Source organism: Bradyrhizobium sp. CW1, assembly GCF_023100665.1.
In the GTDB taxonomy this organism is placed as follows: domain Bacteria; phylum Pseudomonadota; class Alphaproteobacteria; order Rhizobiales; family Xanthobacteraceae; genus Bradyrhizobium; species Bradyrhizobium canariense_D.
Map to the genome: position 1 here is coordinate 7,398,524 of NZ_CP064684.1, position 114,479 is coordinate 7,513,002.

A 114,479-nucleotide genomic window follows, 5' to 3' on the forward strand; every position below is an offset into this window, starting at 1 on the left:
ATAGTGGTCATTCGCCGCGAGCCCAGGAACGGCCAGGCGGTGAACAGCTCGTCGATCCGCTGCATCAGGGCAAGGCCGTTGTCGTTGGCCGGCCGTGGCGGCCGGTAGACCCCAGAGCGCGCGATGCCAAGCAACATGCATTGCCGGCGGATCGACAGCGCCTGGGTCGGCGCGATCGAGCATTCCTCGACGGTCCGGCGTGCTCATCTTCCGGACCTCCGTGCTAAAAAATCGCGCTCGACTGTCAGTTGTCCGATCTTGGCGTGCAGCTTCTCGATCTCCGACCAGGGCAGTCAGTTCACCAGTGCGCTTTCACCCGGCGCGTTGGCGGGCGCAGGGATCAAGATCTCCATGGATGGCCGCGGTCGTTGGATGGACAACGTCTTCATCGAGCGGCTGTGGCGGTCGCTCAAGCAATGAGGACATCGTGTGCTGTGGAAGTCAGGCTTCGGCATGAAGCCTGACGAAGCTTTGTCAGAGATGGAGGAGGGCCCTCCGAGGTCGGCCTGCAGGGGAAGACTTCAAACCAGTCCGAGCTGCGAGGGTAAAGAGCCCTGGTGGTGAGCGTTGGAAGAAAAGGCGGAGGAAACTCCGTCAGGTGAGGTCCGAGGAGACGAACGTAAGTAAACCGCTGATGACGTGTCGTAACATGTTCTATCGACGTCGAAACCGGGATCAGGATGTCTATCCCGCGAGCAAGGGTTGGGGGGAGCCTGCTGACTGCCCAACCGGCGTCCGGCATGAAGGCGGCGTGACCTCGGATCAGGCTTTGACAAGGAACACAGGAACCTGTCGCTCCGATGTGAAGGGAGGACTCCAAGCGGCCCGTCGCCGCAAGGAGCAGAGTACCGATGCGGAGCACAGGGGCGGCATCGAACCCTCGCCTATCCAGCTGAAACTACATCAATTTTTGATCGAAGGCGTTCCAGTGTACCTGCCAGTGGACCCAGCGCTCTTGGCGTCGCTGCCGCGGTGCGACACTGTGCCGCCGTACCCAAGTCGCGTGCGTATCACGCTCTGCGAAAGAGATCATCAGCACCGTGCTGTGCGCTATCCCACGCGAAGAGGGTCGCCCGCTTCTGGCCTTCGCCGGCCTCTGGACAAATTGGACGGGCGTCCGAAAGGCAAGGGCAGGCAAAGTTACCATCGATGTGTTCGGCTTCTTCACGTGCGATCCGAACGCCGAGGTCAAGCGCGTTCATCCCGAGGCAATGCCCGTCATTCTGATGACGGAAGAGGAACGCGACATCTGGATGCGGGAACCGTGGGACGAGGCGTAGCGTCCCATAAGATCGTCGCGACCGGCAAGAAGGAAGATCCCGGTCCGGAGACTTGAAGCGGAACGATCTACGACGTCGCTTCCTGGATCTGGACCGACGGCTGGCGAGAAGCGGAGTTTCCAAAGATTAGCCGCAAATAGGACACGGCATAGATCAAAGCTCCAATGCCGAAAAGCAACCACAATATGGGCTGCCAAACCGGCACGTAGGTGAGATTTCCGTCGTAACGATAGGCCGTCTTGGAAACGTCGGGGAGGCCATTCGCCGGCCAGAAATGTGCCAATACACCGACCTCCTCCTTGCAGTTTTGAGGACAGCTAAAGTTGCCGTCGATCGCAAAGTACAAACTTCTGCGCAAAAATGTTCCCTCGAGGATAGCCAAACCGAGAAGGGGCAGCGCGACGAACAGGATCAACGACCAGATCGCGACAGTGCGGGCCTTATCCGATATCAGTCGAAGATCGGATTTGGTGGCCACCTATCGAACCAGGCCCCGTCCGTATGTCGCCTCGCAAAAGCCTTCGCCCACCACAGCGACCAGACACAAAGCGTGGCGACAACGGGAACACCGAGAAGGGCAACAGCATGAGCGTTGAGCGAAGACCAGTCTAGTCCGAGGATTTCGAGAATCTTGCCCGCTCCGGACTTCGCGCCGCGCGTCAGAAGAAATAGCGCAACGGTGCCTGAAAGCGTAAGCCGCGACGCCTTGCCCCACTGTTCGCGGAGCATGTCGTCTGGGCTTTTTATCGGCCATGTATTCGCGCCCTTCTTGCTACAAACCCAGACGTCTGCCGAGCTTCCTTATTTCATTGTTCGGGCCTGGCCCGTGCTCAAGATCGTGTTTTGCGTTATCAAGGTTTCTTACAATGTCATTGTTCGGCCCGAGCCCATGCTCGAGATCGTGGAGCGCATTCGTAAAGGCCTTCACGATCTCGTTGTTCTTCCCGAACTCCGCGCCTCCGAACAGAACTTTCAATATCCGAGTCGACCGATGGGCACGCCGCAGCGGCGCGTGATGCCGCCTTGACGCTGTCGGTCAGCGCGTGACGCTGAGCGATGATTTCTGGCGGCAGCTCTGCGGCGTCGGCTGAATTCATCTCGAGCTTGGCACTCACGATGTAACCGTTTTGCGTCGCCTTTAGGAGCGCGCCTTCGACAATCGTTGTCGTCTGACGGTGAAAACAACGTGTTCGCGACCTATTTCAAGAAGTACAGGCCCAGCCTCGGAGATCATCTGTCGGCGTTGCTGCTGCAGGTCTATCTTCACTACGACCCCGCCATCGTCAAATTGCTACGCCACCGCCTACCTCTACCACGACAACGCATGGACTTTCTGTTGCTGCTCCCGGACCGCCAGCGGATCGTCATCGAGGTCGACAGCAAGCATCATTTCTCAGAGGACGGCAAACCCTCGCTGAAGGTCTACGCCGACATGGTGTCGGCCGACCGGGAATTGCGGCTTGCCGGATATGAGGTATACCGCCTCGGTGCGAACGAAGTTGTCGGCGACGGCTCCGAGGCGAGAATTGCGGATTTCTTCGACAAGCTCTTCCGACTCCATCGAGTCGGCAGTGAGAACTGATAGTGCGAGGTTGAATTGAAGCGCCACACGCTCGCACGGGCGCTTCGTTCGTAATTCTGCGGGATCTGCGATCATGAGCGAAGGGCGGGAATTTCAGGAGATCGCTCATTGCGGTGGGCAGGTGATCTTCACCGTCGACAGAGGCGACGAGGCGGCGCGTCAGTGACGAGAAACCCCTCCCTTAGATGCACCAGAAACGCATCCTGGCAGGTCTCATCATCCGGGCCCGCTGCGTTGCAGTTAATGATGCTCAGCGAGCTCGCCTACCTGGCCCAGCAATCAAACCGCACAATGCATGCGACAGCCACGCAGCCAACCCGATCAGCGTCCAAGAGCCCCAACCCTGCACTCGTTCTATAGCGACATGCCAAGCTTTGCGCGCCGGTCAACTACCAACGCTGGTGATTGATCGAGATGAACGATACATGGCAATTCTTGGTTAATGAACGTTAGGCTGGTTAATGAACGTTAGGCTGAGCGTCGCGTGCCAAAAGTTGGCGCTAACGGACCTGATCGATTCCACTCGCTCATCGCCGGTAGGAATTCTGCGCACTAAGGCCGCTCCAGCCATGATGACTGTGCAAGGGATTAGGCCACTCGCGGCGGGAAAGAAATATGGCAGCAAACGGGGCAGGCTCCGAGAGATCGGTGATCCTAATCGACAACTTCGACTCATTTACATTCAACATTGCCCAGATGATCGGTGAGGTGAATGGTAGAGACCCCATCGTCCTCGATAACACCGTGCCATGGAGAGAAATCCGCAAGATCCCCCATGATCGCATTATCCTCTCGCCGGGGCCGGGAAATCCTCATACTCCAAAAGATGTCGGCGCTACGATGGATGTTTTGGCCGGCAGCGCCGTTCCGGTCTTGGGAGTATGCCTGGGGCATCAATCCATCGCCCATTTTCATGGCGCATCCGTCTCCCGCGCGCCGGAGCCCCTCCACGGCCGGATCCGCACCATCACAACCTCCGGGACGGACCTGTTCCTGGGGCTGCCCCGCTCCTTCGATGTGACAAGATACCATTCGCTGGCAGTGACCGGTGAGCTTCCGGAATGTCTTAAATGCACTGCCATGAGCGAGGATGGCGTCATTATGGGACTCCGGCATCGGCACCTGCCGCACTACGGCATACAGTTTCACCCGGAATCCATCTGCTCACAATACGGACGAGAGATGTTTGCTAACTTCCTCTCCGATGTATGCGCCCCATCGGTAGCGCGGTCCCCACTTGTGCGCCTGGAGGTGGCCTGATCATGCTGGGCATGCCCCGCCTTAGCGACTTTCCCTTCGAAACGACCAAGTATGACGCGAGAAGTTCGACGATCTCATGCAGAGCCAGCGCTGAGGATGTATTCGTGCACCTCTTCCGGGGTACACAGCCTGCTTTCTGGCTGGACAGCAGTATGCTGGTGCCCGGGCTGTCGCGTTGGTCGTTCATAGGAGGGCTTGGCGGACCGGGCAGCTATCTTGCATCCTACGATGCGTCTCGACAGGAAATCGAGATTACTCGCGACGGCCAGGCGCCCCAACTGACCATCTCCGGATCGATTTTCAAGTTCCTCGCCGATAACCATGCCACCTGCAAGCTGCAGGATGAGGGCGACGTGCCAGATATTCCCTTTAAAGGGGGCCACGTGGGCTATTTCGGTTACGAACTGAAATCTCTCACCTGCGGCGTCAGCTCCCCACCCTCTAAATGTCCAGATGCAACCTTCATCTTCTGCACAAGATTCCTCGCCTTCGATCATGAGAATGGCAGCATCCATATCGTCGCACTCTACCCCAAAGCCGAGGCCGCATTGGCTTACGAGGTCGCCCTTTGGATCAGCAAGAACGAACGTGACATTCGGCGCATCGAAGCAGCCCCCAGCACTACCCCATCGTCACCAAACGCAAAAAGCGCTCCGCTTCAGTTCAAGCTTCGTCAGGGGCGAGCCCGGTACCTAGAACAAATCGAAAGATGCCTTTCCGAGATCCGCGCCGGCGAGACTTACGAGGTCTGCCTGACAAACGAGATTACTGTTGCGGCAGAGATCGACCCGCTTGATCTGTATCGGGTCCTAAGGCGGAGAAACCCGGCCCCTTACTCGGCTTTCCTCAGACTTGGAGATCTCTGTGTTGCCTGCTCGTCCCCGGAGCGATTCCTCAAGATCGATCGCAACCTCATTGTCGAGACCAAGCCCATTAAGGGCACTGCGGCTCGACATGAGGTCCCAGCCGAAGATGAGCGGATCGCAGAAGAATTGCGTCTGGACGAAAAGAGCCGGGCCGAGAATCTCATGATCGTGGACCTGATGCGGAATGATCTCGGCCGCATCTGCCGCACCGGAAGCGTTCATGTGCCAAGCCTCATGCACATCGAAAGCTACAAGACCGTACACCAGCTGGTCAGCACCATTCGTGGCGAACTGGTGTCGCCTGACGATATCATCCCCTGCATTTCTGCGTGTTTTCCAGGCGGGTCGATGACGGGCGCACCTAAGATTCGAACCCTAAAACTCCTCGATGAACTGGAACAAGCGCCGAGAGGTATCTATTCGGGGGCGATCGGTTATCTGTCTCTGTGCGGCCAGCTTGATCTGAATATCGTCATCCGAACGATCGTCTGCCGGGGACGCCAACTGAGTATCGGTTGCGGCGGGGCCATCGTCGCGTTGTCTGACCCCAAGGCGGAGTTCGAAGAGATTCTCCTCAAGGCGCGCCAGCCGATCCGTGCGATTGCCGAGGCCATGACAGGCAACCCAGATCATGACGTGGCGATCGATGGCGCAGACGATGATGCAGGCGCGGAAACAGTACCCGATTCTGCACATCGTGTCCGTCTGGCGACATTCCAGGACAGGGACACGATTGCACAATGCGTGGGAAGGCTTCTCACGGAGCTCGGAGGACCGGGGCCGCAATTCGACCGGCAGACGGCGGTCAGCGCTGCTGGGCAAATCGCGATGGATTCGCGGCTCGGCTTCGCCCTGATAATGGAGGATGTGCCGGCAGCCGAAGTGATCGGCATTGCTGTCGTCTCCCAGGTCACCGCAGTAAGGGCTTCAGGCCACTATGGCATCCTGCAGGAGCTCTGGGTCGATCCCCGCTATCGCTCGGCTCAAAATGGGAGACGGCTTCTGGCCGCCCTGGATGGCGAGGCGCGGGTGCGGGGCTGGCCCATGGTCGAAGTGTCTCTTCCCTCGACCGACCGTTCCGGCGCCGAGAGGCTCGTCGCATTCTATGAAAGCATGGGCTTCGTATCGGCGGGAGAACGGCGACGAAGGAGGCTTCTGTGAACTGGCTAACCGTACACACGACGCCGGTCTCACCTAGCCCTGGGGGCCTTATCGCCGATGCGACGGGGACGAGTAAGCCTTCAAGGGAAGTGGGGGATCGAATCAACGAGATCCGAAGCGGATTGGAAAGCTCGCCTGGTGTCCAATTTATCTCGACCCCTGAGACCGTCACGGACGAGGTCGTATCGATCCTGGGCAGCCTTCATGATCCGGGCTACCTTGAGGCACTCCGCTTCGGGCCACATCCACAAGAGCCAGAGATCACCGAGCTTGCTAGAAGATATACCGCGCCCGGTGTGCCGCAAAACACATCCGTCGACGCGGGGATATATCAGCGCGCCCTTTTGTCCGCCGCTACCGGCTTCGCAGCCGCGACCACAATCGCCTCGAAGCGAAGTCTAGTAAGTTACGCACTATGTCGGCCGCCAGGGCACCATGCTGGGCGCAGCTTCATGGGTGGGTATTGTTTGCTGAACAACGTCGGAGTCGCGGCGCTGAGCCTGCGCGCATCGGGCTTCCGCAAGCTGGCGATCCTCGACCTCGATTTCCACCCTGGCAATGGAACAAGCGATGTGCTGAGCACACACCCCGATATCGGTTTCGCCAGCCTGCACGCCCGGACTGACGTCAATTTCCCCTGGATCCCGCAACTTCAACCAGCACTCGGCAGCCACAGGTATCTTGAATTTCCGACCGATCCGAGCCCGGCAGCATACACATCGGCGCTTCGCGGGCTCTTGGAATCCGACTGGGCCGCCACGCTGGACGTTCTGGTTGTCAGCTTGGGTTTCGATATCGTCGTCGGAGATCCGCATGGTGGTTGGACACTTCCGCCAGAAATCTACCGAGAGATCGGCCTGGCATTGGCCTCGATCGGCAAGCCGATCTGCTTCGTACAGGAGGGCGGCTACCGGCTGGACACGTTGTCGGCCTGCGCCAAGCATCTAGCCGCCGGCCTGCGACTTGGAATGCAGGAAATGGGCAGGAGCCATGCATGACTGATACCTTCACCCCCGACGCGGGCCTTCTTCCATTTCGGGAGATCATCAACAAGCTGGACAAACAACTGGTGGACATCCTCAGCCGGAGGCTTTCCGTCTGCGCTGAGGTTGCACGCTACAAGAAGGAACGCGGGATCGCGATGATGCAACCCGATCGCGTTACAGAGGTAAAGGCGCGTTGCGCCGAGACTGGGGCGGAACGCGGCCTGCGCAGGGAATTCACTGAAGATCTTTATTCGCTGATCATAGGAGAAGCCTGCGAGCTCGAAGCCATGATCATAGACGAGCAGATGGACGTCTCCTGATGGTCCGCATCTACACGCTCGGCCCAGCGAGAAGCTGTCACCATCATGCGACCTTGAAATATCTCGAGTTCCAAGGGATCGAGCCGCAAGACATCATACTCGTCGACGATCTCGTGGCTGCCGCGGCCGAGGCCGCAGATCGCGGCGACAGCTATGTCCTCCAATGCAGCGCGCACCTGAATGTCCATCTCGTGACCGAGAAATTCCGCGACCGTCTGCAGGTCGTCGACACCTTCATATTGCCCACCCAGAGCATCGCGGTCGTCAAACGCAAGGACGTAAAGGAGCCTCGGTCGCTGGGTCTCCCCGAGCCAACGATGGGGTATATCGACAAGAATGCTTGGAATGAGCTGATTTTCGAAACGACAAAGCCGGTTGTAGAGAAAAAACTCCTCGAAGGCGTGTATGATGCGGGCGTTGCTTACAGCAGATCGGCGCTCGAACATCCCGAAAAGCTCGAGATCATGCAGGAGATTGGCGAGGTGGTGACGACCTGGCTATTGTACGGTCCCCGCCCTCGCTACTCCGACACGATCATCGCCAGCCCCTATCCTGAGTTGCATGACGTGCTGCCTTGAACACACGAACCTGAACGAGCACCGTCATGACCTCCTCCCCTCCTGACGCGCGAACGAAACTCGTCATTGCCGCTCTGACCATCGCCGCCTTCGCTATCGGCCTGGACACATTTGTCATCATTGGGGCGCTCGATGTGATCTCTCGTGACCTCGGGATTTCAACCGGCGCGGCGGGCTGGATCATTTCGATCTACGCACTCTGCTACGCTGTCTTCGCGCCGCTGAATGCCTGGATGTTCAAGGCCATGAGCCGTCGCAATGTCCAAATCCTGTCCGTTTCGATCTTCGTCATCGGTAACCTGATCTGCGCGGTCGCGCCGAACTTCCTAATTCTTGCTGCTGGTCGCGTCATTTCGGCCTACGGCGCGGCGATGTTCACCCCGGCGGCTACCGCACTAACCGCCGAGCTCCTGCCGCCTACCCGCAAAGGTTTCGCGTTGTCCCTCATCTTCGGCGGCATGACCGTTTCACAGGTTGCTGGCGTCCCGGCCACCAGCTGGATCGCAGGTGCTATCGGCTGGCGCTTCGCATTCGGTTTCGTCGTCATTGCCGGGCTTCTCGCATTGATGATCTTCGCCCCGATGATGTCTGGAATCCCTGCCAAGATGCCGGAGCGCGGAAAACCGACCTCCAAAGAATTCTCCAAAATCATCTACGGTATCCTTTCCGTGACACTATTCGTCGTTGTTTCCGAGTTCATCGTTTATTCCTATGTGAGCGTCTTCATCACCGGTTTTCTGCTTGCCGGGGTTCCGCTGCTCTCGGCCGCGCTCTTTGCCTACGGTTTCGGAGCCGTGACGGGAAACGCAGCGTGTGGCGTTCTGACTGACCGTTTCGGCCCCTATAAAGTCCTCATCGCAGCCATAGGCGCACAGCTAATCCTGCTCGTAGGTTTGGTTGCATTTGGACACCATGGTGCCCTCACCGTGCTCATCGCCTTCCTTTGGGGCAACGTCAGCTACATGTATCTGGTGCCGATCCAGCACCGGCTCCTCGGCCTAGCCGGGGATAGGTCGAAGCTGGTCCTGGCAATGAACAGCTCGACTACCTTCGCAGGGATCGCCATCGGCGCTTTTCTCGGCGGCATCCTCGTCGAGATCAGCGGAGTCACATCGCTGGCCGTGGCGTCCATCCTGATTGGTCTCATCGGCGTCGGGCTGGCTGTTGCCTTCATGCGTGATGAAGCGCCTGCGGAAGCTGCGAATGCGGCATGAACGGGATGAAATCGAGCACGATCGACCACCAGGATGCTTGTCGGGTCTGCTTGGTCAAGCGCGGAGCAAGCCGCATACGCCCTTCGTCAGTCTAGACTATGGACATCACCATGCAGCACGTGGTCGATAGCGCTTGTCAGCCATCCATCTGGCTCCTGCCAGATGACTCTCGTGCGCCCGCTTCGCTCGCCATGATTCGCTCTTGCTCACGCGGCATTGCGCTCAGCTTTACCTCACCTGCTAAGTGCAGTTGACCTGCTCCCGCCAAATGAGGCCAGTCTGAACTGGAATTTCCAATTATGATCCCGTGTCGGGACGAGGAGAGCTCCATGAAGCATCGAAGTTCAGCGAGGCCCAAATCGCATTTGTTTTGAAGCAGGCGGAAGACGGTGCGCCGGTGGCCGAAGTCTGCCGCAAGGCCGGGATCAGCGACGCCACCTTCTATGATTGGCGCAAGAAATATGCGGGACTCATGCCGTCCGAGATGAGGCGGCTGCGTCAGCTCGAGGAAGAGAACGCCAAGCTGAAGCGGATCGTCGCCGACCTGTCTTTGGACAAGGCCATGCTGCAGGACGTGCTCTCAAAAAAGCTCTGAGGCCTGGCCGCAAGCGCGAACTTGTCGACAAGTTGCGCAGCGACTGGAAGGTATCGATCGTGCACTGTACGTCTACAAGTCGAAACGCGGCGACCAGGCCGACCTCAAGCATAGGATCAAAAAGCATCTGCGAGATCCGCGTGCGCTACGGATATCGTCGCATCCATATCCTGTTGCGCCGGCGGCGGGGCGAGATCACGGTCGCGATGATAAGCGGCCTCGCCTCGAATCTCGTTCCCAGCAACGTGAAGGAGTTTGGCGCCGCCAATCCTAGGGTCAAGCTCAACCTGGCGCTGTTCAATACCGGAGCGGAGATCTAGCTCGCCGTTGCCAGTGGCGAAGCCGATCTGGGTATCGGCTTCGATTTCGAAGGACAGCAACCTCAAAGTTCTGGCGCGCGGCGTCGGCCGGCTCGGCGCGGTTATGGTGCACAACCACCCCACTATCTCTTATTCGATCATGCTGGATCACGCTCGATCCCTCTGAAACACCTATAAAAATAGTGCATTCCCGACATTGCGCACTGGGGGCCGCTATGGCAAATTGGGAGCGTTAGAGGGATAGCGAACGGCCTTCCGCTCCCAGCAAACGATCCCCGTTTCTCCCCGACCGATCCCAGTTGCGGAACAGAAGAAACGCCATGCCAAGCCTGACTGATACCGCCATCCGACACGCGCTGAAGCGCGTCGAACTCAGCCGGAAACAAGAAAACCTCGCAGATGGTGAAGGCCGCGGCACCGGCCGACTTCTCCTCGTCCTCAAGCCGATGCCGAAGCGCGTGACCGCAGACTGGATGGCGCAGCAATGGCGCGATGGCAAACGCGCTAAAAAGAAGCTTGGCGCTTATCCGTCGACGTCCTTGGCTCAGGCGCGCGATATCTTCAAGCGCGACTACGCCGATGTGATCCAGAAAGGCCGCAGCATCAAGATTGCAACGGATACTCGTCCCGGTACCATCGCTGATCTGTTTGAGGGCTATGTTGCGTCGCTCAAGGGCGCCGGCAAACCATCCTGGAAGGAGACAGAGAAGGGCCTCAACAAAATCGCTGGCACGCTCGGGCGCAACCGACTGGCTCGTGAGATCGAGTCTGAAGAGATCGTCGAACTTATCCGGCCGATCTACGAGCGTGGCGCCCGCTCGATGGCCGATCACGTGCGATGTAACATCCACGCGGCCTATAGTTGGGGGATGAAATCCGACAACGATTATCGGAACACATCCCCGCGCCGGTTCCGTATCCCATTCAATCCGGCCTCGGAAATTCCGACCGAACCCAAGGTTCAGGGCACGCGCTGGCTCGACGAGGAAGAGTTCGTGCAACTCTATCGCTGGCTGGAATGCCCCGATACGCCGGTTCATCCTTCCTATCCCCGCGCTGTGCAGCTCATCATGCTGACCGGTCAACGCGTCGAGGAAATCGCGCGCCTGCATGTCGATCAATGGGATGCGCCGGAGAAAATCATCGATTGGTCCAAGACCAAGAACCTTCAGCCGCACGCCGTTCCAGTGCCGTCGATCGCCGCCGAACTGATTGGGTCGATCAAGCCGAATAAGTACGGGTGGTTCTTTCCCTCAGCGAAGGACCCATCCAAGCCCGTGAGCCACGGTACTCTCTATAGCTTCGTTTGGCGTCAACGGGACCGCGGCGTGATCCCCTATGCAACGAATCGGGACCTCCGGCGAACCTTCAAGACGTTGGCCGGCAAGGCCGGCGTGTCCAAAGAGATTCGAGACCGCCTGCAAAATCATGCGCTCCAGGACGTCAGCTCCAAGAACTATGATCGCTGGCATTACATGCCCGAGAAGCGCGCGGGAATGGCAAAGTGGAACAAGTTCGTGCGCGCCATGCTGGCAAAGAAGCGCTTGAAGGTGGCCGCATGATCAAGCGCCCTCCCAAATCCCTTAAAGTCCGAAAAGGCGCCAAACCGACGAGTGAAATTGACACGCGAAGCTATTCGGCGTTCGTTAGTGACCTTAAAAGGAAGATCGCGGAGGCGCGGCACCGTGCCGGTCTTTCGGTGAACCGTGAGCTGATCCTGCTCTACTGGAACATTGGACGTGATATTCTCGCGCGCCAGGAAAGGGAGGGATGGGGCGCCAAGATCATCGATCGCCTTGCTGACGATCTTGGCCGCGCATTTCCTGAGATGACCGGGCTTTCGGCCCGGAACCTGAAATATATGCGCGCTTTGGCGGAGGCGTGGCCGGATGGCGGATTTGTGCAACAGGTTGTTGCACTTTTGCCTTGGGGCCATAACGTCCGCCTTCTAGATGCCGTCAAGGCGCCGAAGCAACGTGCTTGGTACGCGCGACAGGCCATCGAACACGGATGGAGCCGCAACGTCCTCATCAATCAGATCGATCGTGACCTGTTCGCCCGTCAAGGCAGCGCACTTACCAACTTCTCGCGGACTCTACCGGCGGAGCGGTCCGAGCTCGCTAAAGAGATCCTCAAGGATCCCTACAGCTTCGACTTTCTTTCACTTGGCCCCGAAATGCTGGAGCGAGACCTCGAACGCGGGCTGATAGAACACCTGCGTTCGCTGATTCTCGAACTCGGCAAGGGGTTCGCCTTTGTCGGCAGCCAGTATCATCTCGAGGTGGGCGACCAGGACTACTACCTCGACCTACTCTTCTATCATCTGCGGCTGCGCTGCTTTGTGGTGATCGAATTAAAGATCGAGGACTTCAAGCCCGAATTCGCAGGCAAGATGAATTTCTATCTCTCTGCTGTCGACGACCAATTGCGACACAAGGATGACCAGCCGACGATCGGCATCATCCTCTGTAAGGCGCGTAACAAGGTGATTGTAGAATACGCGCTGCGCGACACCAGCAAGCCGATGGGTGTAGCCCAACACAAACTCTCGCCCGCACTTCCACCGCAGCTTGCGCGGGATTTGCCGACGGTAGAGGAGTTCGCGCGCGAGTTTCCACTCATGTCAATCGTTAAGCTTCGGATCGAGATCGAGCGCATCATGCGCGAGAACGGCATTGCCGTCAGACCACCCGCTGGGCTCGGCAACATGTTGGGCGAGCTGCATCGCCGCGGCCTCGCGCCTAAAAGCACTACCCCGCTCCTTGACGCTGTACGCGTCATGAATCAAGCGGCTCATGGTCTAGATGTCGACGCGGAAAGCGCCCAGCGAGCCGTCGATATCGGCACCGTGTTTCTGACCGAACTTCGAAACCAGCGAGGACGCGACGCCGGCAAGACATCATGATTCAGACCTGTTCACTCACCGTTAACTTCAGCAAATTTAGCGGCGGCGCCTGATCAGACCGGCGGCGCAAGAACCCGATCCACGAATAAGACCACAAGGCGCTGTTTTTGTTTGGATATTTCGAGCCCGAAACCTATTTCCTGAACTCCAAAGGGCCATGGTGATCCAGTCGGCGATAACGCTCGTTGCCGGCGTGGAGTTGGATCGGCATTAGGCCGCGTGGCGTCAGCTGACACCCGGATGTAGAGGAGCGAGAATCCTGGGGTCATCCAGCGCACCAGCCGTTTTCCGGTTGCGAATAAAACAGGAAATAGGAATCGTGTTAGATCTACGGTCGGCCGATTCTAATAGCGCGCAAGCTCCACATCGACGTTTGCGTTCAAACGGCGGTAGATTGATGGATCCGGCACGCGGCAAACGACAGTTGGATACCCTCGAGCAGCGGTTCCAGCTCGATGAGAGCTTTTTGTCATCGCCTAATACGGCTGCCCTGAAATCAGGAGTGATACGTGCTGCCGATCGTCGGACTGGCGACCCGGTGGTTCTCAAATACTGGGTGAAGACAGGGACCGCCGTCGACGCGGACTTCAGAGAGCTTTGGCGTCACGAAATGCGCCAAAGCGAGCGGGTGCGCGCTTTCCCCCGCGCGGACGAGGTTGTCGTCGAGGTGACGGCTTCGGGCGAAAGCGACGACGCGTTTTATATCGCCATGCCGGGCGATGTAGCTCCGCTCGAACATGCTGCGAGGTTCGTCCGTCCTGATCATTGGCTCCGAAACCTGCAAGGGGCGCGCCAACGCGCACTGCTCTGGAAGAACGTTCGCCGATTAGGGGAAGCCCTGGGCGCGGTCCACGGCCAGGGGCTGGTCCATGGAAGGATCGATAGCCGAGCGGTCTACTCCGCCGGAGCCGCGACCAAGCCGGACTTCCGCCTCGGCGGATTTGAATTCTGTTTGCGCGTGGCCGAGATCAATAAGACGCCCTTGCGGATTATCGCAAAGAGCCGCCCAGTGGGGTCAGTCATATTCTCCTTCTTGGATGACTGGCGAGCCCTTGGCCAGGTTGTGACCGACTTGGTCGGACTTGATGCAAGTACGCTGGAGCAAGAGGAGATCCAGTTCGTCGAGGGACGGACCAGGCTCGATCTTCGGTCATCAGAAATAGATCTGATTTGATTGCTGTTCCAACCGGAACGCAATCGCATTCTTGACGCCGCAACGGTTACGAGTCGAATAGACGCCATTCTCAATGAATTGGACGTGGAAGCATTTGCCGATAACGGCCGCTACGTGCTTGCTCTTCGACTGGGACAAACAAGTCGGTTATCTGCGACGTTGAATGCTGCGTCAGGCGACGCATTCGACACAGACGACGCGGATCGCCAAATGGATTTCATTCGCGCCGATCTGGAGACAGGTGCGAGCCCTGCGCGCACCGCGCGCGGCGATCTCCTGCTGATGACCGAAAATCTGGTCTATGATCTTCAACCTCTTCGAGCCGCAGGAGTGGACGAGAGTTGGAATGTCGCATCCTGCGACAACGCTCGTCACAGGGATCGGGTAACCCTTGGTCGGCGAGAAAACATTGAATTGCCATCGCATCGCATCGAGATCATCAGATTCGGACACGATCGCTTCAGCTTCTCAGCTTCGGTTTCAGCGCTCAAAGCAAAGCGCAGCATTCTTTCCGGCGCTGGCAGGCCGAGGAGTACAGCCAACCATGCGGCGGTCCGCCTGCCGCTACTCGCCAATTTTCAAGGTCGGGATGAAGCCGCCGACGGACCGGTTTTGGTCATAAATATGCAGCGGTAGATCGGCTTTCGGCATCAGCACTCTTCCGACCTCAACTGCCGCTGACGTTGGGAGTGCCGGAAAAACGTTGATGGTGGCCTGTTCGCCGTGAACCGCCTTGATCCGATCGAACAGACGCCGAAGATGACGCTTGAACTCCACGAGATCCTCGGGCCGCCGTATAATGTCGTTATGCGGGTTTTCCGCCGTCAAGGACCAGATAGCAGTATCATCACCAAGCACGGCGCGAATTCGATCATCCGTCACTGTCGCGCTTAGCGCCAGCTTGAGCGCAACGCTTGCGGCTGCTGGCCCCGAATACTCCTCAACGCGGAAGGTTTCGCGGCTTGGTTGGGCTGCCAGCGCCAGGTCGCGGGCTCGCGATACCGCTGATGGACCGTGACCGGGACGATATCTCCCAAGAGATGCCCGAACTGGATGAGCAGCGGCTGCGGCGCTAACCCGACCGACCCCTTGGAAAATTTTGTCGACAAATGGGCAGAGCATCCGGAGCGGGCCAAGCCGTTTTTCGAGTGGCTGCAGAAGGCCAGGACGGAATTTGCTCAAGCCGCGCGTTCGAACGATAGGAAACTCATCACCGAAACCGTGGGCCGCGGCGTCGGCGGCTCGCTGGCCGACCGCGCAGCCCGCCGCCGCCAGCCACCGGCTCGCCCTGCGCTGCTGAAAACCGCATCGGTGGCGCCGGCCAGTGCAGGTCTGTCCTTTCCCGACAAGAGCCGCGTTCCAACGAAGCCGCAGGGGTTCGGCGGCGCGGGATGATCTGGTGGCTCGAAAACCCGGGACGGGCCAGATCCGAGCGCCAGAGCGTCGCCGAGCTGGCCGAGCGCGTGAGCTGGCTCAAGAATTTGCGCTGGTATTTATCGGACGGCGCCGCACTTGCCGTCGATTTCGAGATCGACCACGACGGCCGGAGCGTTCCGCTCACGATGACCTACGCGGAATTTCACCCCAACGCGCCACCCATCGTCGTCCCGCGCGATGGAAGTCGGTTGTCGAGCCATCAATATGGCGCCGGCGGAAATCTCTGCCTGGAATATCGCGCCGACAACTGGGAAGGAAGCCTGACAGCAATGTCTTCATTGCCGCCATCAAGTCGACGGGCCTCTCTTCGCGGAGCCTTTCCGCCTGTTCGACGAAGCCCGAGAGCAGGCCCTTCATTTCATCCGGCGCCTTCTCGAGCCGCCTCGCTCCTTGCATCATTGAGTTCGATGCGACGCCTAGACGGTTTTCTCCGCTAGCGGTGCTTGAGATCTTCTGCTCGGTGGTCCATTAGGCGACGTTCATGGGTTCTTCCGCACATTTGGTGCAGGTGCAGGAGTTGACGGACAGTGCGCATCAGAGCATAAGGTCGGATTCAGCGTCCCCCAAATCGCTTAGCTCCGTGTCTTCCACTCGTTGCTTTTCTCGAGCTTCCGATTGTCCAGACTTCCCCAAACCGGAGTGTGGTACTCGTTGCTCGGGCGAAGTCGCGGTCTCACTCGGTCGCGTCCCTGCGCCAGAGACCGCGGCAGCAACAGCGACGCAGGATCTGATGGCGGCCCAGCGACTTGCGCCCCTGATATTGAGCGATGATGAGCGTGCCAGACTTTAGTCGGTGGCGATGCGCCGGAAGACGGCACAGGCGCTAGCTCTGAGAGCCCGGATCGTGCTGACCTGCGCGGAAGGCGGTCAAAACAAGGAAGTGGCGGACAAGCTAGGCCAGGAGCGGGGACAGTAGGCAAATGGCGGCGGGCCTACTACCTCACCGGTTCGTCGGATCTACTCACCATCGCGGCTGAACGCGCTTTCCTCGACGGAGGCGCCACATGAGCGAACACCTCCTTCTGGCGCCGCTCGTGCGGGCGCGGCTCTACGACGATCACCTCGACGTGTTCGTCGGCGGCACGCACCTCCTTACCTTGCCGCGCGGACGACCGCATCCCAATGGCAAGTACGATCAGGTCGTCGATTATCGGCACGTGATCCATTCCCTGCGGCGCAAGCCAATGGCGCTTCTCAATCTGGTCTATCGGGACAGGTTGTTCCCGCGCGAAGGCTATCGGAGAGCCTTCGACCGATTGCGCGAGCGCTTGCCGGACAAGAAGGCCTGCCGGATCATGGTTGATCTCCTCGCGCTCGCTCATGACCGCGGCTGCGAAGCCGAACTTGCCGATCAACTCACCGCCGACCTCGACGCCGGCCGACTGCCCGACCTCAACCGGCTGCGTGCTCACTTCGCCCCAGACCCCGGCAACCTGCCCAACGTCGTGGTGCAGCTCGTACCGCTTGCGACCTACGAATGCCTCATCGGTACCGCCGAGACCGGAGGTGCCGCATGAGCGTGACGAACACCGTTGATGCCGCGCGCCTCAATCTGTTGCTCAACGAGCTCCAGCTGCCTGCCATCAAGGTGCTGTGGGCGCAATTTGCCGAACAGTCCGACAAGGAAGGCTGGCCGGCCGGCCGCTTCCTCCCGACCATCGCCGAGCACGAGATCGCCGAACGCGGTCGCCGGCGCACCGAGCGCCATCTCGTCGAGGCGAGGCTGCCAACCGGGAAGATCTTCGACAGCTTCGACTTCGAGGCCGTGCCGATGATCTCAAAGGCGCAGGTGGATGCGCCGGTGACAGCTGACTGGGCAAAGGCGCCAATTTGCTCCTGTTCGGTCCGCCCGGCGGCGGCAAGAGCCACTTGGCGGCAGCTATCGGCCTGGCCCTCATCGAGAACGGATGGCGCGTCCTCTTCACCCGCACCACCGATCTCGTGCAAAAGCTCCAGCTGGCTCGCCGCGAGCTCAATCTCGAGGCCGCCATCAACCGCCTTGATCGCTTCGATCTCCTGATCCTCGACGATCTTGCCTACGTCACCAAAGACCAGGCCGAGACTAGCGTGCTGTTCGAACTCATCAGCGCACGCTACGAGCGCCGCTCCATGCTGATTACCGCCAATCAGCCCTTCGGTGAATGGAACAAGGTCTTCCCGGACCCCGCCATGACGCTGGCCGCCATCGATCGTCTCGTTCACCACGCCACCATCGTTGAGATGAATGTCGAGAGCTATCGCAGGCGCACCGCGCTCGAGCGAAAACGCGGTCCAGGACGGCCGCCCTCGCACGCGACAATCAAAACCGTCGCTGATTGACGCTCCGCGACAATCAGACTTCAACAAAACTCTTGCGCACGACAATCTGCGCGGCGATCATCAACTCGCCGCGACACTGACTCGTCATCCAGATTGCCGCGCCTTCCGACCCAGATCGACGCGCTACACGCGTCTTCTCACGATTGTATCGTCGGCTATTCCTAGAGCGCCTTCAGGCGGCGTTCGATAGCACCAGGCTCCGGTTCTTCGGCCACCTCGCGCAAAGGCCGGGATCAGCCAGGCGACCTATTTCAACTGGAAGAAAAAGTACGACGGACTGCTGCCGACCGAGATGCGCCGGTTGAAGCAGCTCGAGGACGAGAACGCCAAGCTGAAGAAGCTGGTGGCCGATCTGTCGCTCGACAAGGAGATGCTGCAGGACGTGATCCGCCGAAAGCTATGAAGCCTGGTCGGAAGCGCAAGCTCGTCGATGAGGTTTGTGGTGATTGGCAGGTCTCGATCCGCAAGGCTTGTGAGGCCCTCGAGTTCGACCGATCAACCTACCACTACAAATCTCGCCGCTCCGGCCAGGCCGCCCTCGAAGCACGGATCAAGGAGATCTGCCATGTTCGCGTTCGCTACGGCAATCGCCGCGTCCACGTCCTGCTCCGCCGCGAGGGATGGCGTCACGGCCAGAACAAGACCCGCCGCATCTATCGCGAATTGGGCCTGCAATTGCGCAATAAATCGCCGAAGCGAAGGGTCAAGGCCAAGCTGCGCGATGACCGCAGGCCAGCGACGCGCGCCAACGAGACCTGGGCGATGGACTTCGTCCACGATCAGTTGGCGAGCGGACACAAGCTGCGCGTGCTCACGATCGTCGATATCTTCTCCCGCTTCTCACCGGTGCTGCAGCCACAGTTCAGCTTCCGCGGCAGCGACGTCGTGGCGATACTGGAAAGGGCCTGCAAGGAAGTGGGATTCCCGGCGACGATCCGGGTCGATCAAGGCAGCGAGTTCGTGTCGCGCGATCTTGACCTATGGGCCTACCAACGCGGTGTCACGCTGGACTTCTCCAGGCCCGACAAGCCAACCGACAACGCATTCATCGAAGCCTTCAACGGCCGCTTCCGCGCCGAGTGCCTCAACACGCACTGGTTCCTCAGCCTTGCGGACGCCCAAGAAAAAGTGGAGACTTGGCGCAGATACTATAACGAAGAACGGCCCCACGGCGCGATCGGCAATCGACCGCCGATTTTGCTGCACAACCACGTCGGCGCAACCAGCCCGCCAACGTGACAGAGGCGCAAAACTCTAGTTCTGGGTGGTCCAAAGTTCGGTCTCGCTACAAACCCAACAGGACTCTAAATGCTACTGGATTAAATTTCGGTGGCAGGTCACGAGGGACAGCTTGGCCGGTGCTATCTCAAAGGCCGCGCCGGCGACGCCGCCAACGTCGTCCTCTCAGCCGTCGGCCACAACTCTCGCCGCATCCTCGCCTGGTTCAGAGAACTTTTGCGCCTGTTGCTGGTCTTGCTTTGGCGCGCTCTCAACTGTCCAGCTCAGCTCAATCCGGCTTCTTAACGGTCGACTAAAAGCGACCGACTTCGGCACCGCCTCGGACCCCCGAAGTCGTTCAATTTCATGAATAACTATTTTTACTATAATTACTCTAGCGAATTATTTTTCCCGGATGATTTCGTTGAAAAAGGCGGCAGTGGTCCGATGTATTGGCGCCAGCTATGAAGCGGCCTAGCATTACAGTTGCTTTTTTGATTTGAAGTGGGCGCGTTGAGCGGCAGCCTGGTGAGCTCTGCGCCAGAAGGACCATGCGATGATGTGTGCGGGTTGAATCCGCTTCCGCGCAAGTCTGATAGCAATGCGGCGGATTTCCTGGATTGACCAACGGATCAGTGGTGGGGTGGTTATGTTTTGGCTTTTGCCGGGGGGCGCCGTTTCGTTTTTTTGGGCGGTGGCGGATTAGCGCGATGTCGGATCGCGGCCATCATGGCGAAGGCGAGCATCACCAAGGACACATGACGGTGCCAGCCATGCCAGGATCTGCTCTCGTTGTGATCGAGCCCGAACTCGTTTTTCGCCGTTTCAAAGCTGTCCTCGATCGCCCATCGATGGCCTTCGACCGCGACCAGCGTTTCAATGGCTGTTCCCGCTGGGCACCAGGTGGTGAAGAAGGCGAGGTCATCATCGGCAATGCGACGACGGATCAGTAGACCGCGTGTCCACAAACCGTCATTTGCACTGTTGGACTGCTCGGCCTCGAGATCCGCCAATTCGAGATAACACCAATCGTGCAGCCGCGGTCCTTTGGTTCCGGCTCCCGCCGACAGGCGCTTCCAGTCGGATGAGCGCCGCGTCCGGGCGAGGTCTGCAGCCGTACCGGCGACCGGCGGTCGCTTGCCCCAGGATCGAAACACATGAGCGCTGCTGACCCCAAGCACGTAGCCTTTGCCTGCCCGACGTAGTTGCTGTTCGATGTTGCCAACACCGTAGACGGTATCACCGGCAACCCACTTGAATGGTACAGACCCGGCTATCGCGCGTGCGATCATTCTCGTCGCAAGCTTTGGTTTGGTCGCAAAGCCGACATCGGCAGGCACATATGTGGCTTCCAGACGATCTGGATCGTCGGTCCATTCCTTCGGAAGATACAACGCGCGATCGATGAACGCATGGCCATGACGCGAAACGTAGGCAGCGAAGACGCCGATCTGGCAGTTCGTGATCTTTCCTGCCGAACCAGTGTATTGCCGCGCCACTCCGCATGACGCTTTGCCCTGTTTGAGAAAACCGGTCTCGTCGATCACGAGCACCGCATCGTCATCCGCCAAATGCTCGATGACATAGTCGTGCACGATATCGCGCAGGGCATCAGCGTCCCAGTCTCCACGACCCAGAATCGCCTGCTGCCGCCATGGGCCGGGATCGCCAGCCGCCTCCGCGCGCATCCAACCGGTCTTGCGCTGCTCATCTCCGAGCAGACCTTCCAGGAACAGACCTGCATTCGTCGCAACACGCTCTTGCGTGAACAACGGACGTATCCGTTGCTTGATCTCTCGAAGCGACGCCGCCCACAACGCAAGCGTCGCCTCAACCGACGCGGCCCGCGCCCACGACATTCGAATCATGGTTGCCCATGGATTCAGAAGCCCGCAACAAAAGCAACTGTAATGCTAGCGCCTGGGTTCTCCGCTATGCGGACCTGGGGATTTGCATCGGGATCAGCTTGGCCATCTTACGAAGGTTCTGAGCGGTGGCTGCGAGGGTGAACTCGTTCCGCGCGCCGTTCGGGCCCCTCAGTCGGAGGCGGTCGAGCTTGAGAATGCGCTTGAGGTGCGCGAACAGCATCTCGATCTTCTTGCGGAAGCCGACGCGAAGTGCGGCCCTCCAAAGATCTTGCGATCTGGCGCGCCATGTCGCGAGCGCCCTCATAGATCGAGCGCGGCCCCCTCCGTGAAGGCTGCTTAGGGCAACACCGGGACTTGAATGCGCAGCGATCACAATCATGCTTGCTGGCGAGGTAAAGCATGGTGGCGCCATCATTCACCAGCGTTCCGGTCGTGGTAAGAACTTTACCGCTGGGACAACGGTAGACGTCCCCGGCATGGTCATAGGTGAAGTCATCGCGCGAGAAGATACCGTCTGTGCGGGCGGACTTGTCGAAGACTGTAACGTGCGGCTCGATGCCGTGCTCATAGACCAGCCAGGCAAGCATCTCGGCCGAGCCGTAGCCGCTGTCACCGAGGAGCCGGTTCGGATAGAGATCGAACCGTTTGAGCGAGCGCTCAATCATGCGTTTGGCGGCCAACACCTCCGCCTGCCGGATTGCCGTCGTCGCCTCGACATCGACGATGATCGCGTTCTCGACGTCGATCAGGTAGTTCGTCGAGTAGGCGAAGAAGGCTTGGCCACCATGCGCCCCCGTCCAGCGTGCCGCCGGGTCGGAGGGCGACACGAACTTCGGCGTGACCTCGGTCGCAGCTCCGAAAGCGGCATCATCGAGGAGAGCCAGATACTCATCGATCGCTCGGCCGGCAGCCTCCGGGGGAAGTCCCTTGCCGCCTTCGATCCCCTTCTGCCGATTGGCATCGGCCTTGATTAGGCTCGCGTCAACGGCAAATCCTTCGCCGCCGACCAGTCGCTCCTCGATGCAGCGGCCCAACACGCTCTCGAATACGCGACGGAAAAGGTCGCTCTGCCGGAAGCGGCCATGCCTGTTCTTGGAGAATGTCGAGTGATCCGGCACCGCCCCATCCAGACCGAGCCGGCAGAACCACCGATAGGCCAAATTGAGATGAACCTCATCGCATAAGCGCCGTTCCGATCGGATGCCGAAGCAGTAACCGATCAGCAGCATCCGGATCATCAGCTCGGGATCGATCGAAGGTCGACCGATACTGCTGTAGAAAGGTGCCAGCTCCTGCCTGATCTTTTCAAGGTCGACAAATCTATCGATCGACCGGAGCAAGTGGTCGGTGGGAATATGCCTTTCGAGCGAGAACTCATAGAACAACGCAGACTGTTCGACTTGCCGATGCCCCATCATGATCTTCAGTCCTGCCAACTAGACAGACTGAATCACTGATCCCTCTGCGTCGCAACAGCCGCCTTTTTCAACAGAAACCGGATACAATCTTACTTTATCCAATTTATATTTTTTCTCTAATGCGCTAATAGCTATTTCAACATAGTCGTTTTTCAATTCTCATACCTTGTGCGTGTTTTGAGACGATCCCTGGCACAAAAACTCGCATTAAAAGCACCACGGCAATAATCAAACACAAACGATCATTTTATTAAGTGGCCTCGACTTATTTTCAAAGAGACTATTACAGAGAACCCGTCGCTATGACGGGCCGCCAAATACAGCTTTAAGACCCTAAAGGGGCAAACAAAAACATACAAAACAATACCCACAACACCACAATAAGCGCCCAGGCCAATATACGGCGACTTCGATCATTCCTTTTTCCCACGCCCCCATGCTACCACCTCGATCTCACCGGTCAGGTCCGGGGCGCTCTTGACAGCGATGAACCACTCGCGCCCCCCCTCCTCCGTAGCAAATGGGCGACCGCCTTTGACCCAAGTTCCGAAAAAACGTCGACCGGACACGGTCGTTTGAGCGTCAGCCTCATTCCCATAATAGAATTCAAGCGTAACATTGGCTTCATTCTCTAGGCCTTCATAATTTATCCTGGCGTTCTCAAGAGCGCGTCTAAGGTTGCTGGTCACATTATGGCTGGTGAACTTCCATGTGTAACGTTCCGGCATCCTGAAACGAGATATTTGATTCTGTTTGCGATGAAAGAAGTGGTTGTGGGATGGCAAGAATTATGAGGTTTTAAATAGATGACCGCTGAGGCCTTTCAAGCCTCGCAAAAAGTTGCGTGCCGTTTTGGGCAAGCGAAAGAGAGTAATGGCTTTTTTTATAAGCGAAATGCTAAAAGAAAAATAAGTTCGGCTCTCAGCGGGACCAAGAATATTTGGGATAACGACAGAAAATGGCGTGCTCGTCACCACCATCTTCAAAGGACGTCTTTTCGAGTGACCCGAATGCTTTATCCGTTGAGGGCAAATTTTGGTGAGGCCAAAGCGGCTGTTGGAAAATGACAGAAAATGAATATTCAGCCAGCCAGCCAAGTGGACCCCGGGAGCAGGACCACTGGCGCCGCCTTCTTAGTTGGAAGTCTCGCCGCTCCGATTTTCTGATATCAGGCCGCGAGGGCCTGTTTCTGCGTCTGTTGTTGAGGTTGAAGTCGGTGAACTTATAGAACGCTGCCCATCCCGCTGACGCACTTCGTGCGCAGCACCTCGATCGCATTCGTCAGTAGCTCGAGAGAGTGAAGAATATTGTACGCAATCACGGGCTCCATGACGTTCAATTGGAGCTGCCCTGCTTCGGCAGCAAGCGTGATTGTTAGGTCGTAGCCGATGATCTGGAATGCAACCTGATTGACGACTTCCGGCACCACCGGATCGACCTTGCAAGGCATGATTGATGAGCCCGGCTGAAGCGGCGGTAGATCGATTTAATTTAGTCCTCGCCGCGGTCCACTAGAAAGTATTCTTAGGTCGTTTCAGATCTTTGACAACTTAGTGGCGGTTCGCTTGAGCATCCCCGAGAGCAAAACGAAGGCTCCGGTATCTCAACATGCTTCGATCAGGTTGCCGGCGGCCACGAGCGGGAGACCCGAGATCTTGCAAAGCACCGATACCGCCAGCGCCTGATAGTCGGAGTTGGTATTGATGCCGGTACCGATCGCTGTGCCTCCAAGATTGATCTCCTGGAAGAATGCGGCGATCTCTCCGAGCCGAGCGACATCCTCGCGAAGTGTCGTCGCGAAGGCTTGGAATTCCTGTCCCAGCGTCATGGGGACAGCATCCTGCAATTGCGTTCGGCCGAGCTTTATCACTTCGCTGAAAGACGCCGCCTTTTCCTCGAAGGCAATCGCGAGGCGTTCGAGCGCCGCCTGTAGCTGCCCATGGGATAACAGGATCGAGAGCCGGATTGCCGTCGGACAGACGTCATTTGTGGGCTGAGACAGATTAACGTCGTTGTTGGGGTGCACGACGTCGTATCGCCCGCGCGGCAAGCCCATCATCTCAAGGGCACGGTTCGCAATCACCTCGTTGATGTTCATATTGGTCGACGTTCCCGCTCCTCCCTGGAAAACGTCGAGCGGAAATTCTCTCCACAGCACTCCTCGCGCTATTTCGCTGCAGACCTCGCAGATTACGTCGGCCTTATCTTGCTGGAGATCTCCAAGACGCGCATTTGCCCTTGCCGCAGCCGTCTTCACGAACGCTAGCCCTTAATAAAATGGGAAAGTGATTGATCGGAATACCTGAGATCGGGAAATTTGCGATCCCGCGTGCGGTCTGCGGTCCGTAGTAGGCGTTCGCCGGGATCGTCACCGGGCCAAGGCGCAGGCGAGCGGCAGGGCGAGCGCGTGTCCGCACCAGGCAGGAGTCCCGACCGCGGCCGCGGCAACGACCATCGCCACGGCGCGCCAGGCGTTACCGACCGAAGGTGAAGACGGGCCGGGCAAGGCCGAGAACGCCCGATGACGGGAGCGGGCCGAAGTAGCGGGAATCATAGGAGCCTGCGAAATCGGAGTGGAGATAGAGCTCGCCGGCGGGAATGACGCCCCCGGCAAAGGCTAAGAAAGGACGGCCGACGGCATCGGTATGCCGGACATTGGAATCGGGAACCGACGGCCATCGATCGAGACCTGCTCGGCCACATCGACCTGTTGGCCGCCGACGGCAGCGACGGTCTTGATGAGTGGGCTTAAGCCCCCGGCGCAAAGTCCGCGCCGAATGTAGCTGCGCGAATGCCCGTTCGAACTCGGCTGTGTCGGGCGGACAGATGAAGACGAGATCGCCGACGGCGGCTGCCCGATCCAGCCTCTCGATCCGCCACAGGCCGCGTAGATAGCTCGACGTCATGTTGATGCGCAGTCCGGCGCCCCAGCCGGCGCCAGCCACGGCGGCGACGAGCCCGGCGCCAGCCACCAGGATCGCCAAGGGGGAGCGCCGACTGCTCATTTCAGGGTCTGTCCCTGGCTCTGGATCAGGCGCTGCGCTTCGGCCTGCTTGAGGGCCTGCGCGGTGCGCTCCCCCGCTGCGAGCTGCTGTGCCGCACGCATGGCGGGCCATGCTTCTTTCAGCTGCTCGCGCCGCGCCGGATCCATGTCGGCAGCCGCCTTCTCGAAGATCTGCCCGTTGGGCTCTTTAGCGGCGTTCGGCAGGAATGTACGATCGCCAAAGCGCTCTGCGACGGCCTTGCTAAAACCGTCGATATCCGCCTCCACCATCCGGTCCTCGAGCGCGAACTCAAGCGCGCTCGGCAGGTCGTTGCGTTCGATGGCATCGCGCACGCGCTCGAGCACGCGACGCGCGTCGCGCGACAAAGCGGGGATGTCAATGGCCACACGATGCCGGATCGCGCGTTCCTCGGCTTCGTGCTTGTGCTCGGCCTCGGCGCGAAGACGTAAGTAGCGCTCGATGTCGCGCCGGAGCGCCGGCACATTGGCGTCTGCGCGCTGGCGTTCCTCCTTGTCCGCCTTGCCGGCCATCAGACCGCTTTTTCCACGCAGCGCGCCGAATAATTCCGGGGTTGCGGCGATGCACGCGAGCGTCGTGCTCGCAACGGCCGGATCCTTCAGCATGGCGTCGAAGTTCGTCGCCCTGAACGCCCGCTGGGGATCGGCAAAGACGAGGCGGAAGCGGGTGGAGACATCCTCCCACTGCTTCTTGATGGCGGGGTCCGCCAGGATTCTGTCCTCGACGGTGTCGATGAGAGATTTTGGGGAATGTCGTCACCCCAGTGACCATGGGCTTTGCCTCCTTATGTGCGGTGTTGATGATGGGTTTACGGCCATCGACGAGGCCGAGTTTTGCACCGAGCGCACGCAGCCGACGGCCGACTTCGGTGAGGCGCTGCTTCTGGCGAACCGTCCAGCGCAGGCGGTCGCTCATGAGCGTGCGCGCCACCCGAACGATGTGCAGTCCGCGGTTTGCGGCGAAGCGAAGCGCATCGCGGTAGAGGCTGCCGCGTTCGTAATCGAGGGTCGTTTCCTTCGCCCTGCGCTGAGACAGGATCGGGATCAGGCCCCCGGCCTTCTGGAACGAACGCCGGCCATAATACAGCGCCACATCCTCGCGATGGCGGGTCAGCGCGACATAGGTCAGGTGCTTATCCAGGGACAGCGTTGCCAGCACCTTGACCCGGTCGACGGTCGCCCTGCGCCTTATGCACCGTCGTCGCGTAGCCGTGGTCGACATTGCGATAGAAGCGCTGATCGACCTCGACGCGGCGGCGGCCCTCGCCCTCTCCAATCTCGGCGACCAGCGCTTAGGCTCTGCTTCCACGACCTTGCCGATCATGCCGTTCTTGACGCCGAGCGAGCCCTCGTTCTTCAGGAAGACGATCTGGTCGCCCGGCGCAAACCGGCGCTGGCCGTCCTCCGTCCGGAACGCATGTCCCTGTGCGACGAGACCGCGCTCGACGAGCTTGGCGCGCGCCATCTCGTTCAGCGCGCGGAAGTCGCGGCGCAAATGCGCGAGGATCAAAGTTGACTTCGATGGATCGTAGTCGCGGTTCCAATCAGCGATCAGATTGTCGATCGCCTGCGCCTTCAACTCCGAGCCGAACAGACGTCCATGATCGCGATAGGCGGATAGGGCCGGCGCCGTCCGGCCACGGGCAAGATCGAGTGAGGCGTCGCGCATCCATTGCTGGCCCTGGCGATAGATCGTCTCGAGCTCGGCATAGCCGATACGTTCGACGATCGCGCGAAACGCCGCCCCCGCTTCGATCGGCTGGAGCTGCTCGGGATCGCCGACCAGGACGATCTTCGCTCCCGCCTTTGATGCTGTTTCGATGAACAGCGCCATCTGCCGCGAAGCGACCATGCCGGCCTCGTCGAGGACAAAAACCGTCCTATCATTGAGGCCATTGCGGCCTCTCTTCCAGCGTAACTCCCAGGAGGCGAGCGTGCGGGATTGGATGCCCGCTTCCTTCTCCAATCCCTCGCGCTCCGCCCGGCGCTGGATGGCCTTGGCCGCGACGCCGATATGGGTGGTCGGCACGACGTCGATGCCGCGCTCGGCGTAGGAGCGGCCATCGACGCGAATCTCGTGACCATGCAGAGCTAGGTGCTGATTCTGCAGGTCGAGCGAACCGTTGCGCTGCTCGAGGAACTCCTGCTTCTCGCCGGCCCAAAGCCGGTAGGCGATCTTGCCGGATTTCATGCGCAGCGGCTGCCCGTCTTCTCCGACGACTGCGACCCGCTTCGGCCCGAATCCGTCCTCGGTGAGAGGCCGCAGCGTCGTCATCAGGTGGACATCCTCGCGCAATGCCGGTAGGCAGCGGCCAGCACGGCGCTGCGGCCATCGCCGCGTCCGATGAGCTGTGGCGTGAAATGCGTGATGGCCACGGCTGAAGCGATCCTTCGAACGAACATGCTGTTCGTCGGGATCGGCCCGCCCAGTTGGGCCGCGAAGCAGGACGTCGCGTCAGCGACGTATTACTGCGCCCTTGGAAGCCGCTCCTTCGGAACGGCGGGATGATCTTCCAAAGCGTCGGCTCCGCCGACCCCGTTAATTACCCGGGTCGCGCTTCGCGCTCACCCCGGCTTTCCTGTCGGCGCTTCGCGCAATTAATGACAGGAAAGGTCTTCCGGAATGAAAAAACCCTCGCGGCAGATCAGGGACGAAATCGCTCGGCTCCAGGACCAGCTGAAGCAGGCAGAAACACGGGAAGCCGAGCGCATCGGCCGCATCGCGCTCAAGGCCGGGATGGGAGAAATCGAGATCGAGGAAGGCGCGTTGCTGTCGGCGTTCGAGGAGATCGCCGGCCGGTTTCGCAAGGGCGGGAGCAGACCGGCCAAGGCGGCCACGACCATCCCGCCTGTCGCGCCTGCGGGCCTGGCTGAACAGGGCTGAACGCATGCGTCGGTCCGATGCAACTCACGCCCGCAAGAAGGACACGCGGGAGAAGATCGAGCTCGGTGGCCTGATCGCCAAGGCCGGGTTGCGCTACGAGAAGCGTGCGCTGCTGCTCGGCCTGTTGCTTGATGCCGCCGATCGTCTGCGCGGCAACGAGGCGGAACGCGAGCGCCTGACGGCGATCGACGCGATGGCCTTCGGCCATGAGAGCAAGTAGGATCGCGCTGGCGATCGCGCCGGCCGTGCTGATGGCGGGCTCATGCCTTGTCCTTACCGGCATCGAAGCGTGGCTTTCGAAGTTCGGAACAACCCCAAACGCGCACCTGGTGCTCGGGCGGATCGGCATCGCCTTGTCCTACGTGATGGCCGCGGCGATCGGCGTGGTCTTCCTGTTCGCGGCGGCTGGTGCGACGGCGATCCGCTGGGCCGGTTGGAGCGTCATGTTCGGCGGCCTGCTTGTGGTCGCGATCGCCGCCTCGCGCGAGATCGCCCGCCTCCATTCCTTTGCCAATGCCCTGCCCGCTGGAGACCGGCTTGTCGCTTATGCCGATCCCTCGACCATCATCGGAGCGACGATCGCATCGCTCGTGGCGGTGTTCGGACTGCGTGTAGCGATAAGGGGCAATGCCGCGTTCGCGGCCGCCGAGCCGCGCCGCATTCGTGGGCGACGCGCCATCCATGGCGAGTCGGACTGGATGACGATGATTGAGGCTGCGCGGCTGTTCCCGGAGGCGGGTGGCATCGTGGTCGGGGAGCGCTATCGTGTCGATCGGGATGCGGTCGCCGACCAGTCGTTCCGCGCCGATGACGTTGAGACATGGGGCGCCGGCGGTAAGTCTCCTTTGCTCTGTTTCGATGCGTCTTCGGCTCGTCGCACGGCATCGTGTTCGCCGGGTCCGGCGGCTTCAAGACAACATCGGTCACGGTGCCGACGGCGCTCAAATGGGGTGGAGGGTTGGTCGTCCTTGACCCGTCCAACGAGGTCGCACCGATGGTCACCGGACACCGGCACGGGGCGGGTCGTCAGGTCTTCGTGCTCGACCCGCGCGCCTCGGCGATCGGCTTCAATGTGCTCGACTGGATCGGCCAGCACGGCGCAACCAAGGAAGAGGACATTGCCGCCATCGCGTCATGGATCATGACCGACAATCCACGCCAGGGCCCGGCGCGGGACGACTTCTTTCGTGCCTGGGCCTTGCAGCTGCTGACCGCGCTGATCCGGCCCAGTCGGCTGCGCAGGATGCGCAACTGCCGCTGATGCCGCTTGAATTGCTTGGCATGGCCGTAGCGCCCCGCCATCATTGTCGCGGTTTTGGCAATGCGCAGATAGGACTGCCGCAGCTTGACCCCGTGCTTCCTCGCCAGACGGTTGGGCCCCTTGATGGCCGCGTGCAAGAGCTTGGCATCGGTCGGGAAGGTGATCGCCTTCGGCTGCACGGTGGTATCGACTGTGACCCGTTTGATGTCCTGGCTGCGTAACGCGCCGGCCTCGTGTGCCACCCGCAAGCTCTCGGCCAGCAACAGCTCCAGCTTGTCGCCGAGCCGCTTGCGCCAGTGGCTCAGGTCCGAGCGCTTGTGCGGGAATGCGTGCTGGAAGAACTCTTCGCCGGTGAAGTACTAGAAATATGGATCGTGGACCCAGCGCTCGCACACCCTCTCATCGGACAGCCCGTAAATGTGCTTGAGCAGCAACAGCCCGATCATGAAGCGGGTCGCGATCCCGGGCCGACCATTCTCGCTATAGAGCGGCGCGATCTCGCCGTCGATCCAGTCCCAATCGACCTTGCCGGCGAGCTGAACCAGCTCGTGCTTCATATTGATGATTTGGTCCAGCCTGGCCCGGAACAGATCGCCCGATCCGTCGTCCTGTGCTTCTTCGGTCGCATCGCCACCTCCGATGCGATGACGGAATCATGGTTGGCGATTCGACGGAATCCTGAAAATGAAATTGCAAGGTTCCGACGCCCGAAGCATCAAACCCCTGCAAACGCAAAACAGTCCACAACGACAAATGCGATTCTAGCTCAATCGCTTAGCCACTCTTCACGGACGACGCGATCGCCTAGGAAGCTGGCTCGACGGGCTCCAGAGTCGGATGCATCCGAACAAGGCCGTTGTCGCTCTAGCCGCCAAGATGGCCCGCATTGTCTGGGTGGTCTTGAACAAGGCTGGAGCTCTCTACGAACGCAGAGATCCTGCTTCCACCTGACGCTTTTGGCTTCGATTGCAAGGCTCGGGAACAGTGATGACGAAACAGTGGATCAACATGCCGTAAGCCTGTGCAAAAAAGCGGGCTTCGTGCCCGAACCATTTATTGGGAACGGCGTGCGCGGATCTCATCATGGCCTGGCTGCAACCGCAGTCCACTCGCGAGAGGCCGGATACATTTATACAACTGGAAGCGTCATTTTTGCTGGTTACGAACCCTTGCACGAACAGGACGGACCATACATTAATTGAAAGGAGCTCGCGAAGTGCGGCCGCATCGCCTTGACCCCTTGAACAACGCAAGTGGCGGCCAGGCGGGCTCGCCCTTTGTCACCAGCCCGGTCTGTTCACCCGAGATGGAGGCCACCCACGGGAGCAAGTTCAAGCCGTCAAATATCCGCACTGAGCCACTCTGACGCACGATGGTGAAACTGCCCTCGTTTTCACGCGAGTTTCACGGCCGTTCCTTTGGACCTTCTGTATAATCGCAGTAACAAGACATTACGAGGCCAGCTCCACAGGAAGTGGTAGTGTTTGAACATCAGAAGACTTTGACTGTCGCCCGACCTGACCGTTTCGTGAGTTCGTACAGTGTATTCAGCTGACACCACCAAAGGCGAACGGCGCCGGGCGGTGCTCGTAGGCATCAACGATTATCACGGCGCAGCGAACAACCTTCCGAGCAGTGTTAACGATGTTAATGCCTTTGAGGAGGTACTCAAGAAGCAATACGGATTCGCCAACATTGTTCGACTTGTCGATTCCGAAGCCACCGTAGGCAATGTAACAGCTGCCTTGCGAGAGCTCTTCGCAGACGTATCGCCGGACGATCGATTGGTCTTCTTTTTCTCCGGTCACGGAACGACTGCACTCCGAGGCCTCGTCATTGAAGAATGCATTGTTCTCTACGACGGCTATCTCTTCGACGTCACGTTCGCGCAGATGACGCAGAACCTGCCGCCCGGAATATTGACGCTCGTTGCCGATTGCTGCTTCTCCGGCGGCCTTGAAAAGCGGATGTTGGCGCCGGCGTTCAAGTACTCCGGGTTAGTCGGACGCGCGCGCGTCAAAACCCACATGCGTCCAACCCGCGACAAATTCCTCGAACACACCAACGGGCAGGGCAGGGCAATAGCAAAGAAGCGCTTTGGTGAGATGACTTACCTTCGGAATTCACCCGTCGCGGCGAATTCGCGGGATCCCCTGGCCGGGTTGCAGGCCTCTATGCCGGAGGCCGCGTCCGGTGAGACGGGGCAGCTACAGTTAAATGGCGTCCTTCTTTCCGCTTGCCTCGAAACCGAAACGGCAGCCGCGAGCACTGCATTAACGGAAGGGAAGTCGGCCTTTACCTTTGCCCTTCTCCATTCATTGAAGGCGCTCGGCCCCGGAGCAAGCTTGGCTGAGCTTGTGGACGCCGCGAAGTTAATGATCCAGAGGGTCGGGCTTCCCCAGACGCCTCTTTTAAAGGAACCTAAGATTCCAGGGGACACACGGCTCCGCTCCTTCATCACCTTTGCACGCCAGCGGAGAAGTGTGATCTGAGAGCCGCAACCAACCGCAAACATCAACAAGGTGATCAACAATGGACACATCTACGCTTACTCAACTGTCACTTGGCACAGCTAAAGAGAGATATCAGCTTGAGCGCGACCCTTTCGGAATAGATCATCCGAGTCTAGTTCGCGCGATCGTCTCGATGATTACGGCTGAGAACAATGACCAGCAGCCAACCCCGGAACCTAACCAAATTGCAGGTGACCTTGCCAGAGGTCAGCAGCTTACCGAGCAGAAGCTGTTCGGCATCAACCCTGCTATTCTGATCCCGGCGATCATCTCGGCGGCTAGGGCGGTGATCAAAGGTCAGCAGCCCAACGAGTTTGACGAGAGCCTACGTGGCGACGCGATCCAAATTGCAGGTGACCTTGCCAAAGGTCAGCAGCTTACCGAGCAGAAGCTGTTCGGCATCAACCCTGCTATTCTGATCCCGGCGATCATCTCGGCGGCTAGGGCGGTGATCAAAGGTCAGCAGCCCAACGAGTTTGACGAGAGCCTACGTGGCGACGCGATCCAAATTGCAGGTGACCTTGCCAGAGGTCAGCAGCTTACCGAGCAGAAGCTGTTCGGCATCAACCCTGCTATTCTGATCCCGGCGATCATCTCGGCGGCTAGGGCGGTGATCAAAGGTCAGCAGCCCAACGAGTTTGACGAGAGCCTACGTGGCGACGCGATCCAAATTGCAGGTGACCTTGCCAAAGGTCAGCAGCTTACCGAGCAGAAGCTGTTCGGCATCAACCCTGCTATTCTGATCCCGGCGATCATCTCGGCGGCTAGGGCGGTGATCAAAGGTCAGCAGCCCAACGAGTTTGACGAGAGCCTACGTGGCGACGCGATCCAAATTGCAGGTGACCTTGCCAGAGGTCAGCAGCTTACCGAGCAGAAGCTGTTCGGCATCAACCCTGCTATTCTGATCCCGGCGATCATCTCGGCGGCTAGGGCGGTGATCAAAGGTCAGCAGCCCAACGAGTTTGACGAGAGCCTACGTGGCGGTCGTGTCCCAGAGAGTGGTGTAGCTGACGCGCGCCCCTACATAGCGCCGTAGCGAGCGAGCGGCTTTGCGGGTGGTCACCGATGATTCGTCGGTAAGGTTTGGATTGCGACAGCCAACCTGATTCGAGGAACCACCGATGACCGACGACATGATGAACCTGCGCGCGCTCGTAGAGAAGACCCCCGATGCTGATCTCTTGCGCGAGATGATCGGCTTTGCCGCCCACCGGCTGATGGAGCTGGAGGTCGAGGGCCTGACCGGAGCCGCGTACGGCGAGAAGAGCCAGGAGCGCCAGGTCCAGCGCAACGGCTACCGCGACCGGAGCTGGGAGACCCGGGCCGGCACGGTCGAGCTGCGCATTCCCAAGCTGCGCAAAGGCTCCTATTTCCCAGGCTTCCTGGAGCCACGGCGGATGGCTTCACTCGTGATCCTCGCTGAGCCGCTCTGACGCACGATGGTGAAACCTGGCTCTCGTTTTTAACGTGAGTTTCATGGCATTTCCTTCGGATCTTTCTGTATAATCGAGACAACAAGACATTCTGCGTTCAGCTTCACAGAGAGTTTCAATGGTTGAACATCAGCAGACTTCTACGATCGGCCGACCTGACCGTGGGTTCCTACAGTGGGTCCAAAGCGGGCACCAGCGAAGCCGAACGCAACCAAGGCTGGGCTGTGGACGCGGAATCAACGACTATCATGTCCCTGCCATACCTTCCGAGCTGTCTTAATGCCTTTTAAAGGGCATCGAAATGGCAAACGAAGCAACAAATGAGACGACAAACACAAGAGGACACGTCAGCAAAATGCAGAGCGGTTTGGAATTGCTTGCGCAGATCAAATTGAGGCCGAACGGATCGGTTGAAGCGTTTCTAACTGACGTGCGGCCAGTACTGAGGGCTTTCACAAAGAAAGATAACCCGTTCAAATACAAGAAGCCGGTGAACAAGATTAATAATGAATGCTACAGATTTGTGATAGGAAGGCTTGGGCAGGGCGTAGTGAAATCACCATCCGAAGGTGCCGACATTCTAGACAAGCTGATTTCGGCAGCATTGAACGACAGCGACACTGAATTTCAGGCGCTCATCGCAGAGGCATACCAATTGGATGCCAAAGTGGCAGAGGAAACACCAGACGAACCACCGGGAGCGGAAGGGAAGAAGAGAAAGTTGAAGACCGAACCAACACCCACCGATGACGGACAAACGCCCAAGGACCAAATGCAGGAATAACCAAACCGCCCCCCGGGGACGCTTTAGGGCGTACCGGGCAATCCTGCTCCAGTGCGTGCGCTGGATGTTTTTCAATGTCCAGCGGTACCGCGAAGCCAAGCCTCAAGGCGCTGCCGGTGATCCGCACATCGGGCCCGGAGGCCGGGCGGGCGGCGGCCCTGAGGGCGTAGCGCCAGTTTGTCGACCTTCGCCCCCGCATTCAACGGCGTCAGAGATGAGGCGGTGACTTTTGAGATCGGTTTTGGAGGATGTCAGGCCGCTACTGCGGCTGCGTGGCCCTATGGGGCGTGGAGCCGAACGGGGGAGAGCATTCTACCGCGTGGCCGCAAAGCTCAGGCAATCTTGGCTTATCTCGCCATGTGCGGAGAGGCACCCATCCCGCGCCGCCGCCTTGCTGGATTGCTGTGGAGCACGCGCTTTGATGAACAAGCGCGTGCTAGTCTTCACGATTATCGATATCTTCTCCCGCTTCTCGCCCGCCCTGGAGCCGCGGCTCACTTTCCGCGGCACCGATGTTGTGGAGGTGCTGGAAAGGGTTTGCAACGAAGTGGGCTTCTCGGCGACGATCCGCGTCGACCAAGGCAGCGAGTTCGTGTCGCGTGGCGTCGACCTCTGGGCTTACCAGCGCGGCGTCACGCTGGACTTCTCACGCCCGGGCAAAACGACCGACAATGCTTATATTGAGGCGTTCAATGGCCGCTTCCGGGCCGAATGCTTCAATGCCCATTGGTTCCTGTCGCTTGCGGACGCCCAAGAAAAAGTGGAGACTTGCCGCAGATACTATAACGAAGAACGGCCCCACGGCGCGATCGGCAATCGACGGCCGATTTTGCTGCACAACCACGTCGGCGCCACCAGCCCGCCAACGTGACAGAGGCGCAAAACTCTAGTTCTGGGTGGTCCAAAGTTCGGTCTCGCTACACAAAAGCCCGAGACTGTAACTGCCGCTGGATGAAAACTCGGTGGCAATGATATACCTCAATCATCTTAGTAGAGGGGCACGGTGAAATTCGATACCGACCCAGAGAACGTCAGACCGCTACTCCGGCTGCGCGTCTTTGGCGCAATGGAGGCTTGGCGCTGGACAGGTGAGAGCGTGCTGCCGCGCGGCCGCAAAGCGCAGGCAATCCTAGCCTATCTCGCCATGTGCGGAGACTCCACAGTCCCGCGGCGCCGGCTTGCCAGGTTGCTCTGGAGCACGCGCTGGTACGAACAGGCACGAGCCAGTCTCCGGCAAAGCCTAATGGAGCTGAAGCGAGGCATCGCGATCGACCCAGAGTTGCTTTGCATCGAAAAAGACCGCGTATCCTTGCAGACCAACAGGGTCTGGATCGATGGGATCGGCAGACCCGTCCAAGCTCACCGGTCAACATTCCCGCCTCAGCAGGAGCCCGACACATTTCTGGAGTCGCTGCGTGGCGTCGACACGGCATTCGACCGGTGGATCGACAGACAGCTGGCGATTTTCGCACAATCGGATGACATAATCATTGTATCAGCGAATTATGGAGAATTCCGCAACGTTCAACTTAGCTTGAGACCGGTGTCTGTCAACGACCGAGCAATCCGACCACCCGAGAAGAAACGGCTGGAGCGCTCCCGTTAATATCGTTCATTGCTGCCGACGTCGATGATCATTCTGGAAGCGTTCTACGTTTTGCAGACTTAAGTGACCTGCTACATTCGAAGCCCCCCAGTGGGCTCGTCCCCTGAATGGTCGCGATGCTGAGGACCATTGGGTCCGTTCTTAAGTGGTGCTGCTGCTGTTCTGGCCGCGGATGTCAACTTGCGGCGTTGTCCGAGCCTCTGGTTTGCCAGACGCTATCGCGCGCAGTTTTCCAGCGCGCTTGATGAGGGCGCTGTAAACCTTAGTTCGAGGGCCCAATGCTGGCGTGGAGCTTCTGGACTCCGGTTCGTGGGCCGCTTTGCCGTCCGACTGGCAAGCCCTCGTGTAGGTCGTGCGCTAGTGCACTGGCTTGGCCCGCAAGGTCCCCCAATGCCAGAACGGAGTGTTTACCGCCAATGTCTCGCGATACGCGCCACGCCGTCATCGTATATGACATGGCGAGTCCACACCTTGCTGCGCGAGGCTGGAAGAATGTTCAGGGGTCTTGCTCCAATCACGCGTTTCACCCGCGGGGCAGGTAGCAGTGCATCGCTGGCACCGCCGCCGCGATCCCGGCCCACATCGCAGCCGGTCTGAACAAACCGGTAGACACCTTGACGGGGTCATGGCCGGCGGATCGCCGCTCGAGCTTCAGGAGCGCAACGATCCGGCGGTACCCATAGCCCGGGCGGCTATCCACCAGGCACCGGATATCGGAAGTGAACTCCGCAACCCCGGCGCGCGGCCTAGGAACCACGGTTTCTACGCTTGCCGCCGGTTCGCTCAACCAGGTTGGAACGGGCGAGCCCGAAGGTCGCTGCGAACCCCTTTCACGAGCATCCTCCGGTGCTTGCATCGGGGCAGCAAGATCTTTTTTACTTGTGTTAGTACACTGTTGAAGAACTCAGCCGCGTTCGCAAACGAAGCCCGAATTGTGGCCATTGTGTGTATAGACATGGCCGGCGAGCCTGCCCGCAGTGCCGATCATAAACACATTCGCGTCCTCAGGCGGGGTCATTCTCGTCTCGGCCTTCGCATGAGAACTCCGTCAGGCCGAACCGTTTCGCGCGCCGGAGAGGACATCGGGAAAGCCCTCCAGCGCACCGAAGCCAATTTCACCGTCGGACTTGCCGCCGAAGCTGAGATGCGCCTCTTCAGGTAAGATCGAGGAAGTCGCCCCCCACTTGTTCACTTCGACGATGCGCCAGCAGCCGGAAAAAAGCCTTGGCGAAGCCGGGCACCTTGGTCGTCAGCCGCCCTCCGTGATCAACCATTGTAGGCGGCAGCAGCGAAGGTAAAAGCGATCCGCCCCGATCACGGCCACGGAAGCGGGTCTTCTCGTGCCCGGGGACCGTCTGGATCCAGCCGAATGCCTCCGCGATGCGCTTGCGGATGCTTTGGCTGACGGCATAGCTGCCGCGCCCGTCGTTCGCCGTCGATAGCAGAGCGGCCGCCGCTGGTGTTCTGCGCCACATGTGGCGTCACGTTCATCGAGCGCAGCTCGTTGACGAAGTCTTCTGCATCTTAGGCTTTGTCGGCGGCAGGCGGATCGCTGTCGGCCGGTCGGCACGCGGCTCGATCATGTGCAGCGCGGCGACCATTCGGCATGCCCGTTCACCAGCGTCAGGCGGGCGTCGACCAGGCCGCGATGAAGCAAGGCTTCGTTTCCCTGCCTTACCCTGCGGTACAGCTCGGCATCCGGATCGGTGGTCGAAGCATGGGTGTCGTTGGAGCGTTTCTGGCCGTGGAAGTCCGCTTCGGCATTGCGCCCGCCACCTGGCGCCGGCAACTCGCTGGAGCCGTCCTGCGGTTTGACGCTCTTCATCGAGGCCCAGGCCTCGATCAGGTTCTGTCGACCGAGAAGTATTCGCTCGACGGAAGCCTCGTCATCTTGGCTGCGCCAGCACCGCCGCGAGGAACTTGGCCGCGATGTCAACTAGCAGCCGGTCGCGGTTCTTCGAGAAACCCGAATGGTCCCAGGCTGCGTCGTCGGCGCCGGATTCCGATGAACCAGCGGAACAGCGGGTCGTAGTCTGGCCGCTCCATCAGAAGCCGCTCCGAGCCGATCGAATAAAACGCCTGCGACAGCATCGCCCGCAGCAGCTTCTCCGGGGGGATCGACGGCCGCCCAATCGGCGAAATAGAGCGCGGCAAGCTCGCGCTCCAGCAGGTCTCGAACCCGTTCCTCCAGCCGCGGGGCGTCCGATGCGGCGACCACATCCTCAGCCGCACTCGCCGCTGCCTTGCCCCTTCGATTATCAATCATCTCCACGGAGACCAGCGTCGGGAGGAGGGCCCATGGCGACGGACAACATAGCTGATCTACATGCCCGGTTGCAACGTCTCGTTGACAGCCAAGAGCTTCTGCTCCCTCATAAACCGCCGCTCGCGGGCAAGGCCGGTGATGACTCCACCTTCGAAAACGTCTCTGACCAGGCGTCGCTCCTCCGGCTAACGCCGGTGTCCGCTCAAAATTCTGAAGGCTGTTGCGCAGCAAGCCGGCATGTCGCCTCTTGATCAAAATGCCAGGGCCGACCCGCCCTAAATGAAACGCGCACTCATATACGCCGTCAATTTGGTAAGGCGGCACTTTCGACCATGCCGCTCAAGACCCATCGAAACGACACCGTAAGATCGCCCGGCTGGTGAGAACGTGGCTGAGGTTCTTGCACCGGCGTCAGCTCGATTGATTTCTCACGATGACCGCACGTGCCTCGTCAGTGTGTCGGGACGGAGCACCTTTTAGCGCGCTATTCACGCCTGCCGCGTTCTTTTGAATGCTATTGTCGCTGTGTATCGCTAGCTTCATCGCGAACTCGGAGAAGGCACATGGACCTAGCATTCTGCAGCCAGAAATGAAGTCCGCATGATCGCGTCGCGCTACGGGTGGACGGCAAGCCAGTCTCGGCCCCGCTCCCGAGGGAGGTGTTGCGAGTTGCCTGCGACTGGATCTCGCCTGTTCGAGCCGAGGAGTACACATCATGACCAGCCCCAACGCGCCCCATGGGACGAGGTATCGGTAGTTACCGAACACGAGCGTGCCCAAGGATCGTCTCCAAAATCACCGATGGCACGTCAGGTCGTCGTGGACACCGCGGCGCCTTTTTCGGGGCTCACGATTCCTGGACCGACGCGCGAACGAGCGGCAATTCATATAAGACATATCCTGGCCACGCAAAGTGTCACTGTGATTGGGGCAAACGTTTGGTCGTGCGGGAGACGAAACCTAGACAGGTATGCTCTGGGCACGCTCGGTTTGGGTGAGGTCCGATGGCGCGGACGGGTCCAGCCACTGTGCCTTACGAGCAACCCGACCGCGCGGCGACGGTACCTCTAGGAGAGCGTCGTGAGACGTTCCGAATGCTGATCGGCAGTGACTTGGGCAGTGACCAAGTCGCACGGTCCGTAGTTGCTCGTGAATCGGTTCGAAGCGGGCGGTCGGATGAGAAAGCCGTCCTGCGCGAGAAGCAACAACCATTCGATATTAAGCACACCTGAAACTTAACAATGAGACGGTGTGATGAGAGTATGCCGGTCTGGGCGCTAAGAGTCTCCACGACGAAATTTCAGCTGGGAAAACTGCTATGGCAATCGGAGGTCTACCATCGTGTCTGGCCGTAACTCTCAAATATGAAGGTGGATACTCGAACGATCCAAACGATCGGGGGAATTGGACTGGCAAGAAGCGCGGCGTCGGAGTTTTGAAAGGAACGAAATACGGGATCGCTGCTCATGCATATCCGAATCTCGACATCAAAAACCTGACGCTTGATGATGCAGAGTCAATCTATGAAAGAGACTATTGGAACCCAGTGCGCGGTGAGAGCCTCCCTTACGGCGTCGATCTTGCGACGTTTGACGCTGGCGTAATGTCCGGACCTCGGCGAGGCGTTCGCTGGTTGCAAGCGGCAGTCGGCGCGAAACAGGACGGCCTTGCCGGAAGCGAGACGATTGCGAAGACGATCGCCGCGAACGGCAAAGCGACCATCCTGAGGATTTGCGCCAAACGGCGAGGTTTTGTGCAATCCCTTTCGTCGAGCAACTTTTTCGGGAGAGGCTGGTCGCGGCGCATTGCTGAGGTTGAAGCGAAAGCCGTTGCCCTGTGGCTGACGCGCGGGGCCGGCAAGCTAACGGAAGAAGACCGTGCGGAGATCTATAACGATAGCATCGCTGCACGAAACAAGGCTGTTGCCCACACGAAGAGCGCGAAGTGGACTTGGACCGTCGGTGTGGCGCTTGGCGGCGGCGATACAATCCTAAGCCGCGGCCCCAACTTGGTCGTTATTGGGATCGTCGCTGTTCTCATGATCAGCGGGGTCGTGCTCTGGAACAAGGCCCGCCACAATAAGGAGCGAGCCTTGGCCTACAAGGCCGTGGGTGCTTGATGAGCAGTTCATTTTTCGAGCTGCAGAGCCCCTTTTTATCGCGATAGTTTCTGAGCCGAGACAAAAATACTCCATTGCCGGCTCAGTGCTTCCTTCGTATCCAGTCGTCGCAGGTCCGGTAGTCAGCGCCTGAGCAGGGTAGGATTTCTTTGTACACCTCAGCCGCCGGCTTGAGCCGCCGAATAGGACGCCGTGCGCTCGTTGCAGCCCTCGGCACGAAGCCGATCGCGCTGCTCGGTAGTCTCCACGCCTTTCGCGATCGTGGTGATGTTGAGGTGACCTGCCGCTGCTCCAGTAGGAGTTAGAGTCCGGGCCGAAGAAGGACGGACAGATGAAGCGAGCACGGTTCACGGAAGAGATGGGGTATTCGGTCCCGATCGCCTGACCGATTGCCGCGCGGCACGTTTTGGCTGACGATCATGGACCAACTCCATCCGGAAAGGAGGAAAGCCATAATCTACGTCGGCCTCGATGTTTCGCTGAATTCCGTTGCGGTATGTGCAGTGGACGAGACCGGAAAGCTTATCCGGGAGGGAACCACGTTGGCAGACGCGCCATCGATTGTTCAGTACCTCGAACCATGGGCTGGTCAAGTTGAGCGGGTTGGCCTTGAGGCAGGACCGATGTCAGAATGGCCCGCGCCGCGGCCGAACAAAAGAATGGACGCGATGCCCGCAATCGTCATCGGGGCGATCATTAAAAATCGCTTGTCTATCTCATCCGTCGAGTGCAGCTTGGCGCGATGTGCGGCGGGAACGTCATGTAGGCCAGCACATCGGTCTCGGCCTCGTCGAGGAAGCCGGCGAGCTTGGGTAGCTTGGGGCGGAGCTGATCGGCGACCTTCCGCCATTGCGCTCGTGCGGTCTCGGCATCGCCCTGGGCAAACGCAGTGGCGATGAAGGCGGAAACGACACGCCGTCCGCTTTTCTCGGCATGGGCCAGCGCATTGCGCATGAAGTGGACGCGGGGGTCGTTGAAGAAGGTGCCAATAGATCTCGCGCGATGCAGAGATCGGCCCTATCATGGCCCTCGCGTCAAAGCTCGCTCTACAGCGCGATCTGAAGCCGCAAACGCACTATGAGGGACAATCCAACGCAGAATAAGCGCAAGGAGAGCAGTTGCCAGCCGCTTGAGGTTGATGCCGGCGGCCGTGAGGTAGGCCTGGATCTTCATATTCGGTAGACCGCGCCGTATGGCGCGCGCCAGTCCATGCCAAGTTTTGGCTTCGCCGTGGAAGCCCTCTGAGCGCCAGCGATGCCGTTGATAGAGATGTCGATCCTGCTTACTCCATCGCTCGTGACGGCGGCGGGCACGCAGCAGTGCCGGATAATGGTCACCGACAACGACCGCTTTGTTAACTCGCCCTTTGGATAGGCAATCGCCCTTGAGCGGACACCGGGCGCAATCCTTCGCCTTCGAGTAAAAGAAACGGCCGTGCTTGATGAGCCGCGCGGGGCGCAAGATACGCCCTCGCGGGCACTTCAAGATGTCGTTTTTGGCATCGTACCGGAAGCGTCTGAGCGGTACGCGACTCTTGATGTCAATCGGCATTGGACTGGGACCCCCGTATTGCCGCATCAGCAAATGTTACCCTGATGGCACGGATACGAGGTCGACTGATCGGCCGCGCCAGGTAGCTTTCCCGGCTTGCTCGACGAAAGGGGCTGTGGGCGGGTCGGGCCCTACATAGCCCGAGCCGTCCACAACCCCGGGCGATGGAGCGGCGGTCGAGGCATCCGCAAGCGGCCGCTCCGCGACCAACTGCTCGGCCGTCTTTTGTCTAAGCGCCCTTAGCAGGCGCTGCACGATCGAATGCTGTCTCGCCCCGAACTCCTCGGGGTGAGTCTCGCTCAGCCGACCGACGATTGTGAGCGCCGTCAGTTGCGGCTGCTCCGCGAGCCAGCCCTCGATAGCAGCAATATGCGGGTCGAGCTTGGACGGCATGCGAACCCTGGTTTTATAGGGCCGACGAGTCCGCCGGTGCGTGGCACGCGGCTCGCCGGCGGTCACCCTCTTGCCGAGCGTCTTCGCGAACGTCGCCGCGGTCACCGGCGCGTTGCTCGCGTGAGCGGATTGCAGGCCACGCGCCTGTCCGGCACGACGATCGACGCGATTGCCGAGTTCGTTCTGGGTTGCGCGAATCTCGGCCAACAGCGCGACCGGATCGAGCGAGCGATACTGATCGCGCAGCCGTTTCTTCACGGCGGCGGTCACCTTGGGATGCGCTAATGCACGCTCGTAGGGCGTCGATGGGGGATGATAGCGCTTGATCACTTTAGCCCCTTCGCGGCGCTTCTCCTTCAGCTTGAACGAGGGCTGGAAGAAGTTGACGTAGAGCCGCGCCGCCGCATAGAGGCGGCCCATCACGCGCGCCGTCTCGACGCCATCGAAGCGGCCATAGCCCATGAGGCGGCGGACGACGGCACCATTCTTCTGCTCGACGAATGCTTGATCGTTCTTCTTGTACGCGCGCGAGCGCGTCACTTCGAGCTTCTGTTCGCGATACCATGGCACGACGACATCGTTCATGAAGGCGCTGTCGTTGTCGAAGTCAACGCCGCGCAACAACCAGGGGAACAGGCTCTGTGCGCGGTTGATCGCTTCGACGACCAGCGAACCCTCCCGCGTCAGCAACGGCAGGCACTCCGTCCAGCCAGTGGCGATATCGACCATCGTCAGGGTCTGGATGAACGAGCCGGCCACCGACGTGCCGCCATGCGCGACCATGTCGACCTCGCAGAAGCCAGGCACCGGGCTGTTCCAGTCATTGAACGTGCGGATCGGGACCTCGCGCCGGATTGCCGAATAGAATCCGGCACGGCGCCGCCTGCCGCCGCTCGCCGCAATCTTCACATCGACGAGCAGGCGATCAATGGTGGCGGCGCTGATGGCCAGAACACGATCACGGTCCGCCTGGCCAAGCCGCAATCGGCCATGTTGCTCGAGCGCCGGCAGCAAGGTCGGAACCATCACCTTGAGCCGCTTGCCGCACACCCGATCCGCGCCTCCCACAGCGCCGTCATCGCGTCCTTGATCGTCGTACCATATCTACGTTTACGCTCTTGCGGTTTCTCGACCTTGCTGGGCCCAACCGTCGTGCGCCGCCGGAGTGCGCGCATCGCATGCTTACGATGCCAGCCCGTCGTCGCGCACAGCGCGTCGAGGATCCGTCCCTTTTCCGCCCGCTTGGCCGACCGGTATTGCTCCGTCACTGCTGACACCACTTCGCGCCGCGCGCCCATGCTGATCTTTCCCGCCATAGTGGCCACCGAACCAATTCGGTGGCACCGACCCAATCATCGGCGAGAAGTTTTCCAGTAACATTTTGAATGAGGCAATGCGCAACGTAATTGGGCGCCGATCCGCGGATCTCATCAAGGCTCGTGGCATGCCATAAAGCCGGATAGATAGCTGCAAACGATCGTTAGCCAAAACAAAGCGAATGGCCTTGCAAAGCGGGGACCGTCCATAGATAGGTCCAGAGCCGGCCGGTCCTGGTCTTGCCCTTGGCCAGGACCGCCACCGTGGTGTCATCCGCGTGGATGCGCTCCGCCGCGAAGACGTGGCTCCCGATCGCATCGACCAGAGGCATCAGGGTTGCCGCGGAGGCACCTACCCAGTCCGCGAGCGTCGATACGTCGAGGTCGATGCCTTCACGCTGATAGACATCGCTCTGACGATGAAGCGGCAGGTGCAGGCCGTACTTGGCGAACAGGACATGGGCAAGCAGCTTGGACCCTGCACGCCCGCGCGCAATCGGATGCGAGGGGGCCGGCGGTTGAGTGATCGCTTCGCAGGCCCGGCAGACGAGCTTCTCGCGCACGTGCTGGATCACCTTCCACTGGCGCGGAACGAGCTCCAGCGTCTCGGTTACGGCCTCGCCAATCTTGCGCAATCGGCTGTCGCCGCAGCATGGGCAGGAAGCCGGCACGGGATAGACAATGCGCTCCCGCGGCAAATGCTCCGGCAGCGGCCGGCGGGCTGGCTTGCGGCGCTCGAACGATGGCGCCGCAATCTTCTCGGCTGCTATCTGCGCCGCGGTCTCAGCTTGAGCCGCGTTCTCCTCCAGGTCGGCCAGCTGTAGCTCGAGCTGGTCCAGCAATGCGCCTCGCTCGGAGGACTGTCCGAACTGCTCGTGCCGGAGCTTCTTGATCGTGAGCTTGAGCTTCTCGATCAGCAATGTTCCCGCCTGGGCTTCCGCTTCCGCGGCCAACCGGGCCGCTCGCTCGGCGCGCAGCATCGTCTGCAGCGTGGTCACATCGTCGGGAAGAGAATCATCGGGGCCCATCGCCGACCAGAGAATCACAAGACGCGATCTCTGTCCGAACCGCGGATCCTGTCACCCATTCAAATCCCAGCGATCAGCCAGCCGCCTGCGGTCGCCAGGTCTGTTGCGGCATCCGCCAGTCGATGCCCTCCAGCAAGTAGCCAAGCTGGGCAGGGGTGATTGTCACCACTCCATCAGCCGACGACGGCCACAGAAAGCGGCCACGCTCCAGCCGCTTGGCGTAGAGCGACATGCCCAGTCCATCGTGCCAAAGGATCTTGATCAGCTTGCCGCTCCTGCCACGGAACACATAGAGGTCGCCGCCGTGCGGGTCTCGCTTGAAGGCTTCCTGCACCAGCAAGCCCAGCGAGTTCATGCCGCGGCGCATATCGGTGTGGCCGGTCGCAATCCACACCCGCACGCCCGACGCAATCGGGATCACCGTAGGCGTCCATCTGCCAGCGCCGCCACGGCGGCCTTCAGCGTCGCCGCGTCGACCGCGCCCGTGATCCGCATCCGAGCCCCGGCCGCAAACTCGATCTCGATCGACCCGCCGTCGTTGGCCGGCGCGACTGGACAGGACGTCGGTCCTGCCTCCGCGACCACTACCGCCGGTACGAAGCCAGGTGGATCGGCGGCATCCTTCGGCTCAGGCCGAAACGACCGTCGCCATCGCAGCAGCAATGAGGGCGAAACGCCGTACCGCCGCGCGGTTGCAGCGACCTGGCGCGGCCCCTGTAAGCTCTCCAGGACGATCTTGAGCTTCTCATCCTCGGACCAGCGCCGTCGCCGGCCCGTGTCTACCACCTCAAGCCGTTCGACTTGGGCACTGCGCCTATCACTGTCCATAAGGACAGTTCTCAACAATACGCCTCATTCGGCAAGGCGGCCCTCACCGGGCGGATACGTCATAGGCGCAAGCGGCTCGGAAGTAAGCTTGAGCTCTTACTGGCGAGAGTCTCAGGGTGGCGCACCAAGCCGGCGCGTTGCGGACGCGCGATCTCGAGCGGGTGACGGTGGACACTACCGTGCAGCCCAAGGCCATCACGTTCCCGACCGATGCCAAGCTGGTCCATGCGGCGATCAGGGGCTCAACCGGCTGGCCCGCGCATGGCCTTGAGCTGCGGCAATCCTATCGGCGCATCGCCAAGCAGGCGGCGATGATGGCGGTCGTTATGCCCATGCCAAACAGTTCAAGCGCCATCGTCGGCAATTGCGCCTGCTGCGGTCGCGGCTCGGCCGCCTGATCCGAGACATCCGCCGCAAGATCGCCGGCCAGCCAGAACTCGAAGCTGCGTTCGAGCAACCGCTTTCGCGCGCAGGCCAGATCCGCTCCCAGGAGCAGCGGCAGCGCGGATACAAGCTTTACTCCTTCCACGCACCCGAGGTCGAATGCATCGGTAAGGGCAAGGCCTCAGCGCCGTATGAGTTCGGCGTCAAGGCTTCGATCGTCACCACCAATGCCCGCGCCCCGGGCGGCCAGTTCGTGCTGCACGCCAAGGCGCTGCCGGGTAACCCATATGACGGGCACACGTTCGGCGAGGTCATCAACAGCACCGAGACGCTCACTGGCTGCGGAATCGAGCGCGCCTATGTCGACAAGAGCTACCGCGGTCTCGAAACAGTAACCCGCGCCGCGTCTTCATCTCGGGCCAGAAGCGTGGCGTCTTCGGGGTGATCAAACGCGAACTCAGGCGCCGCTCCGCCATCGAGCCCGTGATCGGTCATATGAAGACCGACGGACACCTCGGCCGCTGCCATCTCAAGGGCCGCGACGGCGATCCGGCAAATGTCGTCCTGACCGCCGTCGGCCACAATCTTCCTCGCCTGGCTGAAGCTTTTGCTGCACCTAATCCTGAACGCTTTGATGCAGCTGCTCCCTCGCACACCCGCGCTCAAACCAGATTCTTAACGGAGGACTATTTGATCCAATTGCAACAACGGAAGCCTTTGACGCTGGTCTCTTCTAGCTCGATTGCGATCGTATGACCAAACCCCACCTTCCGTCATCGCCACGCGGCGGGTGCGGTGATGCAGACCGACTATGCCGGTCCGACGGTGGAGGTGATCGATCCGCAAAGCGGCGAGATCCGTCAGGCGCAGATATTTGTCGCGGTGCTCGGGGCCTCGTCGCTGACCTTCGCTATGGGAAGCTTCGGTCAGCGACTACCAGATTGGATCGAAGGCCAGACCCGAGCCTTGTCGTATTTCGGCGGAGTTCCCAAGGCGATCGTCTGCGACAATGTGAAGGCCGGGGTCGTCAAGGTGTTGTGGTTCGAGCCGACGCTCAACCAAACCTTTGCCGCCATGGCCGAGCACTACGACACGACGATTTTGCCGACCCGCAGCCGCAAGCCGCGGGACAAGGGCAAGGTTGAAGGCGCGGTGCTGATTGTTGAGCGCTGGATTCTGGCACGGCTGCGCCATCGGCGGTTCTTCAACCTGACCGATCTCAATACTGCGATCGCCGATTTGCTGGAGGAGCTGAACCATCGGCCGATGCGCCATACCGGCAAATCCCGCCGGCAGCTGTTCGAGGAGATCCAGCGCGCTGCGTTGAGGCCGCTGCCGGGCGAGCCGTTCGAATACGCCGAATGGAAAATGGCGAAGGTCCACCCGGATTATCATGTCGAAGTCGACAAGACCTTTTACTCGGTGCCGCACCGGCTGATCGGCCGTCGGGTGGACGTCCGGCTCACCTATCGGGCCGTTGAGATCTTCCAGGATCACCAGCGTGTCATCCCCTGATTGACGCTCGGCTTCCATCCTGATTGCCGCGCCGCAACAGTCCCGTCATCTCGTCCAAATAGCATCCATAGCGAGTCCCCCGACCTACAAAGACCATTCTAGCCGACCGCACATCCGCACGCGATCATTTCTGGGCGCAGACGCCAATTGAGCGAGCGCGTAGGATTCTCACGACCCCCTTTCGGATCGTCGCGCGCGCGCCTTGGGATCTTCCGCATATTTGGTGCAGCTCTCCTCTTCACGTGTCGTCCTAGGCGACTGTGCGTTGTCAGTCGGTTGCCAGCACCCTATTTCTGAGCAGTGCAAATCCCGAACGACCGTACATCTGGCGCTTCATCGTCTTCAGCCGGTTGATATGTCCTTCCACGGGGCTGGTACTCCAGGGTTGCTTGATCGCTCCCCGAACAGCTGCAATGTCCCTGGCGATACCTCGTGCCAGGGCAGCCAGTTCGCTGTTCGAAGCATCCTCGATCCATTGCTGGAGACTCGCATCATCTTGTCCCCGTATAACTCCCGCGAATCGTCGCGCGAGCCTGGCGGCGTCCGAAAGTTCCGGCGCAACCTCCAGGAGATGGTGAAGGAACAGCTCCGTTTGCTCATCGAGCAATGTAGGCTCTCCCATTAGGAGCCGTGCACAATTACGGCGCGAAGGCAATCGCCACTGCACATTTGACGGAGCATTCGATAAACCTTGCTTTCGCACGGCAGTCCATCGGTAGATTGTCGCCTTGCTGCCTTCAAAGCCCATGAGCTTGATTTCGGCCCATAGTTGCGACCCGCGGCGTTCACCTTCGTCCCAGCGCTTTTCTAGATAATCTTGGAAACCAACGATGACTGAGTGCGCGCGCGGCCTCCGGTGCTCAGGCTCACCACCCGCGGCAAGCCAGCGCTCGACCGTCCTCACACTCATACCGATCCGCAGCGCGATCCTGCGCGGCGCCAGGCCATTGGCGCGTAGGTCGAGGATTTCGGCATAATGTGAGCGGCGCTCGCTCCGTCGCTTGCGGCGCAGCTGATCAAGTTTTGTGGAAGCCTCTTTGGGCCGCGATTCGGGCTTAGCGTTATCTTCACGGACTACCTCCGCAGCCACGGCCTTTGCAGCGGCACCGAGGGCGTTGCGATGACGGCTAACTGCCAAATGCAGCGCATCGCTTAGGCTTTGAAGAAGATGAAAACGGTCTGCCACCTGCATTGCATCGGGAGCGCCACGACGGGCACCCTTGGAATAAACGCCGGCACGATCGCGGGCAATCACTTCGATGCCTGGATGGCGTTTTAGCCAATGCGCGACCGTATTGGCGTTTCGGTCCGGCAAAAGATCGATGACGCGATTGCGTTCAAGGTCGCAGATGATGGTTCCGTAGCGTTGCCCCTTGCGCCAGGCCCAGTCGTCAATGCCGATCACACGCAGCGGCTCTGGCGGCTTGAACTCGACCGCGCGGATCATCCGTAGCAGTGTGTCGCCGCTGGCAGGCATACCAAGCTTGCGAGATAGTCGTGCACCCGGCTTTCCGCCGATCGCGAATCCGATCGCCAATTGCCTGTCGCAGAGACGGGAGGTTCGTCTCGCTTTCGATCGCGCAATTTGCGGCAACCGCTCCGTGAAAATCTGTCGTGGGCATTTCGAGTTAGCGCATCGAAAGCGTCGTGCGCGAAGACGGATCTCAACAATCCGATCCTGCCACGGCAGATCAGCTAAGCGGCGCACGTAATGGCTGTGCACGCGGTCGGTCTGACAGCCGCAACAGGGACAGCTTGAGACCGCTGACTTCGGCCGAGCCAGTAGGATCACTTTATCGGCCTCCCGAAGGATCTGAACAATCGAAAGCTCGGGGGAGACGAGCGAGTGGTAAGGCATGGATATATGAGGTGGTCCCGGTTGTCTGAACAGCAATTCGGCGTCGATAAAGTGAAGCTTCCGCCAAAATTAAGCTGCCGCGCGGAACGGCAGCGGATTGAAGTAAGCTTGATCCGGGGTGCCGCCGTCAAGGCTCGAGTGAGGACGCCGGCCATTGTAAAAGTCGAGGTATCGGCCGATCGAGGCGCGGGCGTCGGACACGGTGTCGCAGGCGCGCAGATAGACCTCCTCATATTTGACGCTGCGCCACAGCCGCTTGACGTACACGTTGTCGCGCCAGGAGCCCTGGCCGTCCATGCTGATGGCGATGCCGTGACTGGCGAGCACGCCGGTGAACGCCGCGCCGGTGAACTGCGAGCCCTGGTCGGTGTTGAAGATGTCCGGCTTGCCGTGGCGAGCGAGAGCATCCTGCGTCTCGACGCAGAATGCGGCTTGAAGCGCCGCACCAACGAGATGGGCGCGCTCGCTGGGTTCGAGAAATCCGGCCACTTCTTCTTCAACAAGCCGTTCGGCCGCGGCTATGAAGACGGCCTGGTCTCGGCCATCGCGATCTGCGACATGCTCGCTGCTCAATTTTGTGACCCGGCGGTTTTCTGAAGGCCACGGCCTCACGGTGCGCATCGGAAGCGAAACTCGCCTCTGGTGCGGCGATTTGAACGTCTTCCGGTGGCATCATGATTGGCCGGTTCTGTCTGGTTCGACGATTCATAGCGTACTCATGGCGCTGGAACATTGACTCCACAAGAAGATCGATCGCGGCGAATCTGTCGACACGTGGATTAGCCGCATCCTGAAGGAGAGCGAGTCGCTGGCATTCGCCGGCCTCCTTTCGATGTTGGCAAATACTGTCCCGCCCTGTTTCGCCGGCGTCTTGAAGCCGCTTCTTCAGAACTGGGTGCTTTTGGATTGGGACCGCCAAGCCTCTACGCTACGAAATTCGGACAGTTCCGGTCCCATGGGGCTTTGGATACACCAGCCACGTGCGATGATCGAGCTTGGCCGCGCTTGGCATCAGATGCCCCACCGTCGAAACATGCTGCTCTACATCGGCGGCGGCATCGTTGAAACGCTGGTCGCCGATGAAGCCGAGCGGCCCTTCCTCGCACAGTTGCGACCGGGATGGGTTGCCGATCTCGACGGCGAGGAACCGCCGAAGAGCGAACGTCTCAACCCCGACAACTACACCTTCGAGATGCGCGACGGAAAGCGCGTGGCTGTCAGCTTCGAGTGGTCGGACGAGGTGAGGCAGAAGAATCACGAAGATCTTCAGCGCATCGCCACGGACCAGACGATTGCCAACTTTCCTTTCCAGATGCGGCAACTGCTCAATTCAGGCGAGCGTTTCTCGCAGGTCCAGCTCCCGCAGTTCTGGGAGTTTGTCCAGGGCCTTGAAGGCCTCTCGCCGCGGCTTGCCCATGACGGCGATCCGTTGCATCACATCGAAGACTTGCTTTGCGGCGCCATCGCTGCGCTCGTCGTCAAGCATCATGAGTGGCTCGCGGCCGATCGGAGCGCATGGGCTGGTGTCGCAGTAAACTGGAAGCCGTGATCGGTCTCCTCCCAGACCGCTCTGCAGTGCGGATCTTCGGCATCCTCCGGTCCAAGCGCGCGGCAGCGGCGCAGCTCGGCCGAGAGATCATCGGGTGCGGAGATGGCGGGCACCTCGGATACCGGCCGCGGCGCCGGGCGCCGATGGATGTAGGACAGCGTGACCATGAACACGGCCAACAGGGCAACCATCGCGATTGCGCGCCGGAAATCCGAGCGATCTATCTTCTGCGCCTTCAGTTGCTGCTGAACATGGTGACGTTGCCCGGCTGGTAGCCGCCCCGCGTCGAGAAGATCTTGTATTGCTGAGCGCCTTGCGACTCCGTCGCCGTCACTCGCGCCTGCTCCAGCGCGTCTGCGCGTCCCTTTGCGGCCAGAACCGCGACAACGCCGTTCGAAATGTTCGAGCCGCGCGGCCGCACCCTCCGCGATCAAATCGAGAGACACATGGACCGGAATCCCGGCGATTGGTCGGTCGAGCATTTGTTCGGAGAAATCGGGGCGTTCGACTGCTCGCGGGCGCGTTTCGCTGCGATGATCGAGGAGACGGTTCATCCACTGTCGCGAACGGGGGACGGGCAACTACGGATAGTGGACGCGCTCAACAAAGTCCTCACGCGAGACGGCTATCATCTAGCATTACAGTTGTCTTTTTGATTTGACGTGAGCGCGTTGAGCGGCAGCCTGATGAGCTCTGCGCCAGAAAGACCATGCGATGATGCGTGCGGGTTGAATACGCTTTCGAGCAAGTCTGATGGCAATGCGGCGGATTTCCTGGATTGACCAACGGATCAGTGGCGGTGTGGTTATGCTTTGGCTTTTGCCGGGGGGCGAGGTTTCGTTTTTTGGGCGGTGGCGGATTAGCGCGATGGCGGATCGCCGCCAGCATGGCGAAGGCGAGCATCACCAGGGACACGTGGCGATGCCAGCCATGCCAGGACCTGCTCTCGTTATGATCGAGCCCGAACTCGTTTTTCGCGGTTTCAAAGCTGTCCTCGATCGCCCATCGATGGCCTTCGACCGCGACCAGCGTTTCAATTGATGTTCCCGCTGGGCACCAGGTGGTGAAGAAGGCGAGATCGCCATCGGCGATATGGCGACGGATCAGCAGACCGCGCGTCCATAAACCATCATTTGCGCTGTTGAACTGCTCGGCCTCGAGGTCGGCCAGTTCGAGATAACACCAGTCGTGCAGCCGCGGTCCTTTGGTTCCGGCTCCCGCCGACAGGCGCTTCCAGTCGGACGGGCGCCGCGTCCGGGCGAGGTCCGCGGCCGTACCGGCGACCGGCGGTCGCTTGCCCCAGGATCGAAACACATGAGCGCTGCTGACCCCGAGCACGTAGCCTTTGCCTGCCCGACGTAGTTGCTGTTCGATGTCGCCAACACCGTAGACCGTGTCACCGGCAACCCACTTGAATGGTACAGACGCGGCTATCGCACGTGCGATCATTCTCGTCGCAAGCTTTGGTTTGGTCGCAAAGCAGACATCGGGCACGTATGCGGCTTCCAGACGATCTGGATCGTCGGTCCATTCCTTCGGAAGATACAACGCGCGATCGATGAACGCATGACCATGACGCGAAACGTAGGTAGCGAAGACGCCGATCTGGCAGTTCGTGATCTTCCCTGCCGAACCAGTGTATTGCCGCGCCACTCCGCACGAGGCGTTACCCTGCTTGAGAAAGCCGGTCTCGTCGATCACCAGCACCGCATCGTCATCCGCCAAGTGCTCGATGACATAGTCCCGGACGATATCGCGCAGGGCATCAGCGTCCCAATCCCCGCGACCCAGGATCGCCTGCTGCCGCCATGGGCCGGGATCGCCAGCCGCCTCCGCGCGCATCCAACCGGTCTTGCGCTGCTCATCTCCGAGCAGACCTTCCAGGAACAGGCCTGCATTCGTCGCCACACGCTCTTGCGTGAACAACGGACGTATCCGCTGCTTGACCTCTCGAAGCGACGCCGCCCACAACGCAAGCGTCTCCTCAACCGACGCGGCCCGCGTCCACGACATTCGAATCATGGTTGCCCATGGATTCAGAAGCGCGCAAAAAAGGCAACTGTAATGCTAGGGCTTCTCGGAATTCCGGCGACTCCAGCATAAGTAAAGAGCACATGTACTAACCAGTGAAATGAAGGCAGCCGACCAGCGCGGTCTTTCGAGACCGCGCGGGGCAGAAGGTCGACTCTCGGACCGCCTCATCCGGCTCATCGCAAAACCTACATTACATCCGGACTTGGCGGGCGTCGCTGCCGCCCTCCAAAATCCGCAGCAACCAACGGCTCTGCCCCGCGTCCCTAGCAATCAGTGTGCCGCAAAAGGGGTGGTGCGAGTGTTGCTTAAAGAATGGCAAAAACCTCGTGCTTCGCACTGAGGCGGCGGGCTACGCGCCAGCCTTACTGTCGGACGTCCTACATGCACGTCTTCAACCGGACACGGCTCATCACAACGACACGGACCGTCAGTGAAGAGATCACCTCTGGTGCCGTTGGAACGTGTTCCCGCAACCATGATTGAAATGGACCCCGATTTTAGGACCAGAGGCTTAGTTGGAAAAGGGCCGCTCCGTTTGATAGACGGAGGGCATGAGGACGAAAAGACACGACGGAAGATCGACGCGGCGTTGAAGGCAAAGATCGCGCTGGAAGCCGTGCGGGAGCAGGCGACGGTGGCCGATCTGGCCAGCGCCATGAGGTTCACGCGAACCAGATCTATGCCTGGAAGAAGCAACTGCTGGACCAGGCGGCCCGAGCTTTTGACGCGGGTGTCCGGCGGGAGAGCGAGGACGTGCGCGAACGCGAGGCCACAAGATCTATCCCTATCTGCTGCGCAACATGACGATCGTGTTGAAAATCTCCGGCGTGCCGTACGTCGCCAGCGCCTCTTCCAGAGCCGCCACGCAGAACGAGACGTCCATCGTGTTCGACAACCGCCACGCCAGAACCGCACGGCTCGCCCAGTCGATGACGGCGACGAGATAGAGAAAGCCACGGCCGATGGGCAAATACGTGATGTCGGCCGCCCACACCTGGTTTGGCCGGTCCTGGCGCCGGCTTCGTCGTGTTCGGCTTGGCTTTCGGACGCCGGCCCCGTATGCGCGGCAATACCGTCATGGGGCCGGCATCCGAAACCCGGTCCCAGCGCCGCGATGCCCATCTTGCGCATCAGGCGCTGCACGCGTCTTGCGATTGACCTGAAGCCCCTCAGCCTTCAGCATGGTGGTCATTCGCCGCGAGCCCAGGAACGGCCAGGCGGTGAACAGCTCGTCGATCCGCTGCATCAGGGCAAGGCCGTTGTCGTTGGCCGGCCGTGGCGGCCGGTAGACCCCAGAGCGCGCGATGCCAAGCAACATGCATTGCCGGCGGATCGACAGCGCCTGGGTCGGCGCGATCGAGCATTCCTCGACGGTCCGGCGTGCTCATCTTCCGGACCTCCGTGCTAAAAATCGCGCTCGACTGTCAGTTGTCCGATCTTGGCGTGCAGCTTCTCGATCTCCGACCAGGGCAGTCAGTTCACCAGTGCGCCTTCACCCGGCGCGTTGGCGGGCGCAGGGATCAAGATCTCCATGGATGGCCGCGGTCGTTGGATGGACAACGTCTTCATCGAGCGGCTGTGGCGGTCGCTCAAGCAATGAGGACATCGTGTGCTGTGGAAGTCAGGCTTCGGCATGAAGCCTGACGAAGCTTTGTCAGAGATGGAGGAGGGCCCTCCGAGGTCGGCCTGCAGGGGAAGACTTCAAACCAGTCCGAGCTGCGAGGGTAAAGAGCCCTGGTGGTGAGCGTTGGAAGAAAAGGCGGAGGAAACTCCGTCAGGTGAGGTCCGAGGAGACGAACGTAAGTAAACCGCTGATGACGTGTCGTAACATGTTCTATCGACGTCGAAACCGGCATCAGGATGTCTATCCCGCGAGCAAGGGTTGGGGGGAGCCTGCTGACTGCCCCACCGGCGTCCGGCATGAAGGCGGCGTGACCTCGGATCAGGCTTTGACAAGGAACACAGGAACCTGTCGCTCCGATGTGAAGGGAGGACTCCAAGCGGCCCGTCGCCGCAAGGAGCAGAGTACCGATGCGGAGCACAGGGGCGGAATCGAACCCTCGCCTATCCAGCTGAAAGTACATCAATTTTTGATTGAAGGCGTTCCAGTGTACCCGCCAGTGGACCTAGCGCTCTTGGCGTCGCTGCCAGGGTGCGACACTGTGCCGCCGTACCCAAGTCGCGTGCGTATCACGCGTTCTGCGAAAGAGATCATCAGCACCGTGCTGTGCGCTATCGCACGCGAAGAGGACCGCCCGCTTCTGGCCTTCGCCGGCCTCTGGACAAATTGGACGAGCGTCCGAAAGGCAAGGCGGGCATCCTTGAGTTCATCGGCAATACTCAACGCGAAATCGCGATTCTGGATCGACAACTGCTTGCGGGCTTCAACTTGCACGACTAGCCATAATCCAAGAATGAGCGTTGCGGCCAAAATACGCGTATGGCCCTAGCCCAGGCGCACGAGGCGTGCGCAGCGCGCTTCACCATCTAAATCCTGCTGGTCCGCCATGGAGCAAACAGGAGAGCCTGCGGCAGCGATCAGGTTGAAATCGGGCGAGAGCCGATCTCGACATACTCGGAGTTTTAATATGCGAGGCCAGACAGCCGCTGGGACAGTCCGACGTCGACGAGGCGTCCGACGACGATCCCGTGCGAATACCGTTCGATGATCTCGTCGACTTCGCATTCGAGTGCAGCCAATGCCTCGCCAAGCAAGGGCACGCCAGTGGCACCTCTCGTCCAGGAGAAACCGTCGAAACGCTCTTTGCCTTTGAATCGGCCATTACTGAAGCGTTCGGCAATGTCGCGTTGATCCGCGCCAAGGATATTCGCTCCAAAGGTCCTGTGGCGCGCAATTAGAGAAAACGAGGAGGCTTGCCTGTTGATGTTGACGAGAAGCTGCGGAGGATCGACGCTGAGCGAGGTAACCCGTTGAAGTTTGCGGGGACCCAGCGCGGCCCCTCGATCTTTGTCTGGCTTTTCACAGCCGTGTACGAAAGAAGACATCGCGCGCCGTGGCGCATGGCGAGCTGTTTCAAAGCGTAATCAGGCGGTTCAACGCGTGGGGAGCGCTGGCATGGTCGTTGCTCTCGCAGCCGGCAACAACGGCGCTGGCTACTCCCCTTCTGGCGCGCGAGGAATGGTGCAATATGAGCTTGGTAAGATCATTGGAAAGTGCGGAAGTTGATGCCTTCTATACGTTCGATGAGGGGCGTCTTGCATCCGTCACGCGCGAATTCACCGAGCATTTCTCAGGACGCGTGCTGTATGCGGTGAAGGCGAATCCGTTGCCCAAAATTCTTCACGCGGTCTCTCGCGCTGGAGTGGCCGGATTCGACGTGGCGTCGCTGGCCGAAGCCCGCCTTGTCCATTCGACTGTTCCCCGGGCCTGTTCATGGTTCATGAATCCCGTGAAATCTCGTCGCGATATCGAACGGACGTTCCGAGATCTGGGGGTTCGCGACTATGTCATCGATTGCGAAGCCGAGCTGCGGAAGCTCCTTGAGGTGCTGCCGTCGCATGATCCGGAAATACGAATCTACGTCCGGTTCAAGTGTAGCGGGACGTGCGCCATCTTAGACTTAAACGGCAAGTTTGGTGTCTCGCCCGCCGAAGCGAGCCGTCTGCTGGGTCTCGTCAACGCGCAATCGCGCTGGACCACGGGCTTGGCCTTTCACCCAGGTTCCCAAACGATCGTTGTCGATCCGTACCTGCATGGCATTCGGGCGGCCGTCGACATTATTGAAGCTGTTTCTCCGGCTCCCACAGCGCTCGATATTGGTGGCGGCTTTCCCGGCCATTATCTGAACGTCCCCTATAACTCTCCCTTGAGCATGCTCTCCGACATCACGAAACTTGTGCGCGAAACGGATGCACTGAAGCGTGTTGAACTCTTGTGTGAGCCCGGACGAGCACTGGTTCATGATAGCATCTCTTTGTTTTGCCGGGTGATCTTAAGAAAAGACGGGGCGCTCTACTGCGGCGCGGGCATCTACAGCGGGCTCTCACCTGCCCGGCAATATTTTCTGCTCCCCGCCCGTGCTTGGCGTGGGGGACGGCCGATCCAGACTGAGGAGTGGCAGGACTTCATCATCTTCGGCCCAACTTGCGACGGCACGGACAGGCTTGGATTCTCGTATTCACTGCCACGCGATTTGCACGAAGGCGATTGGATTGAATTCCAGAATGTGGGCGCCTATACGCAAATGGCGAGATTCAACGGGTTCTCGGTCGATAAGATCGTGGCTGTAGGGCAGGATGAACTTACCGTGTTGCCCGCCGCGTAGTTGCTCATGAACATACTAATCAGGTGAATTCTAAAGTTCGCCACATAAAGTCTGGTGGGCTTTGTGGTGGCAGAAGTTGGCGATGTCTCGTTTTGTAACCAGAGCGAACTGGCATAGAATGAGCCAGTGCATGGCGAAGCGGTAGGGCCTCGTGACCTCGCAGTGGCAATATCAAGTTAGGTTTGATGTCCGCGATACTGCGGTAGCGGAATCAATACGTCGAAATTTTCGCGATCCGGCACTGAGGCCTCTATTCGATATACTCACGGCGCATGGTGCGGGACCGAAATGTCAGTTCGACGCCTTTGCGGAGTATGTCGCCGCGGCAGAGGAAAACGGCGTCAAAAGTTATCCGCACCGACTTGCTCGGCGAGATTGTCCTTGGGCGTATGCTGGCGCTGGCGCGACGGGTGCTCGACCAGAAGCAGCACCAGCGGGGACCGAAGGTCTATTCGCTGCACGCGCCGGAGGTGGAATGCATCGGCAAGGGCAAAGCGCACCGGAGCGGCCACAATGCGCCGCCCGATTACAGGTTCAGGGTGTTCACCTCAGGCCAGAAGCGGCGGGTGACGCCAAAGATCAAACGCGAGCTGCGAAGGCGCTCCGCGGTCGAGCCGGTCATCGGCCATCTCAAATCCGAACACCGGATGGGCCGCAACTATCTCTGGCATCCCCAAGGCGACGCCACCAATGCCGTCCTCGCCGCCGCCGGTTACAACTTCCAGCGTCTCCTCCGCTGGCTGCAGCTCCTGTTGCGCCAAATCCTCGTCCAGCTCTTCCTACGGCTTCAGTTCGTCCCGAGCTGAAATCCAGGTTCTTCACGGACGACTAACTGACCTGCCTTCGCAGGCTTCAGTCGCCCACTTGGACGGGGCGACCCCGGCGCTTTTATTTGAGCGGCTCAAAATTGTGACGTTCTGGTCCACAATCGCCGCCCGAAGCAAGAGCATCTGCGGCGGACGTGTCGAGGATGAAGCACCAAGGCCGATTTTCGTTCTCGCTCGCGAATCTGCATCCGTCGCACGGGTGTTGATCCTCCCATTCCGCACCGTCAATCTCTGCCGGCGAGCAATCGCTGGTCTTGTCCGAATGAAGTCGGGAATGACACTCATCGCAAACCGCGATCAGCTCGAACACGAACTCGCGAAAGATGTGCTTGTAAGTTAGGTGATGGACCTGCGTCGCCTTGCGATCCAAACAGCCCTCGCAAATGCCCTTGGCTCGATTTAGTACCTTGGCGCGTCTAGCGCGCCATTCGGGGCAAGCAGGTAGTTGTCGTATTCTCTTTCAAAGCATTCATCGCCGTCTCTTTGCTTGCGAACATTCTTTTGGATGATCTCACTATATTGCGCGTCGCGGGCACGTTGAATTTCTCCGCGTGATCTTCCTTCCATGGTGGGCAATCGGCAAGTTCCGGGGTTTTATTCAGAGCAGAGCCGATTGATTGTGCGCAACGCAAACATTGGCGATAGAAATGGAGCGCGCCACCTGAATCAGGCCGTTGGCGAACTTCAAAAATCGACATGCTGGCAAAAGCCTTCGCGATACGAAGCAAGGTCCGCCTGCAATTCCGGGCTTTTCTGGATTTTGATTGATAACGCGTATCACTTGCGAGTCCTTGCCGAAAAGCGCCCTTCGTACTTGGGTTGCGCCAGTGAACTGCATACCTGGGCGCCGAATCCGTCATCGATTTTCTTTGCTAGTGTTAGTCGGCAGCCAATCCTTTGCTGGGTGGGGCGGCCGTGGGATCGATTTGAGGCGACCAGCTCGATTCTGCAGGTGGTCCTTGGCAAGGCAGCACGTGTATGCGCCGTCGACCGCGCAAAAAATGCGTTTTACAAAAATAAATGAGGGGAAGCTGCATTCAGGCGCACAAGCGAGCCAGCAAAAGGCCTTCACCGTGATGCAGCATTAGCACTGTACGACTATTCCACCCAGCACCTGGAAGCTGGGCTTCATCACCTTTCAAATGGAGATTTGACGATGCGAACCTGGCTTTTGGCTACTTCAATGTTGCTTGCCTGCTCGCCCCCCACGTTTGCCGAAAGTATCTTCGTCGACCGCGCGGCGGTTACGACGCGCGATGCATCTGAACTGGAAGTTGTCGCTCCCCCGGAGGTGCCGAAAGAAATCGCGGATGCGATCAAGGCCGCACCGAAGATCAAATCTGTCATCCCCATCACAAAGTCGGAGACGTTCACCCAGCAGGTCATCAAGGCCGATGAAATTGTGTTCGACAAGGACGCGCATCTGGTCTTGGCGAATTTTTCTCATCCTTGGGTCGCGATCGTCACCAAGACTCTCAAGTTCAGGGACGCTTCAGCTTATTCGTTCATCGAGCGCGATATGAGTAAACCCGCTGCAAATAACGGATACGTCGGCGCGGTGGGACAGAAAGGAGCAGACGATTTCGGTGAGACGAACCGAAGGGGCAACAATGGTCATCCGGGACAACCGGGTGGGGCCGGGCTCCAATGGATCGTCGATCACACTCCCCACAATCTACGTGATTGCGGAGAAGCTCCTCGATGACAAAGGAAAAGAGATACCGCCTGGCATTCTGAATCTCGCCGTTCTTGTGCGCGGACTTGATGGAGGCGTAGGCGGGCAAGGCGGCCGGGGTGGTGATGGCGGCCATGCCGGAAATGGAAAAGAGGGCGCAACTGGTCCGTTTGATTGCCACGAGGGACCTGGTCCCGGAGGAGATGGCGGCACTGCGGGCCAAGGAGGGCGTGGCGGCAACGGTGGTGCCGGTGGCGCCGGTGCGACACTCGTATTCGTATCGCTGAAGCGGGGAGCTGATACGTTCAGCTATGCTCGCGTCAACAACCAAGGTGGCCTGGGTGGGGTCGGTGGTCGAGGTGGAGCGCCGGGTACTCCCGGAGGCGGCGGCTCCGGCGCGGGAAGGAATGGGTGGTGCGGTCCCTCGGGTCCCGGCTCGCCGGGAGACTATCCCAACCCGGCGAATCTCGGTAGCGGCACAAATGGACCCGATGGGGCCAAGGGCGAGATGTTTGTCATCGCTGTCAAGAATCTCGATCCCTATTTCTGAGACGCAATACGACGACGCGCGCCTGTGGCGCGCGCAAATTTTTGGACACAACAGAGCCGGGCCGCCTGCGCGGCCCGGCATACTCGCCGGAGTCGATTATGCGGCCAGCGCTGGCTCCGACGCGCGTTGCGACATCCGCAGCACCTGCGGCAGCCAGCCCCTTGCCGGCCAGCAACCGCTCGGCGGCCTCGGGCATCGCGGGCTTCTTCAAATCCGCCAGTTGTGCCGCTGCTTCCTCCGACACGCCTTGGCAATCCAAACACCTGAGCAAGGGGGCCTTGGCGCGCATCACGCTCGTCCGCAAAGGCGCTTCCGCCGCCGACGACCGACTGCTGGTCACCTTCCCCAACGGCGAAACGCGGCGGATGAAGCCCGGCCCCAGCTCCGACATCACCAAGGCGGTCATCGAGGAGTTTGCTCCGAAGTTCCTGGTGAATCCCGCTGTTCTGTTCGTCACCGAAAGCGGCAACAAGGTCATCGAGAGGGACGATCATCTCGCGACAACGATCGGGATCGACATTAAGACCGACAAGGCTCTTCCCGACGCGGTCTTTGTGGACCTGGCTCCGGCCCATCCTTAACGAGCGCCGCAAAGAAGCGCTCCAAGCTCTTGCTGCCGCGACAGGCTTTCCGACAGAGCATCTGTGCTTTGTAACGGCTTTTCGGGACCGCAGCGCTGCTCGGTTGAAGAAGGCCGTCGATGCGTGCGCCTGGTGCAGCTACCCGGAATGCAACAGGCCGACCGTGTCTCGTCCCTTGGGACCTGCAAAAGTAGCAGCTTTACCGCGCCAAAGCACTAGCGGAATAATCAAGCAACGAATGCGCGGCATTTGCTCGATTATTGCGCTACGCCTTTCGTCATGCAAAGCGAAAACAAATTCGACCGAACTGCTCCGCAGCCGCTTGTAGATGGGGAAGCACAGGGCTTTCGCGGCTACATGACCGTCGACTTGACCGCACTGCGCCGGAATTTTGAGCGTATCGCAGCTTTGGCGAACCCGGCCAGCGTTGCGGCAGTCGTCAAGGCCGACGCCTATGGTCTGGGTGCCATCCAGGTGGCGAGGTCATTGCTCGATGCAGGCTGCAGACACTTTTTTGTGGCGCAAGCGGAGGAAGCCATTGCGCTGCGGCCTCATCTTCCAAACGACGCTCAGCTCTTTGTGCTGAATGGCCTGCTGCCCGGCGCGGAGCCCGCTTGCGCTTCAGCCCACATCATTCCCGTCATCAACTCCTTATGCCAGCTTCAGCGGTGGCGCGCTCGGGCGCGTCGAAGGTAGGCGTCTGCCTGCTATTCTACAATTCGATACCGGCATGTCACGGCTCGGATTTGCGCCCGCCGAGCGCGCTGTGGTGCGCATGGAAATAGCGCAATCACCGGAACTCGAGATTCTCTACGTGATGAGCCATCTCGCCTCTGCAGATGAGCCCACCAAGGGGCAGAATGCTGCGCAGCTTGCAGAAATGCTGATGGTGACACAGGAATTTGCCCCGGTACCATTCTGCTTTGCCAACTCGGCTGGCGTACTGATGGGCAAGGACTATCACGGTGCTCTTGTCCGTTCGGGGATCGCGCTCTATGGCGGCGCGGCGCAGGCAAGTGTCGCAAATCCGATGGAGCCAGTCGTGAGCCTCTCGATTGCAGTTGCGCAGACCCGCACGGACCGTGCGGCACGCTGGTCGGCTACAGTGGAACGCACGTTACCACCGGCAGCACCCGGCTTGCCACTCTTTGCGCCGGCTATGCTGACGGTCTCCCACGGAGTCTGAGCGGTCGCGGGGCCGTCTACTACCGCGGTCAACGTCTGCCCATCCTGGGTCGCGTCTCGATGGACAGCATGACAGTCGACATCTCCGGTCTGCCTGATGATGCACTCGGTCTCGGAAGCCTCGTCGAAGTGATCGGTCCTCATCAGACAATCGAGGCGCTGGCAGCTGACGCGGGCACGATCGCCTACGAAATTCTCACAGGCCTCGGTTCTCGCTTCCGCAGAGAATATCGCTGACGCGATCGCGGCAAATGCCTCCCGTCGCTATCGTTTAAACAGAACATTGGACCGAAACGATGAAAGTCACGAGTTTAGGCGCGGGCGTTATCGGCGTCACAACCGCATATCAACTTGCAAAGCTCGGGCACGAAGTCGTCGTTGTCGATAGGCAGTCGGGTCCAGCACTGGAGACCAGTTATGCGAACGACGGGGAGGTCTCCTTTGGCTATTGTTCGCCTTGCGCTGCCCCCGGAATCCCTATGAAGGCCGTCAGGTGGATGCTCATGCGGCATGCGCCATTGATCCTTCGCCCGAAGCTTGATGCCGCGATGCTATCTTGGCTTGTCCGCATGCTGTCCAACTGCACAGCCAGCCGGTATGCCCGCAACAAGGGACGGATGCTGCGTCTGGCGGACTACAGTCGCAAGGCGCTTGCCGAGGTAAGGGCGGAAGCCTCGCTTCACTATGACGAGCGCATGCAGGGAACCCTGCAGCTGTTTCGAACACAACAGCAGCTCGATGCATCAGCAAAGGACGTGAAGGCTCTTGCAGCAGATGGCGTTCCATTTGAGGTGCTCGATCGAGACGGTTGCGTTCGGGTCGAACCCGCATTGCGCCATGTTCGCGATCGAATAGTCGGAGGACTTTTGACTCCGAAGGACGAGACCGGCGATTGCTTCAAGTTCACCAATGCACTGGAGCAGAAATCCGCTGCATTGGGCACCGATTTCCGTTACGGACATTGCATCAATGGACTGGACATCGAAGCCGGCCGAGTGCGTGGTGTGATCACCGATCGCGGGGCTATTCGTTCGGACGCGGTCGTTGTCGCACTGGGAAGTTATTCGCCGCTTCTCCTCAAGAAAATAGGAATCAAGTTGCCAGTCTATCCTGTCAAGGGATACTCGCTGACGATTCCCATTACCGACACTTCGCGCGCTCCCGAATCGACGGTCATGGACGAGACATACAAGATTGCGATTACCCGCCTCGGGGATCGCATTCGTGTCGGCGGAATGGCCGAAATCTCGGGTTACACCAATGACCTCGTCGAGGCACGCCGGCTAACGCTGGAGTATTCCGTGATGGATCTGTTTCCCGGTGGAGATCCCAAAAAGGCGTCCTTCTGGTCAGGGCTACGACCGATGACCCCGGATGGAACGCCAATTATCGGCGGGACCAGAATTAGTAATCTATTCTTGAACACAGGACATGGCACTCTCGGTTGGACGATGAGTTGCGGCTCCGCACGGGTCATAGCGGACCTTGTCTCTGGTCGAAGGCCTGACATTGAAGCTGCGGATTTCGGACTAGAGCGTTACGAATAGTTCTAGGCCTAAGGAACGAGTCGGCTGAACTTGGACGATGAGACTCGCACGCGAAGGGTGTGTGGCTTCCACAAAGGCATCATGCTCGTACGGACCAATATGCCAGGCAGGAAGGATCGCAAGCGCTAGCAGGATTGCGAAAGTGACTGTCCCCATCGGGGCATAGGAACAGTGAACGGGCGGACGAGGCGGCGCGAAGCAGTGCAAGCTCCCTTCAAGAGAAATCTTGGTCACGAGCAAGCTGTCATAGGTTTCGACGTGCCAGTGTAATTTCGAGATCTACGCTGGGCGATCGTCGTATCCCAGCACCGAAGCCTCCGCCAAGCGGCAGAGACCCTCGGAGTTAAGCAGTCAGCGCTGAGGCGTTACCTGCGCAATTTCGAACATAAGTTGGGCGGTGCTATCTTCGAGCGCTCTGCCCAATCGCATATAATGGCTAACCCGCCCAACGACGACGTAAACTCACCGGTTGCGATCTTTAGGAAAGGTCTTGGGCGTCACAGGCCGAACGAAGAATTCGGACAAATGAACGTCCAGCGCCTCGGCGATGCGCTCGAGCAGATCAATTGTCGGGTTTTTCGATTGCCGCTCAAGACTGGCCAAATAGGAGCGGTCAACGCCGGCCTGATAAGCCAATTTCTCTTGCGAAATGCCGCGGCTAATCCGAATCCGACGCACATTCCAAGCCACAAGTGCACGACTTTCCATGTGCAAAGCATGCCATGAGCTCGGGCGTCAAATCACTGGCTATAACCCGCCTATTAGATTTGATCGTTCGGAACTGCCAACAGATAGAATGTGGCCTCGCCCGAAATGGCGGTCAGATTTTCCGCCTACTTATTAGCCCCATCGCGCCGTGCGCCTACGTCGGTTCGAAGATTGGGTTCTGGAACATCTAGCAACTCACGCACATGGGGGTCGTTGAAAAAGCTCCAATTGGCTGATTCCGTTCTCGTCGGCGATTCGCGATCGGCGGAGCAAACGAGATGCTGGGGCGCAAGGAGCGGGATCAGTTGGAGCTCTTCATCACGCGCTCGCTGAAACAGCTCGCCCCAGATGAGCACGTGCTGGCGCGGTCGATCGTGTGCTCGACCCGTCTTGGCTAAGGGAAGAGGTCTCCGACTGCGCGAACGACGGTCGGCCAGGCATCGATCCGGAAGCCGCGGTACGGCTGATGCTCGCGGGTCTGCTCACCGGGATCGTACACGATCGCAAGCTGATCCGTGAGGCTCAGGTCAACATCGCATTCGATGGATTGCTGGTTATGGCCTCCACGAGCAGCTACCGCACCATTCAAGCCTGACGCGCATCCGCCAGCGCTGGGGCGAAGAGCGATTCCGTAGGATCTTGAAACGCACGGTCGAGGCCTGCCTGAAGGCCAAGATCGCAACAGCCGAAGTGGTTCACGTCGATGCGTCGCTGATCCGCGCCAACGTGAGTTGGAACAGCCTCACCGAGCAGCTTGTGATGGATATGCTGAGCGAAAATCAAGGCGAAGATGAAAGTGAGGATGAGAGAAGGTCCGGCAAAGCGGGAAGTACAAAAGGTCTGCACGACTGATCCCCGATGCGACAATGGCCACCAATGCCCGAAACCGGCGGCTGGAGCCCGCTTACAAGCAGCACACTGCCGTCGATGACAAGGTCGCATTGCCTCACCTTAATTGTTACCGGATGCTAAGCCGTTGCCTCACGTAAATTGCTCCCTTGGATCGGGAACGAGCGGGGGCGAAGGTGGGGCGGCTAACCATGGTGACGCGGAAGTGTCAAACGCCATCCGGAACTGCCCCCTTTGCGTCATGAAGAACTGCCCCCACCATCGCGATTACGATCTCGGTTGAAGGTTGTTTCCGCCGGTGGCGGGCCGGAGGGAGGCCGAGCCGACCGGAGGGCCGTCACCGGCGGTGGGCGTCTTGATGAGGCCGCTCTTGCGCTTGGCGCGGAGCCGATAGCTGTCGCCTCGGATCGTCAGCACGTGGCTGTGGTGCAGGAGCCGGTCGAGGATCGCGGTGGCGACCACGGGATCGGCGAACACTGTGCCCCATTCGGCAACGCTGCGGCTCGACGTGATCAGCATGGCGCCGGTTTCGTAGCGCCGGCTGACCAGTTGGAAGAACAGATGCGCCGCGTCAGGTTCAAGCGGCAAGTAGCCGAGTTCGTCGACGATGAGCAGCTTTGGCTTCGACAGCGCGAGCAGTTTCTCGTCCAGGCGTCGCTCGCCGTGCGCCTTGGCAAGGCCTGCGACCAGCGTCGTCGCAGTGGTGAACTGCACGGTGTATCCGGCCAGGATCGCCTCTCGCCCGAGAGCGATCGACAAGTGCGTCTTATCGGGCCGAGCAGCAGCACGTTCTCTCCGTTGGCTATCCAACGTGATGCGGCCAGGTCGCGGATTTGCTTTGGGTCGATCGATGGCTGCGCTTCGAAGTCGAAGCCCGCAAGCTCCTTCACGGCCGGGAAGTGTGCGAGCTTCAGCGCCATCTCGATGCGGCGATGATCCTTGCGCGCGATCTCGCGCTCGCACAGCAGGATCAGCGTCTCACGCGCCGACAGGTTCGCGCGCGCCGCCTCGTCGAGCAGGCTGTCGAGCTGGTCGCGAATGCCGGAGAGCTGCAATCGCGCCAGCATGGCGTCTAGCGGATCGGTTGTTGCTTCAATTACATTCTTTGCCCGTGCCATCAGAAGCTTCCTCCAATCACGGCTTCGTATTCGGCAAGAGGACGCAACAACGAGGGCGGTGGAGACGATCCCGGTACCGTGGCCGCAGCAATCTCCGGCCGGCGGACCGCGCCGTTGCGACCAGCAACACCATCGAGATGGGCAAAGTCGATGATCCGCAGCCGGCGACCCTCCGATAGCTTGTGCACTGCTACCTGGTGCAATCCATGGCGGATCCGCACTTCGCCGGCCGCGATCGTTACCGCCACGCGCTCGCCAATCAGGCGCCACGGTACCGAGTAGCTGTTCGTGTCGATCTGGACGGCGCAATCATTGCCGACGACGCGGGTCAGTTCACGCAAGGATCCGAACGAAGGCTGCCCGCCGAGCGGCTTCAACCGATGTATCTCGTCGCGCGCGAAGCGGATGATCGGCGCCTCTCCGGTCGTGCCATGGATACGAACGTTTGCAACCTCACGCTCCCACCTGTCGAGATGCGCCTCGAATGCTTCCCAGCTTGGGAAGGAATGACCGGCGATTGCGTTCTTCTTCACGTAGCCGACGCCGTTCTCGGTCTTGCCTTTCGTGCGCGCCCGATATGGTGCGCAGGCGCGAGGACGGAAGCCCCGATGTTTTGCGAAGGCGATCAGCTTGTCATTGAACTGAACCGATCGGCTCACCGCGTCGTGGCGCACCACAAGCGCCCGTGGATTGTCCATCAGCACTCCCTCGGGCACACCGCCGAGGGTCGTGAATGTGCTCTCGAGCCCGGCAAACCAATGCTCCTGTCTCTCGGCCCGGAACGCACGCACATGAAGCCGTCGCGAGTGGCCGAGCGTTGCCACGAACACGAATGCCTTGACTTTCGCTCCTCCGATCTCGACCAGGCGCTCCCCAAAGTCGATCTGCAGCTGTCGGCCCGGCGGCGTCTCAAACCGCGTCGTCGCCAGAGCCTCCGCCTTCAGCGCCTGGCGATAGGGCTGCACGGCGCGTTGCAGCGTCCGCCGGCTGACTGTTACGCCTCTCTCGGCCAAGAGGTCCTGGCGCACCACGTCGGCATTGCCGCGATGCCGAACGAGCCTCTCGCGCAGCCAACCCTCAAGGCCGTCGAGACGCTTCGGCCGCTCAGGCGACTTGAACGCCTTCACCCCGCCCGCCACCACGTAGCCCTTCACCGTGTGATGGCTGCAGCCCAGCTGTCGCGCAATCCGCTTCAGACCCCACCCGCACGCCCTCAGGCGCAACATCTCCGCCACGTCATCCGGCGTCTTCATCACCTGCCCCCGTGGATCAATCCACGACGAGCCTTCAGTGATTCGTTCCCGCTTCATTCACTCTCTCCCCAGCTATCCGAGGAGGGGGCAATTCCTCGTGACGCTGAGGGGGCAGTTTTCCATGGCGCGCGACACGGAAGGAACTGACGGCGGCGGCAGGCGCGCGCTATCGGACGTCGAGTCGCGCCAATCCGGCCAGGCGATACGCCCGGGAAATCGACCCGAAATGGTGAATCACGGTCAAACCTGCGCGCAAGTTCGGCTCATCATATAACGCAATCGGCGCGACAGGCTCGAAACCGGAAAACCTCGTCCATGCAAACTCGGGATTTATTTATCACAACCGGCTTCTGCAGTCTGTGGATCGTCCGATTGTATGTCACTCGACCGATGCACAGTTCGCTGTTCCCTCGACAAGATCTCCGAATGATTGCAGGGCAAAGCAAGCAAGCTCCCGGCCCGATGGACAGCAGTTCGGCAAGCGAATGCCCTGGGCAGGATCGCGCAGGATCGGGCCACACTGCGGATATTCCCGGTTTTACCCATTTAGATTGAAATTTTGCTTCCCATTGATTTGGAAGAAAATTCTACTACCAGTTGTTTTTTTGATCGATCCCAACTGCGGTTTGGCATGGTAGCACCGAATCATACGAGCTAGAGGGGGTTGCGCTTCGACCGTGCCAATGGAATTTCGAGATCTACGCTGGGCTATCGTCGCATCCCAGCACCGAAGCCTCCGCCAAGCGGCAGAGACCCTCAGGGTTAAGCAGTCAACGCTGAGTCGCCGTCTGCGCAATCTCGAACATAAGTTGGGCGGTGCCATCTTCGAGCGCACTAAAGCCGGTACGCGACCGACCATCGAAGGTCAGGAATTCCTCGATGCTGCCCGGCGCATCGTGAATGATACTGAGGCGATGACCGGCCGCCTCAAGAGCCGCTGGCGCGGCGAGAGCGGTCTATTGAACATCGGGATCCACGCCTCATTCTCCGCCGGCAATCTACGGGGCACCCTTCTCGAGCACCAGCGGCGCTTCCCTGATGTCAAACCGCATTTCGTCGACGGATCGAGCGACGATTTGATGTCCGATCTCGCCAGCTCCGCCATTGACGTCGCCTTCCTGGTCGAGCCCAATGCGAGCTGGAGCGACAGATCCTTGTTGCTCTGGAGCGAACGTGCCGTGGTTGCTCTCCCCGCGGGTCATCCGTTAGCAGGCCGTGATGTGGTTCACTGGGGCGAACTGAGGCACGAAGCCCTTTTGGTGACAGAACACGGCCCCGGTCCCGAACTCGTCAAGCTTCTCATCAGCAAAATGGGAAGTCTTGATACTTGTCAATTGCTCCACCATGAAGCGTCGCTCGACCGGCTTCTCACCTCGGTCGGAGCCGGCTGGGGTATCCTCCTGGCACTCGAAGGTGCGACGGGCGCCACCTATCCGGGAGTTACCTTCCGCGAGGTGCATGGTACCGAAGGTCCGACGCGGCTGAGCTTCCGCGCGTATTGGCGGCAGGACAATTGCAATCCATCGCTGCGTCCGTTTCTCGACCTGCTTCGCGAGCGTTATCCGGACCTCTCGGCTGCGCCAGGTACGGATTGAGCAGCATTTCGTCGGGCCTTCGCAAAGGCGCGGTCGGTTGCCATGAATCGCTCTATCATCGGCGCGATCAGTTTGGCGGGCTCGATCGGCGTGGTCGCCCTTCCGCTACGAGACAAAATCTCAGCGTAGCTTTTGAGATCCCTGAAGACCGTCGCCGGCAGCTCGACGCTGAGCTTGACTGGTTTGTCGTCTTCGAGTGGTCCAAGCTTGAGCTTCGTCATCGCGCACCTTTTTGTCCGTAGGGAGCCAGCACCAGGTCGCGAGTAACGATGACCCGGACCGGGAAACCTGGCCGAATGGTCAGCGTCGGTTGGATGTTGAGCTGACGCTGCACGATCTGCTGGCCGGTCTGGCTGATGCTGTTGGACGCACCGCTGCGGATCGCTTGAACAAGATTGTTCTCGTTCTGGCTCGTGCCCGCCTCGGCTCCGACGCTGAGCATGGTCGAGAGAACAGCGGCCTTGAACAGCATGCCCCAATGGTTGTCGACCTCGTCCTCAAGCCCGGCATAACCGCCGGTGTCGGCGCCGGGCTGGCGCTCCAGCACGATGGAGGTGCCTTCCGGCATGATGATGCGGGTCCAGACCAGGAGGATGCGGCTTTGGCCGAACGCGACGGAGCTGTCGTACTGACCGATCAGTTTTGCGCCCTGAGGGATCAGAAGATACCTGCCGGACGGACTATCATACACCGCCTCGGTCACCTGGGCGGTGATTTGGCCGGGCAGATCGGACCTGATGCCCGTGTTGAGCGCCGCCGGAATCACGGTGCCCGCCTGCACGACATAAGGAGAAACTTTGGCCTCGAGCCGGTCGGGACTGACCGTGCGCTTGTCCGTCGAACCGTTGAGAAAGGCCGTCTTGCGATCCTGCATGTTCTGGGCGGACCCGGCATCGACGGGGGGTGTCGCGGCCGGGGTCGTCGCGGTTGCGGTCGAACTATTCGGAATGAGCTGGCCGACGCTGTGTGGTTGCTGATTGGTCTGGGCAAAGAGACGACTGACACGGGCCGCCTCAACCTCCTGGGATCTGTGCTGTGCCTCCGGATCGGGCGCCGTTCCCGGGACCACGGTGTTGGGTGCCGCGCCTGCGTTGAGGATCGGCTTGCCGAGATCGCCGGGCAGCGGCGGCCCGAGCGGCGGTGCCTGACGCGGCAGTCCGGTATAATCCTTCGGCAAGGCGGCGAGGCCCTCAGGTGATGGACGGTTCTGGGTGCTGAGCAACTCCTGGCCGGCTTGCTGCTTGTTGCGGGTCTGGAGCGCGTAGCCGAGTGCACCCGCGATTGCGAGGGCAGACACCGCGCCGAGGCCGATCAGCATCTTGCGCGAGAGGCGCGTGACAGGTGGCCACTCGCCCCGGAGCCGCAAATCCGGCGGCGCCACGGGTGGAATGTCGTTTTGACGTTCGTCTTCGCCGCCTATCGCCATGCTCGCGGCCTCCCATCGGTGCGGACGACGCGCACGCGCCGCTCACTGTCCTTGTCGCCAAGACGCAATTCGGCGGCGGCGAACAGGCGGTCGACGATGTAGTAGTTGCGGTTCGCCCGGTAATTTACTAGCTCGGAGCCGCCGGCCGGACCAATGACGAACAGCGGCGGCATCTCGCCCTGGGCGATTCCGCTGGGGAATTCGATGTAGACCTTATTGCCGTCGTCGAAGGCGCGCAGCGGACGCCAGGCCGGATCATCGCCCTCGATCGCGTAGCGGAAGTTGATCGAGCCGAGATCGACACCGGCTGCAATTGGCGCGGCTGCTTCAGCCGTCGCGTTCTGCTGCCGAAGTGCGATGAGCTGGTCCTCGGGATATTGCCAGGAGACCGAGGCCATATAGGTCTTTTCCGTCGAGCGCAGCTCGAGGAGATAGGTCCGCCGGTCGGTGTTGATGACGAGATTGGTGACCAACTCCGGCCGCGTCGGCTTAACCAGGATGTGGATCTTCTTGGTCGCTCCCGCGCCGCTCTCGGTGTCGCCGATGATCCAGCGCACGGTGTCGCCTGCGGCGACCGGACCTGAGCCTGTGAGCCGCTCGCCCTCCTGGAGGGCGACATCGGTGATCTGGCCGGGCGCCGTATAGACCTGATAGAGGGCGCCGCCGGAGAACGGATAGACCTGGACGGCATTGATGAAGCCGTTGCGGACCGGCTGCACGCGTGCCGCGGCGTTCGCCTGTTTGACGCGGACTTTTGGGTCGGCGGCTTCGGGGATCCGTTTACTAGCAGTGAGCGGCTTCAACTGCCCGGGCAGCGGCAGGGGCTTTGGCAATTCCACGATCTTGACGGGCGGCGGCGGATCAGTGGTGAGCGCTGCCGGCTCCGCAGTGTCATAGTTGATGTCGGGCGGGATGAAATTGTGCGCGCAGCCGCCAAGCACCGAGGCGACCATCAGCAAAGCCGCAAAGGCGGGTTTACGGAAAGACGTATCGCCGTCTTTCCAATTTTGGTGAACGATGGAAAAGCGCCAAGCCGGACCGCCGGCTTTCGAGAAATTCGGCGGGGTCATTGTCCCAGCTCCTTCGACCAGTTGATAGCGTTGACGTAGATGCCGAGTGGATTCTTGCGCAGCCGATCGGCGTCCGTGGGCGGCGCAATTGCGATGGTGAGGATCGCGGTCCAACGTGTGGTGCCGGCGAGCGCTCCGTCCTGATAGCGGTGCTCGACCCAAGCGACGCGAAAACTGTCGGGCGAGGCGCGGATGACGCTGGAGACGTCGATCGCGACCTGCTGCTTGCCGAGATTGGCGAAGGGGTCATTGGCGCGGGCGTAGTCGTTCAGCGCCACCGAGCCCGCCGTGGTCGTGAAATCATAAGCCTGCAGCCAGTTGTGCCGCACGATGATTGGATCGGCCGGAAGCGAGCGAACGATCTGGATGAAGTGGGCGAGATACCAGGCAATCTGCGGGTCGTTCGGCCTGTAGTCCGCGGTGGCTGGCGCCACGGCCTGCGCCTCCCCGAGCTTGTCGACCTGCACCACCCAGGGAACGACGGTGCCGTGCGCGGATTCCCAGACGAGCCCACCAGCGAGGCCGCAAGAAAGGATCAGCGAACCGAAGGCCATCAGCCGCCAGTTCCTGGCCTGCACGCGGGCGGAGCCGATGCGTTCATCCCAAACCCGCGCCGCACGCTGGTAGGGGGTTTCGGGTTCGGGCGTGCGGCCATAGCGGACCGACGATCGCCGGAAGACTGACATTTCTTATTCTCCCCCTGATAGCTCGACGGAGTGGCCGCCACCATGGCTGTCGCCGGATTTGAGGGCTTGCGCGGCTGTCTGAGCGCCGTGAATGACGGTCTGATTGCGCTTGACGCGCTGGGCCCAGGCGGGCGGACCGCTTTCGCTCGCTGCTTGAGATTCGGCTCCATCGGGTGCAGCCTCGCCACTCCCGATGGTCCCCATCGTCGAGGAGCCACCGGTGTTGGCGACGCCGGCACGGGCACCGGAGGTGAAGCTCTCTCTCATTGCCCCCGCCGCTTGGGAAGCGGCGCGTCTGACGGGAGCTGCCGCGTGACTTGCCGCCGCGCGGCCTGCGCCACCGAGACCGGACGCGACGCTGCCAACGCCGGACCGACCGGCCGATGCGAGGCTGTAGGCGGAGGACACACCGCCCGCCATCGCCGCACCACCACGCGCGGCGGCCGCAGCACCGGAACTAGCCGCCATCGCCCCCCTTCCGGCGAGCCCAAGCGCAGCTCCACCCGCCATAGCCGTGCCGGCGACGGCGAGGCCCGTGCCGACGGCAGCGCCGACGCCAAGCTGCGGCGCGCCCGACACAAGCCCGGTGGCGATGCCCGGACCGAAAATGCCGAGGCCGAGCATGGCGAGTGCCGCCAGCACGACAGAGAGCGCTTGCTCGATGGTCGGCTCCCCGCCGGCATAGGCAGTTGTGAATTGGGAGAAGAGCCCGGTGCCGATGCCGACGATGACAGCAAGCACCATGACCTTCACGCCGGAGGCAACGACGTTGCCCAGCACCTTTTCCGCGAGGAAGGCGGTCTTGTTGAAAAGCGCGAAGGGAATAAGGATGAAACCGGCAAGCGTCGTCAGCTTGAACTCGAGCAGCGTTACGAACAGTTGCACCGCCAGAATGAAGAAGGCGATCAGCACGAGTAGCCAGGACACCATCAGCACGGCAATCTGGACGAAGTTCGCAAAGAAGCTGGTGAAGCCCATCATTTGGCTTGCGGAGTCGAGCAACGGTTGCCCGGCATCGAGTCCGACCTGCGCAAGTCGGCCGGGCCGCAGGAAGTCCGCGGTCGAGATTGATGAGCCGCCGGCCTTCAGTCCGAGGCTAGCGAAGCTATTGAAGATGATGCCTGAGAGCTTGGTGAAGTTGGTGATGATGAAGGCAAAGAAGCCGATGTAGAGGGTCTTCTTCACCAGCCGTTGGAGAATGTCTTCGTCTGCGCCCCAGGCCCAGAACAGGCCGGCGAGCGTGATGTCGATGACGATCAACGTCGACGACACATACGTGACCTCGCCTTTGATCAGGCCGAAACCTGAATCGATGTAGGTCGTGAAGGTATTGAGAAAGGTGTCGATGACGCCGACGTTGTTCACGGCTTCTCTCCCTGTGGAGCACTCGTCGTCGGCTGTGTGGCCGGCGCGGCCTGCGGCAGAAGTGGCCGCGCCGGCCCGCCGAAGAAGCGCGCGCGGTTCTCCTCCCAGACCGCCTGGCAGTGCGGATCTTCGGCATCCTGGGGGCCAAGCGCGCGGCAGCGGCGCAGCTCGGCCGAGAGATTATCGGGAGCGGAGACAGAGGGTGCATCGGATACAGGCCGCTTCGCCGGACGCCGATGAATGACGTGCAGCGTGGCAAGAAAAATCGCGAACACAATGATCATCGCGCCTACGCGAAGGATATCCGAGCGCTCCATGATCGGTGTGCCTTAGTTGCCGCTGAACATGGTGACATTGCCGGGCTGATAGCCGCTGCGTGTCGAGAAGATCTTGTATTGTTGCTGGCCCTGCGATTCGGTCGCGGTCACGCGCGCCTGCTCCAGCGCGTCCGCCCGTCCCTTTGCGGCGAGCACCGCGACTAGATCGGATAGCTGCTGGGAATGCAGGGCCAGGAGCTGATTGCCGGCCTGAGCGGCCTGCAGGGCGCCACTCGCCGACTGGCTGGCGGTGACCAGCGAGCTCATTGCGCTGGAGTTGGTCGAGATATTGCCGACGACCCCGGCCTGCACCTTGAGCGAGTCTTCGAACGCGCCTACCGAGTTCTGCCAACGACTTTGGGCCGCGGCAAACATTGTCGAATTGGAGCCCGTGGCCGCCGCCGTGCCGTAGGTGCTGGAATATGTCGTCTGGATGCGCTCGACGTTGAAGGCGATGTTCTGGGCCTGGCTCAGCAGTGACTGAGTCCGTGCGACCTGTGACTGAAGCTGGGTCAGCGTCGACAACGGCAGATTGGCGAGGTTTTTTCCTTGGTTCACCAGGCTCTGAGCCTGATTGGTCAGCATCTGGATCTGATTGTTGATCTGCTGCAACTCACGCGCCGCGGTCAGCACGTTCTGGCTGAAGTTGGTGGGATCGTAGACGATCCACTGCGCGGAGGTTGGCGTCGTCGAAGGCGGCAAGATCGATAGTGCGAGCGAGAGAGCGGCCGCGGCGACCAAGCTTGCGCGTCGCGTCTTAAGAGTGGTCATGATTGCACCTCCAGGTTTGTCAGGTCGGGGATGAGATCGGCGGCCCAGAGCAGCTCGTGATCCGCGAGCCAGGCGGGCGTGAAGTCGTCGCGGCGGTGCTCGGCGAGCAGCCGTTCAATTGCGGCATGGTCGGCCTTGGAGGACGCGGCGCAGAAGGCGAGCGCGACCGGCCCGAGGCCGAGCTCGAAGAGCCGATTGCCCCGACGAGATTGGCAATAATAGTCCCGCTTCGGTGTCGCCCGCGCGATGATCTCGATCTGGCGGTCGTTCAACCCAAACCGCTGGTAGATGGCGGTGATCTGCGGTTCGATCGCGCGCTCATTCGGCAGGAAGATGCGCGTCGGGCAGCTCTCGACGATTGCGGGTGCGATGTTGCTGGCGTCGATGTCGGAGAGCGATTGGGTTGCAAAGACGACAGAGGCGTTCTTCTTCCTCAACGTCTTCAGCCATTCGCGAAGCTGCTGGGCGAAGGCCGGATCGTCGAGGACGAGCCAGCCCTCGTCGATGATGAGCAGCGTCGGCCGACCGTCGAGCCGTCCCTCGATGCGATGGAAGAGGTAGGTGAGGACGGCGGGCGCAGCACCCGCGCCGATCAAGCCCTCGGTCTCGAACGCCTGCACCGACGCGAAGCCGAGCTGCTCGGCCTCCGCGTCGAGCAGGCGGCCGGAGGAGCCACCAACACAATAAGGTTGCAGCGCCTGCTTGAGCGCGGTCGATTGCAACAGAGCAGTGAGGCCGGTGATCGTGCGTTCCTCGACCGGCGAGGATGCCAGCGAGGTCAACGCCGACCAGACATGCTCCTTCGCGGTCGGATCGATGGTGACGCCCTCCTTGGCAAGGATCGCGGTCACCCATTCGGCAGCCCAGGCGCGCTCTGCCGCATCGCCGATACGTGCGAGCGGTTGAAGAGACACGGAGTCCTCCGCGCTGTTCGACAGACTTCCGCCGAGGTCGTGCCAGTCGCCGCCCATGGCAAGCGCAGCTGTGCGGATCGAACCGCCGAAATCGAAGGCGAAGATCTGGCTCTTCCGGTAGCGGCGGAACTGGATCGCCATCAGCGCGAGCAGCACGGACTTGCCGGCACCGGTCGGGCCGACGATCAGGGTGTGACCGACGTCGCCGACATGCAGCGAGAAGCGGAACGGCGTCGAGCCTTCCGTCTTGCCGAAGAAGAGCGGAGAGCTGCGGAAATGCTCATCGCGGTCTGGCCCGGCCCAGACCGCCGAAAGAGGAATCAGGTGAGCCAGGTTCAGTGTCGAGAGCGGCGGCTGGCGGACGTTAGCATAGGCGTGCCCTGGCAGAGAGCCGAGCCAGGCTTCGAGCGCGTTCACCCCTTCCGGCATGCAGGTGAAGTCGCGCCCCTGGATCACCTTCTCGACGAGCCGAAGCTTCTCGGCGGCGAGACCGGCGTCCTCGTCCCAGACGGTGACAGTCGCGGTGACGTAGGCCTGGCCGACATCGTCGGTGCCCAGTTCCAGCAAGGCGAGATCGGCGTCAGTGGCCTTGTTCGCCGCATCGCTATCCACCAGTGTTGAGGCTTCGTTGGTCATCACCTCCTTGACGATGGCAGCGACGGACTTTCGCTTGGCGAACCACTGGCGGCGGATCTTGGTCAGCAGTTTCACCGCCTCGGTCTTGTCGAGCAGGATCGCACGCGTCGACCAGCGGTAGGGGAAGGCAAGCCGGTTCAGCTCGTCGAGGATTCCAGGATGGGTTGCGGTCGGGAAACCGACCACGGTGAGTGTGCGAAGGTGGTGGCTGCCGAGACGCGGCTCGAGGCCGCCGGCGAGCGGCTCATCCGCAAGCAACGCGTCGAGATGCATGGGCGTCTCGGGAACGCGTACGCGCTGTTGCCGGGTCGAGATGGTCGAATGCAGGTAAGTTAGCGTCTCGCCGTCATCGAGCCATGCCACTTCGGGCATGAACCCTTCGACCAATTGCAGGACGCGGTTGGTCCGGTCGACGAAGCCACGCAGCAGCTCGTGAGGATCGACACCGCTCTGCGCTCGGCCCTCATAGAGCCACCCCTCGATGCGCGAGGCATCCTCGGCCGGCGGGAGCCAGACGAGAGTCATAAAATAACGGCTCTCAAAATGCGCGCCGGCCTCCTCGAAAGCGTCCCGTCGTTCCAGATCGACCAGCGCTGATGCGGCGTCGGGAAAGGTGTTGTGCGGATACGTCTGGGCGGTGATACGCTGGGCCTCGACGAAGATCGCCCAGCCTGAGCCGAGACGGCGCAGCGCGTTGTTCAGGCGGGACGTCACGCCGACGAGCTCGGCTGGCGTCGCGCTGTCGAGATCAGGGCCGCGGAAGCGAGCCGTGCGCTGGAACGCGCCGTCCTTGTTGAGGACGATGCCCTTCTCGACCAAAGCGGCCCAAGGCAGGAAGTCGGCGAGACTATGGGGCCGGGTGCGATATTCGGCGAGGTTCAGCATGAAAGGCTCACTCGCCGAGATAGGATGGATAGCGGAGGTGACGTCGAACGACGTCCACGAACTGCGGGTCGCGCTTGGCCGCCCAGACCGCCGCCGCATGGCCCACCGCCCAAATCAGCGCTCCGGGGATCCAGAGGTGGAGGCCGAGCGCGATGGCGGCCGCCAACGTGCCGTTGGCGATCGCAACCGTGCGGGGCGCGCCGCCCATAAGGATCGGATCGGTGAGCGCGCGATGGACCGGCGCGAAGAAGCCCGGAACTTCCGGATCGACGATGCCGGCCATCAGACCAACGCTCCGCCGGAGAAGCTGAAGAAGGTCAGGAAAAAGCTCGACGCGGCGAAGGCGATCGACAGTCCGAAGACGATCTGGATCAGCCGGCGGAAGCCGCCGGAAGTATCGCCGAACGCGAGCGTCAAACCGGTCACGGTAATGATGATGACCGACATGATCTTGGCGACCGGACCTTGCACTGACTCCAGGATCTGGTTGAGCGGCGTCTCCCACGGCATCGAGGAGCCGGAGGCGTGGGCCGCGGGCGCGACAACGATGGAGATGACGGCAATCGCCGCAAGCTCCGTGAAGCGGCGGCGAACGCGACGGATCGCGGCAGGCAATTGGGTCATGATCGGTCTCCGGTAAGCGAGGATTGGCCGCCCGCCTCGGCGGACTGGACGCGGTAATCGCCGGTGGCGGGATCGAGGCCGGCAATGAGAGCGAGTTCGGCAAGGCGGCGTTCGCTGCCGCGGCCGCGCAGCACCGCGACGAGATCGATCGTCTCGGCAATCAGCGCCTTGGGAACGGTGAGGACGGCCTCCTGGATGAGCTGTTCTAGACGACGAAGCGCGCCCAGCGCGGAGCCTGCGTGAATCGTTCCGATCCCGCCGGGGTGGCCCGTTCCCCAGGCTTTGAGGAGCTCCAAGGCTTCGCTGCCGCGTACCTCGCCGATCGGAATCCGGTCGGGGCGTAGACGTAAGGAGGACCGAACCAGATCGGACAGGGATGCGACGCCGTCCTTGGTGCGCAGCGCGACCAGATTCGGAGCGCGGCATTGCAGCTCACGCGTATCCTCGATCAAGACCACGCGATCGGTGGTGCCCGCGATCTCGGCCAGCAGTGCGTTTGTCAGGGTGGTCTTGCCGGTCGAGGTGCCACCGGCGACCAGGATGTTCTTGCGGGCGGCGACGGCTTCGCGGAGCACGCCCGCCTGCCCTGCCGTCATGATGCCGGCCGCGGCGTAGTCGTCGAGGGTAAAAACAGCAACGGCGGGCTTGCGGATCGCAAAGGCCGGCGCCGCAACGACGGGCGGAAGGAGCCCCTCGAACCTCTCCCCCGTCTCGGGAAGATCGGCCGAGACGCGCGGCTTCTCGCCATGCACCTCGGCGCCAACATGGTGCGCGACCAGACGCACGATCCGCTCGCCATCGGCGGCGGACATCGTTCGTCCGCTATCCTCCAGGCCGCCGGACAGCCGGTCGATCCAGAGCCGGCCATCAGGGTTGAGCATCACCTCGACGATCGAGGGGTCTTCGAGGAAAGTGGCGATCGCGGGGCCGAGCGCGGTGCGCAACATGCGCGCGCCACGCGAGAACGCTTCCGAATGGAGTGAAGTGTCCGCCATGATCGTCCCCCGTCGAGCGCCAATCACGGCAAGCGATCAGCAACGGGGATGGATAGAAAAGGCAGGAACTGGCGCAGTTCAACAAGTATTCAGCCGTCGTAGGGACCCGGCGCAGAGCAGAGAAAAAATACTTGCTAGGTCGCGAATGCGACTCGCTGAGAATCACATAGCAGCAAGGGTGTCGAAGTTCACAATTCCATATGCACGATTTCGACAGGCTCGCCGCCGAGACCGTGAGAGAAATAGCCCCTACCTATGCTTTTAAAGCCATGCTTTTGGTAGAAGCCTTCGGCATTGATCGTCGCTTCGAGCCTCACTGGACCGTTATGGCCTAACCGTGCCTGTTCAATCCCGATCTCGAGCAGTTGCCGACCCAGTCCGGCGCCAGCGGCTTCTGGCAAGATAAATAGGCGTGTTACTTCGCCGGGTTCCGCATCGACAAATCCGACCACGATACGGCCGCGGAGACACACGGTCATTCGCCCCTTGGCGATGAGCTCTTCGTAAAATGCCGGCGTACGGTGGCCCATCCAATTCTGGATTTGGTTGTGAGAGTAGGATGCGCGAGCAAGGCCGTCGATCGACGCCTTGGTAACGTTGAAAACCGCCTCCGCGTCCTCGCGGCGAGCGGCCCTAAAGGAAACATCGTCGAACGTCATAAGAAGTGAACTCCAGATGTTTCTGCCTAGTTCGGTTTGCGAGTTCGCCGGAGTTTTGATCAACCGTGGTCGGCTGATTGCGGTACTCTTCGGCGAATACCGTGCCAATGGAGAAACCCAGCAAACTCGTATGACCGTGAAAATGAACCACGGCATATTCCCTCTTCGACTTAGGCTATTAGCGCATTTTTTGTTCGGTACCACGCAGGTTTCCTGCAGATTTCGGCGAAGATGCGCGATCACTCCCAGTGGACCCTAGGACATCGCAAATGTCAGATGCAAAACTGTCGCTTGAATCGGAAAATATGTCAGATCATTAGGAGACGCCAACCACGATCTCCCTTGAGGCAGATTCAGCGTGAAAGATTCGGAAAGACCTCTGTTTATAGCGTTTTCGTCGGCTTCTTTCTTCATCGTTGGTGTCGGCATTGTTCTGCCAGCCTGGGTAGCTTTCCACGAGGGTGGTTCTGGACTGGTTGGACTGGTGTTACTTTCAACCAGCGTCGCCGGCTTACTGCTCGCGCCGGTTGCCGGCCACCTGGCCGATCGTCATGATCGGGCACAGGTCACGGTGGCGGGGCAGACGATCCGCGCCTTGGGGCTGGCCGTTCTCGCTCCCGTTGGATTTCTCACAGAATCTTTGTCGCCCGTCCTTCTCATCGCTTCCGGCGTATTGGGAGCCTTTGGCTTCGCGCTGCTGTCGGGATCACTGAGCGGCATTTTGCAGGCAATCGTCCCCGAAGCACAGCGCATGGGGTTCGCCCTTCGACTTTCCCTTTTCAATCAGTTGGGCATAGCGATCGGGACGGGTGCTACCGGGCTTGCCATTGACAGGCTTGGCAGTCTCACGACCGCACTGATGTTTGCGGCGGCAGCTCTAGCATTACAGTTGCTTTTGTTGCGGGCTTCTGAATCCATGGGCAACCATGATTCGAATGTCGTGGGCGCGGGCCGCGTCGGTTGAGGCGACGCTTGCGTTGTGGGCGGCGTCGCTTCGAGAGATCAAGCAACGGATACGTCCGTTGTTCACGCAAGAGCGTGTTGCGACGAATGCAGGTCTGTTCCTGGAAGGTCTGCTCGGAGATGAGCAGCGCAAGACCGGTTGGATGCGCGCGGAGGCGGCTGGCGATCCCGGCCCATGGCGGCAGCAGGCGATTCTGGGTCGTGGAGACTGGGACGCTGATGCCCTGCGCGATATCGTGCACGACTATGTCATCGAGCATTTGGCGGATGACGATGCGGTGCTCGTGATCGACGAGACCGGTTTTCTCAAACAGGGCAAAGCGTCATGCGGAGTGGCGCGGCAATACACTGGTTCGGCAGGAAAGATCACGAACTGCCAGATCGGCGTCTTCGCTGCCTACGTTTCGCGTCATGGCCATGCGTTCATCGATCGCGCGTTGTATCTTCCGAAGGAATGGACCGACGATCCAGATCGTCTGGAAGCCACATATGTGCCTGCCGATGTCGGCTTTGCGACCAAACCAAAGCTTGCGACGAGAATGATCGCACGCGCGATAGCCGGGTCTGTACCATTCAAGTGGGTTGCCGGTGATACCGTCTACGGTGTTGGCAACATCGAACAGCAACTACGTCGGGCAGGCAAAGGCTACGTGCTTGGGGTCAGCAGCGCTCATGTGTTTCGATCCTGGGGCAAGCGACCGCCGGTCGCCGGTACGGCTGCAGACCTCGCCCGGACGCGGCGCTCATCCGACTGGAAGCGCCTGTCGGCGGGAGCCGGAACCAAAGGACCGCGGCTGCACGATTGGTGTTATCTCGAATTGGCGGATCTCGAGGCCGAGCAGTCCAACAGTGCAAATGACGGTTTGTGGACACGCGGTCTACTGATCCGTCGTCGCATTGCCGATGATGACCTCGCCTTCTTCACCACCTGGTGCCCAGCGGGAACAGCCATTGAAACGCTGGTCGCGGTCGAAGGCCATCGATGGGCGATCGAGGACAGCTTTGAAACGGCGAAAAACGAGTTCGGGCTCGATCACAACGAGAGCAGATCCTGGCATGGCTGGCACCGTCATGTGTCCTTGGTGATGCTCGCCTTCGCCATGATGGCCGCGATCCGACATCGCGCTAATCCGCCACCGCCCAAAAAAACGAAACGGCGCCCCCCGGCAAAAGCCAAAACATAACCACCCCACCACTGATCCGTTGGTCAATCCAGGAAATCCGCCGCATTGCTATCAGACTTGCGCGGAAGCGGATTCAACCCGCACACATCATCGCATGGTCCTTCTGGCGCAGAGCTCACCAGGCTGCCGCTCAACGCGCCCACTTCAAATCAAAAAAGCAACTGTAATGCTAGGGTCTGTACCTAATTAGCGAGTTCTGATTCCCTCGTGCTAAGTTGATTCGGCACGGGGGACTTCGATGCGCAAAGGACTGTTCTGGCTCAACGACAAGCAGTGGGCTCAGATAGAGCCGCATCTGCCAACGAACCAGACCGGCCCGGCGCGGCAAGACGATCGACGCATTATCAGCGGTATCATTCACATGCTCCAGTGCGGCGCACGCTGGCGCGATTGCCCGTCCGACTATGGCCCTTACACGACGATCTACAATCGGTTCAATCGCTGGGCTAAGCGCGGACATTGGCAGGCGATCTTTGAAGCGCTCGCCCGCTGCGGCAAGGACCGAGTGGCTTTGTCGATCGACTCCACCTCGATCAAAGCGCATCGCTCGGCGAGCGGCGGAAAAGGGGGGAGTGTGAACAGGCGATCGGCCGCTCGCGCGGTGGGCGGACCACGAAAATCCACGCGCTGAGCGACCCTGATTGCAAACCTTGCGCATTTCATCTCACTCCGGGACAAGCCGCAGACATTGCCGCAGGGCCGGCCCTTTTGAAGCTCGCGCCGCCCATGTCTTCCCTCATTGGGGACAAAGGCTACGATGGCGACGGCTTTCGCGCCGAAATCGTCAATCGCGGCGCGAAACCCGTCATTCCAAACAAATCCAACCGGGTAACCCTCCACAGCTTCAGCAAGCGCCTCTATAAAGGGCGCAATGTTATCGAGCGCTGTTTCTGCCGGCTCAAGGATTTCAGGCGTGTTGCTACTCGCTACGACAAACTTGCCAGAAACTTCTTGGCCGCCGTCCACCTCGCCGCTCTCGTCGCTTATTGGATCAATTGAGTCTGAACCCTAGCACTACTTTGGCAGATTGTTGATTTTGCCGCGATTTATAGGATTCCCGAATCAATTGTTCAATGATTCATGGGTGGTCGGCTCTTGGAGGGCTGACCATGCCGGGATGGGAAGACGAACTCGAACGCTGGCTGATGCCGTTCTTGGACCGGCTGGGTCATAAGACCCGACAGCGGATGTGTCCTCTATATGTTGCGGGATTGATCGGTCCTGGCGATCGCAAGAGCGTTCAGCCGATGGCGGAACGCCTTGCCACGAGCAACTACGACCAGTTGCACCATTTCATTGCGGACGGCGTCTGGAACGCGACGCCGCTAGAGACAGAGCTGCTCAACCAGGCGGACCGACTTGTCGGCGGCAGGGATGCGGTGCTGGTTATTGATGACACCTCACTGCCGAAAAAGGGTGAGCGATCGGTCGGTGTTGCGGCTCAATACGCGTCGGCTCTCGGTAAAACTGCAAATTGCCAAACGCTGGTGTCTTTAACGCTTGCGCGCGGGGAAGTGCCCGTGATGGTCGCGTTACGTCTCTTTCTGCCTGACAGCTGGACAAGCGACATGCCTCGCTTGAAGCGCGCTCGCGTGCCAGTCGAACACCGAACGCCGCGGTCCAAGCCGGAGATCGCTTTGGCCGAGATTGACCGCGCGATGGCAGCCAACATACGCTTTGGATGTGTGCTGGCGGATGCAGGATACGGCCTCAGCGCGCCGTTTCGACAAGGGCTAACAGAGCGCGGGCTGGCCTGGGCGGTCGGTATCCCTCGGCACCAGAAAGTGTATCCGGTCGATGTGAAGCTCATTTGGCCGATCACCAAAGCCCGTGGCAAACCACGAAAGCACCACGTGCCCGATATCTTATCGATTGCGGCAGAACAAATGCTGGCCAGCGCCAAATGGAAAACCGTGAGTTGGCGCAGCGGGACGAAAGGTCGGCTCAAAGCCCGATTTGCTGCTCTCCGTGTCCGCACCGCCGACGGCCCTCCGCAGCGGATATGGGATAAAGGTCAGCAGCATCTCCCAGGCGACGAAGCCTGGCTCATTGGCGAGCAACGTGCCTCCGGGGAGAAGAAATACTATCTCGCCAATCTTCCGGCGACGACGGATCTGCGCACGCTGGCCGCCACCATCAAGGGACGGTGGATTTGTGAGCAGGCGCATCAACAGTTGAAGGAGGAACTTGGACTTGATCACTTCGAAGGGCGATCATGGCAAGGTCTTCATCGCCACGCCCTTATGACAATGATTGCCTACGCCTTCCTGCAACATCGTCGCCTCGCAAACGCGGGGCGAAAAAAAAAGAATCAACGGGCCTCCGCCTCAACCGACTATGCCCGCCGTACGTCACGCCATCGTCGATCTCATCCTTCGGCCGCCGCCCCAGCAGTGCCCACATTGCCGAAAGCAAATCCTTGAAAAACAGCGGCGAAAACACATTCTGCCAAAGTAGTGCTAGCATGTCTTCCTTTGCTGAAGCCGATCACAGCGCAGGCCCGCGACGTCCGATCGTCTCGACGGCTTAGTCTACTTTCTGCTTCACGGCAGGCTCTCAGCTATTTGCTCGCCAGTCCTCAAGCACTCTCCGCAGCGGTGACGGTCGGACTGGCATTTGCCGTGATCCAGATAACCAACCTTCTCTTACCGGGTTTTGTGATTCGATCGCTCGACGGTGATAGTGGCCTTTTTGGGTTGCTCGAAATGGCTGCCGCGATCACTGGAATGGTCGCATTGGCGGTAGTGGGCTTTCCGTCCATAGCGAAACGTCTGCAAGGTCTCACACCCGCAATCCTGGCTATTGCTGGCGTATCCCTGTTCTTGTTCTCCCTCGCGCCGAATCGGGCCATCGCTATTGTTCTCTACTGTGTGGCCGGCATGCTCTGGAAGGTGTCGCGAGCAGCGGCCAACGGCCACCTTTTGACCGTTGTGGATGCCGGCATGATTGGCCGTGTGCAAGCGTTCACAGCCCTGCTTACAGGTGGCTTCGGGCTTGCGATATATCTCATCCCGACAATTGCGCCAGGAGCCTCGGAGGCAACACTCTACATGGCATGTGGCGCGGCCATTGTGGCCTGCGTCGGCGGGCTATCCCTTTGGACCGCAGGTCAGGAACGATCGCGGAAATCTTGATCTTCGTGGCCAGTTTCGTTGCGTTGAACTTCAACAGAGGCCGCAAACATCACTTGCACAGTTGGTATTTCGCGACCGACGTTTGCGAGATCTTCGCCAACAAATTCGGGCTCGAAGCGGTTAGCTACCTGACTGATAGGCCGTAGCCCTAGCCCATTGCAGGGTTCGAGACCGCCATCCACTTCACTGGCTTGATTTCAGTGTCGCGTCGTCCCTAGTCGCCTTGAAACGAGCCAGTCTGCTGAGCATCCTCCGGGATTTCCTGCCGCAGCTTTGGTCCCTGATTGAGTCGGCGGCCCAGAGCGGCGACAAAGTTATCATAGCGCGCTCCGGCCTGTGCCCTCGCTGCCTTGGCGGCCGGTTCGGGAAGTGGCGGTGTCGTCGTGAGCCAGAAGCGGATGAAGAGAGCGATGGTCTCGACTGAAATTCCAACATCCCGCTCAAGGCGAGCGATCCGGCGGTCGATCTGGTCGAGTCTCTTGGCAGTAGCGGCCTCACGCCGCTCATCGGCATCCGGCGACAGAAAGGACGCAATGGCGGCTTCGGCGATCAGCGACAGCGACTGCTCGCGCCGGGCGGCATAGGCCGACAGCGCCTTCATGACATCAGGTTCGAGATAGACCGACATCTGGGCCTTCTTCTTCGCTGCGGTCATGCCAGCCTCACAATCCAAGCTCATCGCCAGGATCGAGCGAGGCTTGGCGCGCCACGCCCTGCATCATGTCGTTCATACGCCTGATCCGCGGGACATCTTCATCGAGTTCATCGGCGAGGTCAGATGCAAACTCATTGTCGAGCGGTTCCTTCTTTTCCACGATGTCTCGATCCAGTTCCGGATGCCGCCGCCGATCCGCGGACTTTGGATCTTCGTCATCCGTCTGGCCGTCGGTCAACGACGCCAATGGAGTTGGGTGCGGCGGCAGCGGCCGTGAACTCCAGTCGTCCGGCCGGCCGTCGTTGGATTTAGTCAGGGTCGGCGGCGCCATGATGCGCTCCTGGAAGCGTCCGTCCTCGTAGTAGCGCGCCTTCTTTGCTCGAATCGGATGGAGACCCGACATCATGACGATCTCATCTGATGGCGGGAGCTGCATCATCTCGCCGGGCGTCAACAGCGGGCGAGCGGTCTCGGACCGGGACACCATCAGGTGACCGAGCCAAGGTGCCAGCCGGCTGCCGGCATAGTTCTTCATCGCCTTCATCTCGGTTGCGGTTCCGAGTGCATCGCTCACCCGTTTCGCGGTCCGCTCGTCGTTGGTCGCGAAGCTGACCCGGACGTGACAATTGTCGAGGATGGAGTTGTTGGGCCCATAGGCTTTCTCGATCTGGTTCAGCGACTGGGCGATCAGAAAGCTCTTGATGCCGTAACCCGCCATGAAGGCCAGCGCGGACTCGAAAAAGTCGAGCCGGCCGAGCGCCGGGAATTCGTCGAGCATTAGCAGGAGCCGGCGCCGGCCGGCCTTGGCTTGGAGATCCTCGGTCAAGCGCCGGCCGATCTGATTGAGGATCAGACGGATCAGCGGCTTGGTGCGATTGATGTCCGATGGCGGCACCACGAGATAGAGCGTGGTGGGCCGGTCCCCGCTAACGATATCAGTAATCCGCCAGTCGCAGCGCCGAGTTACCTCTGCCACCACGGGATCCCGGTAGAGGCCCAGGAACGACATCGCGGTGCTCAGGACGCCGGAGCGTTCGTTGCCGGACTTGTTCAAGAGCTCGCGCGCGGCGGAGGCGACGACGGGATGGACGCCGGCTTCGCCCAGATGCGGCGTCCGCATCATCGCGGCAAGCGTCGATTCTATCGGCCGCTTGGGATCGGACAGGAAGGCGGCGACGCCGGCGAGCGTCTTGTCCTTCTCGGCGTAGAGGACGTGGAGAATCGCGCCGACCAGCAGCGCATGACTGGTCTTCTCCCAGTGGTTTCGCTTCTCGAGGCTGCCCTCGGGGTCGACCAGGATGTCGGCGATGTTCTGGACGTCGCGCACCTCCCACTCCCCGCGCCGGACTTCCAGCAAGGGGTTATAGGCCGACGAGTTCGCGTTCGTCGGATCGAACAGAAGCACGCGGCCATGCCGCGCGCGGAACCCGGCGGTGAGCTGCCAGTTCTCGCCCTTGATGTCATGGACGATTGCGGAGCCCGGCCAAGTCAGGAGCGAAGGGATGACAAGGCCCACGCCCTTGCCGGATCTCGTGGGAGCGAAACACAGCACATGCTCCGGTCCATCATGGCGAAGATAGGCGCGCTCGAACCGGCCGAGCACCACGCCGTCGGCCCCAAGCAGGCCAGCCTGCTCGATCTCCTTTGCCTCGGCCCAGCGCGCGGAGCCATAGGTCTCAGCATTGTTTGCTTCACGGGCGCGCCAAACCGACATCCCGATCGCAACGGCTGCGGCGATGATGCCGCCGGATGCGGCGATGTAGCCACCCTCGATGAAGATTGAGGGTGCATAGGCATCGTAGGCATACCACCAGCAGAAAAAGGCGGGCGGGAGATAGAACGGAAAATGGAGCAGCTCGAACCAGGGCTGCCCGAGCTGCGGCTGGAAGCCGAGCCGCCAAGCCGTCCATTCCGTCGCGGTCCAGATAGTCAGCAGAACGATCGCGAGGACTGTGATGACCTGGCCCCAGAGAATTTTGGTCGCGGACATGGCGGCCGTCCTCTCTTGATGTCGGTGATTGGAGGGATCGCTCACAGGCCGAGCCCCCGACTGCGTCCAAAACTCCAATCGATGCCGCCGTCGGTGCGGGCCACGCCGGAGACATGTCGGCCGAGCTGATTTTCGAGTGAGGGCGTCCAGGGCACGAGCTGAAAGCCGAGACCGTCGTCGAGCATGGCGAAGCGGCCGGAGGCGAGCGCGAAGCGCTGCCGATAGGTGCCGGCGACATATTCGCCGGCAGCCGACGGGTTGAACGGCCGGCCGGTCTCGGCAGCGAGCTGCTTGCCGAGATTCGCTAACTCCCGCTGGCGCAGTGTGCCGATGAGGTTCTTCGCAAACACCAGTCCATGCGCCTGGCGTTCGGCGAGACCCTGTTCGATGAGCTGCCCGGCCCGCCGTTGCATGGCGTCGCGGACTTCGTCGCCGAAGCCCGCCTGGCCCAATGCCACCGGATCGCGCGCAACCGCCTGCCGGTCGAGCCACGTCGCGCCTCTCGCCGTTATCTGCGCTTCGATCGAGAGATCGGAGCGGACGGCGAGCGCCGCGCGACGCTGCCCTCTCGCGTCGTTGAATTTGCGTAGCTCCACAATGGAGCCCGGTGCGCTGTCGCCGGAAGCGTCGAGATCGGGCAGCCTGATGTGGTGGGTGCGTCCGTCGACGCCGTCGATCACGGCATAGGCGGTCCCTTTGAGTTCGTCGTCGAGACCGCGATCGACGAGGCGTCCGATGATGGGCACGTCGAGGCTTTCGCCCGATAGCACGTAGCTCGCGGTCCCGCGCTCGATGCCACGTTCGGTCAGGCTGCGGTGGATGCGCTTGATGATGTCGCCGCGCTCGTCGAGCTCGCGCAAGGTCGTCTCGGCGGCCTCGTCCATGACCCATTGGCCTGGCCCGAGTTGATGCGCAAGTCCGAGACTCTCCAAGCGCCGCAGCCGGCCGACCTTCAGGGCATGGAACTGATCAGGCTGCTGCGCCAGATCGGGTGCAAGGTCGATGACCCCATGCCGGTCTGCATCGCGAACAAGCTGGCGGTCGAGCTGTGTCCAGCGTTCGGCTTCGACCTGGCGCTCGAGCGAGCGACGGATGTCCGGATCGGAGCGCAGTCCGAGTTCCTGTGTGGCCAGGTCCTGGGCACGGGCGCGCATCCCCTCCTTGATGTAGACGCGGGAGATGACGAGGTCCTGGCCATCTTCGGCGACACCGCGCACGATGACGTGGACGTGGGGGTGCTGGGTGTTCCAGTGATCGACACCCACCCAATCGAGCTTGGTGCCGAGATCCACTTCCATCTGGCCGACCAGCTCGCGGGCGAAACCTTTGAGGTCGGCCATATCGGCTGCGTCTTCCGGCGAGACAATGAAGCGGAAATGGTGGCGGTCATCCTGACAACGCTCGGCAAAGGCCTTGGGATCGGCATGCTCCGTGTCCGGGCCGAACAGCCGGGCCTTCTCCCCGTCCCGGGTCACGCCCTCCCGCCGGAGATAGCCGAGATGCGCGGCGAGCGGCGCCGATCTCGCTTTATGCCTGACAACACGTGTCTTGATCGTCACCAGACGCGAGCGGCCGGTGAGCAGACGGTTTGCCCGCGCGCTGGCGACCCGTCCGCGGCCGAAGCGCGAATGACGATGGTTGGCGAGCTGGCCGGCTCGCGAAAGACCGCCGCCGGCACGCTGAGCAGCCGCAAGCGCCTGGGCGATGAAGGGCTTGGCCCGCTGGCTCCGCGAAGAGCGGATGCGGCCTGGCCGAGGCTGAAATTCCTTCTCCTCAGTCATGGCCAGCCTCGGCAATGTGCGAAACGTCAAATGCCTGCAATGCGTTGACCGTGAGGCGCACATTGCGCACGAGAGCCGCACATTGCCAGATCAGCAAAAAAGGAAAGCAACAACAACCGACCGACCGAGCCGCACATTGCGGCCTTTTATCTCGCCATCGTTCGGTCGTCGCCGTGTTCTCCCGGTCGCTGGCTCCCAAGGCCCAACCTCCAAGCCAACAGACTCTCGGCAGTCGCGGCGATTTGCGACAAAATGCAGTTCGGGTCATTGCACTAATTTCTCCAATAGCGCCTGCCCGAACATGTCTTCTGGCGGCCGATTCATTGCGAAAGGGGTGCCGCGACCTGGCAGTTGACTCGCAAGCCCCCATTGTTTGCGTGCGCTTGCGATAGCGATCGTTACCCGAAGGGCCGAGACACCCGTAGGGTGGCTCGGTGAGGAGCGAAGCGACGAGTAGAGCGCGGGCCGAAGGCATCGCCCATATGCCGTCAGCACGTTATTATCGCACTCCTCCACTTCGCGGCCGATGGCGGTGGCAAGGTGCCATCGCCCGACCAATAGCCGGACCTCCGCAGCAAGGACGTCGACGGGCGAGCGTCGTTCCTTATGCTGATGACAACGTGCAGTCATCGCGATCCTCCTGTTGTCGAGAGTGCGACGAATAGGCCATTCGACTGCGGTGCGATGGCCGAGAGATCGTGCACGGGAACCGCAGCCGGCTTGTCGGTCGTCGGTCGATCAGATGCCGCCCGTGTCGCGGAAGACAGTCCGTCAGCGCGGGTGAAAAACAGCGGAGCCCGCGTCCAGGATGAACGAGAAGAGGCCGCGACGAGGAGAGCTCCTGGCGTGCTCTCCACATCGACAAAAGGGACGACGGCAGCAACGTAGGCGACGCTCTCGGTGGGCAGCGGACGATGTCGGTCGCGGTAGTCTTCATAGCGGCCGGGACCAGCATTATAGGCCGCGAGGAATCCCGGCGAGCCGTAGCGGTCGTGCAGCTCGCGAAGGAAAGCTGTGCCCGCAAAGATGTTGTCATGCGGATCGAAGGGATCATGTCCGAGGCCGTAGCGCACGCGCATCTCCGTCCAGGTCTTCGGCATGAGTTGCATCAAGCCAAGCGCGCCTTTGGGTGACACTGCGCGCCGATCGCCACCGCTTTCGATCCGCATAACGGCGCGGATCCAGTCCACCGGAATGCCGAAGCGCTGCGCGGCTTCCGCGACATGAGTGGCATAGCGCTCGCTCACCTGTTGACGTTGGATTGGTGCTTCCTGCGCCGCCGCCGTTGGCCCACCCATCACCAGCAGGCCGGCAAGCAGGATGACGGCAAAGCCTGCTCGGTCTCCGCCGTGACGTGAGCAAGCCGCAGAGCTCGTGCCCGTCGAAAGCGTGCTCCGTGCGCCAACCTGCGGTCGCCATTGACGGCCGCGCGCGACCGCCGACTGGTGCTTGAGGGGGATCAGGCGAGGAGACGACACGAACAAAGAGATGGAGCCTTGATGCGCCTTGCAGCCAGCACGCGTGACGGATTCCTGCATGCGATCAGTCCCGCTCGGCGCGCTGGGGCTGACGATTCCAGCTCAGCGTCCAGACCGATTTGTCCTCACTCGACTGGAAGAGATTGGCCCGGATCGGCCGCGGCAGCGTGGGATCGTCGATGATGAGCGAAACATAGTCGCCCGCCCTTTCGCCGGTACGCTTCCAGCCCGCGCCGATCTCCGGGCCTTCGCCATCGCCGAGCCGAATGCGGTAGTCGGGCGCGTTCTCGGCATCCGAGGATTCGGCCGGGACGAGGGTGAGAATCCGTTCGAAGAACAGCGTTTCAATGCGTCCGGTGAAACCGGACTTCTCGCGAGTGAACTGACCGATTTGCGCCATGGGAAATCTCCTTGCTTGCTGGGTTGGGATGCGGGTCAATGGGTGACGGCACGCCAGACGAAACGACCGTCGCCGGCTTCATCAGTCCAAAGCGGGACCGCGCGCGCGACGATCGAGCTTGCAGGCAGTGAGCCGAAATAGCGGCCGTCCAGGCTGTCCGGGACGGTCGGGTTCATGAGGAAGACCTCACCCGGCTGAAGGGTTGTGCATCCGCTCCAACGCGGCAGCGGACGGCCGAGATGGTCGCGATCGTGAGCTGCGCCGACATCGACAGCATCCACGGTGATGGCGTCGCCGGACCGGCACACGGTCTGCCCGGCCAGCGCCATCACATGCTTCAGAAGCGGCACACTCTTTGGCAGGAAGTCGCCATCGGCGAGGAAGTTCGCGATCGGTTCTGGGAGCCGCACCACGACCAGTTCCAAATCGCGCAGCTCTCCAACGGGATGCAGCGTGTAAAATCCTGTCGGCGTGCTTGCGGTGGCGTTCCAGATCAGCCGCGGCGCGGGATCAACGAACGCCAAACCACAGCCGGCGAGCACCGCAATGTAGGTCATCACGACGTAACCGAAGCGAGTCATGGCGTGACGCTCCGGCGCTTGAGCCAGGCAACGTGCTGCTCGCGCGTGTAGGCGCGTGGCACGTTGCCGGCGGCGAGGCGGTTGTGGAGATGGCGCCAGTATTCGGGCGCGGCGTCGGCCGGATCGATGGCGAGTGCCTCAATGGCATCGACCGCCTGCAACACGCGCTCGACCTTCGGCCAGCTATCGACGCGCAGCAGGATCTCGCCGCCGGGACGCACGAAAGGCAGCGTCTGATAGCGCTGGCCACTCTCCACGGCACGAACGATGTCCATGCGCGAGACCACCGTGCCATAGTCGTTCGACGCCCAGCGGACGAAGCCGAAGATGCTGCCGGGTGCAAAACTTGAAACGCTGCGGCGGCGGTCGAGGATCCTTTCTTCGGCGCGGTGGCCGAACCGCAGCCAGTGCTCGATCCTCTTCTCGATCCAGGTCAGTTCGACATGTGTGAGCGCGACGCCGCGCCGATGGGAGGATGGCACGGCACGCGGCGGCAAGGCCTCATTGTCGTTCATGACGGCTCTCCGGTGTCGGTGGGAACTCGCGCGCTAGCAACTCGCGGAGCATGTCGGCGACGGTGATGCCGCGCTGGAACGCGGCGACCTTGATGCGGCCGCGCAGCGCTAGCGTGACGTCGATGGTCAGACGCGCGGTGAATGCCGGCGCGTCTTCCATGCGGCGCGGCAACGCGTCGTTGGCTTTGATCCAGCTTTCGGCATCGCCGGGACGTGAGGCGAAGCCGCGCTTGATGGAGCGCTCGCTCATGGTGAGAACCTCGCAACTTCAGAGGCGAGCGCGGCGATCTCGCGGGCAGCTGCGCTCTCGTCGGCAAATTCGAAGACGAGCCGGCCGGACTGCGCGGCATCCGCGAAGACGACGCGCTGACCGATGGTGCTGGTAAGCACCGGCGGATCGTGATCGGCGAGTGTTTCAGCTGTCTCACGGGCAATGATCGTGCGTGCGCCGCAGCGGTTGAGCACAAAGCGGGCGGCGAGTTGCGGACGATAGATGCGGGCCTCCCGCAGCAGGTCCAGCATCTCGGCGGATGCCCAACCGTCGAACGGCGATGGCTGCACGGGGATCAGCACGAGGTCGGCCGCCAATAGCGCCGAGCGCATCAGTCCGGCGACGCGCGGAGGTCCGTCAATGACGACGTGATCGGCGGCGCGCGCGATCTCCGGCGCCTCGCGATGGAGCGTGTCACGAGCAAGGCCAACGACCCCGAACAGCCGCACGACGTTCTCCCGCGCCCGTTGCTGCGACCAGTCCAATGCCGAGCCCTGCGGGTCGGCATCGATTAGCGTCACGCGCTTTCCGTGCAGCGCCCATTCGCCGGCGAGGTGCAGGGCGAGCGTGGTCTTGCCGACACCGCCCTTCTGGTTGAGCAACGCGACAATCATCGCTGGCCTCCCGTCTTACGGCCGGAAAGCGGTGGAGATTGTTCTCTTGAATGCTTGGTTCGCGGCTCAGCGCTCGCGGCGGCGTTATCCGCAACACGCACCGGCCCACTACAACAGTTAGATTCTAAGTTAGACTCTAAGTTACGTTCCGGGATCGTCGCGTCTTGCCAAAGCGTTAGCTGTGGTTTGCACTCCCGGAATCCCGATACGGGCACGCCCGAAGTCCCGATCGTGCGAACGCCCGAAGTCCCGAGCTGATTCACAGCGCCATCCACAGGAGCTGTGGATGGCTTGCTCGGCAGGATACGCAATAGCTCGCGCCGATCCTTGCGCTCGATGCTCAGGCAGTAGCCTGGCAACGGTTGACGCGCAGCGATCCGGCGGAGATCAAAGGCGAAGTCAGCGAGCTTGGCGAGACTGCCGGATTTCTCGTGAAGATGCGCGACCTCGAACAGCCAGCCTCTCGGCTGGCGGCCGGCATGCTTGCGCGCGACGCGGTACAGCCAACGCTCGATCCCGCCGGTCAGGCTGAAGTATGCCGGATCGATGGTGAGAACGAGGGAGCGATCGATGACGCCGCGATAGAACCAGTCGGGGAGGACGAACTCCATGCCTTCAACGCGACCGTCGGCCCTCGCGCACTCCTCCCATTCGTTGATCCACGAGAATTGGTGGCGCCGCCAATGTTCGCCCTGCCGGATGGTGGTACGGATAACGGTCGCCTGGAGGCGGGCCAGTGCCCCCTTCAGGAGCTTGTAGTCGCGCGCCCCGGTCTGCCGGCCGACTGCGATCAGAAGCTGATAGGGCGTGAAGCGCAGGAAACGCGAGGTCTTCAGACCGAGGTTCTCAGCCTCGACAATTTGGCTGGCGGCCCAAATCAGAACGTCGGCGTCCCAGATCGTTGCCATGCCGTGCTCGGGAACCGCATAGACTTCGACGCTGACGTCGCCGGCCTGGTAGAGGATCGGCCTCGTGCGCTTGGCCTTCGCGAGCGAGAAGAATGGCCGCTCCATCAAGTCACGCTGATCGCGCGGGCTGGCATCGCCCGTGGCGATAACGAACGGATCGAGCTTGCTTCGCTCGCTCGGCACAAGGAGGCGGCGCGACGACATGGGTGAACGCTGCCTTCAGCGATGCGCATTGCTCGCGGCGCGGGCCTCGACGTAGCGAGGGTCCGACGTTGAGGTGCAGGCGGCCTGATCGGCCCATGCTTCGAGATCGCCGATGGCGTAGACGACGCGGCCGCCCAGCTTGCGGAAGGTCGGGCCGTTGCCATGGCAGCGGTACTTCTCAAGCGTGCGCGGCGACAGGCCAAGGAGGCGCGCGGCCTCGGGGGTGCGCACGTAGCGCGTGGTAAGCTGCGCGGTCAGATCGAGCATGGGAGATCTCCGTCTTGCCTCAAAGCGCCGCGGCCAAGTCGCGGCATGTCGGGGCCAAAGTGGCGGAGAGTTCAGGCGTTGGGGGTGGACGAAAATACTTGCAGGTGCGTGTCCCCCTTTCGGCCGCGACAACGCGAGCTGCAACATGGCCGGCGGGGCGCGGCGCAAACGGGGGTGATTGTAGCGATTGCGTGGAGGATTGACGCGCGCGTCAGAAGCCGCGCAGGAGTTTCAGGTAACCTCGCTCGACCAGGGCGATCGAATCGTGAATGAGGCGGTTTGCTTTGCGGCGGGCGTGCGAATCCTTCCACTCGACCGAACGACGCCGCGCGTGATCGGAAGCTAGCACCTTTGCGGCCACCTCGCGCGGGCCGCCGCCCAGGTCGTGGACGTCGAAGGCGTGAAGGAGCTGGATCAATCGCCGTTTCTGAAAGGACGTCAGCCGTAGAGCCGCCGGCAGAAGAGCGATGCGCTGGCCCCCAAGGCGACGAACGAAGTTTAGCGCCACCTCGAGCCGCAGTTCGCCCATGCTGTCGAGCGGCACGAGCACAGCAGGACGTCGCGCAGCCTGCTCGTCTCGCATGAGCAAGTGGAGCTCGCCTGATCCGTCTGTGATCACCAGCTCACGTCCGTCGGCATCGATCCGCTCGATAAGCGGCTCCCCGAGGACGTTACGACCGACCGACGTGGCGATATCGAATCCGGAAGGCGCCGGCTCCAGGATCAGCGTTCCCGGCGATACCTGCGGCAGCCAAATGGTGGGTTCAAGTCCAACGGGAGAGGCGGGGTCATGGGCGACACCGTAACCTCCAACGACGTGCAAGCTCGGAACGGACAGTCTTGGGATCAGCCCCCTCACGCGTGATCTGGCGCTGTGCACGAGCGAAGTCGCGGCGATAGTCAGCGTTGCGGCGAAGGAACTCGAGGGCAAAGCCCGGGCGTTCGAGACGATTCAGGCGTTCAATCGTCTCCGGCGAGCGCCAATACTGCGTGGGCATAGTGTGTCCTCTTGCTTCTTCACGTTCCGCGCTCCCCAGCGAAGGCCACGGCAGGATCAGAAAAGAGGGGCAGGCAAGCTAGACCTCGAAGTTGCATCACGCGTGATCGCAACTTGCGTGACAGGGCAGCTCACTGCATCCGCGGCTCCAATAAATGCTGATATCCGGCGTCCGTCATCCATCGCGCGCGGGCCAGATGGCTGTCATGGACGATCTTGGCGCGATCGGGTTCTCGGGATGGATCAAGGCCAAAGAGCACTTCGACGACCTCACGCCAGTCGGCGCCCTCTTCTTCGGCCATTAACAACCGGACGTAGATTGCAAGATGTTTCTCATCGTAGGCGTTCACGCGATCGGTTTGTGGCGGCCGGTCCTGAAATGGCAGTTCGTTCATTGCAATCATCTCCGTCAGCCTCAAAGCAATGCCGGACATTCATTTGACGGCGGGAACTTCGCAACGTCGCGAAATGTCGCGCGACCTCCACCGTGATGCATAGGCCGCATCACGGTGTGCCCGCAAGCGGCGAACGATGGCTCGCGAGGCACCGGCGCTCTCTAAATCGTGAACCGGCGCTCGCTGAGCGCGCCTGGCACGAAATCGCAACCCGATTCGGCATCCTGCTGACGCCCTCGGCGGTACGTAGTCCGTACCGTCTGCCCCCCCGCGCTGATCGCCAACGTTTCATCATGCATTCGGTTCGGGCTTGAGGCACATCAGCAGCTTCGTTCATTGGGGACTGCCGTGCCGATTGTAGAGAATACTCCGTGGTGAAATACTCTTCAATAGACCTCTCTCATCTCCATGGAGATACGGGAGATTCTGGCGCGCAATTTGAGAAAGCATCGGCAGGCCGCAGGCCTGTCTCAGGAGGAGCTTGCCCATCGCGCCGAAATTGATCGCGGTTACATCAGTTCACTCGAACGCTGCCGGTATGCAGCCAGCATTGACGTTCTCGATCGACTTGCCCGTGAATTAGGGGTCGAAGCAGCGGATCTCTTGCAGAAGAAAGCGCGCGGCACGCTACGCGGAAAGCGGGCCACTTGACGACTTGAGCTGGCAGGACATTGTCGAGCGCATTGGAGGCCAACGAAACGTGTCCAGTCAAACCGTGACCGCCTCGCGCTGCTGACCGGGATCTATTCCGCCGTACCCAACTGCTCCCTTGCCGTTCATTGCAAGCCCGCCCGGCACACCTGGCGGATGGTGATGCCCCGCCCGGACCAGCCGGGCGAGGCATTGTGGATCGGCTCAGTCGCCGTTGCGACGGCTGGGGCGAGACCAGATCAGACTGAAGCCCTCGCCCTCCTCGTCGTCAAAGAGGTTGGCGAAGATCGGAGCGGTGAAGCTCGGATCGTCGAGCTTGAGGCCGAGATAATCGCGGCCCTCGTTGGAGCGCTTGGCCCAGGCGGCGCCGATCTCAACCCGGCCTGCATAGACGCGCTGGCTGGGGCTGTTCTCGCCAGACCGATTGGTCTCGGGGACAATCCGGACGTTTTTGGTCTGGAGCGAGAGGGTCACGATTTCACCGGTGAACTCGTTGTTGCCGGTCTTCTTGAAGGTGCCGATGGTCGCCATGGAAGTTCTCCTTGATCTCTGTTTTCCGAGCCCGCACCTTGCGGCCTCGATGGTGATCGAAGGGCCGGAGGCGATCGACGGCGCACCCCGAAGGGGCTCGACAGCAAAGGAGGACCTTTCTTGTCTCGCGCGAGGAATGACGGCGCAGCCGGCAGGGGAAGAAAGTTGTGACGCCGCTGTTGCGCCTTAGGCGATCGAGGCTTCAGCCGGCCTTCGGCCAGATCAATCCATCAAAGAGGCCGTTCGGTGCGCTCGGCCGGACAGAGCTGATATCGAGGAGAACGTGGCGATTTCGGTCGCACCGAGAGCCCGGCGAATGAGTTCGATGGTGACAGGCGCCCTCTCCTGTCAGCAATGGACGGATTTGGCGTTCGAGATCGCGCCTCGGCGGGGACGGCCCGTTCACATCCGTTGTCGGCCGATATTTGAGAGGTGACGGCTTGGTCCATACCGCCATGAGGGCGTGACGAAGCTGGCCTTGTGGAGATTGCTCGAGCTTCGACGCGCGCATTTGACTCGGCGATGAAAACCGAGAGCGTTCCGTACATCTGATCCAATCCCGTCCGCCGACGTGAAGCTACAATGCCCCCTGCCATTACCCGGCAGGTCCGGCGGTCATTCCAGTGATCCGGATGAACGCCGTGATGCTGACGGCAATGGCGCCCACGACTGGAAAGATCGCCTGCCAGATCGGTGCAGGCACCGCCATCAGCGCAATTCCGTGGGTGGCGCTGTAACCGGCGACAGTGGCGGGCGCGACGTAGAGGACGACGATCAGCAGCCGGAGCCAGGTCCACGGCACATAGGCGAGCGCAAGCTGGCCGATGCCGAAAGTCGCGCCGCCTGCGACGAGGCCTAAGACAATGCAGCCGACCACCCCGGCGCCGGTATGAAAGGCCCAGACGACGGTCGTGAGGCCGACGAAAAACGGGAGCGCAAAGACAGCAAGGGTGAACAGCAGCCAGCAAAAGAAGCCAATGCCGGTGATGACGAGCAGCGGTCCGAAGATGATCATAGCGGTGGGCTCCGTGAGATAGAGGTCTGACGGTCGCGCCTTCCACCACCACCACGGCGCATGCCCGAGTATAGCGGAGACGACTGTGATCGCGAGCGGAAATCCTGTGGGATTTCCGCCGCCCGACCTCCACGATGCTCGGGTCCTTCATCATTGGAACGGGTCGAATTCTTACCTATGCGCAGGTGGGCACAACCATGACCACAGGAGATGACAGAAGTCGTCCACTTCGATCACGTTGCACGCCAGAATAGTTTATCCGCCAGAGCGATGAATGAGAGAACGAATTGTTTGTGGGTCGCCGACCGCCGCTCCCACAGTTTGCAGTTTTTGGATGAGCTGGCGTGTCGGCGCAGGCCCTGATACTGCCATGTACCAATGCAACTAGTGCTTGAACCTCTTGGAGAGATTGTTATGGCAGAATCCCCTCAAATCGTCCTTACGCCGTTCTTCCGCCCTCGCGATGAGGACGCTGAGGAGCAACAGATGTACGTGGCGGGATTCGTCGATGAGGAGGATGAGGCGTGGGGTACGTTGATCCCACTGGAGGCGGAGATGGTTGAGCAAGCCGTTATGAGGCATCAGACAATCGGGGTTTGGTGCAACTCCGACGGCCGCATCCAGCCGCAGCCCGACAGCGACGGACTATTTGAACACCTGCTCGAGAAAGGTCAATTGAAGGAGACGCCTCTCGACGAACTGGTTGCCGAGGCTATCGAAGAAGGCAGGAATGAATCCAATGATGAGATTCTCGACATGTTCGAGACTCTGCATGAGCGGCTGGTGCGCGCCACGAGCGCAGTCGCTGACGAGATTGCGCGGCGCAGGCGATGAAACGGAGGCGCGGGAGCGCTGAATGGGCGGAGAATCTGGGCTGCGTTTGATACCTAGCAGCGCCAAGGTATTCCCACCATCGAGGACCGGGCAGGACGGCTTCAATCCTCATCAGATTGATCACGTGTCGCGGCGGCTCGCGCCGGCTTCATTTGGATCGAGCGTCAGCCCCAACTGATGGGGGTATACGGAATTCGACGGCGCTTCAGTTCTTCCTCAAGGCGCAGCGCTTCTCGTTTCGCAGTCTCGCCCAACAGACGATGTTTGCTGCCTAGGCGCAGATCGGCCGCAACTTGCTGCCGAATATTTTCGTAGAGTTTATGGACGCTTGCGTCACTTAAATCCTGGATGGCCATCGATATCTTCTCAAAGACATTCATGGAGTAAAATGGAGTCGCAGATCTGATCCGCGGCTCCCCCGGGAAATAACTTAATAAGACCCAATGTAGTCCAGCCCCGGTACCGACGCCAGATTGCCTCCTCTATTGAGATTTGTGGAGCATCAACGACGCTTGCGGTTGCGAAAGCAATATTAACGTTGCTTATTCACCACACCAGCTCAGCCCGGCCACTTAGACTACCGGACGCCCTCAGACCGCCTTGGACGGCAAAGTTGCTGTCTTTCGGTCTGGCTTCACTGTTTAGTCGGTCGTGCATTTCCTTGCTGGCCTTGAAGAGCGGAAGCGCTTCTTGTCGACTTGCACGAGCGCGTCCGTTCGCGGATTTCTGCTGATGCGCGCCGGCCGTTGCTTGGCAGAAAACACTCCGAATCCTCGAAGCTCAACCCGATCACGGCGCGAGCGCAGCGACGATCTCGCCCAGGATTGCATTTACAATGTTCTCGACGTCACGCTGATAAAGGCGCGGATTTCGACCGGCGATACGCTCAACGAGTTCCGACCTTATCATTGGCAATGGCGTCCACGGAATTTGCGGGTGATCATTCCTCGACACCTTCGTCGAAACAGCGCAGGATGCGATCCATGGCCACTTGCCTTTGCGGGCCGTGGCGGTCACGGCCTTCTCCTTGCCGATGCGCCCAGAGAGCCGTCCATAAAACCCGCCGAGCGGTGTCTGTACGACCGACGGTCACGGCGGCACGCGTGGAGAAGCGCCGCCCCCCGGCCGCCTGATCGGCGCGTTCGGGACGAGAGCATTCGGCCGCCGGAGACCTTGTTGATCGGCGCCAGTCGCAGCGTTGTTAAAGGAAACTTGGTCGGCTTCGCCGATGAGGAGTTGGGTAAGATGACGCTGGCCCACGCTCGTTCTTGGCATTCTCATCAGCGAGGTCCATTTCTTGTTGCCGTTCTGACGATCAATGCCTTCGGATGGGACATGGAAGGACGATCTGCTCATGTTTGGCTCTAGCAGGATCGAAGCCCAGTGACTCGATAGCTCGAGCACGTCGGCGAGCCTCGTCATGTATCCTTCTCCTCAATCAACAATGTCGATGGGTGTGGTAAAAATGAGAGCCGCACAGAGGTCCGCAAGGCCCTCAGTCCGGCCAATTACGCGGGGATCGAACCCGCGCGAGTGATGCATCGTCGCGTCGAGAAAGAAATCTGCCTACAATTGAATACCGTCCGAGTTCAGCGTAGGAACGTCTTTCTACAAAAGAAATTGGCGGTTAGTTGAGAAATGTCACGCCCAACCGTCGCCCGTCACGCCAGATGACGGAACAATAAAAATTACGTCCAACGCTCGGAATGCGCAGACCGAAAGCGGCTGGCATAAAAGGCGCATCCAAGGTCTGAACGATTGCGGAGGAAGCCGTGAGATGGCGCACCTTACAGCGCATCGGAGAACCATCAATAACGATCTCGGCTATGCGAATACCCCTGTTTCGGCGCTCTTTCGTCACGTCTCTCATCTCTCCCGCTCGAGGGCGCGGGAGATGTGATTGGCGATTTCGGTCTCAATTTGGCTGGATCATGATTTCATTGTCAGGCCGCGAGCTTTTGCTCCATCGCCAACCAACGCCTCAAAGTGAAAATCCTGCGCTACCAAGGCCTTGCGCTCGCTGGACTTGCCGTCGTCCACCCGTTCGCCGCCGCAATCTGGCGCGTGGTCAGGCCGTCCAGGCTCCCCTCCAGTACCGCCAAGTGCTCCCCTGCGCAGCAGCAACGCGAGTCGCGTCCATGTCGGCGATGGTTGTGTCAATCGGCCTTTTAATTGCGGATTGATGCCAATTCTCTTTTTGAAGCCATTCGGCAAGACGATAGCGCTCGACCCCTTGGAGCGGGTTGAGGTTGCGGAGACGGGGCGAGCGCGACTGGTAGATCGATAGCCAGCTCGTAGTCCTGGACCGATTAGCCATTACCTACTCGCCTCAGCTGCGCGCCGCTGGGGTCATGGTCCTTTCCGAAGGTCGCAAGCGCCTCATGATGATGTCCGGATCGGGTGCCTCATCGTTTGCAATGGCGTGCGGGCGAGCCCCCACAGCCGATTGACCGAGGTCACCACGACCACCGCCCAGCGGGACATCGCCGGGCCCGGCGAACCGGGTCAGGAACTTGCAAAATAATGTCAGGCCGGCGCGTGGCCTCAGTGGAACGGCGTGCCATAGACCCAAATGCCGTGGAGGATCACAGCGATCTTGCGCGCAATGGCGACCTTTTCTTTTTTCATACCGACCCGCTTCGCGATTCCCCAGGCCTTGAGGGAACACCATTGCTTGGTCCGATAGAGAAGGACGGTCGCTGCCTTAAACAGGGTAGATTTGGAGAACTCAATCGCCCCATCGAGATATCTTGCCACTAGTGTCAGTTTCACCAGATTGGTTGCGCAGAGGTGTGAGGCCGAGATAGGCACTGACTGTCGAGGCCGATCGCAGGGGCGGGTCATCGATCGTATGGCGGAAGGTCACGGCAGTCACCAGGCCAACACCAGGAACCGTCATTAGGCGAGGCGTCGTCTCGTCAGACTTCCCAGATCGGCGGACCTCCTCGTCGAATTTGATCTGCTGCTGGCAGATATGCTCATGAATTGACAGGAGTGGCTCGATCATGTTGAGGAGTCGATGATCTTCGCCCGATAACTCCCCGAGCTGGTTAAGAACTGTTGGCCAATCGCGCAAGGGAATAGCAACCCACATTTCTTCATCAGACTGGGGTCCTGGTTCTCGATATCCGGCGCATGGACACAAGGCGAATTGCGCGACAAGTATCGCTCGAACATTGTGGCTCTCCTCGCTCTGGATTTTGAATTCTCGATACCACCCAACCCGCCCCCAGTTCGGCAAGGCCCCGAGCATCATTCCGATCGCTCTTGTTCATGCGACCGACAGTGCTGCGTGTGCATGCCTTGCTCGATGCAAACGATGGGGACTTCAACCCTACGAAGCTCGTGAGAAAGCCAGCTTGCCATCGCGCCCGTCTCGAAGCCAGTACCATCCGCCAATGGCGCAGGTTGGGAAGCAGCTTGGACAGATCGCCGGGATCAGACTTGGCCTTTCCTTCAAAGATCACTCGACCAGTCTCGTTGACACGCAAACAGAAGTCTCTCTTTGCGAGACATCCAGGCCGTATTGCCTCATGACAGCTCCTCCGAATCTTGGTTACGAGAGCTCGACAAGAACGGAGCTTTCGTGGCCGCGAGTGCTGACGCAATAACGTCATCGTTTGCAAATTTGACCCTGTAGTGCCTCACCTGAGGATCCTACTTTCGCTTGGCAGACGTAGCTCGGACTGGCAGGATCGAAGGGACTGGGACCCTCGCGAAGTGCCCGTCACACGCAGCGGCGGCTTCAGTCCCGGGATCACCGGCCAGTGGCGCACCAGCCGTGCGCTGGATGATCGTCTCGGCTGCTTTGCGTCTGAGCGATCGCAACAAACGCTGCACGATGGTGTGCTGCGGCGGATGGAACTGATCAGGACGTTGTTCAGGGAGGCGACCGAGAAGCGCCCGCGCGGTCAGGCGAGGTTCGCCCGTGAGCCGGCGCTCGATGTCGGCGAGGTGCGATCGAGCATCGATGGCATTCTCATCCGCTTTTTGTATGGCTTGCGCATGAGCCGATGGAGGACGCCCTGCTCCCCAAGATGCACTTCATTGCCGAGCTGCTTTGCGAACACTGCTGCGTTCGTTGACGGAGCGACGCCGTCTACGAACTCGTCGCCTGCGTGTGTCCTCATCGGCTTCGCGGGCGTCCTCCGAAACGACTGAGAAGTACGACAGCCCAGGGGGCGTGGAGCAGGAGAAAGGCTCTTCGAGAGCATCCATCTATTCAATCGGTCGAAGCCGTGCAGCATGCGTTTCGTGTCCGGTCCTGGACACGCCGCCTGTTACAAAACTAACCGATCTTGTTGCTGAGACAACATGGCGATCGAAAGCCGCAGCGAATGCGCATTGCATCAGTTGGCTTAGATCCTGCAAACCACAATCGCCGCGGAAGCGAGCCACCAACGCCAGCCATTGAGTTGCCGTTGCAAGTTTTGGCGCGCGTTTTGTGTATGTGAGGTGAAATGCGACCCCAACTTCTTTTTTGCTGCGTCACAACAGCTGCGCTCGTTGCAGGCGGTGCCGTCAATTCGGCCGATCTTAAGCCGGCAGTAAAGGCCCCACCCGCCGTCTGGAGGTGGACCGGAGGATATATCGGTGGGCACGTCGGCGGGGGCTACGGGCAAACATCATTCAGCGATTCCTATGGCAAGTCGCTCTATGGGGACGTTGTCCAAACCCCTGTGTTCCTGGCGGGAGGTCAGATCGGCTACAACTGGCAGAGCGAACGCTGGGTTTTCGGCGTTGAACTGGATGCTAGTCGCGCTGCCTCAGACGGTACAAACACCTGTCTTGCAGCCTCCAGCTCTATCATCAGCGCAAACTGCAGCGCCGGTCCAAGTGTGTTTGCTACCGGAACGGGTCGCCTTGGGTATGCGTTCGGCCCGCATGGCCAAACACTTGTTTATCTCAAGGGGGGCTTGGCCTGGCAGCGCAATATCGGCGTTGTCGCCAACAACAACGAATTCGCTAGCCGCACTAACCCATCTGGCCTGGCGCCACAGACCTCCACCCGTTTCGACGATGGTCGTGTCGGTGGCACCATCGGCGTAGGCGTCGAGCAAGCACTCACGAATGCATGGTCCTTGAGCCTTGAGTACGAATATCTGAAGTTCAACGGATCAAGTGTTGCGACTCCTCCGACCCTGCAATATCCGCCGCCGGCAACCGTCCCCGCCAACACCACCGGCCTGTCCAGCAGCTATCACATCGGAAAACTTGGACTGAACTACCATTTTGACGCACTCGCACAGACGCCAGGATGGCGAGATACGCCGCCATACGCAACGAAGCCGACCGTCAGCGCCTCGCCCAGTGGCCTTGCTGACGGGTGGTCGCTGGAAGGCGGCACACGGCTGTGGTTGAGCCGGGGGAGGTTTCAATGGGATGTCGGGAGTACTGATCTTATATCAAGGCTCACCTATCATGGGCTGGACGGGATTTCCGGTGAGTTGTTCGAGCGGCTGGACAGCCCTTGGGGAATCTTTCTGAAGGGCAATATCGGAGTTGGGCGCTTCAACAACGGAAAAGTGAACGATGAAGATTGGGGCGTGGACGTCGCTTATCAAAACACAATATCGGGTCAGGCCAACGGAAGGTTCACGTACTACACCGCCGATGCCGGCTACGATTTTCTGCGCGGCAGCACCTACAAGGTTGGTGGGTTTATGGGCTGGAGCTACTACGGCCAGAAGTCTGACACGATAGGCTGCGTTCAGATCGCCTCGCCCTACGTTCCATGTCTGGCGCGAGGCGATAAAAGGATTGTGGGCAGCCAAGACACTGATTGGAATGCGCTGCGCATCGGCCTTAGTGCTGAGACCATGTTGCTTGATCGTTGGCGCATGAGTGCCGATGTTGCTTACCTGCCGTGGACGGATTTCCAGGGGCGCGACAACCATCTGCTGCGCCCGTTCACGACCTTCTTCGATCAACGCGGGAGTGGTGGCGGTGGCGTGCAGGTCGAGGCAGTTTTATCCTACTTCATCACCAAGAACTTCAGCGTCGGCGTCGGTGGTCGTTATTGGGCCATGTGGACTCCTAACCAGCGAAAGCAACTCATAACCATAGCCGAGGAAGCCGGCCGCTATCCTGTTACTCACGGCTCCTTTCCCGGGGACTATCGCATGGAGCGGTGGGGCACGTTCTTCCAGGCCTCCTACAAATTTGACTGAACTGTTCGCTCCAGCTCCGTCCGCTCGACGTTGATCTAGAATCAAACGTCGAGCGTGCGAAGATCCGATAATTGCTATGGCTGCCTACAACGGCATCCTGGATCATCCCGTTCAGCATGGAATCTGCGCGCGCAATTTACGATTGCGCCATTTTGGTTGGACCGAGGTGTTTAGTCCCGGCATTTGCTGGAGCGGGTCGAGCTTGAATCGTTGTGGCTGGGAAGTCCATTTGCAGATGTATTCGTAGGGTGTGAGGCCCTTCAGGGTCTTCAGCCGTCGATCGTGGTTGTCGGCGGTGATGAAGTCGGCAAGATGAGTTTCGAGCTGAACGTGTCATCGTAATGGTAGCGTTGGACGGCCGCGTCCCTTGATCGTGCGGTTCATGCGCTCGACCTGGGCATTGGTCCAGGGATGCTTAACCTTGGTCAGGCGATCTTCGATCGCGTTTTCCTGGAATCGCATATCGAACTTATGCGTCACATAGCTTGCCGTCTGGCCGTCCGCACAGCGTGGCGGGAAGGCGAACCTGGATCCCATTGTCGGTGAGCACCGTGTGTGGATCTTGCAGGGCACGGCCGCGATCAGAGCTTCGAAAAAGGTTAAGGCCAAGGTCCTTCCCGTCTTCCTGACCAGCTGGCCGCCACGTCGAGCCATTGAGGGCCGCGGCCACAATCATCGAAATCGAAAAATGTGACACGCTCGTCCTCGATCCGCATGTACATCGGCCTGACATCGCCATGACAAGCCCGTTGGGCCAATCGACTCGTTTGCACCCAAGCATCCAGTGATTTGCTGATTTCGTCTGCAACACGTGGGCATCTCTCGGCGATCATCGCGAGTGTTTCCTTGTCTCTTGCCTCGCTCAGAAACTCCCTGTTCGGCGCAAGATTCGTAAGCCCGGTCTGTCGGTGCAAATGGGACAGGGCAACACCGGCGCGGTACAATCGGCCGGTGTTGTAGCCAGCTCACGCCCGACGGCAGGGGCGAAGGCGCCAAGAAGGCGCTTGGTGCCGTCAGGCAATTCAGCCCCTCACGGTCACTACGAGGCCGAGAGACGTCGAGCGCGGGCGGCAACGTAGGCGGAAATAGCTCGCTCGACAGCCGCTCGTAGTTCCCGTTCCATGTCCACCTGTCCCATCGCCGAGGCGCCGCTCGGATATCACGAACACAACGCCTCGTCCTGCGACGTCCGGCGTGTGACGAGCAGAGCAGATATGCGACGGCACGGAACTCTGGTCGCAGGAGCAGGTTTGAACGGCGCAATGCCCTGTGGCGCTCAACTTGAGCCCTGCCCGCTTCGCCCGAACTTCCAAACCGGGATTCCAAGTGTCTTCGCTTTGTCGGCAAGATTGTCCTGAATGCCCGTGCCCGGGAAGTGCATGACCCCGATCGGCAGTTCAAGCAGCATTGCATCGTTGCGCTTGAACGGCGCGGCCTTGGCGTGCTTCGTCCAGTCGGGCTTGAAGGCGATCTGCGGGACCTTGCGGTTGTCGGCCCACTTGGCGGCGATCAGTTCGGCGCCCTTGGGCGATCCGCCGTGCAGCAGGGCCATATCCGGATGTTTGGCGTGCGCTTGGTCGAGCTTGGCCCAGATCAGCCGGTGGTCGTTGAAGTCCAGTCCACCGGTGAGTGCCACCTTTGGCCCTGCGGGCATAAGCACCTGGCTGTCGGCGCGCTTCTTTGCAGCCAGGAAATCGCGGCTGTCAATCATTGCGGATGTCAGATTACGGTGGTTGACCTTCGACCCGTTGCGCGGCCGCCAGCTCGAGTGGGTGTGGCATTCGAACTCGTCGGCGGCCTGGTCGCGCATCAGCTCGAAGGCGCCTCGTCGCTCGATCAGCGTCTGCCCTTCTGCCGTCAGTCGCTCCAGCTCGACGGATTTGATCTCGCTGCCGTCCTGCTCGCGCTGCGACCGCTGCTGCGCCAGCTCGTTGTCGTCGAGTTCGCGCTCGATCCGGTCGATGGCACGGTGGAAGACGTTCACCGTCGACCAGAGCAGGTCCTCGAGGTCGGGTTCAAGGCGGGTGTCGGACAACGCCAGCAAGAGGGCGTCGAAGATATCGGAGATGCTGCCGACGAGGATTTGTGCTTCGGGAAGCGGCCGGGGATCGGGCTCGTCCTGGAAAGGCCGGTAGCCATGGAGTTGGAGTTCCTGGAGAACCTGGTCGGTTGGGGATGAGTTTTGCTGCGGCTCGAAATCGTCGTCGTGGTCGGTGGTCATTGCGGCTTTCCTTCGTCGGATTGGCCGCGCCCATCGCGGCCTTCATGGCGACGAAGGCGGCGGGCGGAACGGACTTGCACCCGCAGCGAAGCGAAGGGCCGAAGCGGAGCGGAGGACCGAAGGAGGCCGACTATTTTGCCTCGCGATGTAAAGGCGGCTCCGCCGCCGACGGAAAATAGTCGGATCCCGAGGTTGCCGGTCCGGGCCGTTTGCCGCCCGATCGCCCTCTTGAAGGGCCGTGGGTGTGGCCCTCTCCGATGCTGAGGGGACCAGAACAACCGGACTCGCGGTGAGGACGGGCTGCACCGCGCTCTCATCCCGTTTCCGGCTATGCCGCCAGCTTCATGAAGCGGGCGACATCCTGGGCCGCGATCTGCACGCGGCTTGCAGCCCGAAGCGCATCGATCCCGAGCAGTCGTAGATCCTCATTGAAATCGCCAAGCCGTGGCGAGATCACGATCGCCTCGATCCCGGCCTCCTGCGTACGGTCGATCAAGGTCGCCATGGCGCCGTCACCGGCAGGATCGTCGTCGCGGGCGATGTAGAGCCGGCGGAGCGTGTTCGGGAAGAGCATGGCGGCAAGATGCGCGGCCGAGAGCGCCGCGAGCATTGGCATGGTCGGCAAGACGCACCTGAGCGAGAGCATCGTCTCGATGCCCTCGCCGGCCGCCATAACCTCGCCTGCTACGCCAAATCGAACAGCGTGACCGAGGAGATTGCCCATCGCCCGTCTCGGCGTGTCGATCGGCGCCTTGCCAAGCGTTGTCTCGCTGAAGCCGTCCGGGTCGAGCCAGGTGCGATGCGCGCCGGTCAGATGGCCGGAGAGATCGGTGACGGCGGCGATCATCGCCGGCCAGGTCTCGGTCAGGCTATGGTCGTCGGGTCGATAGTAGCAGCGCGGGTGAAAGCGCAGGCTTGCCGTGTCGTGCAAAGCCGTAATGCCGCGATTGCGGAGGTACGTTTCCACGAGTGTGCGCCCGATCGGATTCGACATGGCGACGAGTCGTCGTGCGGCCTCGGGCGATCCCGTTGGTACGGTCGATTTCGGGGACCGGGCGCGGTTCACCTCGGGCTCCGGTTCGGGACGCGGCATGCTGAGGAAGGAGCGGGCTTCGTCGGCGACGTCCTTGAAGTCGACCAGGCCGCAGCTTTCTCGGATCACGTCGAGCAGATCACCATGCTCGCCGGTCGCGGCGTCAGTAAACTTGCCAGCTCGTCCCTTTGCAGACTCCTTGAGCCGCACGAACATCGAGCGGCCGGGGCTGTTGCGCACATCGCCGACAAGCCAGTAGCCGCCTTGTCGTCGTCCTGCGGAGAGATAGTGGCGGCACACCGCCTCGGCGTCACGCGCGAGACGGCGGGCCAGCTCGGCAGCGTCGTAACGGCCCATCAGGCGGCCTCCCGCTCGCCGATGTGCGCGATCGGATAGCGGTCGAGCACCTTCGCCAACACGGCGGCGCCGGTCGCATCTGATGGCACGAACATGCGCAGCTTCCACGAGATGATCTCGCTGAAGAAGCCGTAGGCGCGCAGCCGGTCACGCATCGTGTCCGTGAAACCGGATAGCTCGATGCGGTGGGCGCCCATCACGCGGACGCGACGGAGCTGCAGGCTCTCGGCCAAATCGAGGACGGTCCGCCGCTCCATCAGCGCCGCAAAGGCCGCGTCCGGAGTCAAGTTGGTGGCCCCGGTCACCGACGCATTCGCCGCCCACGCCGGCGAGACCCTGCGGCCGATGATCCGTTCGCCATCGTCGGTCTGAAGCCGATAAACCCGGGTCGACTCGTTTGGAAGCCGCTTCCAGATCGGCAACAGCAGGCCGGCGACGATGTTGAGGGTGCTCTCGGCGAACTCTGGCACGTCGGCGACTTCGCCGTTCCATGCTGCGGCGAAAACCTCGCGCTCCACCGGCTGCCAGTGGCTCTCGTCCATCATCTTCAGCGAAGCATGATGGTGTTCCATGGGCCGGACCAGCCGCACGCGGCGTTCGATCTCGCCGTGATCGAGCATAAGGCTCGGCGCCGGAATTTGCACCGCGGCGCGGCCCGAGCGCTCGTTGACCAGCAGCACCGCGCGCGGGTCGGCGAGATAATCGAGCGCTTGATCCAGCGTCACGGGGCGATTGTGCCGGCGTTCGGTGATCGTGAGCAGCCGGGTTTCCGCGCCGGTCGCAGGATGCGTGTAGATCGAACGGCGGTCGGTGACGACGAAGCTCTCGGCCTGCAGTGTCTCGAGGCCAACATCGTAGACGCCACTGGCGATGGCGCCCTCGACCCTGGCGTTGAGCAACTGCTCGAAGGTCGTGAACAGCACACCTTGCAGGTCGATGGTGAGCGCGAGCAGGCGGTTCAGGAACGTCGTGATTGGCGGCAGGTCGTCCCTGATGCCGTTCGCGTCCATGAGCTTCAAGCCCGTGGCGTCCTCGAACATCTGGAGCGAGCAGCCATCGACCTTGCCGCGCACGAGCAGCAGATAGAGCTGGCGCAGCGCGTCTCGGGCATAGTGGCTTTCCAGATTGTCCTCAGGTCGGAACAGACCCTGGCCGCCGGTCTGGCGCTGGCCGCGCGTGATCGCCCCCAGCGTGTCGAGGCGGCGAGCGATGGTCGAGAGGAAGCGCTTTTCGGCCTTCACGTCGGTCGCGATCGGGCGGAAGAGCGGTGGCTGCGCCTGGTTGGTGCGGTTCGTTCGACCGAGACCCTGGATGGCGGCGTCGGCCTTCCAGCCGGGTTCGAGCAGATAGTGTACGCGCAGCCGCCGATTCCGCGCCGACAACTCGGCGTGATAGCTGCGCCCGGTGCCGCCGGCGTCCGAGAAGACAAGCACGCGCTTTTTGTCATCCATAAAGGCGGCGGTCTCTGCGAGATTGGCGGAGGCGGCACGGTTCTCGACGGCAAGGCGGCCACCCTTGCGCACCACGCGCCGCGATCGGCCGGTCACTTCCGCCACGAGGTCCGTGCCGAAACGCTGCACGATCTGGTCGAGCGCGCCGGGAACAGGCGGAAGCGAAGCGAGCCGCTCGATCAGCTCATTGCGGCGGGCGACGGCATCGCGGCTCTCGACCGGCTGGCCGTCGCGGAAGACGGGCCGGGACGAGAGATTGCCGTCGGCGTCGGTAAAGGGCTCATAGAGCTGCACCGGGAAGGAATGGGCGAGGTAGTCCAGCACGTACTCGCGCGGCGTGATGTCCACGCGCACGTCGTTCCATTCCTCGGTCGGGATTTCGGCGAGCCGCCGCTCCATCAGCGCCTCGCCAGTCGACACGATCTGGATGACGGCGGCATGGCCCTCGGCCAGATCCCGCTCGATCGAGCGGACCAGGGTCGGCGTCTTCATGCTGGTGAGCAGATGGCCGAAGAAGCGCTGCTTGGCGGACTCGAAGGCTGAGCGCGCGGCCGACTTCGCCTGACGATTGAGCGTGCCAGTCTCGCCGGTGATGTTGGTGGCCTGCATCGCCGCGTCGAGGTGATTGTGGATGACGCTGAAGGCACCGGCGTAGGCGTCGTAGATGCGCCGCTGCTCGTCGGTGAGCTGGTGCTCGACGAGCTCGTATTCGACGCCGTCGTAGGAAAGCGAGCGGGCGGTGTAGAGGCCGAGTGAGCGAAGGTCGCGGGAGAGCACCTCCATCGCCGCGACGCCGCCCTCCTCGATCGCCTCGACGAACTCGGCGCGCGTGGCGAACGGAAAATCCTCGCCGCCCCAGAGCCCAAGGCGCTGGGCGTAGGCGAGATTATGGACCGTGGTGGCGCCGGTCGCCGAGACATAAACGACGCGGGCATTGGGCAACGCATGCTGAAGGCGCAAGCCCGCACGCCCCTGCTGCGAGGGCGCGGCATCGCCCCGCTCGCCCTTGCCGCCACCGGCATTCTGCATGGCATGGCTCTCGTCGAAAATGATGACGCCGTTGAAGTCGGAGCCCAACCATTGAACAATCTGCCGGACGCGCGAAAGCTTCTCGCCGCGGTCGTCGGACCGCAGCGTAGCGTAGGTTAAAAATAGGACGCCTTCGGCCAACCGGATCTCGCGCCCTTGAGGGAAGCGCGAGAGCGGCGTGACGAGCAGGCGCTCCATGCCGAGCGCCGACCAGTCGCGCTGCGCGTCCTCGAGCAGCTTGTCGGACTTCGATATCCAGACCGCCTTGCGCCGGCCCTGCAGCCAGTTGTCGAGAATGATGCCGGCGGACTGACGCCCCTTGCCGGCGCCGGTCCCATCGCCGAGCATGAAGCCTCGACGGAAATGGACGGCGTTCGGTGCGTCGTCGCGGGCGGCCGTGACGAGATCGAAGGTCTCGTCAACCGTCCAGGCGCCGGCGAGATAGTTACCATGCGCCTCGCCGGCATAGATGACCGTCTCAAGCTGGGCATCTGAGAGGACGCCGCCGCTGACGAGGTTGGCCGGCAGCCGGGGCCTGTAGCTCGGCTTCGGCGGCGCGACCGAGGCCATCGCGGCCGACTGCACCAGCTTGGTCGGGTGCGCCTGCGCGCCGGGGATCCAGATCGATTGGAGCCGGTATTCTTCGTAGATGGCATCGCTGAGGCGCGCGCCCTCGGGCGGCGTCCAATCGATCGTCTCGTAGACAAGATCAACCGCTTCGGGGTCGGCAACCGACGCCTTGGCCGGCTGGGCGGCCGGCCGGGCGAGATAGCCGCGCACGGTGCGAGGCGCCGGCGAGGCTGAAACGGGAAGCGCGCTGGTTGATGCGACTGGCAAGCGAGCTGGAGCGTGCTCGCCGATCCAACGGAGCCGGGCAGCAGCAGAGCCAGGCGCTCGGCATCGTCGCGGCCGGCCTCAACCCGTATCGCAGCGCTCTCGACCGTTCGGGTCCGGCTACGCTCGGTCCGTCTACGCACCGCGGCATAAAGGTCCGACAGGGAGAGATAGCGCTCGTCCGCTGGCCGCGAGAACCATTCCGACGATACTCGGCCGACGCGCTCGCCGCGGGTCACGTCCACCTTATAGCCGCCGATGCGGTCGCGGCCAGCGCTCAGAACTTCGACTTGGGTCATGGGTCATCTCCATGACAGGCGCCGGAGGCCTCTCCTCCGTTCTTCAACCCGTCACAGCGAAGCCCGGCCGCCCTCTCACTCTAATGGGGGCATTGCGGGGTCTCCCCGCAGAAGGGGTCGGCCGAGACCAAAGGCTCGGGCGCAGGGGAAGGCTTTCCCCTCAAGGGTCTTCCCCCCCCGGCATCCAGAATGTCTTCGGAGCACCAGGTCGCGTAACCCGATGGATCTGCTCGGAAAGTTTAGTGCACCGCAAACGAGGCGAACGGAAAATTGGGTCTCAGCTTGCGGGTACTACCACCATTTCCATACGGCAGCTTGACTTGATGTCCCGCACACCGTCAGAACGATCCTTCAGAAATCACCACGTCAGCGATTGAAACGAGAATGACGCTCGATATCAGGGGCAGCATCAAGAATACGAAGATTAGCTCGAACCCGTATGTTGTTTTCGAGGAACTGATCTCAAACGCGATCGACTCGTTCCTGATCCGCAAGCACGAGGATGAGGTCGCTGATCACGACATTTGGCTTCTGAGTGAGGAATACCATTACTACGATTACATCGCGTCAGACGTTCCGTTAGCGAGCATCCGTTGGAATGACAGCGAAAGTGTTTTCGAAAATGACATCGATCAGGAATTTCAAAAGCTGCTTGCCAAGCGCGCAGACGACAATGGCGGCAAGCGGCCAGACATTGCTCTATTCAGTAAAGAGGGCTCCGCCATTATCGTCGAGTTCAAGGCGCCGGGAGTATCGATGGACGAACATGTCGGCGACCTTTCAGAGTACGCGCATTTACTTGCGGCCAAGTCAGGGGCGGCTAAGGAAATTTTACGGATATCTCATCGGCGACACTGTCAATTCGTTGCGATTGAGCGGAACTCGGACTCCGTTTTCAGTCGGCCTGGGATGGTTTCAATCGAGCCCCCTTTTGGACCCTCGTACTCGGCAGCCATTGGGCGAGACCTATTTTGAGCTGCTTCACTTCGGCGATGTCATTAAGCGAGCAAAAAAGCGGATTGGCGCATACCAAGACAAGCTCAAGCTGAATCTAGATGAGACGGACCCGAAGTTAAGGTAGGTAGTAGGAGTGTTTTTCTCCGGGCAAAATCGTGAACGCCGACCAGATTTGGAGCGGCTGGCTCGATAGCATTCGGATTTCTTTTTGTTTTCAGGTCCGGCATGGAGGCTGCCCGCAGCCATCGATACCTCGTGTACCTGCGGCCTAGAGGCGCAAGTATTTTTACTACGATCCGTCACGCCATCCTGCGACTATCAACGAAAGTCGGCGCGCTAACTCGTCCGCGTTTGACGCGAGCTACGCGGGGCCATCGAGGATCCCGTTCTCTTCCGTCATTCTGGCTGTCAACATCTCAGCCATCTCGACCGTGACGTCTCCGGCGCCGGAGTGATGGAGAATGCAAATGTCGGACGCCAAATCCCTTACCCCCGAGGAAGTGTTTGCACGGTACCGTGGCGAGGTCACAGTGGGCACGCTGCGGAATTGACGCGCAATGCGAATCGGACCGCATGCGTCAAGATCGGCAAAGCCGTCTTATACCCAGTGGGTGAACTAGACGCGTGGGATAGAACAAAATTTGTAGTTTGTAGTGCGTCGAAAGGACTGGACGTGAGCTAGCGTTTGGGGCACTTCCCCAGCATGCGATTCGGGATAAGCTTGCGCCGAATTGCGGGACGATCCGCACAATAGCATTAATCGGGTTTTTTGTTTTGAAAGCCGAGCGCGGGGTCCGGCTTGTGCCGATGTGCGACGTTCATGTTATTTCGTTTTCAGCTCTCAATACTTAAAATTCTCGCCGGCCAACCGGATGGTCGAGCCACTCTCGGTGTCCTGAAGGATTACCTAGTGGAGCGACTCTAACGCTTGTTTCCCGCGTTTGACAGCGGCGAGGACGCGCTTTGGATCGGCGGTCCATACGAAGGGTTTGGGATCGGCGTTTGTCTCGGCGACGAAGCGGTTGATGGCGACTTGCAGGTCAACGACGGATCGGAACACGCCTCGCTTGAGGCGACGGCGCGTGAGCTTGGCGAAGAAGCCTTCGACCGCATTGAGCCAGGATGCAGAGGTCGGGGTGAAGTGGAACGTCCAGCGGGGATGCCGAGCCAGCCATTGGCGTACCCTCGGATGCTTGTGGGTCGCATAGTTGTCGACGATGGCGTGGATTACTTTCCCTGCCGGGACCTGCTCCTCGATCGTGTTGAGGAAGCGAATGAACTCCTGGTGGCGATGACGCTGCATTTGCGGCCGATGACGGTGCCGTCGAGGATGTTGAGGGCAGCGAACAGCGTGGTGGTGCCGTGACGTTTGTAGTCGTGGGTCATCGTGCCG

General features: G+C 60.7%; 91 protein-coding genes and 40 pseudogenes (1 of these 131 cut by a window edge). 61 read left to right on the top strand and 70 right to left on the bottom strand.

The annotated features are described in order from the left end of the window. Window positions 1-270 precede the first annotated feature (270 nt). A pseudogene (locus tag IVB54_RS35365) lies at window positions 271-414 on the top strand (IS3 family transposase); the annotation flags it as partial. A gap of 647 nt (window positions 415-1,061) precedes the next feature. Beyond that, a pseudogene (locus tag IVB54_RS35370) lies at window positions 1,062-1,336 on the top strand (SOS response-associated peptidase family protein); the annotation flags it as partial. Window positions 1,337-1,347: 11 nt separating this feature from the next. Here the strand turns inward: IVB54_RS35370 and IVB54_RS35375 are convergent. Beyond that, window positions 1,348-1,758 (bottom strand): hypothetical protein, encoded by a 411-nt coding sequence (locus IVB54_RS35375; RefSeq protein ID WP_039800528.1) that lies wholly within the window; start codon window positions 1,756-1,758, stop codon window positions 1,348-1,350. Between the two features lie 153 nt (window positions 1,759-1,911). Here IVB54_RS35375 and IVB54_RS35380 point away from each other — a divergent pair, with 153 nt between their 5' ends. The 14 genes and pseudogenes from IVB54_RS35380 to IVB54_RS35445 all read left to right on the top strand — a co-directional run bounded on the left by IVB54_RS35380 (window position 1,912) and on the right by IVB54_RS35445 (window position 14,877). Beyond that, window positions 1,912-2,307, top strand: coding sequence for a hypothetical protein (locus IVB54_RS35380; protein ID WP_157643085.1), 396 nt, complete (start codon window positions 1,912-1,914; stop codon window positions 2,305-2,307). Window positions 2,308-2,466: 159 nt separating this feature from the next. Next, window positions 2,467-2,862, top strand: coding sequence for a hypothetical protein (locus IVB54_RS35385; RefSeq protein ID WP_245288520.1), 396 nt, complete (start codon window positions 2,467-2,469; stop codon window positions 2,860-2,862). Window positions 2,863-3,477: 615 nt separating this feature from the next. Then, window positions 3,478-4,122 carry an aminodeoxychorismate/anthranilate synthase component II gene (locus IVB54_RS35390; RefSeq protein WP_051113056.1) on the top strand — a complete coding sequence of 215 codons (645 nt, stop codon included), beginning with the start codon at window positions 3,478-3,480 and terminating at the stop codon, window positions 4,120-4,122. A 2-nt stretch (window positions 4,123-4,124) separates the two neighbouring features. Then, a complete protein-coding gene (gene pabB, locus IVB54_RS35395) occupies window positions 4,125-6,149 on the top strand; it encodes an aminodeoxychorismate synthase component I (protein ID WP_051113055.1) in 2,025 nt (674 codons plus the stop codon). 89 nt (window positions 6,150-6,238) lie between these two features. After that, window positions 6,239-7,147: a hypothetical protein gene (locus IVB54_RS35400; protein WP_245288521.1), complete on the top strand. Its 909-nt coding sequence runs from the start codon at window positions 6,239-6,241 to the stop codon at window positions 7,145-7,147. Beyond that, window positions 7,144-7,455 (top strand): chorismate mutase, encoded by a 312-nt coding sequence (locus IVB54_RS35405; RefSeq protein WP_018458979.1) that lies wholly within the window; start codon window positions 7,144-7,146, stop codon window positions 7,453-7,455. The genes IVB54_RS35400 and IVB54_RS35405 overlap by 4 nt, the downstream gene beginning before the upstream one ends. Beyond that, window positions 7,455-8,033, top strand: a complete 579-nt coding sequence (locus IVB54_RS35410) for a hypothetical protein (RefSeq protein ID WP_018458978.1) — start codon at window positions 7,455-7,457, stop codon at window positions 8,031-8,033. Before IVB54_RS35405 ends, IVB54_RS35410 begins: the two co-directional genes overlap by 1 nt. Window positions 8,034-8,059: 26 nt before the next feature. Then, entirely contained in the window at window positions 8,060-9,247 is a 1,188-nt protein-coding gene (locus tag IVB54_RS35415; RefSeq protein WP_247776955.1) for an MFS transporter, read from the top strand. Window positions 9,248-9,554: 307 nt separating this feature from the next. Continuing rightward, a pseudogene (locus tag IVB54_RS35420) lies at window positions 9,555-9,868 on the top strand (transposase); the annotation flags it as partial. A gap of 114 nt (window positions 9,869-9,982) precedes the next feature. Next, entirely contained in the window at window positions 9,983-10,162 is a 180-nt protein-coding gene (locus IVB54_RS35425; protein WP_018458975.1) for a hypothetical protein, read from the top strand. 320 nt (window positions 10,163-10,482) lie between these two features. Next, window positions 10,483-11,724 (top strand): site-specific integrase, encoded by a 1,242-nt coding sequence (locus IVB54_RS35430; RefSeq protein WP_018458973.1) that lies wholly within the window; start codon window positions 10,483-10,485, stop codon window positions 11,722-11,724. Beyond that, the gene (locus tag IVB54_RS35435) at window positions 11,667-13,067 is read left to right on the top strand and encodes a PDDEXK nuclease domain-containing protein (protein ID WP_247294119.1); all 1,401 of its coding nucleotides are present in this window, start codon (window positions 11,667-11,669) and stop codon (window positions 13,065-13,067) included. Before IVB54_RS35430 ends, IVB54_RS35435 begins: the two co-directional genes overlap by 58 nt. Before the next feature lie 397 nt (window positions 13,068-13,464). Then, window positions 13,465-14,241 (top strand): hypothetical protein, encoded by a 777-nt coding sequence (locus IVB54_RS35440; protein WP_018458971.1) that lies wholly within the window; start codon window positions 13,465-13,467, stop codon window positions 14,239-14,241. Continuing rightward, complete coding sequence (locus tag IVB54_RS35445) at window positions 14,242-14,877, top strand: hypothetical protein (protein WP_247776956.1); 636 nt, start codon at window positions 14,242-14,244, stop codon at window positions 14,875-14,877. It abuts the gene before it with no gap. Here IVB54_RS35445 and IVB54_RS35450 read toward each other — a convergent pair. Continuing rightward, window positions 14,806-15,377 (bottom strand): annotated as a pseudogene (locus IVB54_RS35450) (SAVED domain-containing protein). The gene IVB54_RS35445 and the pseudogene IVB54_RS35450 overlap by 72 nt on opposite strands. Between IVB54_RS35450 and IVB54_RS35460 the strand changes: the two are divergent. From IVB54_RS35460 to IVB54_RS35485, 6 genes and pseudogenes are all read left to right on the top strand, one after another. Then, window positions 15,295-15,636, top strand: coding sequence for a hypothetical protein (locus IVB54_RS35460; protein WP_018458968.1), 342 nt, complete (start codon window positions 15,295-15,297; stop codon window positions 15,634-15,636). The pseudogene IVB54_RS35450 and the gene IVB54_RS35460 sit on opposite strands and share 83 nt — an antisense overlap. Next, window positions 15,633-16,115, top strand: coding sequence for a hypothetical protein (locus IVB54_RS35465; protein ID WP_083926538.1), 483 nt, complete (start codon window positions 15,633-15,635; stop codon window positions 16,113-16,115). The genes IVB54_RS35460 and IVB54_RS35465 overlap by 4 nt, the downstream gene beginning before the upstream one ends. A 597-nt stretch (window positions 16,116-16,712) precedes the next feature. Continuing rightward, window positions 16,713-17,195, top strand: a pseudogene (locus IVB54_RS35470) (IS21 family transposase); the annotation flags it as partial. Then, window positions 17,192-17,997, top strand: a pseudogene (istB, locus tag IVB54_RS35475) (IS21-like element helper ATPase IstB). The pseudogenes IVB54_RS35470 and istB (IVB54_RS35475), both read left to right, overlap by 4 nt. A gap of 223 nt (window positions 17,998-18,220) precedes the next feature. Further along, window positions 18,221-19,236 (top strand): annotated as a pseudogene (locus IVB54_RS35480) (IS3 family transposase); the annotation flags it as partial. Between the two features lie 102 nt (window positions 19,237-19,338). Next, window positions 19,339-19,521 (top strand): annotated as a pseudogene (locus IVB54_RS35485) (IS5/IS1182 family transposase); the annotation flags it as partial. Window positions 19,522-19,862: 341 nt separating this feature from the next. On the opposite strand, the gene IVB54_RS35490 reads toward IVB54_RS35485, so the two are convergent. From IVB54_RS35490 to IVB54_RS35500, 3 genes and pseudogenes are all read right to left on the bottom strand, one after another. Then, window positions 19,863-21,083 carry an IS701 family transposase gene (locus tag IVB54_RS35490; RefSeq protein ID WP_247285483.1) on the bottom strand — a complete coding sequence of 407 codons (1,221 nt, stop codon included), beginning with the start codon at window positions 21,081-21,083 and terminating at the stop codon, window positions 19,863-19,865. Window positions 21,084-21,147: 64 nt separating this feature from the next. Next, window positions 21,148-21,315: pseudogene (locus tag IVB54_RS35495) on the bottom strand (transposase); the annotation flags it as partial. Beyond that, window positions 21,254-22,501 (bottom strand): annotated as a pseudogene (locus IVB54_RS35500) (IS1182 family transposase); the annotation flags it as partial. The pseudogenes IVB54_RS35500 and IVB54_RS35495, both read right to left, overlap by 62 nt. 806 nt (window positions 22,502-23,307) lie before the next feature. Here IVB54_RS35500 and IVB54_RS35505 point away from each other — a divergent pair. Then, window positions 23,308-23,568: a hypothetical protein gene (locus tag IVB54_RS35505; RefSeq protein WP_157643082.1), complete on the top strand. Its 261-nt coding sequence runs from the start codon at window positions 23,308-23,310 to the stop codon at window positions 23,566-23,568. Window positions 23,569-23,738: 170 nt separating this feature from the next. Here the strand turns inward: IVB54_RS35505 and IVB54_RS35510 are convergent. The 3 genes and pseudogenes from IVB54_RS35510 to IVB54_RS35520 all read right to left on the bottom strand — a co-directional run. After that, window positions 23,739-24,921 (bottom strand): annotated as a pseudogene (locus IVB54_RS35510) (aspartate ammonia-lyase); the annotation flags it as partial. Between the two features lie 54 nt (window positions 24,922-24,975). After that, the gene (locus tag IVB54_RS35515) at window positions 24,976-25,506 is read right to left on the bottom strand and encodes a S26 family signal peptidase (protein ID WP_345947062.1); all 531 of its coding nucleotides are present in this window, start codon (window positions 25,504-25,506) and stop codon (window positions 24,976-24,978) included. Beyond that, window positions 25,503-27,807, bottom strand: a pseudogene (locus IVB54_RS35520) (AAA family ATPase); the annotation flags it as partial. The gene IVB54_RS35515 and the pseudogene IVB54_RS35520, both read right to left, overlap by 4 nt. 339 nt (window positions 27,808-28,146) lie before the next feature. On the opposite strand from IVB54_RS35520, the gene traC reads away from it, so the two are divergent. The 3 genes and pseudogenes from traC to IVB54_RS35535 all read left to right on the top strand — a co-directional run. After that, complete coding sequence (gene traC / locus IVB54_RS35525) at window positions 28,147-28,407, top strand: conjugal transfer protein TraC (protein ID WP_018458955.1); 261 nt, start codon at window positions 28,147-28,149, stop codon at window positions 28,405-28,407. A 4-nt stretch (window positions 28,408-28,411) separates the two neighbouring features. Next, the gene (traD, locus tag IVB54_RS35530) at window positions 28,412-28,627 is read left to right on the top strand and encodes a conjugal transfer protein TraD (protein ID WP_018458954.1); all 216 of its coding nucleotides are present in this window, start codon (window positions 28,412-28,414) and stop codon (window positions 28,625-28,627) included. Next, window positions 28,614-29,629: pseudogene (locus tag IVB54_RS35535) on the top strand (type IV secretory system conjugative DNA transfer family protein); the annotation flags it as partial. The gene traD and the pseudogene IVB54_RS35535, both read left to right, overlap by 14 nt. Here the strand turns inward: IVB54_RS35535 and IVB54_RS35540 are convergent. Then, window positions 29,626-30,296, bottom strand: a pseudogene (locus IVB54_RS35540) (transposase); the annotation flags it as partial. The pseudogenes IVB54_RS35535 and IVB54_RS35540 overlap by 4 nt on opposite strands. 173 nt (window positions 30,297-30,469) lie before the next feature. Between IVB54_RS35540 and IVB54_RS35545 the strand changes: the two are divergent. The 7 genes and pseudogenes from IVB54_RS35545 to IVB54_RS35575 all read left to right on the top strand — a co-directional run. Beyond that, window positions 30,470-30,619, top strand: a pseudogene (locus tag IVB54_RS35545) (IS110 family transposase); the annotation flags it as partial. A 590-nt stretch (window positions 30,620-31,209) separates the two neighbouring features. After that, window positions 31,210-32,160: a caspase family protein gene (locus tag IVB54_RS35550; RefSeq protein ID WP_018458949.1), complete on the top strand. Its 951-nt coding sequence runs from the start codon at window positions 31,210-31,212 to the stop codon at window positions 32,158-32,160. A 40-nt stretch (window positions 32,161-32,200) separates the two neighbouring features. After that, on the top strand, window positions 32,201-33,217 hold the full coding sequence (locus IVB54_RS35555) for a hypothetical protein (protein ID WP_247776957.1): 1,017 nt from the start codon (window positions 32,201-32,203) through the stop codon (window positions 33,215-33,217). An 85-nt stretch (window positions 33,218-33,302) separates the two neighbouring features. Continuing rightward, window positions 33,303-33,584 (top strand): annotated as a pseudogene (locus tag IVB54_RS35560) (transposase); the annotation flags it as partial. A gap of 331 nt (window positions 33,585-33,915) precedes the next feature. Beyond that, window positions 33,916-34,398, top strand: coding sequence for a hypothetical protein (locus IVB54_RS35565; RefSeq protein ID WP_157643113.1), 483 nt, complete (start codon window positions 33,916-33,918; stop codon window positions 34,396-34,398). Between the two features lie 427 nt (window positions 34,399-34,825). Next, window positions 34,826-35,269: pseudogene (locus IVB54_RS35570) on the top strand (integrase core domain-containing protein); the annotation flags it as partial. Window positions 35,270-35,401: 132 nt separating this feature from the next. Continuing rightward, window positions 35,402-36,004 (top strand): hypothetical protein, encoded by a 603-nt coding sequence (locus IVB54_RS35575; RefSeq protein ID WP_018459540.1) that lies wholly within the window; start codon window positions 35,402-35,404, stop codon window positions 36,002-36,004. Between the two features lie 1,266 nt (window positions 36,005-37,270). On the opposite strand, the pseudogene IVB54_RS35580 reads toward IVB54_RS35575, so the two are convergent. Beyond that, window positions 37,271-38,143 (bottom strand): annotated as a pseudogene (locus tag IVB54_RS35580) (IS5 family transposase); the annotation flags it as partial. A 1,445-nt stretch (window positions 38,144-39,588) separates the two neighbouring features. On the opposite strand from IVB54_RS35580, the gene IVB54_RS35585 reads away from it, so the two are divergent. Further along, window positions 39,589-40,389, top strand: coding sequence for a glycosyl hydrolase 108 family protein (locus IVB54_RS35585; RefSeq protein ID WP_083926563.1), 801 nt, complete (start codon window positions 39,589-39,591; stop codon window positions 40,387-40,389). A gap of 706 nt (window positions 40,390-41,095) precedes the next feature. Here IVB54_RS35585 and IVB54_RS35590 read toward each other — a convergent pair. From IVB54_RS35590 to IVB54_RS35620, 7 genes and pseudogenes are all read right to left on the bottom strand, one after another. Then, a pseudogene (locus IVB54_RS35590) lies at window positions 41,096-41,355 on the bottom strand (transposase); the annotation flags it as partial. Window positions 41,356-41,475: 120 nt separating this feature from the next. Further along, window positions 41,476-41,928: pseudogene (locus IVB54_RS35595) on the bottom strand (transposase); the annotation flags it as partial. 48 nt (window positions 41,929-41,976) lie between these two features. Further along, window positions 41,977-43,347, bottom strand: a complete 1,371-nt coding sequence (locus IVB54_RS35600) for a DDE-type integrase/transposase/recombinase (RefSeq protein WP_157643112.1) — start codon at window positions 43,345-43,347, stop codon at window positions 41,977-41,979. Window positions 43,348-43,358: 11 nt separating this feature from the next. Beyond that, complete coding sequence (locus IVB54_RS35605; RefSeq protein WP_088930824.1) at window positions 43,359-43,649, bottom strand: hypothetical protein; 291 nt, start codon at window positions 43,647-43,649, stop codon at window positions 43,359-43,361. A gap of 209 nt (window positions 43,650-43,858) precedes the next feature. After that, a pseudogene (locus IVB54_RS35610) lies at window positions 43,859-44,677 on the bottom strand (IS66 family transposase); the annotation flags it as partial. 73 nt (window positions 44,678-44,750) lie between these two features. Then, complete coding sequence (gene tnpB / locus IVB54_RS35615; RefSeq protein WP_008545089.1) at window positions 44,751-45,098, bottom strand: IS66 family insertion sequence element accessory protein TnpB; 348 nt, start codon at window positions 45,096-45,098, stop codon at window positions 44,751-44,753. Continuing rightward, on the bottom strand, window positions 45,095-45,463 hold the full coding sequence (locus tag IVB54_RS35620; RefSeq protein ID WP_245288547.1) for a transposase: 369 nt from the start codon (window positions 45,461-45,463) through the stop codon (window positions 45,095-45,097). The genes tnpB and IVB54_RS35620 overlap by 4 nt, the downstream gene beginning before the upstream one ends. A gap of 108 nt (window positions 45,464-45,571) precedes the next feature. Between IVB54_RS35620 and IVB54_RS35625 the strand changes: the two are divergent. Then, a pseudogene (locus IVB54_RS35625) lies at window positions 45,572-46,568 on the top strand (IS5 family transposase); the annotation flags it as partial. A gap of 89 nt (window positions 46,569-46,657) precedes the next feature. Beyond that, a pseudogene (gene istA, locus IVB54_RS35630) lies at window positions 46,658-47,395 on the top strand (IS21 family transposase); the annotation flags it as partial. A 277-nt stretch (window positions 47,396-47,672) separates the two neighbouring features. Here istA (IVB54_RS35630) and IVB54_RS35635 read toward each other — a convergent pair. Both IVB54_RS35635 and IVB54_RS35640 read right to left on the bottom strand, forming a co-directional pair. Continuing rightward, the gene (locus IVB54_RS35635) at window positions 47,673-49,262 is read right to left on the bottom strand and encodes an ISL3 family transposase (RefSeq protein WP_026233831.1); all 1,590 of its coding nucleotides are present in this window, start codon (window positions 49,260-49,262) and stop codon (window positions 47,673-47,675) included. A 69-nt stretch (window positions 49,263-49,331) separates the two neighbouring features. Then, window positions 49,332-49,700: pseudogene (locus tag IVB54_RS35640) on the bottom strand (integrase core domain-containing protein); the annotation flags it as partial. A 15-nt stretch (window positions 49,701-49,715) separates the two neighbouring features. Here IVB54_RS35640 and IVB54_RS35645 point away from each other — a divergent pair. Continuing rightward, a complete protein-coding gene (locus IVB54_RS35645; RefSeq protein ID WP_018459529.1) occupies window positions 49,716-49,859 on the top strand; it encodes a hypothetical protein in 144 nt (47 codons plus the stop codon). Between the two features lie 388 nt (window positions 49,860-50,247). Next, a complete protein-coding gene (locus IVB54_RS35650) occupies window positions 50,248-50,811 on the top strand; it encodes a hypothetical protein (RefSeq protein ID WP_018459528.1) in 564 nt (187 codons plus the stop codon). Here the strand turns inward: IVB54_RS35650 and trbK-alt (IVB54_RS35655) are convergent. Further along, window positions 50,748-51,002, bottom strand: coding sequence for a putative entry exclusion protein TrbK-alt (trbK-alt, locus tag IVB54_RS35655; protein ID WP_083926562.1), 255 nt, complete (start codon window positions 51,000-51,002; stop codon window positions 50,748-50,750). The two genes, IVB54_RS35650 and trbK-alt (IVB54_RS35655), sit on opposite strands and share 64 nt — an antisense overlap. A 44-nt stretch (window positions 51,003-51,046) precedes the next feature. Beyond that, window positions 51,047-51,211, bottom strand: a pseudogene (locus tag IVB54_RS41870) (conjugal transfer protein TrbJ); the annotation flags it as partial. Between the two features lie 46 nt (window positions 51,212-51,257). Here IVB54_RS41870 and IVB54_RS35660 point away from each other — a divergent pair. Then, the gene (locus IVB54_RS35660; RefSeq protein ID WP_018459526.1) at window positions 51,258-51,467 is read left to right on the top strand and encodes a hypothetical protein; all 210 of its coding nucleotides are present in this window, start codon (window positions 51,258-51,260) and stop codon (window positions 51,465-51,467) included. A 202-nt stretch (window positions 51,468-51,669) separates the two neighbouring features. Here the strand turns inward: IVB54_RS35660 and IVB54_RS35665 are convergent. From IVB54_RS35665 to IVB54_RS35675, 3 genes and pseudogenes are all read right to left on the bottom strand, one after another. Then, window positions 51,670-52,833: pseudogene (locus IVB54_RS35665) on the bottom strand (IS701 family transposase); the annotation flags it as partial. 796 nt (window positions 52,834-53,629) lie between these two features. Beyond that, window positions 53,630-53,839, bottom strand: coding sequence for a DDE-type integrase/transposase/recombinase (locus tag IVB54_RS35670; protein ID WP_247401223.1), 210 nt, complete (start codon window positions 53,837-53,839; stop codon window positions 53,630-53,632). Window positions 53,840-53,920: 81 nt separating this feature from the next. Then, the gene (locus tag IVB54_RS35675; RefSeq protein WP_247338499.1) at window positions 53,921-54,163 is read right to left on the bottom strand and encodes an IS3 family transposase; all 243 of its coding nucleotides are present in this window, start codon (window positions 54,161-54,163) and stop codon (window positions 53,921-53,923) included. Between the two features lie 141 nt (window positions 54,164-54,304). On the opposite strand from IVB54_RS35675, the pseudogene IVB54_RS35680 reads away from it, so the two are divergent. Next, window positions 54,305-54,439: pseudogene (locus IVB54_RS35680) on the top strand (IS3 family transposase); the annotation flags it as partial. Window positions 54,440-55,428: 989 nt separating this feature from the next. Here the strand turns inward: IVB54_RS35680 and IVB54_RS35685 are convergent. Next, complete coding sequence (locus IVB54_RS35685) at window positions 55,429-55,851, bottom strand: flavin reductase family protein (protein ID WP_247776958.1); 423 nt, start codon at window positions 55,849-55,851, stop codon at window positions 55,429-55,431. An 8-nt stretch (window positions 55,852-55,859) separates the two neighbouring features. Here IVB54_RS35685 and IVB54_RS35690 point away from each other — a divergent pair, with 8 nt between their 5' ends. Then, window positions 55,860-57,131, top strand: a complete 1,272-nt coding sequence (locus IVB54_RS35690; RefSeq protein ID WP_018457197.1) for an alanine racemase — start codon at window positions 55,860-55,862, stop codon at window positions 57,129-57,131. A gap of 401 nt (window positions 57,132-57,532) precedes the next feature. Further along, a pseudogene (locus IVB54_RS35695) lies at window positions 57,533-57,937 on the top strand (IS5/IS1182 family transposase); the annotation flags it as partial. An 82-nt stretch (window positions 57,938-58,019) separates the two neighbouring features. On the opposite strand, the gene IVB54_RS35700 reads toward IVB54_RS35695, so the two are convergent. Both IVB54_RS35700 and IVB54_RS35705 read right to left on the bottom strand, forming a co-directional pair. Beyond that, entirely contained in the window at window positions 58,020-58,328 is a 309-nt protein-coding gene (locus IVB54_RS35700) for a hypothetical protein (protein ID WP_018457199.1), read from the bottom strand. Between the two features lie 46 nt (window positions 58,329-58,374). After that, a complete protein-coding gene (locus IVB54_RS35705; protein WP_247384554.1) occupies window positions 58,375-58,686 on the bottom strand; it encodes a hypothetical protein in 312 nt (103 codons plus the stop codon). Between the two features lie 428 nt (window positions 58,687-59,114). Between IVB54_RS35705 and IVB54_RS35710 the strand changes: the two genes are divergently transcribed. The 6 genes and pseudogenes from IVB54_RS35710 to IVB54_RS41545 form a co-directional block, all read left to right on the top strand. Next, the gene (locus IVB54_RS35710) at window positions 59,115-59,663 is read left to right on the top strand and encodes a hypothetical protein (protein ID WP_157643000.1); all 549 of its coding nucleotides are present in this window, start codon (window positions 59,115-59,117) and stop codon (window positions 59,661-59,663) included. 89 nt (window positions 59,664-59,752) lie between these two features. Then, entirely contained in the window at window positions 59,753-59,920 is a 168-nt protein-coding gene (locus IVB54_RS41540; protein WP_018457201.1) for a hypothetical protein, read from the top strand. 361 nt (window positions 59,921-60,281) lie between these two features. After that, window positions 60,282-60,764 (top strand): BsuBI/PstI family type II restriction endonuclease, encoded by a 483-nt coding sequence (locus IVB54_RS35720; RefSeq protein ID WP_083926465.1) that lies wholly within the window; start codon window positions 60,282-60,284, stop codon window positions 60,762-60,764. A gap of 357 nt (window positions 60,765-61,121) precedes the next feature. Next, a pseudogene (alr, locus tag IVB54_RS35725) lies at window positions 61,122-62,186 on the top strand (alanine racemase). A 59-nt stretch (window positions 62,187-62,245) separates the two neighbouring features. Then, a complete protein-coding gene (locus IVB54_RS35730; RefSeq protein ID WP_018457204.1) occupies window positions 62,246-63,496 on the top strand; it encodes a D-amino acid dehydrogenase in 1,251 nt (416 codons plus the stop codon). Window positions 63,497-63,778: 282 nt separating this feature from the next. After that, window positions 63,779-63,907 (top strand): annotated as a pseudogene (locus IVB54_RS41545) (LysR family transcriptional regulator); the annotation flags it as partial. Between the two features lie 51 nt (window positions 63,908-63,958). On the opposite strand, the gene IVB54_RS35740 reads toward IVB54_RS41545, so the two are convergent. Beyond that, window positions 63,959-64,204: a helix-turn-helix transcriptional regulator gene (locus IVB54_RS35740; protein ID WP_026233326.1), complete on the bottom strand. Its 246-nt coding sequence runs from the start codon at window positions 64,202-64,204 to the stop codon at window positions 63,959-63,961. Between the two features lie 278 nt (window positions 64,205-64,482). Between IVB54_RS35740 and IVB54_RS35745 the strand changes: the two are divergent. Further along, window positions 64,483-65,136: pseudogene (locus IVB54_RS35745) on the top strand (transposase); the annotation flags it as partial. A 184-nt stretch (window positions 65,137-65,320) separates the two neighbouring features. Here IVB54_RS35745 and istB (IVB54_RS35750) read toward each other — a convergent pair. Then, window positions 65,321-66,171: pseudogene (gene istB, locus IVB54_RS35750) on the bottom strand (IS21-like element helper ATPase IstB). After that, a complete protein-coding gene (gene istA / locus IVB54_RS35755) occupies window positions 66,171-67,481 on the bottom strand; it encodes an IS21 family transposase (protein WP_051113019.1) in 1,311 nt (436 codons plus the stop codon). Before istA (IVB54_RS35755) ends, istB (IVB54_RS35750) begins: the two are co-directional and overlap by 1 nt. Window positions 67,482-68,107: 626 nt before the next feature. Between istA (IVB54_RS35755) and IVB54_RS35760 the strand changes: the two genes are divergently transcribed. Then, window positions 68,108-69,019: a LysR family transcriptional regulator gene (locus IVB54_RS35760; protein WP_198293376.1), complete on the top strand. Its 912-nt coding sequence runs from the start codon at window positions 68,108-68,110 to the stop codon at window positions 69,017-69,019. Here IVB54_RS35760 and IVB54_RS35765 read toward each other — a convergent pair. From IVB54_RS35765 to IVB54_RS35820, 12 genes are all read right to left on the bottom strand, one after another. Continuing rightward, window positions 68,983-69,240 (bottom strand): DUF2274 domain-containing protein, encoded by a 258-nt coding sequence (locus IVB54_RS35765; RefSeq protein WP_083926467.1) that lies wholly within the window; start codon window positions 69,238-69,240, stop codon window positions 68,983-68,985. The two genes, IVB54_RS35760 and IVB54_RS35765, sit on opposite strands and share 37 nt — an antisense overlap. After that, on the bottom strand, window positions 69,237-70,445 hold the full coding sequence (locus IVB54_RS35770) for a TrbI/VirB10 family protein (protein WP_018457213.1): 1,209 nt from the start codon (window positions 70,443-70,445) through the stop codon (window positions 69,237-69,239). The genes IVB54_RS35765 and IVB54_RS35770 overlap by 4 nt, the downstream gene beginning before the upstream one ends. Beyond that, entirely contained in the window at window positions 70,436-71,515 is a 1,080-nt protein-coding gene (gene trbG, locus IVB54_RS35775) for a P-type conjugative transfer protein TrbG (RefSeq protein ID WP_018457214.1), read from the bottom strand. Before trbG ends, IVB54_RS35770 begins: the two co-directional genes overlap by 10 nt. Next, on the bottom strand, window positions 71,512-72,201 hold the full coding sequence (trbF, locus tag IVB54_RS35780) for a conjugal transfer protein TrbF (RefSeq protein WP_018457215.1): 690 nt from the start codon (window positions 72,199-72,201) through the stop codon (window positions 71,512-71,514). The genes trbG and trbF overlap by 4 nt, the downstream gene beginning before the upstream one ends. A gap of 3 nt (window positions 72,202-72,204) precedes the next feature. Beyond that, on the bottom strand, window positions 72,205-73,566 hold the full coding sequence (gene trbL, locus IVB54_RS35785; protein WP_247293531.1) for a P-type conjugative transfer protein TrbL: 1,362 nt from the start codon (window positions 73,564-73,566) through the stop codon (window positions 72,205-72,207). Continuing rightward, window positions 73,563-73,883 carry a putative entry exclusion protein TrbK-alt gene (trbK-alt, locus tag IVB54_RS35790; protein ID WP_018457216.1) on the bottom strand — a complete coding sequence of 107 codons (321 nt, stop codon included), beginning with the start codon at window positions 73,881-73,883 and terminating at the stop codon, window positions 73,563-73,565. The genes trbL and trbK-alt (IVB54_RS35790) overlap by 4 nt, the downstream gene beginning before the upstream one ends. Before the next feature lie 12 nt (window positions 73,884-73,895). After that, window positions 73,896-74,654, bottom strand: coding sequence for a P-type conjugative transfer protein TrbJ (trbJ, locus tag IVB54_RS35795; protein ID WP_026233328.1), 759 nt, complete (start codon window positions 74,652-74,654; stop codon window positions 73,896-73,898). Beyond that, window positions 74,651-77,089 carry a conjugal transfer protein TrbE gene (gene trbE / locus IVB54_RS35800; protein ID WP_018457218.1) on the bottom strand — a complete coding sequence of 813 codons (2,439 nt, stop codon included), beginning with the start codon at window positions 77,087-77,089 and terminating at the stop codon, window positions 74,651-74,653. The genes trbJ and trbE overlap by 4 nt, the downstream gene beginning before the upstream one ends. Window positions 77,090-77,096: 7 nt before the next feature. Further along, window positions 77,097-77,372, bottom strand: coding sequence for a VirB3 family type IV secretion system protein (locus IVB54_RS35805; protein WP_018457219.1), 276 nt, complete (start codon window positions 77,370-77,372; stop codon window positions 77,097-77,099). Then, window positions 77,372-77,713 (bottom strand): TrbC/VirB2 family protein, encoded by a 342-nt coding sequence (locus IVB54_RS35810; RefSeq protein ID WP_018457220.1) that lies wholly within the window; start codon window positions 77,711-77,713, stop codon window positions 77,372-77,374. Before IVB54_RS35810 ends, IVB54_RS35805 begins: the two co-directional genes overlap by 1 nt. After that, entirely contained in the window at window positions 77,710-78,708 is a 999-nt protein-coding gene (trbB, locus tag IVB54_RS35815) for a P-type conjugative transfer ATPase TrbB (RefSeq protein WP_247776959.1), read from the bottom strand. Before trbB ends, IVB54_RS35810 begins: the two co-directional genes overlap by 4 nt. A gap of 188 nt (window positions 78,709-78,896) precedes the next feature. Further along, window positions 78,897-79,367 carry a GNAT family N-acetyltransferase gene (locus IVB54_RS35820; RefSeq protein ID WP_018457222.1) on the bottom strand — a complete coding sequence of 157 codons (471 nt, stop codon included), beginning with the start codon at window positions 79,365-79,367 and terminating at the stop codon, window positions 78,897-78,899. Window positions 79,368-79,725: 358 nt separating this feature from the next. Here IVB54_RS35820 and IVB54_RS35825 point away from each other — a divergent pair, with 358 nt between their 5' ends. The 5 genes and pseudogenes from IVB54_RS35825 to IVB54_RS35845 all read left to right on the top strand — a co-directional run bounded on the left by IVB54_RS35825 (window position 79,726) and on the right by IVB54_RS35845 (window position 84,648). Then, window positions 79,726-80,331, top strand: a complete 606-nt coding sequence (locus tag IVB54_RS35825; protein ID WP_247776960.1) for an MFS transporter — start codon at window positions 79,726-79,728, stop codon at window positions 80,329-80,331. Continuing rightward, a complete protein-coding gene (locus tag IVB54_RS35830) occupies window positions 80,294-81,514 on the top strand; it encodes an IS701 family transposase (protein WP_247285483.1) in 1,221 nt (406 codons plus the stop codon). The genes IVB54_RS35825 and IVB54_RS35830 overlap by 38 nt, the downstream gene beginning before the upstream one ends. Window positions 81,515-81,752: 238 nt before the next feature. Next, window positions 81,753-82,513, top strand: a pseudogene (locus tag IVB54_RS35835) (IS5 family transposase). 74 nt (window positions 82,514-82,587) lie between these two features. Further along, complete coding sequence (locus IVB54_RS35840; RefSeq protein WP_247767993.1) at window positions 82,588-83,937, top strand: IS701 family transposase; 1,350 nt, start codon at window positions 82,588-82,590, stop codon at window positions 83,935-83,937. Between the two features lie 51 nt (window positions 83,938-83,988). Next, window positions 83,989-84,648 carry a hypothetical protein gene (locus tag IVB54_RS35845; protein ID WP_247776961.1) on the top strand — a complete coding sequence of 220 codons (660 nt, stop codon included), beginning with the start codon at window positions 83,989-83,991 and terminating at the stop codon, window positions 84,646-84,648. A gap of 214 nt (window positions 84,649-84,862) precedes the next feature. On the opposite strand, the gene IVB54_RS35850 is transcribed toward IVB54_RS35845, so the two are convergent. The 14 genes from IVB54_RS35850 to IVB54_RS35915 form a co-directional block, all read right to left on the bottom strand. Beyond that, window positions 84,863-85,303, bottom strand: coding sequence for a CopG family transcriptional regulator (locus tag IVB54_RS35850; RefSeq protein WP_018457225.1), 441 nt, complete (start codon window positions 85,301-85,303; stop codon window positions 84,863-84,865). A gap of 7 nt (window positions 85,304-85,310) precedes the next feature. Then, a complete protein-coding gene (locus IVB54_RS35855; RefSeq protein ID WP_018457226.1) occupies window positions 85,311-87,293 on the bottom strand; it encodes a conjugal transfer protein TraG in 1,983 nt (660 codons plus the stop codon). 41 nt (window positions 87,294-87,334) lie between these two features. Continuing rightward, window positions 87,335-89,074, bottom strand: coding sequence for a VirD2 family relaxase/mobilization nuclease (locus IVB54_RS35860; RefSeq protein ID WP_018457227.1), 1,740 nt, complete (start codon window positions 89,072-89,074; stop codon window positions 87,335-87,337). A 626-nt stretch (window positions 89,075-89,700) separates the two neighbouring features. Continuing rightward, the gene (locus IVB54_RS35865) at window positions 89,701-90,612 is read right to left on the bottom strand and encodes a transglycosylase SLT domain-containing protein (protein WP_018457228.1); all 912 of its coding nucleotides are present in this window, start codon (window positions 90,610-90,612) and stop codon (window positions 89,701-89,703) included. A gap of 4 nt (window positions 90,613-90,616) precedes the next feature. Continuing rightward, window positions 90,617-90,952, bottom strand: a complete 336-nt coding sequence (locus IVB54_RS35870; RefSeq protein ID WP_018457229.1) for a DUF736 domain-containing protein — start codon at window positions 90,950-90,952, stop codon at window positions 90,617-90,619. 35 nt (window positions 90,953-90,987) lie between these two features. Further along, window positions 90,988-91,533, bottom strand: coding sequence for a S26 family signal peptidase (locus IVB54_RS35875; protein ID WP_018457230.1), 546 nt, complete (start codon window positions 91,531-91,533; stop codon window positions 90,988-90,990). Next, complete coding sequence (locus IVB54_RS35880; protein ID WP_018457231.1) at window positions 91,530-92,048, bottom strand: DUF2840 domain-containing protein; 519 nt, start codon at window positions 92,046-92,048, stop codon at window positions 91,530-91,532. The genes IVB54_RS35875 and IVB54_RS35880 overlap by 4 nt, the downstream gene beginning before the upstream one ends. After that, on the bottom strand, window positions 92,035-92,298 hold the full coding sequence (locus tag IVB54_RS35885) for a hypothetical protein (RefSeq protein WP_018457232.1): 264 nt from the start codon (window positions 92,296-92,298) through the stop codon (window positions 92,035-92,037). The genes IVB54_RS35880 and IVB54_RS35885 overlap by 14 nt, the downstream gene beginning before the upstream one ends. Further along, the gene (gene parA / locus IVB54_RS35890) at window positions 92,295-92,933 is read right to left on the bottom strand and encodes a ParA family partition ATPase (protein WP_018457233.1); all 639 of its coding nucleotides are present in this window, start codon (window positions 92,931-92,933) and stop codon (window positions 92,295-92,297) included. The genes IVB54_RS35885 and parA overlap by 4 nt, the downstream gene beginning before the upstream one ends. Further along, the gene (locus IVB54_RS35895; RefSeq protein ID WP_018457234.1) at window positions 92,930-94,045 is read right to left on the bottom strand and encodes a replication initiator protein A; all 1,116 of its coding nucleotides are present in this window, start codon (window positions 94,043-94,045) and stop codon (window positions 92,930-92,932) included. Before IVB54_RS35895 ends, parA begins: the two co-directional genes overlap by 4 nt. A gap of 15 nt (window positions 94,046-94,060) precedes the next feature. Next, window positions 94,061-94,312 (bottom strand): helix-turn-helix domain-containing protein, encoded by a 252-nt coding sequence (locus IVB54_RS35900; RefSeq protein WP_018457235.1) that lies wholly within the window; start codon window positions 94,310-94,312, stop codon window positions 94,061-94,063. Window positions 94,313-94,523: 211 nt separating this feature from the next. Then, a complete protein-coding gene (locus IVB54_RS35905) occupies window positions 94,524-95,171 on the bottom strand; it encodes a DUF2285 domain-containing protein (protein WP_247293524.1) in 648 nt (215 codons plus the stop codon). Continuing rightward, on the bottom strand, window positions 95,101-95,310 hold the full coding sequence (locus tag IVB54_RS35910; RefSeq protein WP_083926468.1) for a DUF6499 domain-containing protein: 210 nt from the start codon (window positions 95,308-95,310) through the stop codon (window positions 95,101-95,103). Before IVB54_RS35910 ends, IVB54_RS35905 begins: the two co-directional genes overlap by 71 nt. A gap of 130 nt (window positions 95,311-95,440) precedes the next feature. Continuing rightward, window positions 95,441-95,704 (bottom strand): DUF2285 domain-containing protein, encoded by a 264-nt coding sequence (locus IVB54_RS35915; RefSeq protein WP_026233330.1) that lies wholly within the window; start codon window positions 95,702-95,704, stop codon window positions 95,441-95,443. A 408-nt stretch (window positions 95,705-96,112) separates the two neighbouring features. Between IVB54_RS35915 and IVB54_RS35920 the strand changes: the two genes are divergently transcribed. Beyond that, window positions 96,113-96,355 carry a helix-turn-helix transcriptional regulator gene (locus tag IVB54_RS35920; RefSeq protein ID WP_247293522.1) on the top strand — a complete coding sequence of 81 codons (243 nt, stop codon included), beginning with the start codon at window positions 96,113-96,115 and terminating at the stop codon, window positions 96,353-96,355. 204 nt (window positions 96,356-96,559) lie between these two features. Here the strand turns inward: IVB54_RS35920 and IVB54_RS35925 are convergent, their stop codons facing one another. Both IVB54_RS35925 and IVB54_RS35930 read right to left on the bottom strand, forming a co-directional pair. Further along, window positions 96,560-96,886 (bottom strand): DUF736 domain-containing protein, encoded by a 327-nt coding sequence (locus tag IVB54_RS35925; protein WP_018457239.1) that lies wholly within the window; start codon window positions 96,884-96,886, stop codon window positions 96,560-96,562. A 595-nt stretch (window positions 96,887-97,481) separates the two neighbouring features. After that, the gene (locus IVB54_RS35930; RefSeq protein ID WP_018457240.1) at window positions 97,482-97,901 is read right to left on the bottom strand and encodes a hypothetical protein; all 420 of its coding nucleotides are present in this window, start codon (window positions 97,899-97,901) and stop codon (window positions 97,482-97,484) included. Between the two features lie 414 nt (window positions 97,902-98,315). Here IVB54_RS35930 and IVB54_RS35935 point away from each other — a divergent pair, with 414 nt between their 5' ends. After that, a complete protein-coding gene (locus IVB54_RS35935) occupies window positions 98,316-98,735 on the top strand; it encodes a hypothetical protein (RefSeq protein WP_018457241.1) in 420 nt (139 codons plus the stop codon). Window positions 98,736-98,899: 164 nt separating this feature from the next. Here the strand turns inward: IVB54_RS35935 and IVB54_RS35940 are convergent, their stop codons facing one another. The 3 genes and pseudogenes from IVB54_RS35940 to IVB54_RS35950 all read right to left on the bottom strand — a co-directional run. After that, a complete protein-coding gene (locus tag IVB54_RS35940) occupies window positions 98,900-99,091 on the bottom strand; it encodes a hypothetical protein (RefSeq protein WP_026233331.1) in 192 nt (63 codons plus the stop codon). Between the two features lie 190 nt (window positions 99,092-99,281). Further along, window positions 99,282-99,644, bottom strand: a pseudogene (locus tag IVB54_RS35945) (HU family DNA-binding protein). 87 nt (window positions 99,645-99,731) lie between these two features. Continuing rightward, window positions 99,732-99,937 (bottom strand): annotated as a pseudogene (locus tag IVB54_RS35950) (IS110 family transposase); the annotation flags it as partial. Between IVB54_RS35950 and IVB54_RS35955 the strand changes: the two are divergent. Further along, window positions 99,912-100,103, top strand: coding sequence for a hypothetical protein (locus IVB54_RS35955; protein WP_157643002.1), 192 nt, complete (start codon window positions 99,912-99,914; stop codon window positions 100,101-100,103). The pseudogene IVB54_RS35950 and the gene IVB54_RS35955 sit on opposite strands and share 26 nt — an antisense overlap. A gap of 561 nt (window positions 100,104-100,664) precedes the next feature. Here the strand turns inward: IVB54_RS35955 and IVB54_RS35960 are convergent. The 3 genes from IVB54_RS35960 to IVB54_RS41875 form a co-directional block, all read right to left on the bottom strand. Next, window positions 100,665-100,949, bottom strand: coding sequence for a hypothetical protein (locus IVB54_RS35960; protein ID WP_157643003.1), 285 nt, complete (start codon window positions 100,947-100,949; stop codon window positions 100,665-100,667). A gap of 330 nt (window positions 100,950-101,279) precedes the next feature. Next, complete coding sequence (locus tag IVB54_RS35965) at window positions 101,280-101,492, bottom strand: hypothetical protein (protein ID WP_247776962.1); 213 nt, start codon at window positions 101,490-101,492, stop codon at window positions 101,280-101,282. Then, on the bottom strand, window positions 101,464-101,991 hold the full coding sequence (locus IVB54_RS41875) for a transposase (RefSeq protein ID WP_345947110.1): 528 nt from the start codon (window positions 101,989-101,991) through the stop codon (window positions 101,464-101,466). The genes IVB54_RS35965 and IVB54_RS41875 overlap by 29 nt, the downstream gene beginning before the upstream one ends. Window positions 101,992-103,195: 1,204 nt before the next feature. On the opposite strand from IVB54_RS41875, the gene IVB54_RS35975 reads away from it, so the two are divergent. Continuing rightward, window positions 103,196-104,905 carry an outer membrane beta-barrel protein gene (locus tag IVB54_RS35975; RefSeq protein ID WP_018457246.1) on the top strand — a complete coding sequence of 570 codons (1,710 nt, stop codon included), beginning with the start codon at window positions 103,196-103,198 and terminating at the stop codon, window positions 104,903-104,905. A gap of 111 nt (window positions 104,906-105,016) precedes the next feature. Here the strand turns inward: IVB54_RS35975 and IVB54_RS35980 are convergent. The 5 genes and pseudogenes from IVB54_RS35980 to IVB54_RS36000 form a co-directional block, all read right to left on the bottom strand. Then, window positions 105,017-105,355, bottom strand: a pseudogene (locus IVB54_RS35980) (integrase core domain-containing protein); the annotation flags it as partial. A gap of 826 nt (window positions 105,356-106,181) precedes the next feature. Next, complete coding sequence (locus IVB54_RS35985; protein ID WP_018457247.1) at window positions 106,182-107,126, bottom strand: DUF2493 domain-containing protein; 945 nt, start codon at window positions 107,124-107,126, stop codon at window positions 106,182-106,184. A 328-nt stretch (window positions 107,127-107,454) separates the two neighbouring features. Next, window positions 107,455-108,516 (bottom strand): toprim domain-containing protein, encoded by a 1,062-nt coding sequence (locus tag IVB54_RS35990; RefSeq protein ID WP_018457249.1) that lies wholly within the window; start codon window positions 108,514-108,516, stop codon window positions 107,455-107,457. Continuing rightward, window positions 108,516-111,842: pseudogene (locus IVB54_RS35995) on the bottom strand (strawberry notch family protein); the annotation flags it as partial. The pseudogene IVB54_RS35995 and the gene IVB54_RS35990, both read right to left, overlap by 1 nt. Window positions 111,843-111,862: 20 nt before the next feature. After that, window positions 111,863-112,129: pseudogene (locus IVB54_RS36000) on the bottom strand (DUF932 domain-containing protein); the annotation flags it as partial. A 384-nt stretch (window positions 112,130-112,513) separates the two neighbouring features. Between IVB54_RS36000 and IVB54_RS36005 the strand changes: the two are divergent. Together IVB54_RS36005 and IVB54_RS36010 are read left to right on the top strand one after the other, a co-directional pair. Continuing rightward, complete coding sequence (locus tag IVB54_RS36005; protein ID WP_018457251.1) at window positions 112,514-113,104, top strand: hypothetical protein; 591 nt, start codon at window positions 112,514-112,516, stop codon at window positions 113,102-113,104. Between the two features lie 449 nt (window positions 113,105-113,553). Further along, window positions 113,554-113,768, top strand: a pseudogene (locus IVB54_RS36010) (DNA-binding protein). Window positions 113,769-113,993: 225 nt separating this feature from the next. Here the strand turns inward: IVB54_RS36010 and IVB54_RS36015 are convergent. Then, window positions 113,994-114,479, bottom strand: a pseudogene (locus IVB54_RS36015) (IS630 family transposase); it runs 593 nt beyond the window's last position.

Coding starts and splice junctions, on each gene's coding strand:
- IVB54_RS35930 (WP_018457240.1), bottom strand. CDS start 97,901: ATGATCATCTTCGGACCGCTGCTCGTCATCACCGGCATTGGCTTCTTT.
- IVB54_RS35770 (WP_018457213.1), bottom strand. CDS start 70,445: ATGGCGATAGGCGGCGAAGACGAACGTCAAAACGACATTCCACCCGTG.
- IVB54_RS35645 (WP_018459529.1), top strand. CDS start 49,716: ATGGGCGCGCTCGCTGGGTTCGAGAAATCCGGCCACTTCTTCTTCAAC.
- IVB54_RS35565 (WP_157643113.1), top strand. CDS start 33,916: ATGGCAAACGAAGCAACAAATGAGACGACAAACACAAGAGGACACGTC.
- IVB54_RS35870 (WP_018457229.1), bottom strand. CDS start 90,952: ATGGCGCAAATCGGTCAGTTCACTCGCGAGAAGTCCGGTTTCACCGGA.
- IVB54_RS35740 (WP_026233326.1), bottom strand. CDS start 64,204: ATGGAAAGTCGTGCACTTGTGGCTTGGAATGTGCGTCGGATTCGGATT.
- IVB54_RS35855 (WP_018457226.1), bottom strand. CDS start 87,293: ATGTCCGCGACCAAAATTCTCTGGGGCCAGGTCATCACAGTCCTCGCG.
- parA (WP_018457233.1), bottom strand. CDS start 92,933: ATGATTGTCGCGTTGCTCAACCAGAAGGGCGGTGTCGGCAAGACCACG.
- IVB54_RS35810 (WP_018457220.1), bottom strand. CDS start 77,713: ATGACCCAATTGCCTGCCGCGATCCGTCGCGTTCGCCGCCGCTTCACG.
- IVB54_RS35920 (WP_247293522.1), top strand. CDS start 96,113: ATGGAGATACGGGAGATTCTGGCGCGCAATTTGAGAAAGCATCGGCAG.
- IVB54_RS35805 (WP_018457219.1), bottom strand. CDS start 77,372: ATGGCCGGCATCGTCGATCCGGAAGTTCCGGGCTTCTTCGCGCCGGTC.
- IVB54_RS35975 (WP_018457246.1), top strand. CDS start 103,196: ATGCGACCCCAACTTCTTTTTTGCTGCGTCACAACAGCTGCGCTCGTT.
- traC (WP_018458955.1), top strand. CDS start 28,147: ATGAAAAAACCCTCGCGGCAGATCAGGGACGAAATCGCTCGGCTCCAG.
- trbK-alt (WP_083926562.1), bottom strand. CDS start 51,002: ATGGTTGCCCTGTTGGCCGTGTTCATGGTCACGCTGTCCTACATCCAT.
- IVB54_RS35635 (WP_026233831.1), bottom strand. CDS start 49,262: ATGCCTTACCACTCGCTCGTCTCCCCCGAGCTTTCGATTGTTCAGATC.
- IVB54_RS35860 (WP_018457227.1), bottom strand. CDS start 89,074: ATGACTGAGGAGAAGGAATTTCAGCCTCGGCCAGGCCGCATCCGCTCT.
- IVB54_RS35605 (WP_088930824.1), bottom strand. CDS start 43,649: ATGGCGGGAAAGATCAGCATGGGCGCGCGGCGCGAAGTGGTGTCAGCA.
- IVB54_RS35935 (WP_018457241.1), top strand. CDS start 98,316: ATGGCAGAATCCCCTCAAATCGTCCTTACGCCGTTCTTCCGCCCTCGC.
- IVB54_RS35915 (WP_026233330.1), bottom strand. CDS start 95,704: ATGAACGAACTGCCATTTCAGGACCGGCCGCCACAAACCGATCGCGTG.
- istA (WP_051113019.1), bottom strand. CDS start 67,481: ATGAAGCGGGAACGAATCACTGAAGGCTCGTCGTGGATTGATCCACGG.
- IVB54_RS35675 (WP_247338499.1), bottom strand. CDS start 54,163: ATGTTGCTTGGCATCGCGCGCTCTGGGGTCTACCGGCCGCCACGGCCG.
- IVB54_RS35820 (WP_018457222.1), bottom strand. CDS start 79,367: ATGACGTTCGACGATGTTTCCTTTAGGGCCGCTCGCCGCGAGGACGCG.
- IVB54_RS35585 (WP_083926563.1), top strand. CDS start 39,589: ATGGCAATCGGAGGTCTACCATCGTGTCTGGCCGTAACTCTCAAATAT.
- IVB54_RS35460 (WP_018458968.1), top strand. CDS start 15,295: ATGAGCAGCGGCTGCGGCGCTAACCCGACCGACCCCTTGGAAAATTTT.
- IVB54_RS35685 (WP_247776958.1), bottom strand. CDS start 55,851: ATGTCTTCTTTCGTACACGGCTGTGAAAAGCCAGACAAAGATCGAGGG.
- IVB54_RS35410 (WP_018458978.1), top strand. CDS start 7,455: ATGGTCCGCATCTACACGCTCGGCCCAGCGAGAAGCTGTCACCATCAT.
- traD (WP_018458954.1), top strand. CDS start 28,412: ATGCGTCGGTCCGATGCAACTCACGCCCGCAAGAAGGACACGCGGGAG.
- IVB54_RS35840 (WP_247767993.1), top strand. CDS start 82,588: ATGATTCATGGGTGGTCGGCTCTTGGAGGGCTGACCATGCCGGGATGG.
- pabB (WP_051113055.1), top strand. CDS start 4,125: ATGCTGGGCATGCCCCGCCTTAGCGACTTTCCCTTCGAAACGACCAAG.
- IVB54_RS35490 (WP_247285483.1), bottom strand. CDS start 21,083: ATGATTCGAATGTCGTGGGCGCGGGCCGCGTCGGTTGAGGCGACGCTT.
- IVB54_RS35430 (WP_018458973.1), top strand. CDS start 10,483: ATGCCAAGCCTGACTGATACCGCCATCCGACACGCGCTGAAGCGCGTC.
- IVB54_RS35925 (WP_018457239.1), bottom strand. CDS start 96,886: ATGGCGACCATCGGCACCTTCAAGAAGACCGGCAACAACGAGTTCACC.
- IVB54_RS35390 (WP_051113056.1), top strand. CDS start 3,478: ATGGCAGCAAACGGGGCAGGCTCCGAGAGATCGGTGATCCTAATCGAC.
- IVB54_RS35765 (WP_083926467.1), bottom strand. CDS start 69,240: ATGACGAAGCTCAAGCTTGGACCACTCGAAGACGACAAACCAGTCAAG.
- IVB54_RS35730 (WP_018457204.1), top strand. CDS start 62,246: ATGAAAGTCACGAGTTTAGGCGCGGGCGTTATCGGCGTCACAACCGCA.
- IVB54_RS41875 (WP_345947110.1), bottom strand. CDS start 101,991: ATGATGCTCGGGGCCTTGCCGAACTGGGGGCGGGTTGGGTGGTATCGA.
- IVB54_RS35885 (WP_018457232.1), bottom strand. CDS start 92,298: ATGAGCGAGCGCTCCATCAAGCGCGGCTTCGCCTCACGTCCCGGCGAT.
- trbG (WP_018457214.1), bottom strand. CDS start 71,515: ATGACCCCGCCGAATTTCTCGAAAGCCGGCGGTCCGGCTTGGCGCTTT.
- trbF (WP_018457215.1), bottom strand. CDS start 72,201: ATGTCAGTCTTCCGGCGATCGTCGGTCCGCTATGGCCGCACGCCCGAA.
- IVB54_RS35660 (WP_018459526.1), top strand. CDS start 51,258: ATGGACCGGAATCCCGGCGATTGGTCGGTCGAGCATTTGTTCGGAGAA.
- IVB54_RS35710 (WP_157643000.1), top strand. CDS start 59,115: ATGCGAACCTGGCTTTTGGCTACTTCAATGTTGCTTGCCTGCTCGCCC.
- trbE (WP_018457218.1), bottom strand. CDS start 77,089: ATGCTGAACCTCGCCGAATATCGCACCCGGCCCCATAGTCTCGCCGAC.
- IVB54_RS35875 (WP_018457230.1), bottom strand. CDS start 91,533: ATGACTCGCTTCGGTTACGTCGTGATGACCTACATTGCGGTGCTCGCC.
- IVB54_RS35910 (WP_083926468.1), bottom strand. CDS start 95,310: ATGCCCACGCAGTATTGGCGCTCGCCGGAGACGATTGAACGCCTGAAT.
- IVB54_RS36005 (WP_018457251.1), top strand. CDS start 112,514: ATGACGCTCGATATCAGGGGCAGCATCAAGAATACGAAGATTAGCTCG.
- IVB54_RS35415 (WP_247776955.1), top strand. CDS start 8,060: ATGACCTCCTCCCCTCCTGACGCGCGAACGAAACTCGTCATTGCCGCT.
- IVB54_RS35405 (WP_018458979.1), top strand. CDS start 7,144: ATGACTGATACCTTCACCCCCGACGCGGGCCTTCTTCCATTTCGGGAG.
- IVB54_RS35900 (WP_018457235.1), bottom strand. CDS start 94,312: ATGCTCGATCTGACCGCGCAGCTTACCACGCGCTACGTGCGCACCCCC.
- IVB54_RS35555 (WP_247776957.1), top strand. CDS start 32,201: ATGGACACATCTACGCTTACTCAACTGTCACTTGGCACAGCTAAAGAG.
- IVB54_RS35895 (WP_018457234.1), bottom strand. CDS start 94,045: ATGTCGTCGCGCCGCCTCCTTGTGCCGAGCGAGCGAAGCAAGCTCGAT.
- IVB54_RS35720 (WP_083926465.1), top strand. CDS start 60,282: ATGCGGCCAGCGCTGGCTCCGACGCGCGTTGCGACATCCGCAGCACCT.
- IVB54_RS35865 (WP_018457228.1), bottom strand. CDS start 90,612: ATGCAGGAATCCGTCACGCGTGCTGGCTGCAAGGCGCATCAAGGCTCC.
- IVB54_RS35650 (WP_018459528.1), top strand. CDS start 50,248: ATGATCGAGCTTGGCCGCGCTTGGCATCAGATGCCCCACCGTCGAAAC.
- IVB54_RS35990 (WP_018457249.1), bottom strand. CDS start 108,516: ATGGGCCGTTACGACGCTGCCGAGCTGGCCCGCCGTCTCGCGCGTGAC.
- IVB54_RS35440 (WP_018458971.1), top strand. CDS start 13,465: ATGGATCCGGCACGCGGCAAACGACAGTTGGATACCCTCGAGCAGCGG.
- IVB54_RS35940 (WP_026233331.1), bottom strand. CDS start 99,091: ATGGCCATCCAGGATTTAAGTGACGCAAGCGTCCATAAACTCTACGAA.
- IVB54_RS35850 (WP_018457225.1), bottom strand. CDS start 85,303: ATGACCGCAGCGAAGAAGAAGGCCCAGATGTCGGTCTATCTCGAACCT.
- trbB (WP_247776959.1), bottom strand. CDS start 78,708: ATGGCGGACACTTCACTCCATTCGGAAGCGTTCTCGCGTGGCGCGCGC.
- IVB54_RS35515 (WP_345947062.1), bottom strand. CDS start 25,506: ATGAGCAGTCGGCGCTCCCCCTTGGCGATCCTGGTGGCTGGCGCCGGG.
- trbJ (WP_026233328.1), bottom strand. CDS start 74,654: ATGACCACTCTTAAGACGCGACGCGCAAGCTTGGTCGCCGCGGCCGCT.
- IVB54_RS35760 (WP_198293376.1), top strand. CDS start 68,108: ATGGAATTTCGAGATCTACGCTGGGCTATCGTCGCATCCCAGCACCGA.
- IVB54_RS35880 (WP_018457231.1), bottom strand. CDS start 92,048: ATGAACGACAATGAGGCCTTGCCGCCGCGTGCCGTGCCATCCTCCCAT.
- IVB54_RS35830 (WP_247285483.1), top strand. CDS start 80,294: ATGATTCGAATGTCGTGGGCGCGGGCCGCGTCGGTTGAGGCGACGCTT.
- IVB54_RS35985 (WP_018457247.1), bottom strand. CDS start 107,126: ATGACCACCGACCACGACGACGATTTCGAGCCGCAGCAAAACTCATCC.
- trbK-alt (WP_018457216.1), bottom strand. CDS start 73,883: ATGGAGCGCTCGGATATCCTTCGCGTAGGCGCGATGATCATTGTGTTC.
- IVB54_RS35465 (WP_083926538.1), top strand. CDS start 15,633: ATGATCTGGTGGCTCGAAAACCCGGGACGGGCCAGATCCGAGCGCCAG.
- IVB54_RS35505 (WP_157643082.1), top strand. CDS start 23,308: ATGACCGCTGAGGCCTTTCAAGCCTCGCAAAAAGTTGCGTGCCGTTTT.